Origin of the sequence: Arthrobacter sp. MAHUQ-56, assembly GCF_019710585.1 — a bacterium.
Classification (GTDB): domain Bacteria; phylum Actinomycetota; class Actinomycetes; order Actinomycetales; family Micrococcaceae; genus Arthrobacter.
Genome location: NZ_JAIFZQ010000020.1, coordinates 704700 through 818241, shown reverse-complemented (window position 1 = coordinate 818241; position 113542 = coordinate 704700). Strand labels below are relative to the sequence as shown.

Sequence of the window (113542 nt, the reverse complement as noted above, 5' to 3'; positions counted from 1 at the left end):
ACCGTTGCCATGGACCTCGCCTCCGGCCGCTTCGTCGACCTCGCCGAACTCTATGCCCTCGACGCCGTCACCGGGGAAGAGCGCGGCGCCATCGACGCCTACTTGGCGGGCGCCCCCGACGCTGAGCGCCAAGCCTTCCTCGAGCGGGTCCGCCAGTCGCGTGAAACACTTGCCCGCACTTTCCGCGCCGAGGAGGAGCCGCCGTCGGACCTGTTTGACCGGATCCTGGCGCAATTGCCGGCGCAACTGCCGGCTGGCCTTCCTGCGCAGGACCACGGGCCGGGCGGGAGCATTCCGGCACCCGCCGCGTCCGTCCCCCCGGTGTCCGGGCTGCATGGAGCCACGGACGACCTCGCCAAAGCGCGCCAGCGCCGGGCAGAACGACGCCGGCCGGCCGGGACGCGCCGCTGGCTCGCCGGGGTGGCCGCCGCGGCAGCCATAGCGATCGGCGGCGTAGGCGTCGGCGCCTACCTGGCGGACCAGAACGACCCCGTGAACCAGGTGGTCCGGGCCACCGACGTGCGGGAAGCTTCGGTCAACGTCGCGGGCGGGGGCAAGGCCACTCTCCTGATTTCGTCGTCGCATGACGCTGCCGTGGTGAAGATGAGCGGCGTCCCCGCGCCGCCGTCGGGCAAGGTCTACCAGATGTGGCTCATCCCCAAGGACGGGTCCGCTCCCGTCTCCCAGGGGCTGATGGACGAAAAGGCACTCTCCAAGCCGGCCGTGGTGCAGGGGATCCACTCCGCCGCAGCCTTGGGAATCACCGTGGAGCCGGTCGGCGGGTCCTCGGCCCCAACACTGCCCACGGTCGCCGCGGCCCCTCTCGGCGCCTAACCAGTCAGCTAAACCACAAGCCCCCCGTTCCTTCCAAGGAACGGGGGGCTTGTTCATTCACTGACTTAGAAACCCGCGATGGTGCCCGGTCCGTTGATTGCCACCACATGGAAGGCTTCGGCGCTGCGGCCTTCGGGCAGTCCTGCCCGGGCGGCGTTGGCCTGCATGCCGCGCCGCACGGTGGCCTCCATCGCCTCCACATCCGGGTGCTGGCTGACGTGGACGTGGATGGCTTCCAGCTTCGCCTCGACATGGTCAGTGACATCCACGAAGTGGTTTTCGCGTTCCTCCGGCCCCGCATACAGCCACAGCCAGGGGAGCTTGTAAGCGGCCAGCCCGGCGTCGGCCAGTTCAGGGTAGGCGAAAGGGTTCTCCACGGCCGGGTACACGGCGCGGGTCACGGCTTCCCCCACCGCGAGGTGGTCGGGATGGCTTTTCTGGATCCGGTCCCAGTTCCGTTCCGGGTGCATGGAAAGGACGACGTCGGGGCGGATCTGGCGGATCAGCCGCACCACCCCTTTCATCACCTCGTGCGAGGGTTCGAGGTAACCGTCGCGCTGGTGGAGGTAGTGGATGTCGGAGACACCCACGAGCTCGGCGGCGCGGCGCTGCTCAGCGTCGCGCATCGCGATGATGTCCGGCCGGTGGGCGGGGTCGAAGCCCCCGGCGTCGCCATCGGTCATGATGCAGTAGCTCACCTCGACCCCGGCCGCCGTCCAGGCGGCGATGGTGCCCGCGGCTCCGAAGTCGATGTCGTCCGGGTGGGCCGCAAAACAGAGCACCCGCCCAACCCGGTGCGTGTCCGGGTTGAACGGGCCCTGTGCCTTTCTGGTGGAGGCAGTCAAAGAATCAGCCTTTTCGCTTCTTGATCTCCGCGGCGGCCTGCGGCAGGACATCGAAGACGTCGCCCACGATGCCGAAGTCCGCGATTTCGAAGACGGGCGACTCGGCATCCTTGTTGATGGCCACGATGACCTTGGACGTCTGCATGCCGGCCTTCTGCTGGATGGCACCGGAGATGCCGGCCGAGATGTAGAGCTGCGGGGACACGGTCTTGCCGGTCTGGCCAACCTGCGCGTCATGGCTGATCCAGCCGGCATCGGTGGCTGCACGGGAGGCGCCCACGGCAGCACCCAGGGCATCGGCGAGTTCTTCCACGGGACCGAAGTCACCGTCCATGCCGCGTCCGCCGGCCACCACGATGCGGGCGTCGGTCAGGTCCGGCCGCCCGGTGGCAACCTTCTGCTCCCGCGCGGTGATGCGGGCAGCCGCGGTGCTGCTTCCGGCGGGAACCTCCACGGTTGCGGCTTCCGGGGTGGTGGGAGCAGCGGCTGGCTCCGGAGTTACGTTGTTGGCCTTCAGGGTCAGCACCGAGACCGGTGTGGTTGCCTTGCAGGCGGTGTTGTAGGAGCCGGCGAGGACCGACTTGTGCCCAGTGCCGTCCGCGTCCACCGCAACGACGTCCGTGATGACGCCGGCGTTCAGGCGGATGCCCAGGCGCGCCGCGATCTCCTTGCCCTCGGGCGAATTGTCCAGCAGGACGATGCCCGCGCCGGCGGCTTCAGCGGCGGCGGCCAGGTAGGCGGCCTTGGGAGCCACCAGGAAGTCGTCCAGGTCATCGGTGGAGGGACGGATGACAGTGCCCACGCCGTACTCGCCGAACGCGGCCGCGACGCCGTCGGAAAGTTCTCCGTTGAGCGCCACCGCGCTCTCCCCCAGGGAACGCGCCAGGGTCAGCAGCTCCAGACTGCTCTTCTTCAGCGATGCGCCGGGGTTGTCAATGAATACAAGTACTTTTGCCATGTCGGGGTTCCCTCTTAGAGCAGCTTCTGGGCGGCCAGGAAGTCAACCAGCTTGATGCCGGCGTCGCCTTCGTCGGTGATGATGGTGCCGGCAGTCCGCGGCGGCCGCTGCTCGGCGTTGGTCACGGTGGTCCAGGAGCCGGAAAAGCCCACCTGTGCGGGGTCCACGCCGATGTCGGCCAGGGACAGCGTGGTGATGCTCTTGCGCTTGGCGGCAATGATGCCCTTGAAGTTGGGGTACCGCGGTTCATTGATCTGGTCGGTAACGGACACGACGGCGGGCAGGGTTGCCTCCACCGTTTCGGAGGATGTGTCGGCGTCGCGCCTTGCGGTCAGCCGGCCGCCGTCGACCTCCAGCGAGGAGGCAAACGTGACCTGGGGCAGGCCGAGCCGCTCTGCCAGCTGCGCCGGCACCAGGGAAGTCTCGCCGTCGGTGGACGCCATCCCGGTGATGACCAGGTCCACGTCGCCCAGGTGCCGCACGGCGGCCGCGAGGGCAAGGGAGGTGGCGGCGGCGTCCGAGCCCGCGAGGGCGTCGTCCGTCAGGTGCACACCCTCGGTGGCACCGATCTGGAGCGACTTCTTGATGGCGTTGACAGCCCCGGCCGGCCCCATGCTCAAGGCGATGACCTGGTTGCCGGCCTTGCTGCCGCCGCGCGCTTCCGCCAACTGCAGTGCGGCTTCCAGCGCGTACTCGTCAAGCTCGGACAGAATGCTCTCGTCACGGTCGGTGGTGAAACCCTCGCCGTTGAGGTGGCGGTCGAATTGGGCGTCCGGTACATGTTTGACCAGGACTACGATCTTCAATGTCTCTTCCACTGTATTTACAGCAGCCTTCCATGCTTGTGGACAGCCAGCCGGGTGGGTCATGGCCTCTTGAATGCCCGGCAAACGGGTAAACCCTAGCTAACCATATCGGCGCACGCCTGCGCCCTCTTCCGTTAACGCCTGTGTCAGGCGCCCAACCATGCGGGCATGACGACGGCGGCGTCCCCGCCAGGGTGGGACGCCGCCGTCGTCATACGGGGCCGGGACGTGGGCCGCCTTTCGGCGGCAGACGCCTGCCCGGTCAGCTGGCAGCTGCTCCGAGGGTGACGTCGAACGTCTGCTCCTTGCCGTTGCGCAGCACGGTGATCTTCACCGTGGCTCCTGCAGCCTGTTCCCGGACGGCTGCCGTCAGCTCGTTCGGCTCGCCGATGGTGAGGTCGTTGAACTTGGTGATGACATCGCCGACCTTGATGCCTGCCTTGCCGGCGGCCGAGCTGGCGTCCACCGAGGCAACATCGGCTCCGACCGAGAATTCGGATGCAGCGCCGGAGGACGTCTTGGGCTTCACGCTGACACCGAGCTGGCCATGCGAGACCTTGCCGTTGTCAATGAGCTCCTGCGCCACGCGCTTGGCATGGTTGATCGGGATGCTGAAGCCAACGCCGATGTTGCCGCTCTGCGACGACGTGGTGTTGGATCCGGCCGAAGCAATAGCCACGTTGACGCCGATGATCTCGCCCTTGCTGTTGACCAGCGCGCCACCGGAGTTGCCAGGGTTGATGGCGGCGTCGGTCTGGATGACATTGATCGAGATGGACCCCTCGCTGCTGCTCTGCTGGCTCTGGCCGCCGCCCGGAGGCGCGAACTGGAAGCCCTGGTCGCCGCCCTGGGTATCGTCGCCGCCCTTGGGCGCGGCCGAGGAAGCCACACTGATGGTGCGGTTCAGGGTGGAGACGATGCCGTCCGTCACGGTGCCGGTGAGTCCAAGCGGGGAACCGATGGCGATCGCGGTGTCGCCGACGTTGAGCTTGGAGGAGTCGCCCAAGCTGGCGGGAGTGAGCCCGGAGGCGTTGTCCACCTTGATGACGGCGAGGTCCGAAAGCGGATCCGTGCCCACCAGCTTGGCAGCCAGGACCTTGCCGTCGCTGGTCCGGATTTCGAGGCTCGCGTTGGCGGTCTGGCCATCAAGAGTTACCACGTGTGTATTGGTCAGGATGTGGCCCTGGTCGTCCAGGACGATGCCCGATCCCGTACCCCCCGAGCCGCCACTCGTCGCGCTGATGGTGACGACACTCGGTGATGCCTTCACGGCCGCCGCGGTGATGGCGTTGACGTCATCCTTGTTGTTGACGATGACGGTGCCCGGCTGGCTGCTGCCACCGATGGTGGACGTGCTGGAACCGGCGATTCCGAACAGTTCCCCGGAACCGACCGTGGCCACTCCCCCGCCGACAAGGCCAGCGGCGAGGATGCTGGCCACCAGGGTACCGACGCCGAACGTCGCCTTCCGGCGCGGCGCATCCTTCGGGTTGTGGGCCAGGCCAACGCTGCCATGCTGCGCTCCGTGACCGGGCTGGGTGCCGTAATTATGCGGGCCATACATGTGCGGACCATTCGCTGGGGCACCGTCCACGGGCTGCCCGTCCTGCTGCCGGCCCTGGCCGTAGGAAGCCTGCTGGCCGTAGAACGGCTGGCGCTGCGGGTACACCGGGCGGGGGCCGGCGGGGATCTCCTGGGTGTTGCCGGCCCCGGTTCCCGGCTGGTCCAGCCGTTCGGTGGGGTTATGGCCCGCAGGGCTGGCAGTGCCGGGGCCGGTGGGGGCGTCTGCGTCCGCATGCTGAGTCGACCCCCGGTAGTCCCTGGACTGCTCCTGGTCGTGCTGCGGCCAGGGATTCCGGTTGCCCGGGCGGTCGCCCTCGGGGACCGGGCCCGGGGTGTGATTCTCAGTCATGGGACTTCCTTTCATCCTTGTCTGCCATTAACTATGGACTGCCCCGCTGGAACAAGTTCGGATGTTTGCTGAGAGCTTCCTGAACGTACCTGCCGCGCCTGGCGCGGTGCCGGTCCGCGTTTCGCTGGCGGCATATTTGCCCGCATGGACTGGGTGTGGGGTGCACCATAGAATCAAGATGAATTGCCACAGCGACCTGCGGCTTCACACCAAGCGTGGGGGCGCTGCTGGATTCGACGACTGATTCGTCCCGAATCGGTGTCAGGCGTGCTGAAGGGTTGCACATGCGGTCAAAGTTCAAACGTATCCTCGCCGTGATCGGCCTTGCCGGATTGCTGGCGGTACCCGCCGGCGCGGCATGGGCCGAAGACCCGGTGACCATCCCCTCCGGCACCAACATTGTTGACGACGCCGGCGTCCTTGGCAGCCGCAAGGGCGAGGTCCAGGACGCCATCCAGAAGCTCCTGAAGGACCACAAGTACAACCTTTATGTGGTCACCGTGAAGTCCTTTGAGAACCCAAGCGACCCTGCCCAGTGGGGCCAAGCCGTGGCCAAGGCAAAGGGCATGGGCAACGCCGACGTCATCCTTGCCATCGCCACTGACCAGGGTAAGTACTACTTCTCTCCCAGCAGCGCCAGCAGCATCTACTCCAAGCGCACCAACATTACGCAGAATGCCATCGCCGCCAACCTCGGTGCCGGCAAGCGCGACTTCGCCCAGGCCGCCATTGACACGGCCTCCGCCGTTGGTGACGCCGCCGGTGGCGGCAGTGGCACCGTGTCCTCCGGAGACGGAGCCGGCGCGGCGGTGCTCGTAGGCGCCGGCGTGGTCGTCGCCGGCGGCGGCGCCTACCTCTACTACCGCAACCGGCGAAAGAAAGCTGCCGCCGGCCAGGCCTCCAGCGGCAGCTACGGCCCCCAGGGTGCCGAGCTGGACCCGCTGGCCTCACTCAGCGTCGAGGAGCTGCGGCGCAAGAGCGGTTCGCTGCTGATCGAGGCGGATGATGCCATCAAGTCGAGCGAGCAGGAACTCGGCTTCGCCCAGGCACAGTACGGCGACTCCTCCGTCGGCAATTTCACCAAGGCGCTCGAGGACGCGAAAGCGCACATGAGCGAATCCTTCAAGCTGCAGCAGCAGCTTGACGACCACATCCCGGACACCGAGGAGCAGCAGCGCACCTGGCTGGGCGAGATCATCCGGCGCTCCGAAGCCGCCCTTGCCTCACTTCAGGAGCAGAAGGCAGACTTCGACTCCCTGCGCGAGCTGGAGAAGAACGCCCCGCAGGCACTGGCCGCGGTCAACGCCGGGGCCCAGCAGGCGGATGGGAAGATTGCCAGCGCGGAACAGTCCCTGGCGGCGATGCGGTCCAAGTACGCCGACAGTGCCCTCGCGCAGGTGGCGGACAACATCGTCCAGGCCAAGGAACGCCTGGCCTTCGTGCAAAACGCTTCCGCCACGGCGCAGCAGAAGCTCGGCGAGGGCGAAGGAAGCATGGCCGCGGTAGCTGTCCGTGCTGCCGAAGAGAGCCTGCACCAGACGAACGTCCTGCTGGACGCCATCTCGAAGGTTGCCGGCAACCTCGACGAGGCCCGCAACAGCCTCGAGGGAGCCGTGGTGGACACCTCGCAGGACCTGGCCCAGGCAAAGGCCATGATCCAGTCCGGCGCCCACCCCGAACTGGCGGGGCCGGTGGCAGCCGTGGAGGCGGCACTTGGGCAGGTCAAAACCGAAATCCAGGGCGGGAAGATCGACCCCATAGCCACCCTCCAGCGGGTGGAAGGCGCCCACCAGACGCTGGACCAGGCGCTCACCGGCATCCGTGACCAGCAGGAGCAGGCCCGGCGTGCGCAGGCTTCCCTGCAGCAGACCATCATGTCCGCCCAGGCCCAGATCAGCGCCACCTCGGACTACATCACCGCCCGGCGCGGCGGGGTGGGCACCGAGGCCAGGACGCGGCTGGCTGAATCGCAACGGAACCTCGATTACGCCCTTTCGATTGCACGCACCGACCCCGTCACGGCCCTGACCTACGCACAGCAGGCCCACGCACTGGCTGCCCAGGCGGCGCAGCTGGCCCAGGCCGACGTGGAACACTTCGACGGCTATGCCAACCAGGGCTACGGCCGGGGCGGCATGTTCGGCGGCGGTGGCGGTGGCGGCCTGGGCGGCGCCATACTCGGCGGCATCCTGATCAATTCCATCCTCAACGGCGGCCACGGCGGCTGGGGCGGCGGAGGCGGCTGGGGTGACGGCGGAGGTGGCGGCGGCTGGGGCGGCGACGGCGGTGGCGGCGGTTTCGGCGGCGGCGACTTTGGCGGCGGCGACTCCGGCAGTTTCTAGAAGATCATCCAATGCGCGCCGGAAGATCCCGGCGCACATACAGACGCAGTACACCACTGTTGCACAGGTTCCCAGTGGTCAACACAGAGCAGGACGAAAGGCAAACACCATGGTTAAGCAGTCCATTTTCGGCCGGATCGCGCAGCTGGCGAAGGCGAACATCAACACCTTGCTGGACAACGCCGAGGATCCGCAGAAGATGCTGGACCAGATGGTCCGCGACTACACCAACAACATCGCTGAGGCAGAGTCCGCCGTCGCGCAGACCATCGGCAATCTTCGGATGCTCGAAGACGACTACAACGAAGACGTCAAGAACGCCCGGGACTGGGGAAACAAGGCCCTGGCAGCGTCCCGCAAGGCCGATGAGTTCCGGTCCGCCGGCGATGTTGCCGACGCCGAGAAGTTCGACAACCTTGCCAAGGTGGCCCTGCAGCGGCAGATCGCTGCCGAGAACGAAGCCAAGGGCGCGGAACCGAGCATCGCTTCCCAGCGCGAAGTGGTGGACAAGCTGAAGACCGGCCTTGAGCAGATGAAGAACAAGCTCAACCAGCTGACCAGCAAGCGCAACGAACTGGTGGCCCGGTCCAAGACGGCCGCTGCGCAGTCCCAGGTCCACGACGCCATCAAGAGCATCGACATCATGGACCCCACCAGCGAGGTGGGCCGCTTCGAGGAGAAGATCCGCCGCGAAGAGGCAAAGGTCCGCGGACAGCAGGAACTTGCCGCGTCCAGCCTCGACGCACAGTTCAACCAGCTGGAGGACCTGGGTGAGCAGACGGAGATCGAAGCCCGCCTGGCCGCCCTGAAGTCCGGCGGCGCCAAGCCGGCTCTCGGTGCGGGCAGCCCGGCAGCGGCCGGCTCCACCGTGGACGAGGCCGACTTCGACAAGCTCTGATCCGCGGGAGTCGCTTCCTTGACACATGGCTAAGGGCCGGGACCAACGTCCCGGCCCTTAGCCATGTCCCTGCTCGGTACCGTCCCGCTGTGTACCGTCCCACTGTGTACCGTGGTGGCATGGCTGCTTCTCCCGATGGAACATCCCTGGTCTGGCTGCGCGATGATCTGCGGCTGGACGACAACCCGGCGCTGGCAGAGGCGGCCCGGCTGGGCAATCCCACCACCGTGGTCTACATCCTGGACGAGGAGTCCGAAGGGGTGCGGCCGCTGGGCGCCGCTGCCCGCTGGTGGCTGCACCATTCCCTGGACGCTCTTGCCGCCGGGTTGGAGGCCAGGGGCTCGCGCCTGGTGCTTCGCCGGGGCCCCGCGGGCGATGTCATCCGGGAACTTGCCGTCCAGACCAACGCCGGAAACCTTTTCTGGAACCGCAGGTACGGCCTTCCGGAGCGGACCATCGATGCCGGCCTCAAGGACTGGGCCGGAGAGAACGGGATCGAAGCCTCCAGCTTCCAGGCAAACCTCCTGTTCGAACCCTGGACGGTCCGCACCGGCGCCGGCGGGTACTACAAGGTCTACTCCCCCTTTTGGCGGGCCTGCCTCGCGTCGCATGACGTCCGCGATCCCGTGGACGCCCCGGAGGTGCTGCCGGAACCTGCCGCCTCCGGACGGGGCCTCCCGGCCAGCAACCCACTCGGCGGCTGGAAGCTGCTGCCGACCTCGCCCGACTGGAGCGGCGGCTTGGCGGACACGTGGGAACCAGGTGAACAAGGTGCGGCGCACCGGCTCACGGACTTCCTGGACGGCCCCATCGAGGAATACGGCACCGGCCGGAACATCCCGGGTGTCGAAGGAACCAGCCGGCTCTCACCCCATTTGCGCTTCGGCGAGGTCAGCCCCTTCCGCGTATGGCGCGAGATCCGGCGACGCCACCCCCGCAAGGTCCCCTCCGACGTCGGAATCTTCCGTTCGGAGCTGGGCTGGCGGGAGTTCAACTGGCACCTGCTGTACCACAACCCGGACCTTGCCACCCGGAACTTCCGGCCGGCGTTCGACAAGTTCCAGTGGGCCTCCCCGAACCAACAGGAGCTGGAGTCCTGGCAACAAGGGAAGACCGGCTACCCCCTGGTGGACGCCGGCATGCGGCAACTCTGGCAGACCGGGTGGATGCACAACCGGGTGCGCATGGCGGCCGCGTCCTTCCTGGTCAAGAACCTGCTGACGGACTGGCGCGTCGGCGAGGAATGGTTCTGGGACACCCTGGTGGACGCCGACGCCGCCAACAACCCGGCCAACTGGCAGTGGGTCGCGGGGTCGGGTGCAGATGCCTCGCCGTACTACCGCATCTTCAACCCGGTGACGCAGAGCAAGAAGTTCGACCCCGATGGCCGCTACCTGCGCCAGTTCATCCCCGAACTCGCTGGTGTCGAAGGCAGGACCATACACGAACCCTGGACGGCGGAAACGGATGGCTACCCGAAACCGTTGGTGGAGCTGCCGGAATCACGGGAACGGGCCCTGGCGGCCTACCAGAAGCTCAAGGACGACTGACGGGGCGGGTCAGCGGCTGACCTTGCCCATGAGCGAGGCAATGGGCCGCAGGAAGATCGGCCGGGCGAGGAACCAGGCGGCTGCCATCACCACGACGGACGCCAGGAACACCCAGAAGCCGAACCAGGTGTCGTCGTCGCGGACGCCGTACATGTGGTTCAGGTTGCGCAGCGCACCCGTGGCCAGGACGAGGAAGACGTGGACCACGATGAAGGCCACAAAGTAGACCATCACCGGGAAGTGTACGGCGCGGGCCCATTCGATGGGGTACGCCTTGTTCAGGCCCTGGGCCTTCTTCGGCCATGCTGAGGACATCCTGAGGCCCGTGATGAACGCCAGCGGCGCGGCAATGAAGACGGTGGCGAAGTACGTCAGGAGCTGCAGCGCGTTGTAGTTGATCCAGCCGTCTTCAGTGGGCCAGTCCAGCGACGCGTACTGGAGCGCGGCCGACAGCGCATTGGGAAAGATGTCCCAGCTGGTCGGAACGATGCGGGTCCATTGCCCGGTGGCGAACAGCAGGACCGCGAAAACCAGCCCGTTCAGTACCCAGAGGGCGTCCAGGGTGAGGTGGAACCACAGCTCCAAGGTGATCTTGGTGGGCGCGTTCTTCGTGCGGATGAGGCCCTTGTTGTTCCGGGTCCAGTGGCCGCTCGGTTTGGTGGTGGTGCGCACCTGCCAGCCGGTGCGGATGATCAGGAGCAGGAAGAACGCATTGAGGAAATGCTGCCAGGCCAGCCACGCCGGGAACCCGACCGGAGCATTGTCCGGCAGTTCGGACTGGCCCGGGTAGGTGGCGAGGAAGGAGGCGACGGCGGGAAGCCCCACGAGCAGCCTGGCGATCAGCACCACCAGGACGAGCCCCACGAGGACGGCGGGAACCGCCCAGTAAAGCCGGTTCCGCTTCCCCGTCGCGGTGCCGGGCTTCTTCGTGGATGTGGCCATGGAACAACGTACCTCTCAGGAATGACTGCGGGCCGCCCACAGATTGTGAGGCCCTGCGAAAGAGAATACTAGGAACTGCAGGCATCCAAGGAAAAAGAAGGCCCCGCCCGGCGTAATCGCCGGGCGGGGCCTTCATAAGTTGCGGGGACAGGATTTGAACCTGTGACCTCTGGGTTATGAGCCCAGCGAGCTACCGAACTGCTCCACCCCGCGTCGCTCGAACAACACTACCCTACTTTTGCGGCCGGTGCGTCCACTGCCGCCCCGGGCCTCCGGTTGGGATCAGCAGCGTCCCCGGGGATCCCCCAGGGGAGCAAAATGGCAAAGCAAAAGGCCCGGACACTGTTTCCAGTGTCCGGGCCTTTCTCCAGTTGCGGGGACAGGATTTGAACCTGTGACCTCTGGGTTATGAGCCCAGCGAGCTACCGAACTGCTCCACCCCGCGTCGCAAGAACTACTTTACCGGCAGGTGAACCTGGGGCCAAATCCTGGCGGCGTGACGTCCGTTACGCCAGCCCGGCATCCGCTCCCCCTGGGCGCGGATACCGGGCTGCCGCCGTCGAACTGCCTGACGGTGCTACTTGCCTGCGGACGGCGACGGCGATGGAGATGCCGACGGTGCAAGGGTGGCCTCAGGAGCGGTCACCGGGATCTTGGCCTCAGCGTCCATGGCTTTCTGCAGGGCTGCGGCGATCCTCTTCTGTGCTTCGCCGTACGCTGCGAAGTCACCGGCCGCCAGCGCCGACTGGCCGGCCTGGATGGCGGAGTTGGCCTCATCGAGGGCCGCCTTCAGCTGCGCCTTGGCGTCCGCTGCAGCGGGCGTTGCGGGCGCGGCGGGGCCTGCCGGGGTCTGGCCGTTGTTGGCCGAGTCGCCGGCCGCGGCACCCGAGTCACCGCCGAAGAGCTGCTTCAGCGCGGCATCGAGCGTCGGCGCGAAGCCCACCTTGTCACCGAAAGCCACCAGCACGCGCTGGAGGGTGGGGTAAGAGGTCTCACCGGTCGACTTCAGGTACACGGGCTGGACGTAGAGGATGCCACCGCCCACGGGCAGGGTGAGCAGGTTGCCGTTCAGCACGTCCGAGGCACCCTGCCGCAACAGGTTAAGGGCCTGGGAAACAGTGGGATCGGAGTTGAACTTGTTTTGCGCCTGCCCGGGGCCGGGCACCTGGGTTTCCGGCGGGATCTGCAGCAGCCGCAGCTTGCCGTAGCCCTCGGCCTTCACCCCGGCCTGGTTCCCCGCGTCGGAGTCGGCGGCGAGGAAGCCGTAGAGGACGTTGCGGGCGTTTCCGTTCACAATCTGCGGGATGAAGGAGGACGTCAGCTGGAACGCAGGCTTCTCCTGGTCCGGCATCTGCAGCGACATGTAGAACGGCGGCTGCTTGACGTCCGTGTTGGAATTCACCGTGGGGTCGGCGGGCACGCTCCACGCGTCATTGTTCTTGTAGAAGCTGCGCGGATCGGTCACGTGGTACTGGCCCAGCAGTTCGCGCTGGACCTTGAACAGGTCCTCCGGGTACCGGACGTGGCTCATCACGGCGCCGGACATGTCCGTGTACGGCTTCACGGAGGCCGGGAAGACCTTTTGCCACGCCTTCAGCACGGGATCCGTGTCATCCCAGGCGTAGAGGGTGACGGACCCGTCGTAGGCATCCACCGTGGCCTTGACCGAGTTGCGGATGTAGTTCACGGTGCTGTTGGGCAGCGCCACGGCCCTGCCCGTCGTGGTCTGGGTGTCGGCGGTGGCCTCCGACAACTGCTTCTGCTGCGAGTACGGGTAGTACTGGCTGGTGGTGTAGCCGTCCACGATCCATTTCACCCGTCCGTCCACCACGGCCGGGTAGGCATTCCCGTCGACCGTGAGGTAGGGCGCAACCTTCTGGACGCGTTCGCGGGGGCTGCGGTCGTACAGGATCTGCGACTCGGGGTTCACGCCGTCCGAAAGCAGCAGGTCCGAAGACTGGAACTTGATGGCGTAGAGGACTTTATTGAAGAAGGAACCGACGTTCGGCCCGCCGTTGCCCTGGAACGTGTACTGGGTTTCGCCGCCTTCACGGCCCGTCGGCCGGTCCTGTTCGCGCGGCGTTGCGCCTTCCGGGGCGCCGACGATGGAGTATTCCGGGGAGGATTCGCCGAAATAGATCCTGGGCTCGTACGTGGAGTCGTTGCCCAGCACACCCGTGGAGGGGATGCCGGACTGGAGGAAGTCAGGCTTGCCGTCCACTGTGAACTTGTTGCCCTTGGCGGCCACGACCCCGTAACCGTGCGTGTACACCACGTGCTGGTTGAGCCAGCCCTGCTGGTTGCTGGCAACGTTGGCCGGGTTCAGTTCACGCACCGCGATCACGGTGTCCTGGATCTTCCCGTCCACTTCGTAGCGGTCAACGTTCAGGGCCTCAGGGAACTGGTAGTACGGGCGGTACTGTTCCAGCTGCGCGAACGCGTCGGAGATCAGGTTCGGGTCGAGGAGCCGGATGTTGGCCGTCGTCTGCGCATCGGGAGCGAGGGCGCCAGTATTGGCGGTATTCGTGGCTTCGTAACGGGTTTCCTGGATGCCGTCCAGGCCGTAGGCCCTGCGGGTGTTGTCGATGTTGCGCTGGATGAACTCCTTCTCCAGCGTTTCTTCCGACGGACGGACCTGGAACTGCTGGATCACCCAGGGGTAGACGCCGCCGGCCAGAATGGACGTGATGATCAGCATGGCCGTGCCGATGACCGGCAGGCGCCAGCGGCCGATCACCGCAGCAACGATGAACAGGACCGCGACGAGCACAGCGGCCACGGCGAGGATGGCCTTGGTGGGAATGACGGCGTTGACGTCCGTGTAGAGGGCACCTGCCCATCGGCCGCCGTTGCTTTGCACCGACGAGTAGCGGTCCAGCCAGAAGTTCACGCCCAGGAGCACCAGGAACGCAGCGCCGGTAACGGCGATATGGATCTGGGCGGCGCGGCTGGTGAACACGCCGCGCTCCATCAGGCGGATGCTGCCGTACAGGTAGTGGGTCAGGATGCCGGCGATGCCCGCGATGACCACCACGCTGATCAGGAAACCGGTCACAAAGCCCAGGAACGGCAGCGTCATCAGGTAGAAGCTGATGTCCAGGTTGAACTGCGGGTCCGTCTGGTTGAAGCCCACCTGGTTGAAGAAGAGCAGCACCTTCTGCCACTGGCTCGCGGCCGCGCTGCCGGCGAACAGGCCAAAGAGGATGGGAAGGCCGACCATGACCACACGGCGGACCGGCTCAAGCTGCGCCTGGTAGCGGTTGAGGTTGTCCCGGATCTCCGAGTCCGGCGCGTAGACGGGCCGGGAGTTGTAGGCGATGCGGATCGCGAAGAACACGGCCGCGAACATGATCGCGAAGCCCGCCGCGAAGGTGGCGATCTTCGCCAGGTTTTCGGTGAGGAACACCTCGATGAAGCCCAACTGCCGGTACCAGAGGACGTCGGTCCAGACATTGGCGAAGAAGATGAAGCCCACAACCACCAGGGCAACAACGATAAGGGTGGGGGTCAGCGCGCCGCGCCGGGAAGGGGGTCTGCCTGTGGACGTGGTGCTGGCGGGACGGGACAAACTGGGTACCTCATAGCTGGTCGTCAGAATATTCGAAGCGTGCGTGCGGGCGACGTCCGGTACCGGTGAAACCGCTGGTCACGTCCGTCATCTTTGCCACGAGTGGCGGTAAAGCTTAGTTCCTGTCGAGTCTAATTGGGCCCAGTCTAGTTGTGCCCGGACTGGTTGCCCGCGCAGGCGGGCAGCCCGGCGGTGTCCTGCCCGCTGCCGGCGACCTCCACGGCATGCCGTGCCTCGGCCAGGTTTTCCACCCGTACTACCTGGAGGCCGTCGGGGATGTGGCCCGCCACCTCGTCGCAGTTCGACGCCGGCGCGAGGAAAAGGGTGGCGCCTGCAGACCGCGCTCCCCGCATCTTTTGCCCGATGCCCCCGATGGGTCCCACGGCACCGTCCGGCGAGATGGTGCCGGTGCCCGCAATGTGCTTGCCGCCGGTCAGGTCTCCCGGCGTGACGGTGTCGATAATGCCCAGCGAAAACATCAGCCCCGCACTGGGTCCGCCCACCTTGTCCAGGGAGATCTGTACGTCGAAGGGGAAACTGAACAGGTACTTGAGCATGACGCCGAGGATGAACCGGCCCTGGCCATTGTCCTTCGGGGTGACCTCCACCGTGACCGGCTGTCCGCCGCGGTCCACCGTGACCGAGGCCGGAGCGCCCTTGCCCGCGGCCAGCTCATCCTGGATGACGGCAAGCGAGGTGATGTCCTTGCCGTTGATGGACTTGAGGATGTCCCCCTTTTCAATCCTGCCGGCGGAGGGCGAATCCTGGGAGAGGCCGGCGGCCTGGAGCTGCTGGCCGAAGGGAATCTTCAGTTCATGCAGCGCGGAGGCCACGGCGTTCTCCTGCGAGGTGGTCATGGCCACCGCGCTCTGCTCCTGGGCTTCCTCCTTGGTGGTGCCTGTCGGGTAGATCAGTTCCACCGGGTACACCGACTTGGAGCTGTCCAGCCAGGCTGAGAAAGCGCCGAGGATGCTGACCTGACCCGTGGGACCGCCGTCGACATACACCGTGGTCAGGTCCAGGCTGCCGGACGCCGGGTAGGTTTCGTGGCCGGTGACGTGGATGACCGGACGCCCCTGGCTCTCGCCGAGGGTGTTGTAGGTGGGGCCTGGCGACTCAATGACGTAGGGCACGGGCAGCGTGCCCACCGCAATACCCAGCCCCAGGGACGCCAGCCCGGCAACCATCATGGTGGAAACGCGCCTGCCCAGGGCACCGCCGTCGACCGCTCCCGCGGCTCCCCAGCCCTGTCCGCCCAGGAGGCCCTCCGCGCGGACGGGCGGCGTGCCTGCGGGGAAAGAAACGTCGGGAACCTGGTCCTCGGAGGGGTGGCCGCCACGGGTTGTAGTCACCCCATCAACAGTACGCGGTGGCAGCGTGCCGGCGTGCTTTGCCTAGAGCGAACGACGGCGGCGGGCGGCAGACAGCCGACCCCCACCGGGGTACCGTGAAGGTTGATTAACAGTCACACCGACGATCGGCGGGATCATGACCTCCAATCCACTTAATCCGTCCAACGGCGACGACAACCCCAAGGATCCGTTGACCGAGATGCTGCAGAACCTCATGGGGGGCAAGGGGATGGAGAACTTCGACCCCGCCGAGCTCGCCAAGGCCGCGGGCCTGCCGAACGATCCCAACCTGCTGGCGCAGATGTTTTCCCAGGTGCAGGCCATGATGAGCGCACCGACGGAGGGACCCGTCAACTGGACCCTTGCGCATGACAATGCCCGGCGCGTGGCCGCCAGCAGCTCCGACCCCTCGGTGACAGCGCAGCAGTCGCGGGACGTCGACGAGGCGCTGCGCCTCGCGGAGCTCTGGCTCGACCCCGTCACGGACCTGCCCGCCACCGGGCTGATCGGCCGCGCCTGGTCGCGTGCAGAATGGGTGGAAGCCACCCTGGGTACGTGGAAGCGGCTGACCGAGCCAGTGGCAAACAGCATCGCCAATGCGCTGTCCTCCGCCATGACTGAGCAGATGCCCGAGGAAATGAAGTCCATGATGGGCGGCGCCTCCTCGATGCTGCAGAACATGGGCGGCGCCATCTTCGGCATGCAGCTTGGCCAGGCCATTGGGGCCCTGTCCGCCGACGTCGTCAGCTCCACCGACATCGGCGTCCCGCTCGCCGACCTCGAAATGGCCCTGCTGCCTACGAACGTTGCCGCCTTTGGCGAAGGACTGTCCCTGCCCGAAAACGACATCCGCCTGTTCCTTGCGGTCCGGGAGGCCGCCCACGCCCGCCTCTTCGTGCAGGTTCCGTGGCTGCGCGGCCACCTCCTCGGCGCCATCGAGGCATACGCCCGCGGCATCCACATTGACACCTCCCGCATCGAGGAGCTCGCCCGCGATCTGGATCCCAGCAATCCCGAAGGCATCCAGGAGGCCCTGTCCCAGGGCGTCTTCATGCCGCAGCGGACCCCGGCGCAGGAGCAGGCCCTTGAGAAGCTCGAGACTGCGCTCGCCCTCGTGGAGGGCTGGGTGGATGAGCTCACCGCTGCCGCCACCGAAAAGGTGCTGCCCTCCGCGGGCGCGCTGCGGGAAACGGTGCGCCGCCGCCGGGCGACGGGCGGACCTGCCGAGCACGCCTTCGCTTCCCTGGTGGGCCTGGAACTGCGCCCGCGCAGGCTCCGCGACGCCGCCACCCTGTGGGCCGCGCTGAAGGAAGAGCGGGGCATCGAAGGACGGGACGCCATCTGGCACCACCCCGACCTCCTGCCCACCGCCGAGGACCTGGACGATCCCAAGGGCTTCAGTGCCCGCCGGAAGCTCGCCGAGGCCAGCGACAGCGAGGTGGACGACGCCCTGCAGAAGCTGCTCAGCGGCGGCTTCGACGATGCGCCCGGCACCGATGACGCCGGCGGCACCGACGGGAACAAGGACGACGACGGCGGGCCGGACCAGCCCAAGGGCTAAGGCTCCCTGGGGGCCAGCTTCCCGGCCGGTTTGGCGTCCTAGTCGGCGTCGGCCGGCCAGGGGCCTTCGTCCGGTCCGTTGCCCTGCCCCTGCCCCTGCCCGGCTGTGCCGGCAGGGGCAGTCCGGTCTGTGCCGAGGCCGCGGGACGTGGCGAAGGCGACGCCCTCCAGGAAGGCTTTGGCCCGCTGGGTTTCGGGGTACGCCTCGAGCAGCTTCCAGAACGCCGCGTTGTGGCCAGCCACCAGGAGGTGGGCGAGTTCGTGCAGCAGGACGTAGTCGACCACCCACTGTGGCATGCTGCGTAGTTTGTCCGACAGGCGGATGGTGCCCTCGGCGGGGGTGGCCGAACCCCACCGGGAGTTCTGGTTGCTGACCCAGCGGACCGACCTCGGCACCGCGCGTCCGCCGAAATACTTGGCGGAAAGCTCCGCTGCGTGGGCCGCCAAGGCTTCATCGCTGGCCGGGCGCCGCCGGCCGGCTGCCGCCCGCCGCTCCCCCTGCCGCTGGAGCTTCGCCAGCATCCGGTGGACCCATTCCTTCTCCTGCGCCGCGGTAAAGCGGGCCGGAATGGCAACCACCGCCGTCCCGTCCTCCCAGAAGGCGGCTACCGTCCGGGTCCGCCGTGCCGACCGGCGCACTTCCACCGGCGCCCCGCCGGACGTCGTCAGCCCGGCAAGTTGCTGCCGGCCCCGCTGGGCTGCGCCGCTCACAGGGCCAGGCTCTCGGCGAGGACCCGGAGAACGTCTTCGCCGTACCTTTCCAGCTTTGACGGGCCGACTCCGGCCAGGCCCGCGAGTTCCTCCAGCGATGCCGGCCGTGCTTCGGCGATGGCCGTCAGGGTGGCATCCGTAAAGACTACGAACGCGGGCACTTCCGCGGACAGCGCCACCTCTCGGCGCCAGTTCCGCAGGGCGTCGAACGTTTGTTCCTCATAGCTGGGCGGACAAGCGTTGCAGCGGCCCACCTTGCGTTCCGCCCCAGTGGCCAGCATGCTGCCGCAGACCCTGCACATGGCGGGCGCGGCTGCCTTGCGGCGGGGTGCAGGCCCCTTGCCGCGGGCGCTGGAACTTGCAACCGAATCGGGCCGCAGCCCGTCCAGGAACCGGGAGGGCTTTCGGTTCGCCCGGCCGCCAGGTGTCCGCGCGGTGCTCCAGGACAGGAAGAGGTGCTCGCGGGCGCGCGTGATGCCGACGTACAGGAGGCGGCGTTCCTCGTCCACGGACTCAGGGGCATCGGCGAAGGAGATGGGCATCAGTCCTTCGCTGAGCCCCACGAGGAAGACGGCATCCCATTCCAGGCCCTTGGCCGCGTGGAGGGAAGCGAGCGTGACCCCTTGGACGGTGGGTGCGTGCTGCGCGAGCGAGCGTTCCTGGAGTTCGTTGACGAAGTCGGCAAGGCCGAACTGCGGTCCCCGGTTCTGCACGAGTTCATCGGCAAGGGCCACGAGTGCCGCCAGGGACTCCCAGCGCTCCCGCAGGGCTCCGCCGCTGTGGGGTGCTGAGTCCGTGTAGCCCAGGGACGAAACAATGTCCCGGACCAGCTGGCCCAATGGCTCGGGAGCATCGGTTTCGGCCACGGCACGGGTGGCGGCCCGCAGCTGGAGGATGGCGTCGCGGACCTCCTTGCGGGCGAAGAAGCGTTCCCCGCCGCGCAGCTGGTAGCCGATGCCGGCCGCCGCCAGCGCCTGCTCGTAGGCCTCGGACTGGCCGTTGGTGCGGAAAAGGACGGCTACCTCGCTGGCTGGTGTGCCGGCGTCGAGCAGTGCCTTGATCTTCTGCGCCACCATGGCGGCCTCCGCCTCATCATCGGAGCATTCCGTGAACTGGGGGGCCGGGCCGGCGGGACGCTGTGCCACGAGCTGCAGGGGCGTGGCCCAGGCGGCGTCGGCGGCCGGACCGCCGCTGCGCCGCCCGGCGAGGAGCTCGTTGGCGAGCTTCACCACCTGCGGCGTGGAACGGTAGTCCCTGATGAGCTTGACCACGCTGGCCTGCGGGTAGCGTGCCTTGAAGTCGAGCAGGTGCCGGGGCGAGGCGCCTGTGAAGGAGTAGATGGTCTGGCTGGCGTCCCCCACCACGCACAGTTCGTCGCGGCCGCCCAACCAGAGCTCCAGGAGCCGCTGCTGCAGCGGGGAGACGTCCTGGTACTCATCCACCACAAAGTGCCTGTACTGTTCCCGGACGGTGGCCGCGACTTTCTCGTCCTCCTGCAGGATGCCCACGGTGATCAACAGGACGTCCTCGAAGTCGATCACGTTGCGGTCGGTCTTGACGTCCTCGTAGGACTGGAAGACGCGGGCGACGGCGGTCAGGTCGAATCCGCCCGGCGCTCCCCTGCCCTGGGCGTTCTCCAGGTAATTGGCGGGGGTCAGCATGGACACCTTGGCCCATTCGATTTCGGATGCGAGGTCACGGATGGAGGCGCGGTCGGTGCTGAGCCGCAGGCGGCGGGCAGCCTCGGCAAGCATCTGGGCCTTGTGGTCCAGGAGGTTGGGCAGTGTGCCGCCCACCGCCTGCGGCCAGAAGAACTGCAGCTGGCGCAAAGCGGCGGCGTGGAAGGTCCGGGCCTGCACGTTTCCCACGCCGAGGTCCCGCAGCCGGCTGCGCATCTCCGCTGCGGCGCGGGCCGTGAACGTCACGGCGAGCAGCCGCTGCGGGCTGTAGACGCCGGAGTGGACCCCGTACGCGATGCGGTGGGTGATGGCCCGGGTCTTGCCGGTCCCCGCGCCCGCCAGTACGCAAAGCGGCCCGTTGAGGGTGCTGGCCACCTCACGCTGTTCCGCGTCCAGCCCGCCGAGGATCCGGTCCTCAAGGGAGGCTGCTCCGTCAAAATTCTCTGTAGTCACTTCTGCTGCTCTGTGTCTCGACTACCGCGTGCTGGAGTCTGGTGGATGAAATTGCTAGGCGCCGGCCAGGTCCCGGATCCGCCCGCCGTACCAGTGCTCAATCAGGGAGCGGGCAATAGAGAGCCTGCTTGAAATGGTGATTTCCCCGCTGAGGACTGCTTCCTGCAGTTCCTCGCGGCTGAACCAGCGGGCCCTGGTGACCTCCACGCCGTCGGGCGTTGCCTGGGCGTCTTCGGTGACGGCGGTAAATCCAAGCATAAGGGAGGCCGGGAACGGCCATGACTGGGAGCCCAGGTACTGGCAGGCTGTGACCCGGACCCCGACCTCCTCCTGGATCTCCCGGACGACGGCCTCTTCAAGGGATTCACCGGGCTCGACAAACCCCGCCAGCGTGGAATAGTTGCGGGCGTCCACAGGCCCGCCTCCGCCCAGCAGCAGCCGGCCATCCGGCCCCACCACCGTGACGATGATGGCCGGGTCCGTGCGCGGAAAGTGCTCGGAGTTGTCTGCCGGGCAGCGCCGCACCCAGCCACCGGCTTCCACGCGTGTTGGCGTCCCGCAGCGCGGACAGTGGGTATGGCCGGCGTGCCAGTTGGCGATGGCGCTCGCTTCCACGAACAACGCGGTGGACGTGGCAGTCAGGCCCGCGGCAACTTCCCGGAATCCGGCCCAGGAGGCCCCGTGCGGGATACCAGCTGTTCCGGGCTCGAGCGGCTCCGGCAGGACGAAGAGCAGCAGTTCCGTGTTCGTCGGAAGGTCCGAGGCCGGCAGCGCCGATCCCAGGTAGACCACCAGCTCCGGGGCGGTCCCGGCCTTTTCAAGCTCCGCCAGCAGTTCCTTGGCTCCGGTCAGGACCATCCTGCCGTCCTGTACCAGGCCCTGCCTGCCGGACAGGACAGCGGCCAGGACATCCTGCGTGGCCAGCAGCTCATCCACCATGCCTGGCCTGCTGCGGGCCACCGATCCCCGGTCCACCAACGCAGGCCGCACCGGGAGCAGGGTCTCCACCAGGTGGTTCGCCGGCGGCCCCGCCGGAATGGTTTGGTGGACGGGAACGACAGACTCCGCATGGCTCATGAGACCACCGTACTTACTGGTGCCGACATTCCGCATTTCCTTTGGCGGGTCCCCGGAGCCCGGCGCGGAGGAAATCCAGCTATCTGAGGACTCGCCGCCTGCGGACCGCCTTCCGGGGCGGCACGCAATCTACCGTGGAACGGTGAGAAGAAAACCGATTGAACTGGCGGCCATTGCAACCGCGGCAGTCCCCGGACTGACGCCGACGGCCGTTAGCTCTGCTCCGGATGATCCCGCGGACTTCGATGCGGCACTGCTGCTGGACTCCGAGGGCAAACGGTGGCGGGTCAGGTCGCCGCGCCACGCTGAGGCAAGCGCCCGGCTCGAAACCGAATTCCTGGTCCTGCGTGCCTTCGCCCCGGCGGTGCGGGCCGAGCTGCCGTTCCTGATGCCCACCGTGGCCGGCAGCGTGCGGCTGGGCACCCTGAGCACCTTTGTCTACTCGCATCTGTCCGGGACCACACGCAGCGTCGAGGAACTGACATCCGGGCCGGAAAGCCTGGCACGGGAAATCGGCTCCGCCCTCGCTGCCATCCACGACCTCCCCCGGTCCCTGGTCAGCAACGCGGACCTGCCCAGTTACACGCCCAACGAGTTCCGCCAGCGGAGGCTGAACGAACTGGACCAGGCTGCCACCACGGGGAAGATTCCCGCGGCACTGCTGCGCCGCTGGGAGCACGCCTTGGAGGATGTGTCGCTGTGGCGGTTCAACCCGAGCGTGGTCCACGGGGACCTGCACGAGGACAACCTGCTGGTGGAAGCCGGGCGGGTGACGGCGGTGACCGGATGGACAGACCTGCGCATCGGCGACCCCGCCGATGACTTTGCCTGGCTGGTGGCTTCCAACGAGCAGGACTTCGTGGACGCCGTCCTCAAGGCCTACACCGCCAGCCGGCGCGACGTCCCGGACCAGCACCTGCTGCGCCGGGCAGCCCTGTCCGCCGAGTTCGCCCTGGCACAGTACCTGGTCAAGGGCCTGGCCGCCGGCGACCAGGCGATGGTCTCCGAAGCCGAGGGCATGCTGGAGAGCCTGGCCAGCGACATCGCCGAATTCGGCGGCCAACCCATCAGCGTTGAGCCCCTCCCGTCGGCCGGGAACCAGGGCGGGTCGGTGCCCACCGCTGCGGCCGCGACTCCCGCAGGCGGCACCGGCGCTGCCCACGGCGGACCGACTGCAAGCGGCAGCAGCGCTGTGACGCCCGCTGTCACCGTGGCTCCCGTGCCCGTCCAGCCTGCGGTCACTGTCGTTCCCGTGCCCGTCCAGCCCGCCGTGCACGTTGCGCCCATCCCCGCTGAACCTCAGCAGGCCGCCTCCGCGAACGGCGCCGCGGGGGCAGCCGGAGTCCCTGAACTGGACGCCAACGAACCGGAGGCCAAGGGGCCCGACGACACTTCAACTGCGGCGATCTCCATCATCAACGTCAAGCAGGGCTGACCCGGCCCTGCTGCCGGCTTTCCTCGGCGAAGGCGACGGCCTTTTCGCGGAAAGCCGGCCCGCAGCTCAGGCCCCGGCCAGCGCTCCCGCTACGATGGCCTCCAACTCGGCGGCCGTTCCCAGATCGTGGGGCCGCACCACAGCGTTGTCGGCCACATAGAAGAACGCAGCCCGCACCTCTTCAAGCGGAACCCCCTTGAGGCGCGCCCAGGCCAGCCGGTACGCGGCAAGCTGGATTGACCGGGTCTTCAGCTGGGCCGCGGAGGGCCTGCGGCCTGTCTTCCAGTCCACCAGGTCCCAGCGGCCGTCAGCGTCGCGGAAGACGGCATCGATCCGCCCGCGAACCACTACCTCCCCTACCCGGGTTTCCACCGGCACCTCCACGAAAGCGGGCGACCTGTCCGCCCACGGAGAGGCGCGGAAGGTGGCCACCATGGCGTCAAGGTCGTAAGCGGCATCAATGTGGTCGTCCGATCCGGGAGCTTCGCCGAGGTCAAGCATCCCCGCCGTCCCGTAGTACTCCTCCACCCAGGCGTGGAATGCCGTTCCCTTGCGCGCCGACATCCCGGGTTCGCGCGGAACGGGACGGCGCAGGCGTCCGAGCACCGCTGCCGGGTCCTCCCCCAGATCCACCAGGGTGGACGCCGAGATATGGCTGGGGAGGTGGACGTCCTGGCCGCCGGACCGTCGGGCCCGGCGGTCCAGCAGCAGGGCTGCTTCCCGCGCCCATCCAGCGGCTGCACCAGTCAGCGGGGGCCGCGGGCCATCAGCCGGCTGCAGCTCCGTCCCTCCGGATTCCATCGCCCGGAGCACGCGCTCCGCGGCCCTTTCCATGGCCTGCCTGCGGCCGGGGGCAAGGCGAAGGCGCTCCCCCGTGCGCGGATCGACGGGCCCCTCCAGCGGATCATAGGGCCATCCGGCCACTTCGGTTTCAAGCGTCAGCGGACTTGACCCGGGCAGCGCAGCTTCCTCCTGGGACAGCGGGTGGACCACGGCGTTGGCAGCGGGCGCACCGCCGTCACCGTGGACAAGGCCTTCCAGCTCGGCAAGGAAAGGGGACATGTCCGCCTTCCCCGCCCGCGAGCCCACCCAGGCTGCGCTGGACACCCAGAGGACATGCTTTGCCCTGGTGTAGGCCACATAGGCCAGGCGCCGCTCCTCCGATTCACTGTGGGCCTGCACGGCCGCCTTGTAGTCCTTCTCGGCATCCAGCCAGCCCTTTTGGTCCGGCTGGTCAAGGTCCCACTGGGGCAGGTCGGCGCGGTCTCCTCGCAAGGGCCAGGGCAACGCCGCGGCGCCGCTGCTCCAGCGGGAGTCCCTGTCGCTGGGAAAGGCACCTGCGTTCAGCCCGGGAACGAAGACGGCGTCCCATTCCAGTCCTTTCGAAGCATGGACCGTCAGAAGCTGTACTGCTTCCCGGTTTACGTCGGTGGCCGGAGCTTCCAGCGCGTTTTCCTCGGCAGAGGCAGCTTCCAGCCAGGACAGGAAGGCAAGGACATCCACCCGCTGGGACGTGCGCAGAAATCCGGCGGCGGCGTCCTGGAAGGCATCGAGGTTCCGCCGGGCCTGGTGGATGCTGATTCCGGGGCGGGCGGCAACCTCGATGTCCAGCAGCATCGCCCTCTCTACTTCCCCCAGAAGGGTGGTGAGGTCATCGCCCAGGTAGCCACGCAGTTGCCTCAGTTCCACCGACAGGCGCGCCAGCCGGCTCCTGGCCTCGGAGCTGAGGGTTCTGCCGTTGGAAGACACCCATCCGTCCCGCGGCAGGAAGTCCACAGCTTCGACAAGGCTCGCGGCGTCGGTCAGGTCACCTTCAAGGATGGTCTCCCCTGCTTCGTCGCCCTCGTCGCCGGCACCGGAGTCATCCGCCTGGTCATTCCCCGGGACCGCCATCCCCCGGCGCCGGGCCAGCTGGCCGGACCAGTCACGCAGCGCCATGAGGTCGGCGGTCCCAATACGCCACCGCGCCCCTGCCAGCAGCCGCATCAACGCGTCGGAGCGGCCGGGATCGGCAAGGACCCGGAGCGTGGCTACGAGGTCCACGACCTCCGGGGTGTCCAGGAGCCCGCCCAGGCCAACGATCTCGTAGGGGATGCCACGGGCTTCGAACTGCCGCCGGACTGCCTCCATCTGCGCACGCCGGCGGCACAGCACGGCGAGGGCCGGGGGGACCACAGAACCGTCCGGCGTGCGCTCGAAATCGGTCATGCGGTACTTCACGGCGTCGTCCGCGAGCGCGGCGGCCTCGTCAACATCACTGGCAAAGCGTCCCAGCACCACCGTCCCGTCCACGGCATTCGGGCTTGGCTGCAGTGGCGGCACGTCCGCGGCAGCGCCCCTCCCTCCCGCGGGTGCCTGCTGCGCCGCCGCCTTGCCGAGCGACTGGGACATGACATTGGCCGCGGCAAGGATGGACCGGCCATTCCGCCAGGCGGTCGTGAGGTAGGACGTGGGCGCAGGTGCCCAGCCCTCAGCTTCGCCCGGCTGGCCGGTGCGAACGGGGAATTCGCGCACGAAGTGGAACAGCTGCCCGGCCGAAGCGCCACGGAAGCCGTAAATGGACTGGTTCGGGTCACCCACGGCCGTCACGGCATGGCCCCCGCCGAAGAGCCGGGAGAACAAAACCAGCTGCGCGTAGGACGTGTCCTGGAATTCGTCGAGCAGAACCACTTTGTACCGCTGCCGTTCCAGGGTGGCAGCCAGCGGGACGTCCTGGGCCACCCGTGCCGCGAGGGCCACCAGGTCGCCGAAATCGAGCGCACCACGGGCGCGTTTGGCCGCTGCGTAGCGGCCAACCATGTCGGCGACGCTGGCCCTGGTCCGGAGCATGCCGGCGAGGTCTGCGGCCGCCTGCGGTGGATTTTTCTTCTTTTCGGCCAGATACGGCAGCGCCTCATACTCGGCGAGCCGTGCCATCAGCCACGCCTCGACATCCTCCGGTTCCTGGAGGTGCTCCGCGCACTCGCCCGCGAGCTGGATTACGGCCTTGACCAGCGTGGACTTTGCTGCCCTGAAGTGCGAGTATTCGCCGTCATAGGCCTCAACCACCTCGCTGGCGAGTTGCCACGCCTGGGCGCCTCCGAGCAGGACGACGTCCCGTTCGACCCCCAGCCGCAGCCCGTAGTCGGAGACGACGCCGCTGGCGAACGAATGGTAGGTGGACACCTTGGGTTCCAGCGCGTCGCTGCTGAGCAGGCCCTCAGGGAAGACCTGATGCCCGGTGTCCTTCGCGGCCAGCCGCTGCAGGGCCAGAAGCTTTGCCCGGATCCGGCTGGCCAGTTCACCGGCCGCCTTCCGGGTGAAGGTGACACCGAGGACTTCTTCGGGACGTACCCAGCCGTTGGCGACGAGCCACACCACCCGGTCAGCCATGGTGGCTGTCTTGCCGGAACCGGCCCCGGCGATGACCAGGCGCGGGGCCAGCGGAGAGGCGATGATGGCCGACTGCTCGGCGGTGGGCTGGTTTTTCTCGCCGAGCAGCGCAGAGAGTTCTTCGGGGCTGAAGCGCGGCGGCGTGGACGCCGCCGCGCTTCCCAATGCTTCCACGGCCTCGCTCATTCGGTTACCTGCCTTCCGCGCACGCACAGGGGGCACACCTCGGGGAGGCGGCAGCCATGGCCGCCGTGGCTACCCTTGGCTGGATCATGCCGCGCCGTGAATTCATTGCCGCCCATGACGGCCGCAGCGTCCATCACCATGTCCAAGGCCCAGTTCTCCTGCGGGTCGATGGGTTCCTGCTGTTGGATGGCCGGACTTTTCGCCCCGGTCCCCAGTTGCGCCAGCACCGCCCCGCCGGACAGGCCGGGCCGGCCGCCGGGCACGGCAGCGAAGCCGCCCGCAAGGACGGCTGCCTGGTACGCGCCAAGCTGGGGGTGCCGGGAGAGCTCAGCCTTGCCTGGCTGCCGTTTCCCCGTCTTGAGGTCCACGATGACCAGCCTGCCTTCGCCGTCAATCTCCAGCCGGTCCACCTGGCCTCGGAGAGTGGCCGGGCGCGGCGATGCATCACCAACGTCCACCCCGCCAAGGGATACCTCGAAGTCCTGTTCCACTCCCAGAAGGCTGCGGCCTTCGCTCCTCATCACCAGCACATACTGCGCCAGCTTCCGCACCATCGCTTCTGCACGCTGGAAGTCCAGCTTTCCCTCCCAGTTGTCCTTCATTCCGAGGGCCGGCCAGCGGCGGACCAGTTCGGCGACGTACTCCGAACCGGAGGCCTCGGGCATATCCTGGGCGATGGCATGCACCAGCGTGCCCAGGCTTCGGGCGAAATCTGTGGCCGCCTCGCCGCCGGCTGCCTGAACGAACCAGTCCAGCGGCGACTTCTGCACCGTCTCGACCTTGGAGGGAGAGACGAAGACAGTGCCTCCGGGAGGAACCACCGGTTCGAGCGACGTCAGCGGTGCCAGCCCCCACCAGCTGTCCGGGTGGGCGCCTGCGGCTGCCGGTTCGGCCGCAGCAAGATGCGCCAGTACCCTGGCAGCTTCTTCGGCCTCCCGCTCCCCGGCCCCGTCCAGCTGCGCGTACTGCCGCAGCTCCGCGACAAGGGCACGCAGGGTCATGGGCCGATCCACCCGCGTGAAACCCCGGGCCTCCTCCCCCGCCTCCAGGGGTGCAACGAAGTCGAGGAAGGATGACGGCTGGTCGTCCTCGGACGAGACGGCGGTGCAGATGAGCAGTTCACCGGCCCTGGACACTGCCGTGGAGAAACTGCGGAGTTCGTCGTAGCGGATGTCACGCAGGCGGCTGAGCGGGTCGCGCTGCAGGGCATACTCCGGCCCGTGCTCAACGGCGTCCGCATACAGCGTGCTGCCGAGCAGTTCGCCACGGAGCCGTGTATTGGGCCACACGCCTTCCTGCAGGCCCGCGATGATAACCATGGGCCATTGCCGGCCTGCCGCACTGGCCGGGGTCATCAGTTCCACGGCGTCGTCCAACTGTGCACGGGCGGCGAGGGTGTCCATGGGGAGCTCCTGGCTCAGGAGGTACTCCAGGAACTGTTCGGGCCCGGCACCGGGCATCTGGTCCACATAGCGTTCCGCGGTGTGGAACAGCGCCATCATCGCGTCCAGGTCCCGGTCCGCGCGCGAGCCGTGTGGCCCTCCGGCGAGCGCTGTTTCTGTCCAGGCCGGGGAGAGGCCGGTTGAATTCCACATCGCCCAGAGCACCGACTCCGCGTTCGCGCCGGGCAGGGCGGCCGCCTCCCGTCCGGCGTGGATCATCCGTGCCGTCCGGCGTGCGGCGCGGCCTTCGATCCCCAGGGCTCCCAGCGCGCCAGGTTCCAGCAGGGCGTCGACAAGCAGTGCGTCGCTGCTGCGGCCGCCGCCGCCGAGCAGCTCCTCACGCCGAAGTGACTGCCGGAGCCTGCGCAGCTCGATGGAGGTTGCTCCGCCAATCCTGGACGTGAGGAGGGATACCGCAGCCTCCGGGGTAAGCAGTGCCGGGTCCAGTGCAATGGCGAAGGCATCCAGGAGCGGACGCACTGCCACCTCGTCCCGGACCGCGGATTCTGCCACCGGCACCCGCACAGGGATTCCCTGGCCGGACAGATACCGCTGCAGCTCGCTGACCTGCCCCCCGTTGCGCACGATCACCGCGATGTCCGCAAGGTCCCGCCCCTGGTTGATGTGCTGGTCCAGGATGCGCTGGGCGACATAGCGCAGTTCGTGGACCGGTGTGGGAACCAGGTGGGCTTCGACGGCGCCGGCGGCCCGGGCGGTTCCGGGCTGTTCCATTTGCCGGGCCAATTGCCCGCCCGCGCGCTGCGAGATGCGTCCGGCAACGTTGAGCCAGGACTCCGCCACGGCGGGCGCCAGCCCGTGGGCGTACCGAAGGGGACGTTCGACGGCGGGCGCCTCGGTTGACAACAGCCGGGGCAGCTCAGCCACCAGGTCAGGCCGCGCCCCCCGGAATCCCTGGACGACGGTGTCCGGGGAGGAGGTCACGAAACAGTCCTTGCCGGCAGCGATATCCGCAAGCAGTTCGACGATGGCGGGGTTCGCCTCCTGGACGTCATCCACCAGGACCAGCTGCAGCCGGGCACGTTCGGCAGCAAGGAAATCCGGAGCGTCCTGGAAAATCTGCCGGGCGGCCGTGATGATGCCGGCGGGGTCGAACGCCTCCGGCATCCGAAGGTCAAGGACGTCCCGGTACTCAGCGTAGAGCGCGGCTGCAGCCTTCCAGTCCGGTCTGCCGCACTCGTTCCCCAGCTGCTCAAGGTCCGCGGCCGTCCGGCCGGACTCGATGATGCGGTCGAACAGCTGCCGTACTTCCTGGCGGAAGCCGCGGGTCTCCAACGCCCCGTCAAGGTCCGCGGGCCAGGGCAGCTCAAGTCCCGGCAACCGGTGGCCCTCGAGGAGTTCCTTGATGATGAGGTCCTGCTCCGGCCCGGACAGGAGACGGGGCGGTTTGGACAACGGAATAACGCCTTCGGCTTTGGCCCGCCTGATGACGTCAAAGGCATAGGAGGCCCACGTCCGGGCCGGGGTGGTACTCAGGCTCCTGTCCAGGCGGGCGGTGAAACGGTCCCGCAGGAAATCCGCCGCCAGCCTCGTGGGAGCGAGGATCAGCATGCGCTCAGGGTCGACGCCGTCGCGAAAGACACGCTGGACGGCCGCCTCAATCAGCACCGTGGTTTTCCCGGTCCCCGGCGCTCCGGGAACCAGGACAGGCCCGGCGCCCTGGGGGACGTCAACGGCGGCCTGCTGGTCCGGCGACAGGCTGGCGCCCGCGGCATAAACCCGCCGCGGAGGAAGCAGCCTGAGGGCCGCTGCCGTTGTCCTGGCACCATCCGGCGCAGCCGGGCCGAAGGCCTGGTCCAGGTCCCGGGGACCTGTCAAAGGGAGTGTTACCGTCACAGCGCCATTCCATCATCCGGCACCGACAATTGATGAAGCCCGCGCTCCAGCCGGTCGGCTACCGCGTCGATACGGTCAAAATCGCCGTCGGTGGGCGCCCAGCGTGCGGCTGCCAGGTCTACCCGCCAACGGCCTTCCCCCGTCCGGAGAAAGGGTTCATACGCGCCGGCGAGCGGCGTGCCCTCATCAAGGTAGAGGAGGAGAGCCTCGGCCTCGTGCCCTTCGGGCGCATGGCCGCTCGCCTTCAGGACGCGCCACCATGGGACACCGCCGCCATAGTGGCTCATGACGGACCCCACCTGCCGCGGTCCCCCTGATCCCAGCAACTCGGCAACGTCCCCGTACGAGACTGCGGATCCCGCCGGCACCAGCCTCACGATGGCCAGGACCGCCTGCACGTACTCAATCCGCATTGATCCAATGTAGCCGCAGTGGCGTTCCCCGGAATTGTCGGAGCCTCCCCGTAGCGTGGAACCATGAGCACCTGGAACACCCTCCCCCGAGCCGCCTTCGACCTCGAAACCACCGGCAGGAATTCCCGCGCGGCACGGATCGTCACCGCATCGATCACCGTGGTGGACAACAGGGGCGAGGTCATCAAGGAGCATGAGTGGCTGGCGGATCCGGGCGTTGAGATCCCCACCGAGGCAAGCGACGTCCACGGCATCACCACCGAACAGGCAAGGCGGGACGGCCGGCCTGCCCGCGAGGTTACCGGTGAAGTTGCCGCCGTCCTCCAGGAACTCTTCGACTCGGGCATCCCCGTGATCGCCTTCAACGCCAGCTACGACTTCACCGTCCTTGCCGCGGAGTCCGCCCGCCATGGCGTTCCCCAGCTCACCCGGTTCCCGGTGCTGGATCCCTACATCATGAACAAGCAGGTGGACCGGTACCGGAAGGGCAAGCGGACGCTGACCGCGCTTTGCGAGGAATATGGCGTTGTCCTTGATAATGCCCATACGTCGGCGGCGGATGCCCTGGCCACGCTTCGGGTCCTGGATGCGATGGCGGGGAAGTTTCCCAAGCTGATGATGCCCGCCAGCCAGCTGCACCAGTTGCAGGTGGAATGGGCCATCAGCCAGGCGGCGGATTTCCAGGACTACCTCCGGAAGACGAAGCCGACTGCCGTGATTGAAGGGGACTGGCCCGTCCTCCCCCCGCAGGACGCCACCACGGGAGGGTTCTAGGTCCCTCCGGGGGTTCCCGCCAGCCATTGCGATGCATGTCACAGTCACGCCGCTTCACAAATAGTGCCCGAATCAGGCTGCCGAGTTCGCTTCACAGCCGTAGCGCCTGTCTATACTGCGCCAGCGCCCGCCTTCGGCGGAAGAATGTTCGCTGAACGGGAGCTAATAGCCTCCTATCATTCACAGGCCAACCGGTATTCACACTAGTGAGAGAATAAAGTTTTGCGGTCGCCCCCTGCCCGGCCAGCTGGACCAGCACCGGACAGGTGCCAGATGCCAGAGCGCAGCACTGCGGCCCGGTCGACTTATGACTCAATGAAAGTGACAACCTGATGAAAATCAAAGCGTTGAAGTGGCTCACGACCGCTCCCGTTGCCCTGGCCCTTGCGGCGTCCCTGGCTGCCTGCGGCGGAGGCTCCTCCCAGCCCAGCGGCACCCCCTCGGACGCCCTCCAGGGCAGCGACCAGCAGACGCTGGACAAGTACACCACCGCCGAGGTCACCCCGATCGACAAGATCGACAAGACCAAGCTCGGCCTCATCACCGAAGGCACCCTGCGCGTGGGCACCCTGTCCGACGCCCCGCCGAACATCTTCATCGATCCCTCCGGCAAGTTCACCGGCTACGACAACGAGCTGCTGCGCGCCATCGGTGACAAGCTGGGCCTGAAGGTCGAGTTCGCCTCCACCGATTTCTCCGCACTGCTGTCCCAGGTCGCCAACAAGCAGTTCGACGTCGGTTCCTCCTCCATCTCCACCACGGACGCACGCCGCAAGACCGTTGGCTTCACCAACGGTTACGACTTCGGCTACATGGCGGTTGTCACCAAGAACGACGCCAAGGTCACCGGCTTCGCCGACCTCAAGGAAGGCGTCCGCATCGGCGTCGTCCAGGGCACCGTCCAGGACGACTACGTCACCAACACCCTCGGCCTGGAGCCCGTGCGTTTCCCGGACTACAACACCGTCTACGGCAACGTGAAGAACGGCCAGATCGATGCCTGGGTTGCCCCGTCGCAGCAGGCCACCGGCCAGGTCAAGGAAGGCGACAACACCAAGATCGCCGAAAAGGTCGTCAACACCCAGAACTTCACCGCCTACGCAGTGAACAAGGACAACCAGGCCCTGATCGATGCCCTGAACTCGGGCCTCGACGCAGTGATCGCGGACGGCACGTGGACCAAGCTGACCGCCGAGTGGTACAAGGACCGGCCCACCGCCGCCGAACAGACCCCGCAGGGCTGGAAGCCGGGCAGCAAGGCCGTCCAGATCCCCGCCAAGTAACCCGGGCGTTCCATGGATATCCTCAAGCAACTTGCTGACACCTTCCTCGACTGGAAGGCGATGGGCGAAGTCATACCCAAGATGTTCGCCGTCGGCTTGCCGAACACCCTGGTGCTCGCCATCATTTCAGGCATCATCGGGACAGCCCTGGGAATGCTGCTCGCCCTGATGGGGATTTCCCGGAACGCAGCAGCCCGGTGGATCGCACGTATCTACACGGACGTCCTGCGCGGCCTTCCGCCGGTACTGACCATCCTGGTCATCGGGTTCGGTTTTGGACCCATCATCCGTGAACTGACCGGCTCCACGAGCCCCTACCCGATGGCTATCGCCGCCCTGTCCCTGATGTCCGGCGCCTACATCGGCGAGATCTTCCGCTCCGGTATCCAGAGCGTGGACAAGGGACAACTCGAGGCGTCGCGTGCACTGGGGTTCGGCTACGGGGCGTCGATGCGCCTGGTCGTCGTCCCCCAGGGCATCCGCCGGGTACTCCCGGCCCTGGTCAACCAGTTCATTGCGCTGATCAAGGAATCCTCCCTGGTGTTCCTTTTGGGCCTGCTGGCCAGCGAACGTGAGATCTTCCAGATCGGCAAGGATGCCGCCGCCACCACGGGCAACCTGTCGCCCTACGTGGCAGCGGCGGTCTTCTACCTGGTCCTCACCATCCCGTTGACGCACTTCGTGAACTGGATCGACGCCCGGCTGCGCACCGGCCGGCCTGAAAAGAAGGAACCGGACGAGGCCGCGGCCGTCGTCGGGAAGGGAGCCCAGGCATGAGCGAGTTCGCATCGGGAACGCTGAGTGCAAAGAACATCCACCTTTCCTTCGGCAGCAACCATGTCCTGCGGGGCATTGACCTGCACGTGCCCCAGGGCACCACGGCCTCGGTGATCGGCCCGTCCGGTTCCGGCAAGTCCACCCTGCTGCGGGTCATGAACAGGCTGATCGAACCGGACCAGGGCGACATCCTGCTCGATGGCCGTTCAGTCCTGAAGGACAATCCGGATGAACTCCGGCGCCGGATCGGCATGGTGTTCCAACAGTTCAACCTGTTCCCGCACAAGACGGTGGAAGAGAACGTTTCCCTGGCCCTGCGGAAGCTGCGCAAGCTCTCCAAGGAGCAGGCGCGCAGTGAAGCGTTGGAGCAGCTGGATCTGGTGGGCCTGAAGCACAAGGCTGATTCCCGCCCGGCGAACCTCTCCGGCGGCCAGCAGCAGCGCGTGGCGATTGCCCGTGCGCTGGCCATGAAACCCGAGGTCATGTTCTTCGACGAGGCCACCTCCGCCTTGGACCCCGAACTGGTCAAGGGCGTGCTGGCACTCATGACGGACCTCGCCAAGGGCGGCATGACCATGGTGGTGGTGACGCACGAGATGGGCTTCTCACGGAACGTCTCCGACGCCGTGACGTTCATGGACGCCGGCGTGGTGGTGGAGTCCGGCCCGCCCGAGCAGATCTTCACCGAGCCCCGGACGGACCGGCTTAAGGGCTTCCTCGCGGACGTCCTGTAGCCACACGGACCCAAAAGAAATCCCCGCCTGCAGTCTGCAGGCGGGGATTTCTTTTGGGTCCCTGCGGCGATCCCGGCCTTGTTCGCAGGACCGAACCATCAAGGCTCGCGCCTGCGAACAAGCTTAGGAAAGCGGACGACGGCGGCCCTAGCCCTGGGCGGCAGCGGCAGCCCTGGCGGCGGCCGGCAGCGCGTCGTAGATCCGGTTCATGGCGTCGTCGTCGTGCGCGGCCGAGAGGAACCAGGCCTCGAAGACCGACGGCGGCAGGTACACGCCGGACTCCAGCATGGAGTGGAAGAACGGTGCGTAGCGGAACGCCTCCTGCGCCTGGGCGTCGGCGTAGTTGTGGACACCGCGGGCCGATGTTCCGAATGCCACCGAGAAGAGGTTTCCGGCGAACTGGATGGAGTGGTCCACCCCCGCAGCGTCCAGCGCGTTGGACAGCGCCGAGGAGAGTTCCAGCGACCGGACATCGATGAAGGAGTAGACGTCGCGGGTGGCATGGGTCAGCGTGGCGACGCCCGCGGCCATGGCTACCGGGTTGCCGGACAGCGTTCCCGCCTGGTACACCGGGCCGGTGGGCGCGAGGTGGTCCATGACGTCGGCACGTCCGCCAAGGGCCGCCGTCGGCATGCCGCCGCCGATGACCTTGCCGAAGGTAAGCAGGTCCGGGGTCCAGGGATCGTCGGAGTCCGGCGCGCCGCCGGTGAGGCCCCAGTAGCCGGAGTAGCCGGTACGGAAACCGGTGAGCACTTCGTCGACGATGAGCAGGGCGCCGTGCTCGCGGGTGATGCGGGCAAGGCCGGCGTTGAAGCCTTCGGCCGGGGTGACGACACCCATGTTGGCGGGCGCGGCTTCGGTGATGACGGCCGCGATGTTGGGTCCGTGCGAGGCGAAGGCTTCCTTGACGGCCTGCAGGTCGTTGTAGGGCAGCACCAGCGTTTCGGCGGCGGTGGCCTCGGTGACGCCGGCGGAGCCGGGCAGTGCGAGGGTGGCCACGCCCGAGCCGGCGGCGGCGAGCAGCCCGTCCAGGTGTCCGTGGTAGCAGCCGGCGAACTTGATGATGAGGTTTCGCCCGGTGAATCCGCGGGCCAGCCGGACGGCGGTCATGGTGGCCTCGGTGCCGGTGGAGACCATGCGGAGGCGTTCGACGGCGGGGACGCGTTCCTGGACGAGGGCGGCCAGGTTGGCCTCGTCGGGTGTGGAGGCGCCGAAGGACAGCCCGCGGTCGACGGCGGCGTGCACGGCGTCCAGGACCGCCGGGTGGGCGTGTCCGAGCAGGGCCGGGCCCCACGAGCAGACGAGGTCGACGTATTCCTTGCCGTCGGCATCCGTCAGGTACGGCCCTTTCGCCGAGACCATGAAGCGCGGTGTTCCGCCCACGGACCCGAAGGCGCGCACCGGCGAGTTGACCCCGCCCGGCATCAGCTGGCGGGCGCGGTCGAAGAGTGCCTCGTTGCGAGGATTGCTGGAAGTCATGGTTCCTATTCTCTCAGGTAGCGGCCGGCACACTAGCCGGCGAGCAGTTCAGCTACGCGCGGGGCGACGGCGGTGCCGATCAGTTCGATTGAGCGCATCATGGCGGAGTGGGGCAGCGGCCCGTTGCTGTATTTGAGGTCGAAGCGGTCCACTCCGAGGTCGCGCTTGAGCCGAACGATCTTTTGCGCCACCGTTTCGGGCGACCCGACGTACAGGGCGCCTTCCGGGGAGCACAGGGCGTCGAATTCGCCCCGTCCGGCAGGACCCCAGCCGCGCTCGGCCCCGAGCTTGTTCCGCAGCTTCAGCCAGTGCGGGAACAGTTCCTCCCGGGCCTGCTCATCGGTTTCGGCCACGTGGCCCGGCGAGTGGGTGGCGACCTGCTGCATCGGGTGGCCGTACTTGGCCATGGCTTCGCGGTACAGATCCGCCAGTGGCCGGAACCCGCGCGGCTGGCCGCCAATGATGGCAAAGATGATGGGATAGCCGTACTGGGCGCACCGCAGGACCGACTCGGGTGTTCCGCCCACCCCGATCCACGTGGGCAGCAGGTGGTGCTCGAGCGGCGGGAAGACGTCCAGTCCGTGCAGCGCGGGGCGGGTACGGCCCTCCCAGTGCACGGGCTTCTGCGCCCGCACCTTGTCGAACAGTTCCAGCTTCTCTTCGAACAGGAGCTCGTAGTCCGCCAGGTCGAGGCCGAACAGGGGGAAGGATTCGATGAACGATCCGCGGCCGAGCATGACTTCCGCCCGGCCGTTGGAAAGGGCGTCCACGGTGGAGAAGCGCTGGAACACCCGGATGGGATCGTCCGAGCTCAGCACCGTCACCGCCGAGCCCAGCCGGATGCGGGTGGTGCGCGCCGCGGCCGCGGCCAGGAAAACCTCCGGCGCAGACACGGCGTAGTCCTTGCGGTGGTGCTCGCCCACGCCAAAGGCGTGGAGTCCGACGGCGTCGGCCAGCTGGGCCTGTTCCAGCAGCTGGCGCAGGACTTCAGCGGGCGCCTGGGGGCTCCCGTCCGGTTTTTCGCCGATGTCACCGAAGGTGTTGAGGCCGATCAGGATGCGCCCCTCCCCCACCGGGGCGGTGGGGGACGCCGGCACGGTGGTCACCGGGTTTCCTTCAGCCAGCCGGCAAGCTCGGCGGCCCAGTAGGTCAGCACCGTGTGGGCGCCGGCCCTCCGGATGCCCAGGACCGACTCGGTGATGGCGGCGCGGCGGTCGATCCAGCCGTTGGCTGCAGCCGCCTCGATCATCGCGTATTCACCGGAAATCTGGTACGCGGACACGGGCACCGGGCTCATGGCGGCGACGTCCGCCACGATGTCCAGATAGCTCATTGCGGGCTTGACCATGACGATGTCGGCGCCCTCCGCCAGGTCCAGTTCCACCTCGCGCAAGGCCTCGGTGCGGTTGCCGGCGTCCATCTGGTACGTCCGGCGGTCGCCCTTGAGCTGTGAGTCGACCGCTTCACGGAAGGGGCCGTAGAAAGCGGACGCGTACTTCGCGGCGTACGCGATGACGGAGGTGTTGACGTGGCCGGCCGCGTCCAGCGCCGCCCGGATGGCGGCGATCTGCCCGTCCATCATGCCGGAGGGGCCCAGCATGTGGGCGCCGGCGTCGGCCTGGGCGACGGCCATCCGGGCGTAGATCTCCACCGTGCGGTCGTTGTCCACGTAGCCGTCGGCGTCGAGCACTCCGCAGTGCCCGTGGTCGGTGAATTCATCGAGGCAGACATCACTCATCACCACCAGGTCGTCCCCCACCTCCGCGCGCACGTCCCGGATGGCCTTGTTCAGCACGCCGTCCGGGTCGAGGGAAGCAGTGCCTTCGGCGTCGCGCATTTCCGGGATGCCGAACAGCATGATGCCGCCCAGTCCCAGCTCCACGGCCTCGGCCGCGGCCCGTTTGAGGGTATCGGTGGTGTGCTGGACCACGCCGGGCATCGACGTGATGGGGTTCGGTTCCGTGAGTCCCTCGCGGATGAAGGCCGGGAGGATGAGCTCGGCCGGCGACAGCCGGGTCTCGGAGGTCATCCGGCGCATGGCCGGGGTGGTGCGCAGGCGGCGGGGGCGTTGGCTGGGGAAAGTCATGGTCCTGTCCTTCGTGGTTCAGGGAATCGGGGTGTGTTGCCGTTGGAAACTGCCTGCGCGCCGTCAGAGCGGGTTCAGGGCCCTGGCGACGGCGGCCACCAGCCCTTCCGGCGTGGGCTCAGCCGCCACGGCGGCCACCGGAAGGCCAAGCGCGGTGGCCTGGTCCGCCGTCGAACGTCCTATGGCCACCAGCCTGCAGGCGGACAGCGGGGCGAGGCCGGAGATCCGGCGCACGGCACTCGGCGAAGCGGCAATGACGGCGTTGATGCGGCCAGCCCGGATGTCCGCTGCTGCCGTTTCCGGCGTCAGGAGGGAGTACGACGGCGGCTGGCCGCCGTCGTGGGCGTCCTCCATGGGCACGGCGAGCCGCCGCTCCGCTGCCGCCGGGTAGTCCACCGTCCGGTAGGCGGTCACCGCGGTCACCGCGCTGCCGGCGGCTGACATGCCCTCGGCCAGGGCGGGTGCGGCGATGTCCGCCTGGGGCAGGAGGACTTTGCCCCCGCCCGGCCAGACCGCGAGGAGCCCGGCGGCGGACTGTTCACCGGCCGGGGCCAGCGCCACGGACAGGCCTTCGGCTTCCAGCAGCCGTCGCGTGGCCGGTCCGATGGCCGCGATCCGGGTGGCGGCGGGAACCAGCTGGCCCAGGCCGAGGCCCCGTTCCTTCGCCTTGCCGGTCAGCACGTGGATGGTGGTGGCGCTGCTGGCCACCAGCCAGTCAAAGGCTCCCGCTGCCAGGGCGTCGCAGGCGACGTCCAGCGCGTGCTGGTCCGGGGCCCGCTCGAAGTCGATGAGCGGCAGCAGGACCGGCTTGGCGCCGGCCGCGGACAGCGCCTCCACCAGCGCTGCCGAACGCTCCGGACTGCGCGTGACGAGGACCCGCGCCCCGCTGAGCGGGGCGCCGGATCCGGGCCTGCGGGAGGGCTCTGCCATCGTCGGGTCAGGACGCCTGGAGGTCCGCGATGCCGGCGGCACCGGCGGCCAGGAGGACTTCGGCCAGTTCGATGCCCAGGAGGGTGGCGCCCACTTCCGTCAGGCCGTCCGTGGCGCGCTTGTCCCGGACCGTGGCAGCGCCGTCGACGGCGCACACCACGGCTTCAAGGTGCAGCATGCTGCCCTTGCGGTAGGCGTAGGCCCCCACCGGAGCGGCGCAGCCCGCTTCGAGCCGCGCCAGCAGGGCGCGCTCCGCCGTGACGGCCAGGCGGGTGTCGGGGTCGTCCAGCGCTGCCAGCGCCTGGGCCAGGACCCCGCGGGATCCTTCGGCGGAACCCGGCCTGGGGGGCGCGTCGGCAGTGCGGCATTCAATGGCCAGCGATCCCTGGCCGGCAGCGGGAAGCATCACGTCGGTTTCCAGGTACTCACTCACGGCGTCCAGCCGGCCGATCCGCTCCAGGCCGGCGGCGGCCAGCACCACGGCGTCCAGGTCGCACGACTTGCCGGGGACCACGTCCTCCGTGGTGTTACCCGGAAGCCCGGGAACACGGCCGAGGCGGGTGTCCACGTTGCCGCGGATGTCCACGATGTCCAGGTCCGCGCGGGCAGCACGCAGCTGGGCAGCCCGGCGCGGGGAACCCGTTCCCACTTTGGCGCCGGCGGGCAGGTCGGCAAGCTTGAGCCCGTCCCGCGCGCACAGGACGTCGCGGACATCCACCCGGCGCGGCGTCGCTGCAAGGCTAAGGCCGACGGCGGCGCCCGTGGGCAGGTCCTTCAGGGAGTGAACGGCGACGTCGCACTCGTCACGCAGCAGTGCGTCGCGCAGGGCGGCGACGAAGACGCCGGTGCCGCCCATCTGGGACAGCGATCCGGTGAGGACGTCGCCGTCGGTCCTGATATGGACCAGCTCAACCGGGAAGCCACCGACGGCACCCAGCTGGTCGGCCGTCTGCTGGGTCTGGGTCAGCGCAAGCTTGCTGGCACGGGTACCAATCCGGACGGTCACGGCTGGACCGTCTCCCCGGCCGCGCCGGAGGAAGCACCCATGCCGGGCGGGTAGGGGTCGTGGCCGGTGCCCACGGTGGTGTCTGCCCCTGCGATGGTGGGCTTCTCGCCCCGGAAGTTGGCGCAGCATCCCGGACGGCAGACGTCATACCAGGGGCCGAGGTCCGTGAGGGCTGGCCGGTCGCTGATGTTGTTGGCCACCGTCCGCTCGCAGATCAGGTCCACCAGGCCTTCGACGAACTTCCGGTGGGTGCCGGGCGTGGGGACCCGCGTGGCGGCGAGGCCGAGGTTGGCGCAGGTCTCCATGGCTTCGGTATCCAGGTCCCAGACGACTTCCATGTGGTCGCTGACAAAGCCGAGGGGAACAATGACGATGCCCTTCACGCCCTGGCCGGCCAGTTCCTCGATGGCGTCGTTGATGTCCGGTTCCAGCCACGGCACGTGCGGAGCGCCCGAGCGGGACTGGTACACCAGGGACCAGGGCGCCGTCAGCCCGGATTCCTCCGCGACCCGGTCGATCACGGCGGCGGCGTTGGCGAGGTGCTGCGCCACGTAGGCCGAGCCTTCCTCGAACTCGCGCGGCTCGCCCTCGGACCGGCCTGCAGCTTCTGCGTCCCGGGTGGGGATGGAGTGGGTGGCAAACAGGATGTGCACGGGAGCGTCCGGCGTTCCGGCTTCGGCGAGCTTGGCACGGACATCGGCGAGCCCGGCAGCGGTTCCCTCGACGAACGGCTCCACGAAACCGGGGTGGTCGAAATACTGGCGGACCTTGTCCACCTCCAGCTTGCCGTCCAGGCCGGTTTCCGTCAGCGCCATGCCGATGTCCTCGCGGTACTGGCGGCAGCTGGAGTAACAGGAGTAGGCACTCGTGGTGAGCATGAGTACCCGGCGGTGTCCGGCGTCGTACGCCTCCTGCAGTGTCTGCGGGATGTACGGGGCCCAATTGCGGTTGCCCCACAGCACCGGAAGGTCGATGCCGCGGGCCGCCAGTTCGGCCTCCAGGGCAGCCTTGAGCTCCCTGTTCTGCTGGTTGATGGGGCTGATGCCGCCGTTGGCGCGGTAGTGGTGGGAAACTTCCTCAAGCCGCTCGTCCGGGATGCCCCGGCCGCGGGTGACATTGCGGAGGAACGGGATCACGTCCTCCTGGCCCTCCGGGCCGCCGAAGGAGGCGAGCAGGACGGCGTCGTATTCCTTGGGGGCCATGCGGCCGGCCTCGGTGACGGGGTTGACGGCCGGGGCCTGGGGGTCCAGCGGGCTCATGCGAGGACCTCGGCAACTTCGTCGGCGGTGATCCGGCGGCCGGTGTAGAAGGGGATCTCCTCGCGGACGTGGTTGCGCGCCTCGGTTGAGCGCAGGTGCCGCATCAGGTCCACCAGGTCCACCAGCTCCGGCGCTTCGAGGCCCAGGATCCATTCCCAGTCCCCCAGCGCGAAGGAGGACACGGTGTTGGAGATGACCTGCGGGAAGTCGCGGCCCAGCAGCCCGTGGTCGCGGAGCATCTTGCCGCGCTCCGCCTCCGGCAGGAGGTACCACTCGTAGGAGCGCACGAAGGGGTAGACGCACAGCCACTCGGCGGGAGCCACGCCCCGGGAGTATGCGGGAGTGTGGTTTTTGGCGAACTCAGCCTCGCGGTGGACGCCCATGGCCGACCAGACGATCTCGGTGCCCGCGAAGAGGCTGCTGCGGCGGATGTCCCGGATGGCCTGCTGCAGCGCCTCCGGCTTGGGTCCGTGGAGCCACACCATGACGTCGGCATCGGCGCGCATGGCGGAAACATCGTAGCTGCCCCGGTGCGTTACCCCGGCCTCGGCGAGGCGCGCGAGCAGCGCTTCGAAATCGGCGGCGGCGTCGGCACTGCGCACCACCGGCTGCGACCGCTTGAATACCGTCCAGAGGGTAAAGAACTGCTCGGCTGATTCTTCGGTTTTAGTGACAGATTCGGCAGAAGTGTGGCTCATGGTTACAAGTTTGCCCCTTCGCTACCCCCAAGTCGAAACCGAAAACTTCTACAACTCGTAGAAGTGATTAAAGTCACCGCACTCCCCGATTCGCCCCGGCGCCGGGACGCCCGTCACCAGGGCCTGCGGAGGCGGAAGAACACCAGGCCGGCGGCGGTCCCAACCCCCACGAGTCCAACGCCCAGCCAGACCATCGCGTCCGGCAGCCCGGCGATCGTGGCCGTGGATGAGACGGCGCTGCGGCCACCGGCCGGCACTCCGGCAGCCTGCGGCGTTTGGGCGGGATGCGGCTGTCGCGCGAACGCCGTCGGCAGGGCCGTGCCTGCAGTGCCCGTAACCACCGGGGAGGCTGAGCCGGCCCCCGCTGCCGTGCCCGCTTCGTCGCCTTCAGACGGCGCGCCGGGGACTGCCGTTGCCGGTCCCGCCTGCGTTCCAGCGCCGGGTGCCGGGGCTGCGGGGGCGGGGACCGCGTCGCCCGGGGACTGGGCCGCGGCGGCAGCCGTCGGGATGGCCTGGGCCGCGGCGGGCGGCGTGGGAGCGGTTGCCGGAGCCGGGGCTGCCGGAGCGGCGGAACCCGGCGACGAGGTGGGCGCCGCGGTCGGAGTGCCGGGCGCGGGGGACGTGCTGGAGAGTGAGGGAAGCGGAAGGTCCGGGAGGGGCAGTGTGATCGCCAGGGAGGGCTCGGAGGCCGCTGCGGTGGCCTGGCCCGTCGTCGTACCGGCAGCGAGGGAAGCTTTGACCGCCGGAAGCAGCGGCCCTGGCACGGAGAGGCTGGCACGCGGAACCGGCTGCGGCCTGCCGGAAGCCTGCGCCGCCGGATCGCGGGGCGGAGACGTTGCATCGTCGGCGAAGGACGCCGGAACGCCGGTGGAAAGAACCAGTACCGCTCCAACGGCCGCAGCTGCGGTGCCGCGTCGGAGCCCCCCATGGATACCGGTCCGGGACATGGAAAGCTCGGACCTGTGTTGAACCATAGTCATCGACACTATCCAGACCGCAGGCCCGATTGAAAACCGGCGGACCCGCCCCAGGGGTCCTCCGGCACAGCCTGCAGCCGTGCATTTGTCGGGCTGACCTGCAGCGATGCTCAGCCGGCGAGCAAATCCCGGATTTGTTCCCGCGTGTCGGCCACCACAGCGGCCAGGCCATTGCCGGCAACCCAGCCTCCGACGACGGCCAGGCTGCCGGCCGCAGCGCAGGCCCGCCGGATGTCCGCCACCCGGGCACGGTGTCCGACGGCGGCGAAAGGCAGCGACCCGCGCCACCGCACAACGTCCCAGCCGAGCACGTCGTCGGCCCCGAGGCGGACGTCCAGCAGCGCAGAAGCGTCCCGCAGTGCTGCCGCCTGCAGCTCATCGTCCGTTTCCGGCCCGCGGGCCTGCGCCGCGGCGCCATCCACCCTGCCGTAGGAAAGCCGCACCACGTGGCGACCGGGTCCTGCGGCAGCCGCCAGCCAGTCCCACTTCCCGGTGGCATGCGTCAGCGCCTTCGCCTCGATGCCGGGCGTCTGCGGCGCCACCAGGATTCCGGTTCCACGCGGGCGCCGGTCCAGCTCCGGCTTGTCCAGCACCAGGGTCACAAGCTTGACGTCGGGTCCCGGCGAGGGCTTCTTCCCCGCGATGGCGGGAACGGCGCCCTCAAGCAGTCCGACGGCGGCCGGACCGTCGACGGCGACCACCAGCAGGGCGGCGTCGAAGGTCCTTCCCGCGGCGGTGACCTGCCAGCCTGATGGCGTGCGCGTGGCCGACGTGGCCTCGGTTCGCGTCAGCAGCGTGACGTCCCTGCCACGGAGGTCCGCCACCAGGGCGCTGACCAGCGTGTGCATGCCGCCTTCGAGGCCTGCGACGGCGGAGCCGGCTTTGGCCGGCTGGCCCGCCGGGGCTGCGGGAGCGTTGCTTGCGGCACTGGCAGACCGGCGGCGTTGCGCGGAAACGGCGGCAGCGAGGGAGCGGTGTTGCTGCAGCCCTGCGCGCAGGCCCGGGGCCACCATGTCGATGTCGAGCAGGGCCGGGTCGGCGGAATGGACGCCACCCACCACCGGGGAGACCAGCCGTTCCAGCACGCGGGTTCCCATCCTCGCCCTGACCAGGGCGGAGACACTGGTGACCTCGCCGCCCGCTCCCACGGAGGCGGGCAGGATCCTGTCCAGGGAGGCCCGCAATGCTCCCAGCACGCCGAGGGAACGGCGGACCTCGGGGTCCCAGGGGTTGGCGGGAATACCGAGCACTCCGGTCTTGGGGAGTTCGCGCGGGCCTTCGGGAAGCTGCACCCAGGCCCCGCCCGGCCGGGGCGCGACGATCTTGTCCGCAAGGCCCAGTTCGGCGGCAAGGCCGGAGACGGCGTCGGACCGCGTGGCGAAGGATTCGGCACCACTGTCCAGGGTGAGGCCGGCCACCTCGTGGCTTCCCACGCAGCCGCCCCACTCCGTGCCGGCTTCCAGCACCGTCACCGGATGGCCTGCCGCGGCAAGCCCGCGGGCAGACAGCAAGCCGGAGATCCCGCCCCCCACAACGATTGCCGGGCCAGGCCTGGCCGCGGAGGTGCCCACCGGACTACTCCGGCGAGATCGAGTGGATCAGTTCGACCACGCGCGTCAATACGGCGGGGTCCGTTTCCGGCGGCACTCCGTGCCCCAGGTTCAGGACGTGGCCCGGGGCCCCGGATCCGGCGACGATCACGTCCCGCACATGCGCTTCCAGGATGTCCCAGGGAGCAGCCAGCAAAGCGGGGTCGATGTTGCCCTGCAGCGGCACCGTCCCACCCAGGCGGCGGTTGGCTTCGTCCAGCGGCAGCCGGTAATCCACGCCCACCACGTCCACGCCGACGTCGCGCATGGCAACGAGCAGTTCGGAGGTGCCGGTGCCGAAGTGGACCAGCGGGGCACCGAGGTGCCGGACGTGGTCCAGGGCCCGGGTGGAGGCCGGTGCGACGTATTTCGTGTAGTCCGCCAGGCCGAGCGAGCCGGCCCAGGAGTCAAAGAGCTGGCCGGCTGACGCGCCGGCCTCAAGCTGCGCCTGGAGGAACATGCCGGAAGCGTCCGCGGCCCAGTTGGCCAGGGCGGCCCAGGTCTCCGGGTCTGCATGCATCATGGTGCGGGGGCCAAGGTGGTCGCGGGACGGCTTGCCTTCGACCATGTAGGCCGCAAGGGTGAACGGTGCACCGGCGAAACCGATCAGCGGGGTCTTGCCCAGTTCGGCCACGGTGAGGCGGACCGCTTCGCGGATCGGTTCCAGCGCCTCCCATGTCAGCTGTGGCAGGGCGGCGACGTCAGCCGCGGTGCGCACGGGCTTGTCCAGCACCGGTCCCACGCCCGGCACGATGTCCACCCCGACGCCGGCCAGCTTCAGGGGGATGACGATGTCGGAGAAGAAGATCCCGGCGTCCACATCATGGCGGCGCACGGGCTGGAGCGTGATCTCCGAAGCCAGTTCCGGCCGGAGGCAGGAGTCCAGCATGGCAATGCCTTCGCGCACCTTCAGGTATTCCGGCAGCGACCGGCCGGCCTGGCGCATGAACCAGACGGGACGGCGGGAGGGCTTGCCCCCGCGGTAGGCCGTGATCAGCGGGGAATCCGCGGTGCGGCCATCCAGCAGCGGGTGGTCGGCGGCAAGGGTGCCGGCAGCGGAGACGGCGGGGCTAGGAGTCATGCTTTTGATTGTGCCGAAAAAGAGCTGCAAAAGATAACGACAACGTGTCTGCCCAGGCCCGGCCATGGAACCCGTGGCAGGAATCACAGCCATAACCGGCCGCCGGCGCGGCCGGGGGGTTGTTCTACCAAGGTGCGAAAAAGCTATGATTGGTCTGCTGTGGTTCTTTTCTCATTGGTGGCTACACACGCCGACATCGACCTTGAAACCGTCGCTCAGTTGAGCAACGGTTCCTCCGGCATTGCCGCATCCGCGCTGACGGAATCCCCGGCAGTGGCGGGCGCCGTGGTCCTGGCCACCTGCAACCGTTACGAAATTTACGGGGAAGCCCGCAACGCGGACGACGTCGAGGCCGCACGGGCGGCGCTCGTGGCCCGCATCAGCGAGGCCAGCGGACTGGCCGAGCCCCTCGTATCGCGTTCCTTCAGTACCCGCACCGGGTCGGAAGTGACCCAGCACCTGTTCGCCGTGAGCGCGGGCCTGGATTCCGCCGTCGTGGGTGAACGCGAGATTGCCGGCCAGGTGCGGCGGGCCCTGATCACCGCCCAGCACGAAGGCACCGCCAGCTCCGGGCTGGTCCGGCTGTTCCAGGCCGCTTCCAAGACGGCCAAGGATGTCGGCGCCCAGACCGCCCTCGGTTCCCGCGGCCTTTCGATTGTTTCCGTGGCGCTGGACCTCGCAACCGACCTGTCCGAGAACGCCGACTGGTCCGCCAAGAAGGTGGTGGTCTTCGGGACCGGCGCCTACGCCGGCGCCACCATGGCGCTGCTGCGCGAACGCGGCTGCACGGACATCTCCGTCTTCTCCTCCTCCGGACGGGCCGAAGGCTTCGTGGCAACCCGGGGCGGCACAGCCCTGGACACCGAGTCGCTGCGGCCCGCCGTCGCAGCGGCCGACGTAATGATCGGCTGCAGCGGTTCCGATACCCGGGTGGAGGCCGACGAACTGGCCCAGGTGCGCGCGAACTCCCAGCAGCCCCTGATAGCCATCGACCTCGCCCTCACCCACGACTTCGACCCCGCGGTGGGCGAACTGGACGGCGTCGAGCTGCTGACCCTCGAGTCCGTGCGACTCGCGGCGCCCCAGGAGCAGGCGGAATCCCTGGCCCAGGCGAGCGGCATCGTCAAGGGCGCTGCAAAGGCGTTCGAGCAGGAGCGCGAAGCCCGGTCCGTGGACTCTGCCATCGTTGCCCTGCGCCGCCACACGATGAACGTGCTGGACGCGGAAATGGAAAAGGTCCGTGCCCGCCACGGGTGCACCGCCGCCGCCGAGGAAGTCGAGTTCGCGCTGCGCCGGATGGTCAAGCAGTTGCTGCACGTGCCCACGGTGCGCGCCCGCGAGCTCGCCGCCAACGGACAGCAGGACGACTATGTGGCCGCCCTCGAGGCCCTGTATGGCATCACGGTGGAGCAGCCCGCTCCCTCCGCCGCCGCAGCGGCCGAGTGCCCGGTGGACCACCAAGGCCGCGAAACCGCCTGACCCGCCAAAACCCCCGTTGCTCTATCAGATATGGCTCCTAAACCACCGGTTTGGGAGCCATATCTGATAGAGCAAGCACGTCAGTAGACGGGCTTTTGCGGTTCGACGTCGCGCACCCAGGCCAGGATGCCGCCGTCGAGATGGCTGACCCTTTCGTAGCCGGCCTGACGCGCGGCCGCCAGCACGTTCGCTGAACGCGTCCCCGCCTTGCAGTGGAAGACGATGTCCCGGTCCTGCGGGAGTTCGTTCCACGCCTCCCCCGCCAGGATCCGTCCCTGCGGGATGAGCTTCGCGCCATCGATCCGGACGATGTCGTATTCGCCGGCTTCCCGAACATCCACCAGCTCGAAGTCCTTCAGCCCGGCCTTCCGGGACGCCAGCATGGTGGCCAGCTGCGTGGCCGTCACGGTGTGTTCCTTGTCTGTGGCGGCTTCCGGTGCGATCCCGCAGAACGCTTCGTAATCGGTCAGCTCGGTGATGGGTTCCGCGGCGGGGTCCTTGGACACGCGGATCTCGCGCCAACTGCCACCCAGGGCGTCAAAAAGTGCCACCCGGCCCAACAGGGAACGCCCGACGCCGGTGATCAGCTTCACTGCCTCGGTCACCATGAGCGATCCCACGGCGGCGCACAGCATGCCGAACACGCCGCCCTCGCCGCAGGAGGGCACGGAACCGGCAGGCGGGGCCTCCGGGTACAGGTCCCGGTACGTGGGGCCGTGCTTCTCCCAGAAGACGCTGACCTGGCCGTCGAAACGGAAGATGGAACCCCACACGTAGGGCTTGCCCAGGATGGCGGCGGCGTCATTCACCAAATACCTCGTGGCAAAGTTGTCGGCCCCGTCGAGGATCAGGTCGTAGCCGGCGAACAGGTCCAGGGCGTTGGATGCGTCCAGCCGGACGTTGTGCAGCCGGACGTCCACCAGGGGATTCAGCACGGCGATCGCGTCGCGGGCGGATTCGATCTTGGGCCGGCCAACGTCGCTGACGCCGTGGATCACCTGGCGCTGCAGGTTGCTGAGGTCAACGGTGTCATCATCGACGATGCCCAGTGTCCCCACGCCGGCTGCAGCCAGGTACAGGAGGGCGGGCGAACCCAGGCCACCGGCACCGATGACGAGCACTTTGGCGTTCTTGAGCCGCCGTTGGCCGAGCGCGCCGATTTCAGGAATGATCAAGTGGCGCGAATACCGTTCGACCTCTTCGGGGCTGAGTTCCCCGGCAGGTTCCACCAGCGGATCCAGGGACAGGGTTGAAACATTTGCGGTGAAAGACGAAGCCATACTTCAATGTATGCCCCGGGATGCTGCCGGGTCATATTACCCCGCAGTAAAGTGAAGGTAACTGCAATGGAAAGAAGGATAACTGTGGTCCCTGAAGCACGGGCTGACCGCCCGCCCGCAGCCGAACCGCAAACTCCCTCCCGCCCCGCAGGCCAACGGTCCGCCCGGCTACCCCGGGACGAACGGCGCGCGCAGCTTCTCTCCGCAGCGCAGGAGGTCTTCGTGGCCAACGGTTACCACGGCGCGGCCATGGACGAGATTGCCGAAACGGCCCATGTCAGCAAACCGGTGCTTTACCAGCACTTCCCGTCCAAACGCGAGCTGTACCTTGCCCTGCTGGAAAGCCACCTCGCCTCGCTGACCGAGCTGATGCTCGGCGCCCTGAACTCCACCACCGACAACGACGAACGCGTGCAGGCCGTGATGCGTGCCTACTTCCGTTTCATCGCCAGTGACGACCAGGCGCACCGCCTGGTGTTCGAATCGGACCTGATCAACGACCCCGATGTCAGCTCGCGGCTGGAAACCTTCAACCGGACATTTGCCGATGCCATTGCACGCGTGATCGCAGAAGACACCAAACTCCCCCACATTGAAGCGGCACTCCTGGGCCGGGGTTTGGCCGGCATGGCGCAGGTCAGTGCGCGGTACTGGCTCGAAACGGACGGGAATCTCGACCTGGATGTGGCCAGCGACCTCATCTACCGTTTAGCTTGGCGCGGAATCTCTCGCTTCCCCAAAGAGTCCTAGACTACAAATAAGACATCATCAACCGCATTGACTGGCTGGGAGGCCCCCTTTGGAAATTAAGATCGGCGTTCAGAATGTGGGCCGGGAAATCGTGCTGGAATCGACGCAGGACGCGGAGACCGTGGCCAAGGTTGTCGGCCACGCAATCAGCGAAGGAAACGAACTGCGGCTGAAGGATGACAAGGGACGCCTGATCATTGTTCCGGGAAATGCCTTGGCGTACGTGGAGATCGGCGCCGAAGAGGTGCGGCGCGTAGGCTTCGGCCAGTTCTAGTCCGGCCGCCGGCACGTTCCTGCAAGGAGATCCATGCTTTCGCTGACCATTGTGGTGCTGGCCACCGTTGCCGCGGGTTTTATTGTCTGGGCCAATGACAGGCGGCATGCCAAGTACGGCGCGGGTGTTGCCGCCGGTGTCGCCGCAGGTGTCGCTGCGTTGACGTGGATCATCCTGGTGGCGGCCGGGTTTGGCTACCTGCCCGGACTGACCTGGCTGCCGTGGGTCCTGCCCGTGGTGCTCGGCACCGCGGCTTCCATCGGCGCCGTCGCCTACCTTGGCCGCACCCGTGCGCGCCACGACATGGAGCGGCTTACTGCCATCCTCCGCCGGTGAACGGGCCGTAATGCGACTGTGGCCACCACCCTTCCCGGGGTGGTGGCCACAGTCGCGTTAAGGCGCGGTTCAGAGGAACTCGGCGCGGCCCTCCATGGCCGACGACGCCAGGGCGTGTTCGCGGCGCGGGATGCGCCCGGCTGCCTTCGCCATGCGCCCGGCAATCACCGCATGCTTGAATGCCTCGCCCATCAGTGCGGGGTTCTGGGCCCGCGTCACGGCAGTGGCCAGCAGCACGGCGTCGCAGCCCAGCTCCATGGCGAGGGCGGCATCGGAGGCCGTGCCGATGCCGGCGTCCAGGACCACCGGCACCGAAGCGCGGGAAACGATGAGCTCGATGTTGTGCGGGTTCAGGATCCCCAGCCCGGTACCGATCGGTGCGCCCAGCGGCATCACCGCGGTGGCGCCAAGGTTTTCCAGCCGCAGTGCCAGCACCGGATCATCGTTGGTGTAGGCAAAGACCTTGAAGCCGCGGTTGACCAGCTGCTCCGTGGCGTCCACGAGTTCGACGGCGTCGGGCAGGAGGGTCTGTTCGTCGGCGATGACCTCCAGCTTCACCCAGTCGGTCTCCAGCGCCTCCCGCGCCAGCTCCGCGGTGAGGACCGCGTCCCGGGCCGTGAAGCAGCCGGCGGTGTTGGGCAGCACCCGGATGTTGTGGTCCACCAGCAGCTGGAACAGCGAGCCGGTCTCGGCCGTGGAATAACGGCGCATTGCCACTGTTGTCAATGCCGTCCCGGAGGCAAGGAGAGCGGCCCCGAGGCCGTCCAGGCTCGGCGCCCCGCCGGTGCCCATGATCAGCCGGGATGCCAGTTCGACGCCGTCGATCACCAGGGCGTCGCCCGGCGCGGCAGCCTGGCCTGCGGGGTTGATGGTGCTGGTTTCGGTCATGGTGTCAGCCTCCCTGTACTGCAGTGACGAGTTCGATGTCGTCGCCGTCGGCGAGCGCCGTGGCGAACCATTGGCTGCGGGGCACCACCTGGGCATTGTGCGCGACGGCGACACCCAGCTTCCTGCCATCAGTCGCCTGGCCGTCGGCCGCGAGCGGACGGCCGGTGACTTGGCTGACGAGCATGGTGATGGACGCGCCGTCCACCACAGTGTGCGGGTTTCCGTTGAGGGTGATGTTCATGCTGTCTCCTTGATGTGGGTGCCGGTGGCCGCCAGTGGCCGCGAGAACCTGTCCGGACTGAACGGGGACCAGCGGGGGTCGGCGGTGCCGTCCAGAAGGTCCCGGCAGATGGCCGCCGCCGCGGGGGTGAGCAGGACGCCGTGGCGGAAGAATCCGGTGGCGATGATGAGGCCGGGAATGTGCGCGCCCGACCCGGCCGGCAAGGGCACCCGGCCCAGCAGCGGGGCGTTGTCCGGCGTTGCGGGACGGGCGCGGGCGGTGCATTCGAGCAGTTCCAGTTCGGCGACGGCCGGCACCAGCGCCTGGGCGTCCCGGAGCAGTTGGTAGACGCCGCCGGCGCTCACCGCATCCGGGAGCGCATCCTCACGTTGGGTGGCTCCGATCACTACGGTTCCGTCCTGGCGGGGAACGATGTACACGGGAAGCCCGTGGACCAGGCCCCGCACCGTTGAGGTCACCAGCGGACGGAGGTGCTGGGGGACGGCGAGGCGGAGGATGTCCCCGTGCACGGGGCGCAGGGGCAGGCGCAGTCCGTCGGGCAGTCCCCCGAGTCCAGGAGCCTGCAGCCCGTTGGCCACCACCGTTTCCGTGGCGTGGATGGTGCCGCCGCCGGCGAGGCGCACACCGGCAACCTTTCCGCCGTCCCACAGCAGCCCGGCGGCCCGGTCCTGCACCGCAAAGCCGTCAGCGGCACCTTCGACCGCAAGTTCGGGGGTCCACGCGGCGGCACCGGCGAGGGCCAGCCGGATTGCGCCCACCAGCCGCCGCGGATCCACTTGGTGGTCGGCCGGGGTGTCCAGGGCGCAGGCAATGCCGGGGCTGAGCAGGGGCTCGCGCCGGCGGGCCTCCCGCACAGTGAGGGGTTCCACTTCCAGGCCGTTGGCCTGCTGCACCCGGCGCAGGTCCATCAGCGCCGCGCGGTCGGCGGCGTCGGCACCCACGGCGAGGGTCGGCGTCGTCAGGTATCCGGAATCCGAACCCGTTGCGGCGGCGACTCCGGCGGCGAAGCCGGGCCAGAGCGAGGATGACTCGAGCATGAGTTCCAGGAGGTCCTCCTCCTGGTAGTGCAGTTCGCTCACCGGCGCCAGCATGCCCGCGGCGGCCCAACTGGCGCCGCTTCCCGGTGCGTCATCCACCAGTACCACCGACCGCCCGGAGCGCTGCGCCTCCCAGGCGATGCCGTGCCCCACCACTCCCCCGCCGATGACGGCAACGCCGGCATGGATCTGGGGATCTTCGGGCCCGGATGAAATGTCGAGGGGAATGCCCATCTGTTTCCTTCCCTACGCCGGTATTAACCGGATCAGGTCAAGCGGTCGGCTCTGACGCCCTCTCAGCCCGGCGCTTTATGACAGCTGCCGCAGGCTCCCGCAGTACCTGCCCAGTTTAGAGGAACTAGGCTTGCACGCATGAATCAGTCCCCCTCATTAATTCCTGCCCTCGATACCGCACGCCTGTACCTCTGCACGGATGCGCGCCGGGACCGCGGTGACTTCGCGGAGTTCGTGGATGCCGCCTTCGCCGGCGGTGTCGACATCATCCAGCTGCGCGACAAGGGCATCGAGGCGGCGGAGGAACTGGACCTCCTGGCGGTCCTGAAGGAGGCCGCACTGCGGCACGGCCGGCTGTGGGCAGTGAACGACCGGGCGGACATCGCGGTGCTGTCCGGGGCGCCGGTGTTCCACATCGGCCAAAAGGATCTTCCGCTGGCTGCCGCCCGCACCCTGGTCAACGGCAATGCCGCCATCGGGCTCTCCAGCCACACCCCCGGGCAGGTGGACGCCGCCCTCGCAGCCACTGCCGGCCCTTCCGGCCTTGACTACTTCTGCGTTGGCCCCGTCTGGGCCACACCCACCAAACCCGGCCGGACCGCCGTCGGCCCCGACCTGGTGAAGTACGCTGCCGAAGCCTCCGCCCAGGCCGGGGACCCGGTGCCCTGGTTCGCCATTGGCGGCATCGATCATGGCAACGTGCACCAGGTGGTGGAAGCCGGCGCGCGCAGGATCGTCGTGGTCCGCGCGATCACGGAAGCTGCCGATCCTGCCGCCGCAGCGGCCTCCCTGCTCGACGCGCTGGACAGCGCCAAGTCCTGAGCCTGCGCTATCGGCGTACTTGGAGATACGCTGAGTTTTGTGTCACACCATCGGCTCGCCCCCAACGTCCACGACCACAAGAATGCCCTTGAGGAAGCGTTGGGTGCGCTCCGGACGGAACTGGAGCTGCCCGGCCCGTACCCGGCAGAAGCCGTGGAAGACGCCGAAGCAGCAGTGGCGTCGCTGCAGCTGCCCTCCTACGACTTGACCGGCGTCGAATTCGTGACCATCGACCCGGCCTCGTCCACGGACCTGGACCAGGCGGTGTTCATCGAACAGGAGGGCACCGGCTACCGGGTGCTGTATGCGATCGCGGACGTGCCGGCGTTCGTTGCCCCCGGAGGTCCGCTCGACGCCGAGACGCGCCGCCGGGGCCAGACCTTCTACGCGCCGGACGGGCGCATCCCGCTGCATCCGGAGGTCATCAGCGAGGGGGCCGGCAGCCTGCTGCCCGGGCAGGAATGTTCCGCTTTCGTCTGGCATTTCGTGCTCGACGGCGACGCGGAGGTTTCCTCGGTGGGCGTCAGGCGTGCGAGGGTCCGCAGCCGCGACAAGCTCAGTTACAAAGGTGCGCAGGCGGCCCTCGACGACGGCAGCGCCCACCCCGTGTTGCATCTGCTGCGCGAGGTGGGCCTCAAGCGGGTGCAACTCGAGCGGGCACGCAACGGCGCCAGCCTGAACATGCCGGAGCAGGAGATCGTCCAGTTGCCCGACGGCGGCTTCCGGATCGACGCCGTCCCCCAGCTTCCCGTCGAGGACTGGAATGCGCAGATTTCGCTGATGACCGGCATGGCGGCCGCGCAAATGATGCTGGCCGGCAAGGTGGGCATCCTGCGCACCATGCCCGCGCCGGACGAGCGGTCCCTGCGGCATTTCCGGCTGCAGACCGAGGTGCTGGGCAGGCCGTGGGACGGGGAAGTGAGCTACGGCGAGTACCTGCGGTCCCTGGACCCCAGGGACCCGCGCCAACTGGCCATCATGCATTCGGCCGGCATGCTGTTCCGGGGTGCCTCCTACACCGCCTTTGACGGGACGGTCCCGGAAGACGCCGTGCAGTCTGCGATTGGCGCCGCCTATGCCCACACCACCGCCCCGTTGCGCCGCCTGGTGGACCGGTTTGTGCTGGTGATCTGTGAGGCGTTGAGCAACGGCGGGGATGTGCCGGCCTGGGCCCGTGAGGCCCTTCCATTATTGCCCGGCATCATGGCAGGTTCAGACCAGCTGGCGTCACGGATGGAGCGGCTGGCACTGGACACAGTGGAGGCTGCGCTCCTGGTGAACCATATCGGGCAGGAGTTCGATGCCATCGTGATCTCCGGCTCAAAGCCGCAAAACGGGAACGGCAACGGGAAGAGCGGGAACGGCAAGAACGGGAACGGCAAGAACGGGAACGGCAACGGCAGTTCGGGGATCATCCAGGTTGCCGAGCCGGCAGTAACCGCCCGCTGTGCCGGCGAACTGGAGTCAGGGACCAAGGTCCGGGTCCGGCTGCTGGCGTCGGACATCACGGCCCGCCAGGTCCACTTCGAACTCGTTCCCTAGCAGGTCAACTGCCTCCCTGGTGGTCGGTACTGCGCATGCGCACCGCGACCACGACGCCGGAGGCTGCGGTCAGGAGGGCGACGGCGGCAGTGGCGGCGGGTATCCCGAAGGCGTCCGCGAGCACTCCCGACAGCAACGCACCCACGGCGAATCCGCCGTCGCGCCACAGCCTGTAGATGCCCACCGAGCGTGCCCGCCACGCGGGGTGTGCCACGTCCCCGATGGCTGCGAGCAGGGTGGGGTACACCATGGCCGTACCGGCACCGAGGAGGATGACGGCTCCCAGCCAGGTGGCAAAGTCCGTGCCGATTGCCACCAGCCCCAGCGCCGCGGCCTGGACCAGCATGCCGGCGGTGATCAGGGATTTCCGCCCGTACCTGTCTGACAGTGCGCCGGTGGCGAGCTGGCCGGCGCCCCATACTGCCGGATAGACGGCGGCGAGGATACCGATCTCGCCCAGGCCCAGCCCGGCTGCGGCGAACAGGACCGGAAACAGGCCCCAGGCCAGTCCGTCGTTGAGGTTGTTGACCAGCCCGGCCTGGCTGGCCGCGGAGAGGGAGCGGTCCTTGAAGCTGGTGAGGGTGAACACCTGGCCCGTGGTGAGCCCGGCGCCCGCATGGCGGTGCGGGCCGGAATGGCGGGAGGCTTCGGTTCTCGCATGGTCGTGGGTCTCCCGCACAGCCAGCACAGTCAGTCCGAGCCCCATGGCAATGTAGGCGGCACCGAGGAGGAAGGGGGCGGGGCGAAGGCCGTAGGTGGATGCAAGGTAGCCGGTGGCCAGCGCGGTGACGGCGACGCCCAGGTAGCCGGCGGCCTCGTTGAAACCCATGGCGAGGCCGCGTTGCCTGGGACCGGCGAGGTCCATTTTCATGATCACGGCAGTGGACCAGGTAAGGCCCTGGCTGATGCCCAGCAGCACGTTGGCCGCGACGATCCAGCCCCAGGACGGGGCGAGGATGAGCATCAGCGGGACGGGGACCGCTGCGAGCCACCCGGCAACGAGGACGGGTTTGCGGCCGCGCCTATCGGACAGGGTGCCCGCGAAGTAGTTGGTCACGGCCTTGGCCAGGCCGAAGGCGAGGATGTAGGTCAGCGCCCCGGTGTACAGGTCAAGGTGGAAGGCTTCGGAGGCAAGCAGGGGCAGGACCGTGCGTTCCTGCCCGAGGGTTCCGCCCACCAGGGCGTTGACCGCCACCAGAAGCATGAACTGGGCCAGGTTTTGCCGCAGGCCCAATATGGCTCCGGCGGGTCCCGCAGTATGGCGCTGTGGGTTCCCGTTTGGCATCGGGGTGCTCCGTCCTGGTCAGTGGGCATGAAGGTGGCCCGGGCGCGCGGGGGACGCGCCCGGGCCGGGAGCCCGGGCAGGAGGGGGGCCCTGCCCGGGCGGTCTTTGGCCGCCTGGTTAGGCGGCGGGGACGCTGTTCTGGAAGGCGTTCCAGGCGGCGTAGCTGCCGTCGAGTTCGACGACGTCGTACCCGGCGCGGCGCAGGGCGCTGGCGGCTACGGAATTCCGTACGCCTGATTGGCAGTAGGTGACGATGGTGCCGCCGCCGGGGAGTTCGTCGAGGTGCCACATGACGCGGCCGCCGCTGAGCTGGTACGAGCCCGGGACGTGCCCGGCCTTGTGCTCGGTCTTGTTGCGGACGTCCAGGACCATGGCCGCGTCGAAGCCTTCGAGTTCCTCTGGCTGGATCAGCTTGGGGGTGAAGGTGGGCAGCCCGTCGATGCTGGTGAGGTAGCCTGCCACGTTGTCGATGCCCACGCGGACCAGGTGGTCCCACATGTCCTGCGCCTGCTCCTGGTCCTTGGCCAGCAGCACCAGCGGGTTCTTGTCCGTTTCCGGATTCACCACCCAGGCGCCGTAGCTGGCCACGGACTTGCCGGCCGGAACATTCAGGGACCGGACCACGGTGCCTTCGTGGACCTCGGCGTTGGAGCGGGTGTCGATGAAGGTCAGGGTGTCTTCCGCCAGGCCTGCGGCGACGATCCCGGCGGAGAGCTCGGGCAGCGGGGTGCGTTCGCCCATGACGGTGGGGCCTTCGCGGTTTTCGCGCTTCATGCGGCCGAAGTAGGCATGGGCGTCGGGCTGGCCGTCGAGGAGTTCGTCGATGAAGCCCTGCTCGTCGTTGGCCGCGAGGTAGGGGCCCCACCAGGCGTAGAGGCGTTCGTAGCCGACGGTGGAGGACGGGATGGCACCCAGGGCCTTGCCACAGGCGCTGCCGGCGCCGTGGGCGGGGTGGACCTGGACGTAGTCGGGCAGGGTGAGGAACTTGTCGCGCAGGCTGGCGAAGAGCTGCTTGGCGCCCTCGAAGCGGGTGTCGATGCCGCCGGCTGCTTCGTCCAGCAGGTCGGGCCGGCCCAGGTCGCCGGAGAAGACGAAGTCACCGGAGAGCAGGTAGCCGGGCTGGTCGCTGAACGCGCCGTCGGTGACCAGGAAGGACAAGTGCTCGGGGGTGTGGCCCGGGGTGTGGAGGGCCTTGATGCTGATGTTGCCCAGGGTGATGGTGTCGCCGTCGTAGAGCCGCTCGCCCTCGAACGCGTACTGCCAGTCCGGGCCGCCCTCGCCGGAGACGTAGATCTTCGCGCCGGTGGCGGCGGCGAGTTCACGGGTGCCGGAGAGGTAGTCGGCGTGGATGTGGGTCTCGGTGACGGCCACGATCTTCATGCCGTTCTTGGCAGCCAGTTCCTGGTAGACGGCGATGTCGCGGCGGCCGTCCACCACGATCGCTTCACCCTTGGCCTGGCAGCCAATGACGTAGCTGGCCTGGGCGAGGTCTTCGTCGTAAATGCGCTCGATAAGCATGGGGTGCTCTCCTTCAGTTGAAAGGGGATGGGGGGTGTTCTGAATCCAGTATAGATACCCCGGGGGGTATCCTGCAACGAGGGGCGGGCGACCGCCGGAAAGGAAAGGGGGATCAGGCGTGCTGGTCCGCTGCTTCTGCGCGGGCCTTCTCCACGTCCAGGTCCTTCACTGCCTGGATGACCTCTTCCAGGCCGGTGGCATTGAGCGCTCCGGGCTGTGAGAAGACCAGGGTCTTGTCCTTGAATGCCATCAGGGTGGGGATGGCAGTGATGTTGGCTGCGGCGGCCAGTGCCTGCTCGGCTTCGGTATCCACCTTGGCGAACGTGATGTCCGGGTGGCGTTCTGCGGCTGCGCTGAAGATCGGCGCGAACATGCGGCAGGGGCCGCACCAGGCTGCCCAGAAGTCGACGAGGACGATGTCGCTCCCCTCCAGGGCCTGGGCGAAGGATTGCTCGGTGATGTCGATGGTTGGCATGGTCTGCGGTGTCCTTTCGGGCGGGGTTTAGGTGGTGGGGAGCCCGGCGCGGGTCCAGGCGGTCATGCCGCCGGCCATGGTGTCGGCTTTGTATCCGGCGCCGTTCAGGGCATCGGCGACGGCGGCGCTGCGGTTTCCGCTGCGACAGACGGCGATCACGGGCACGGCCGGGTCGAGCTCGCCGAGGCGTGCCTGCAGTTGGCCCATGGGGATGTGCAGAGCGCCGGGGATCATGCCCTCGGCGACCTCGAAGTCCTCGCGGACGTCCAGGATCCGGGCAGTGGAGCGGCGCTGGTTGGTTTCGGTGATGGTGATTTCAGCCATGGGAGGTTCTCCTTCGAAGTGGTATCGGCTGGTAACGGTGGAGCTGGTTCAGCGGACGGGCTCGCCGGCCTGGCGCCAGGCGGCCATGCCGCCGCGCACCGAGTAGGCGTCGTATCCCTTGGCAGCAAGGAGCCTGGCCGCCGAGGCGGAGCGCACGCCGGACGCGCAGACGGTGATCACGGGGCGGCTCTTCTGGATCCCCGCGGTACTTCCCTGCAGCCGGTCCAGGGGGACGTGCCTGGCCTGCGGCGCCCGGCCGGTCCGCCATTCCTGGGCGGACCTAACATCGATGAGCGTGGCGCCCGACCCCAGGAGTTCCTTGGCCTGCGCCACCGATATCGTTTTGTAGGGCTTGCTGAAGGCCCTCTTGAGGGAGTCGAGAAGTCCCATGACGTGTTCTCCTGTTGGCTAGGGGTCAGGCGGTGACGGTGCCGGCGGTGACCCACGCCGCGACGGCGAAGATGAGTACCGCGAATGAGATGCGGATGTGCTTGTCGTGCAGGCGGCGGGCCAGGCGTGCGGCGACCAGGGAGCCGAGGATGGCCGGGACCGCGAATGCGAGGGTGGTGGCCCAGTCGATCGTGTAGCCGGTGGCGTGGGCGCTGAAGCCTGCCGCGGAGTTGACCACGATGATCGCCAGGGAGGTTCCCACGGCCTGCTTCATGCGCAGGCCCAGGAAGATGGTCAGCGCCGGGGTGATGAGGAACCCGCCGCCTACGCCGAGCAGGCCGGTGAGGAACCCCACGAGCAGCCCCACGCCTACCGCCTTGGGGGCGCAGGATCGGAAGGCCCGATGCGGGCCCGTACTGCAGGAGCCTTCGGATTCGCGTGGCTTCATGAGCATCCGGATGCCGGCTGCGACCATGATCGCGGCGAAGGCGAGCATCAGGATGTTCGGGTCCAGCAGCTTGCCGACGGCGGCGCCGGCCCAGGCCGCCGGTATGCCGGCGCCGCCGACCAGCGCGATGACGGGCCAGTTCAGGCCCTCCCTGACCCTGGGCAGCAGGGCTGCCAGCGAGGACACGCCCACCACCAGCAGCGACGTCGGGATCGCCTGGGCGGGGCTCATGCCCACCCCGTAGACGAGGGCGGGGACGGCGATGATTGACCCGCCGGCGCCCACTACGCCCAGGACGATGCCGACGACGAGCCCCAGGGCCAGGGCAGGGATCATGCCGCGGCGCCCTCGCCGCCGTCCTGCACGGGAAGCTGCAGGATGGCGCTTTCGCGGGTGGGTTCCTTGGCGGCCTTGTTCCAGGGCATGGCCGAGAGGGCCTTGCCCATGGCGCAGGTGTTGGTCGCGGCCGAGAACGTCAGCCCGGTGCCGATGGCACCGGCGAGCATGCGCACCTTGGGCGAGACGAACTTGCCTCCGGCCAGGCCCAGCATCACCAGGGAGCCGGCGGCCAGGCGGACCTGGCGCTCGAGGTCCCAACGGTCCTTGCCCTTGACCACATCGCCGCCGGCGGCCGCGAAGCCGGGAACCCCGCCGGTGAGGACGTAGGCGGTGTCGAGGCCAACGGTTGCCATGCGCTGGCGGGCCTGCTCCGCGCGGACGCCGGACTGGCAGACCAGGACCACGCGTGAGCCCAGCCGGGCGGCGAGCTCGTCGGTGTGCTCGGACAGCAGCGGCAGCGGAACGTTGTAGGAGCCGCGGATGTGCATGGACTCGAACTCGGCGGCGGAACGCACGTCCATCACCATGAGGTCCTGGTGCTCCGTGATCCAGGCCTGCAGGGTCTCGGGAGCCAGTGCGGTGACGGCGGTTGCCTTGGAAGGGGAAGTCATAAGTGGCCTCTCGGAAGGGGTCTGGTGGATACCCCACCGAGTATTACAGATACCCCCGGGGGTAGTCAAAACACCCATGGGGGTATAGACTGAGGGACAGGAACTTACCGATGGAGACCCCTCATGGAACTGAACCCCACCGAACTCACCCCCGTGATCAACCGCCTCAAGCGCGCCCAGGGCCAGCTCGCGGCCGTCACCCGGATGCTTGAAGAAGGCCGGGACTGCAAGGACGTCGTCACCCAGTTGGCCGCCGTATCCAAGGCCCTTGACCGGGCGGGCTTCGCCATCATCGCCACCGGACTGGAGCAGTGCATCGTCCAGAAGGACGAAACCATGGACCGCAAAGACCTGGAAAAGCTCTTCCTCTCCCTCGCCTGACAGGCCGAACCGCCAGGCAACACAGACCGCCAGCGGCCCGAACCGCAGCTCAACCAAGGAGTCTCCATGGGTTACACCAACAGCGTCACCGTCCCCATCGCCTGGGACGAAGCGGTCCAGCGCACCCGCGACGCCCTTGCAGCGGAAGGTTTCGGAATCCTGACGGAAATAAACGTCCGGAACACTTTCGAAGCCAAGCTTGGCGCTGAAGCCGCGGACGCCGTCGGGGATTACATCATCCTCGGCGCCTGCAACCCCGCCCTCGCCAGCCGTGCCCTGGCCGCCGAACCCGAAATGGGCGCCTTGTTGCCCTGCAATGTGGTGGTCCGGAAGGCCAAAGGCGCGGACGAAACAACCATCGAGGCCATCGACCCCCAGGCCATGGTCCAGCTCAGCAGCGCCCCTTCCGTCAAGGAGGTGGCGGACGACGCCGACGCCCGCCTCCGCCGGGCCCTGGACGCCATTGCCGGCTAGCCACGCAGACCCTCCGTCCCGATGCCGCGGGCGGGACAGTCGGGCCGCCCGCGCGTGCGCTGGCGCCGAAACCGTGTTTTTGGCCCCTTGCGGCTAGACTGAACACGTAGAAAACGGATGCCCGGTCGTTGATTTCCATGTTTTGAAACCAACAAGCCCGCCCCTACGCGATCTTGAGATTCACCCGCTGGTCACCAGTGCCAGCATTTAGATAGCCCGCGATCGGCTTCCACTGGAATTGCGTGCGCGCCCGAGCGTGCTCCGGAACGGCCAGCCCCGGCCGGCCCGTCGAGCAGGCAGCGCCATTGCCCAAATGAATAAGGAAACTCCCCTGTGAGTGAATTGCATACCCACCAGCTTTTGACCGATGAGTCCGGCACGGAGACGATCGAGCCGGAAGAGACCATCATCTCGGACGAGACGCCGCACGAAATCGCGGAAAAGTCCTTCGCCGACTACAACGTCCGCGCGGACATCGTCGAGTCCCTGGCCGACGCCGGCATCACCCACCCCTTCCCCATCCAGGCCATGACCCTCCCGGTGGCGCTGTCCGGCCACGACATCATCGGCCAGGCAAAGACCGGCACCGGCAAGACCCTGGGCTTCGGCATCCCGGCGCTGCAGCGGGTCATCGGGCAGGACGACCCCGGCTACGCGAAGCTGGCCGTTCCCGGCGCCCCGCAGGCCCTGGTGGTGGTACCCACCCGTGAACTCGCGGTCCAGGTGGCCAACGACCTCCAGACCGCATCGACCAAGCGGAACGCGAGGATCGCCACGATCTACGGCGGCCGCGCCTACGAGCCCCAGGTGGAGTCCCTGAAACAGGGCGTTGAGGTGGTCGTGGGCACCCCCGGGCGCCTGATCGACCTCTACAAGCAGAAGCACCTGAGCCTGAAGAACGTCAAGATCGTCGTGCTGGACGAAGCCGACGAAATGCTGGACCTCGGCTTCCTGCCGGACGTGGAGACCCTCATCGCGGCGACTCCCGCCGTCCGCCAGACCCTCCTGTTCTCCGCCACCATGCCCGGCCCCGTCATCGCCATGGCGCGCCGCTACATGACCCAGCCCACGCACATCCGGGCGGCTGACCCCGAGGACGAGGGCCTGACCAAGCGGGACATCCGCCAGCTGATCTACCGTGCGCACAGCATGGACAAGACCGAAGTGGTGGCCCGTATCCTGCAGGCCCGCGGCCGTGGCCGCACCATCATCTTCACCAAGACCAAGCGCACCGCCGCCAAGGTGGCCGAGGAACTGGTGGACCGCGGATTCGCCGCCGCCGCCATCCACGGCGACCTGGGCCAGGGTGCCCGCGAACAGGCGCTGCGGGCGTTCCGCAACAACAAAGTGGACGTCCTGGTGGCCACCGACGTCGCGGCGCGCGGCATCGACGTCGAGGATGTCACCCACGTGATCAACTACCAGTGCGTGGAAGACGAAAAGATCTACCTGCACCGCGTGGGCCGCACCGGGCGCGCCGGCAACAAGGGCACGGCCGTCACCTTCGTCGACTGGGACGATGTTCCCCGCTGGGCGCTGATCAACAAGGCACTGGGGCTCAACGTGCCCGAACCCGTGGAGACCTACTCCTCCTCGCCGCACCTCTACACGGACCTGGACATTCCCGAGGGAACCAAGGGCCGCCTCCCACGCGATAAGCGGACGCTCGCCGGCGTCGACGCCGAGGTGCTTGAGGACCTGGGCGAGACCGGCAAGAAGAACAGCCGCGGTGGCAGGGACCGGGACGGCCGGGGCCGCAGCGGCAGCCGCGAAAGCGGCCGCAGCAGCGAAGGCGGCCGCAGCAGCGACTCGGCGCCCCGCTCGGGCCAGCGCCGCCGTCGTACGTCCGACTCTGCCGCCACCGCTGCTTCAGGCGAGTCCTCCACCCCCGCCACCGAGGGAGAACAACCCACGCGTGCCCGGCGTAGCCGCACCCGCACACGCCGCCGCAACGGTGAAGTGGTAGCCGGTGCCGACAAGGGCACCCAGCCTGGCACCTCCGAGGGCTAACTGCCCCGATGACTGACACTGTTTGGGCGCCGGACGGCGGCAGCCTGGTGGTGCACGCAGACAACGCCGCGTACCTCCCAACGCTGCCGGACGGCGCCTTCACACTGATTTATGTGGATCCGCCCTTCAACACCGGCAGGCCGCAGCAGCGCCAGGAAACCAGGATGGTAGCCAACGCCGGGGGCACCGGTGACCGCGTGGGCTTCAAGGGCCGCTCCTATGACACCGTCAAGGGTGCCCTGCACCGGTACGATGACGCGTTCAGCGACTACTGGTCGTTCCTGGAGCCCCGGCTGGTGGAAGCGTGGCGGCTGCTGGCCGAGGACGGCACCCTGTACCTGCACCTGGACTACCGCGAAGTGCACTACGCCAAGGTGATGCTGGATGCCATCTTCGGCCGGGAGTGCTTCCTGAATGAAATCATCTGGGCCTACGACTACGGCGCCCGCGCCAAGAACCGCTGGCCAACCAAGCATGACAACATCCTGGTGTACGTGAAGAACCCCGCGAAGTACCACTTCGACAGCGCCGAGGTGGACCGGGAGCCCTACATGGCGCCGGGGCTGGTCACACCTGCCAAACGGGAGCTGGGCAAGCTGCCCACCGATGTCTGGTGGCACACCATCGTCTCCCCCACCGGCAAGGAAAAAACGGGCTATCCCACGCAAAAGCCGGAGGGCCTGGTCCGCCGGGTGGTTGCGGCGTCAAGCAGGCCGGGCGACTGGTGCCTGGACTTCTTTGCCGGGTCCGGCACCCTCGGTGCGGTCGCCGCCAAGCTCGGCCGGAGATTTGTGTGCGTGGACCAGAACCAGCCGGCCGTCGACATCATGGCCAAGCGGTTGGGTGCGCACGCGACAGTCATCGAGCATCAGCCCAACTAGGCCGCACTAACTGTCGTTTTGGCCATCCACAACGACAGTTCGCGCTACTTGCTTGGGACGTCAGGGACGGATGACGGCTGAACCGGTGCCCAGCGCCTCAATCCGCGCCAGCACCTCCGGGGACGTGACGTTCTCGCCGAGCAGGTTGGGCTTGCCGGTTCCGTGATAGTCCGAGGAACCCGTCACCAGCAGGTGATGCCGGGCGGCGAGCCGGCGCAGGAAGCTGCGCCCCTCTTCCGGGTTGTCGCGGTGGTCGATCTCCAGGCCCGCGAGGCCGGCGTCGATCATCTCCCGGTAGGTGCGCTCCCCCACTATCCTTCCCCGCGCCGACGCCACCGGATGGGCGAAGACCGGCACGCCGCCGGCAGCACAGACAAGTTCGACGGCGGTGGCCGGGTCGGGTGCGTAGTGGGGGATGAAGTACCGCGAGCGCGAGGTGAGGATGGAGGCGAAGGCCTCCGAACGGTCCTCCACCACGCCCGCCGCCACAAGGGCATCGGCGATGTGCGGACGGCCCAGGGTGGCCCCCGGTGCGACGTGGTGGATCACGTCGTCCCATGTCAGTGGGTAATCCTCGGCCAGCAACATGACCATGTGCTCGGCCCGGGTCAGGCGGGAATCCTTGGCCTTGGTGATCTCTTCGAGGAGTCCGGGGTGGGTCGGGTCATGCAGGTAGCTAAGCAGGTGCACGCTGATGCCCTCGTCCGTCCGGCACGAGACCTCCATCCCCGGCACCAGTGCCACGCCGCATTCCACAGCGGCCGCGGCAGCCTCAGCCCACCCCGCCGTTGAGTCATGGTCGGTCAGCGCCACAGCGTCCAGGCCCGCACGGGCAGCTGACGCCATGACGCCGGCAGGGGTCTCGGTACCGTCGGAGACGTTGGAGTGGGCATGCAGGTCAATCCTCACTTGTCCAGCCTAGTGGACAGCGGATCGGGGACACCCACGGGCTGTTCGCATGACCGCGACGCTGGTGAGACGATGGTCCCGTGAACGATGCCGAAAACACCCCGAACTCTGCTTCCCAGCCGCTGGAGGAGCGCGTCAACAACCGCTCGCAGCGGCCCAGTTCCGACGCCTTCAAGGCTTTCATGGCCAGCAACTGGGCACCCTCGAGCCAGGAGACCCCCGGACGCGATGCCGTGGCCGCCTATGCCGCACGCCGGCGCAAAGCCATCTCCGCCCAATTCACGGGCGAACGCCTGGTCATCCCTGCCGGCCCGCTCAAGGTCCGCTCCAACGACTGCGACTACCGCTTCCGCCCCCATTCCGGGTTCGCCCACCTCACCGGCCTGGGCCTGGACCATGAGCCTGATGCCGTCCTGATCCTGGAACCGGTTGAGGAAGGAACGGGCGACGACGGCGCGAACCACCGTGCCACGCTCTACTTCCGGCCGCTGGCCGGCAGGGACACGGAACAGTTCTACGCAGATGCCCGGTCAGGCGAATTCTGGATCGGCGCCCGTCCCACCCTGGCGGAGTTCGAGGCCCGGCTTGGCCTGGCCACGGCCCACATCGACCAGCTGGAAACCGCCATCACGAAGGATGTGGGGGCCCCCGAAATCGGCGGCATCTCCATCCGCCTGGTCCGCAAGGTGGACGAAAACATTGACGCCCTGGTGGACACCGCACGCTACAACACTGCCAGGGACCCGGAAAACCTGGACCTCGAGGCCCTCGACGCCCTCGACAAGAAGCTCAGCGAGGCGCTCTCCGAACTGCGCCTGCTCAAGGATGAGTGGGAAATCGAGCAGATGAAACTTGCCGTGGCAGCCACGGTCGAGGGCTTCGAAGAGGTGGTCAAGGCCCTCCCCCGGGCGCTCACCCATGCCCGCGGCGAGCGGGTAGTGGAGGGCGCTTTCTTCGCCCGCGCACGCGAGGTGGGAAACGAACTGGGCTACGACACCATCGCCGCCTCAGGCAACAACGCCACCGTGCTGCACTGGACCCGCAACACCGGCCGGATCCACTCCGGCGACCTGCTGCTGCTCGACGCCGGCGTTGAGGTGGATTCCCTCTACACGGCCGACGTCACCCGGACCCTGCCGGCGGGGGGCACGTTCAGCGACGTCCAGCGCAAAGTCTATGAAGCGGTCCTCGACGCAGCTGATGCGGGGTTCGCCGCCGCGCAGCCCGGCACCAAATTCCGTGACATCCACACGGCGGCAACCACGGTCCTGGCAGAGCGCCTTGCCGAGTGGGGCCTGCTGCCCGTCAGCGTGGAGGAGGCCATCAGCACCGAGGGCCAGCAGCACCGCCGCTGGATGCCGCACGGCACCAGCCACCACCTGGGCCTCGACGTCCACGACTGCGCCCAGGCAAAGCGGGAGCTTTACCTCGACGGCATCCTCACCGAGGGCATGGTGTTCACCATCGAGCCCGGGCTGTACTTCAAGAAGGAAGACCTGGCGGTCCCGGAGGAGTACCGGGGCATCGGCGTCCGCATCGAGGACGATGTCCTGATGACTGCCGAGGGACCTGTCAACCTCAGTGCCGCCCTGCCGCGGAAGGCAACGGAGGTTGAGGACTGGATGGCCGGAATCTACCGCACCGAAGACGCCTGACACCCACCGTCAACACAGCGGGGCCGCCGGATTCCATCCGGCGGCCCCGCTGTGCGTCTGCCTCCCGGCAGCTTTCGTTTCCTGGCAGTCCTACTGCCGCGGTTCACCCCGGTGCTGGTCATCCTCCACACCGTAGTGTTCCCCGCCGGCCTGCGAAGCGGCATCGTGGCCGGCCTCGTGGCCCGGCACGTGTTCCGGTGCCGCTGGTTCCCGGCCCGGCTCCTGCGGAGCGCCCGCGGCGGGCCCCTGCGGAAGGCGCACGCCGTACTGCGGCCGGCCATCGGGCAGGTCCGGGTAGCGGACGGAACGGACCGGCTGCTGCTGCTGGCCGCCGTCGTACTGCTGGCCATAGGGCTGGGGAGCGTGCTGCGGGGCGCCCTGCTGCGACCCCTGTTGCTGGCCGCTGTCGGGGTAGCCGTGGCCGTCCTGCGCGGAAGATCCTGAGGAGCGCTGGCCGTAGGGATCATTCCAGCCGGCGGGGCGCGCAGGGCCCTGGCCCTGCTGCTGGTCCTGCTGCTGGTGCTGGTACGGCTGGTTGTAATAGTCGTGCTGGGTGTACGGGCCGTGGCCTGACGCGGCGTCCGACCGCGACATGGGCAACTGCTGCAGGAGGCGCCGTGCCTCGTGGGCCGCTTCCGGTGCCACGATGACGTCATAGTTGGTGGCCACCACCTGGCTGGTGGAGGTGAAGTCCCGCTTGCCGCGCTGCATTGCGTACGTGACGATGCCGAAAAGCATGAAGAAGGCCGCGCCCATGAGCACGGAAGTAAGAATGGAGAAGTACCCCGGCGACGACGCGAAGAAGGAGAGCATGACGCCTACGAAGAGGCCAAACCACATGCCGCTCAGTGCCCCGGAAAGTGCCACCCGGGGGTAGCTCAGGCGCCCGGTGACCCTCTCCACCATCTTCAGTTCGTTGCCCACGATCGACACCATCTGGACCGGGAACTGCTGGTCCGCCAGGTAGTCGACAGCCTTCTGGGCGTCGAGGTAGGAGCTGTAGGAGCCAACGGTGTCGCCGGTGGGAACAGCCCGGGCGTCATCCGGTCCGTTCGCGGCGCCGGCCTTGGGTGCACCAAAAATGTTCGACATAAGTCCATTCTTGCCCATCCAGGTGGGTACTGCCTGTAAATTCAGCTAAAAGTGAGCAGACTCGGTAGCCTGTAGGAGTGAGCACAACACCTACCCGCGTCTTCGTGGCGCGCCTTTTGGGACTCGACGTCTTCGACCCCCTGGGCGACAGGCTGGGCCGCCTGCGCGACGTCGTTGTGCTCTCCCGCGGAACCCAAGGAGCCCCGCACGTGGTGGGCATCGTGGTGGAAGTTCCAGGGAAGAAGCGCGTTTTCGTGCCCATGACGCGCATCACCTCGATCGACCAGACCCAGATCATCTGCACGGGCCTGGTGAACCTCCGCCGCTTTGAACAGCGCGGCGCGGAAACGCTGGTGGTGGCCGAGATGTTCGACCGCCGGGTCACCCTCCGCGACGGCAGCGGCGACGCCACGATCGAGGACATCGCCATGGACCAGCACCGCTCGCGTGACTGGTTCGTCAGCAAACTGTTCGTCCGCCGCGGCCACTCCCTGTCCCCCCTGAGCCGGCTGCGCCGCAACGAGACCCTGATCATCGACTGGGCCGACGCCCAGCAGGGCCCGCGGACCGAACCCCAGGCCGCCACCCAGTTCGTGGCCAACCACGAGGACCTCAAGCCAGCGGACTTCGCGGAAGCCCTGCAGGAGATGAGCGACAAACGCCGTTTCGAAGTGGCGAGCGAACTGCAGGATGAACGGCTGGCCGATGTCCTGCAGGAACTGCCCGAGGATGACCAAGTGGAGATCCTCTCTGCCCTGGACGTCCAGCGCGCAGCCGACGTCCTCGAGGAGATGGATCCGGACGACGCCGCCGACCTCCTGGGTGAACTCCCCACCGCGCAGGCCGAGGAACTGCTCCAGCTGATGGAGCCTGAGGGCGCCGAAGACGTCCGCCGCCTGCTGGAATACGACGAGGACACCGCCGGCGGCCTGATGACCCCGGTGCCCGTCATCCTGCCGCCGGAAGCCACCGTCGCCGAAGCCCTGGCCCACGTCCGGCGCGAGGAGCTCTCCCCCGCCCTGGCGTCGTCGATCTTCATTGCCCGGCCCCCGCTGGAGACGCCTACTGGCCGCTTCCTCGGCGTGGTGCACATCCAGCAGCTGCTCCGCTTCCCGCCGTTCGAGGCACTGGGAAACCTGCTGGACAAGAACCTTGAACCGCTGTCGGACCAGGCCCACATCAGCGAAGTCGCACGGACCCTGGCCACCTACAACCTCAACTCCCTCCCGGTAGTCAACGACGCCGGACGCCTGGTGGGGGCGGTGACTGTTGATGACGTATTGGATCATTTGTTGCCGGACGACTGGCGCGCCCACGATGGCGAAGCCCCGATAAGAAGGCTCGGTGGCCGCATTGGCTGATATCAGCGCTCCGAAGAACCCCAACCAGCGGAACCTGGCCAAAGCGGAATCAAAAGGCAGTCTCGACACACCGTTGAGCGGGCGGCAGCGGATCCTGCCCACGTTCCGTCCGGATCCGGACGCCTTCGGACACGCCACCGAGGCCTTCGCCCGGTTCATGGGGACACCCCAGTTCCTGGTCTACATGACGGTCTTCTGCATTTTCTGGCTGGGCTGGAACACCTGGGCCCCGGCGGAATGGCAGTTTGACTCCAGGGACCTCGGGTTCACCCTGCTGACCCTGATGCTGTCCCTGCAGGCCTCCTACGCGGCACCACTGCTGCTGCTGGCGCAGAACCGGCAGGACGACCGCGACCGCGTCTCGCTCCAGCAGGACCGCCAGCGTGCAGAACGCAACCTCTCCGACACCGAGTACCTCACCCGGGAACTGGCCTCCCTGCGGATCGCCCTGCGCGAAGTGGCAACCCGCGACTACGTCCGGGCCGAACTGCGCTCCCTCCTCGAAGACCTGCTCGAAGCCCAGGAAGAACTCCGGACCCACGACGACGCCGGGCCTGGCTCGCACGAATCACCGCGCGAGACGGTCAAGGACAAGCTGCGTGAACAGCGGGACCGGCAACGGAGCCCGCGCACCCAGCAGATCCCACGGGTCAAACCCGGCCACTCCACCCACGACCGCTAGCCCCCAGCACCTGCACGAAAGCCGGTTCCCAGCCCATGAGCTCCCCCCTGGATACTCCGATGCCCTCCGGATCCCCGCTGGCGCAGGCAGTCAATGCTGCCTTGGCCACGGTCATCGACCCCGAGCTCCGCCGCCCGATCACCGAGCTTGGCATGGTGGACTCCGTGCAGGTGTCCGACGACGGCCGGGTCGCCCTGGCTGTGCTGCTCACCATCGCCGGATGCCCGCTGCGGGACACCATCACCGCCGATTCCGAAAAGGCACTGTCCGCCGTCCCTGGCGTGACCGCCGTCGACGTCGAGCTCAAGGTAATGGACCAGGCCCAGCGGGACGCCCTCAAGGAGAAGCTCCGCGGAGCCGGAGCCCAGCGCACCATCCCCTTCAACCAGCCGGGCTCACTGACCAAGGTGTACGCCGTGGCCAGCGGCAAGGGCGGGGTGGGAAAGTCCTCGGTCACCGTCAACCTGGCCTCTGCACTGGCGGCGCAGGGTCTCCGCGTTGGCATAGTGGACGCCGATGTCTACGGATTCTCCGTCCCGGCGCTGATGGGAATCACCCAGGCGCCCACGCAGGTGGACGACATGATCCTTCCGCCCGTTGCCTACGGTGTGAAGGTCATCTCCATCGGCATGTTCGTCACCGGCAACCAGCCCGTGGCGTGGCGCGGTCCCATGCTGCACCGTGCCCTGGAACAGTTCCTGACCGACGTCTACTTCGGCGACCTCGACGCCCTGTTCCTGGACCTGCCGCCGGGTACCGGCGACATTGCCATTTCCGTCGCCCAGCTGCTCCCGGGCGCTGAAATCCTGGTGGTCACCACGCCCCAGGCCGCGGCCGCGGACGTAGCCGAGCGCGCCGGTGCCATCGCCACCCAGACGGGCCAGAAGCTGGCAGGCGTCATTGAGAACATGTCCTACCTGGAGCTGCCCGACGGCGGGCGGATGGAGTTGTTCGGCAGCGGCGGCGGTGAAGTCCTGGCCGAGAGGCTGACCGCCACCGTGGGCACCGACGTGCCGCTGCTGGGCCAAATTCCGCTGGACATCCAGCTCCGGGAAGGCGGAGACACCGGAGTTCCGATCGTGCTGGGCCAGCCGGGTACGCCCGCAGCAGCGGCACTCGCGGAGATTGCCGGCCGCCTGGCCACGACACCACGCGGGCTCGCCGGCATGAAACTGGGCCTGCAGCCCCGCTGAGCCGTACCCCGGCTGGCCCGCACCGCGCCGTGGCGCCTGCGGGCATTCCGGTGCGGAGCCCTAGGTGGCTTCGGTGTCGAACGGCGCGGCTTCGCCCGCGGGGAGCCGCTCCACTACCCGTTCGGGCCGGGCGGGAGTGCCGGCGACGGCGGCCGCACCGGAGACTGCTGCCACCGCGGCGGGGGCATTGGCGCTGACGGGCTTGGTGTCGTCGTCGAGCAGCGCTTCCTTGATGATGCGCCGGGGATCGTACTGGCGGGGATCGTACTTCTTCCAGTCGACATCATCGATGTCGATGCCCACTTCTTCTTTGATCTGCTCGCGGGCGCCGGAGGCCATGCGGCGGAGTTCCTTGACCAGGTTCGCCAGCTTTTGGGTATATTCGGGCAGGCGCTGGGGGCCGATCACCAGCACACCGATGATCAGCAGAAGGATAAACTCCGGGCCGTTGATACCAAACACTTTAGGAAGATTACCCTCTCCGGGCTGCCAGCGACGATTCCCGCCCGGACGGCGGGGAAACAGTCTGCGTCACGGGGCGAACAGCCCCGCGATCTTGTTGACGCCGCGTTCCAGCCGCATTTCCAGGGGTTCCTCCGGCGTCCCGGATGGTGCCTGCTGAATGGACGCGTCGACGCCTTCCGAGGCCGTCTCGGCCAGGCGCCGAAGAATGGGAACGGCGTCGTCGGCCTGGTCCGCCGGAAGGTCCGAGCGGTAGGTGAAGGTCCGGCCGGCCGCCCGGTAGGTTGCAGACCAGGGCGAGGTGCCCCAGACCTGCAGGAGCCCGCCGTCGGCACTGCTCTCAGGAGCCGCCGCCCCGGGGCTGACGGAGTGCTGTTCGGTGATGGTTGCATGGTGGAAGCCGTCACCGAGGCGCAGCTCTACAGCGGGCTGGCCCTCAACCACCAGCGCCCTGGCTGCCTCCAGGTGGAACCCCATGGCTTCCAGTTCGGGGCACGCCCACCCCTCGGAGCGCAGCCGGCCCACCTGCTCGGCATTCAAGGTCCTGCCGTCCGCGGGCGTTTGCGACGAGACATGGGAGAAAGCGGCTGTGCTTCCCGCGGCGTTGGCGGCCAGGGGATCGCCCGCTGCGGCGAAAGCCCCGACCGCGAGCACTCCGGCCGCCGCAACCGTTCCGCCGGTGGCCATGGCCAGTGCCCGGGCAGCAGTACGGGAGGGTCCGCCGGCATGGGCCGGAAGAGGTGCCTGGGCGGCGAGTTCTGAGGTGCGGGAGAGCAGCCGCTCGGTCAGGTCCTGGCTGGCCGGCGGAATGGGAGCCTCGCGGAGGCGTTCCAGGTATTGCCGTTCCCGGCGCACCGTGGCGGCACATTCGTGGCACGCCTCGAGGTGGCTGCTGGTGCGCTGGTGCCTGCCGCCGAAGGGGAACTGGGGCTTCATGCGCCGATCAGAGGATCCCGGCGATGCGCGGCATCGAGAGCTTGCGGCGGGTCTGCTGCGGGCGGGGGTCCCGGTGGGCGAGCTTTTCCCGGAGCATGGTCCGCCCGCGGTGGATGCGGGAGCGGACCGTCCCGAGCTTGACGCCCAGGGCCTCGGCCACCTCGTCGTAGGACAGCCCCTCCAGGTCGCACAGCACCACAGCGGCCCGGAAGTCCGGCGGCAGCTCCTCCAGTGCCGCCTGGACGTCCAGGTCAAGGTTGTTCAGCTCAAAGCTCTGCTCAGGTCCGGGCTCACGGCCGGGCAGCCGGGACTCGGCGTCCTCGGCAAGGGCATCGAAGCGGATGCGGGTCCTGCGGCGCGCCTGGTCAAGGAAGAGGTTGGTGGTGATCCGGTGCAGCCAGCCGTCGAGCGTTCCGGGCTTGAAGTTCTCCAGTGACCGGAAGACGCGGACGAAAACCTCCTGGGTGAGGTCCTCGGCGTCGAACTTGTTTCCGGTCAGGCGGTAAGCCAGCCGGTAGACCTTCGCCGAATGGTTGGTGACCACTTCTTCCCAGGTGGGGCGGACCCACTCATCGTCGGGATTGTTTACTACAGGGACAGGTGCCACAACTGAAGATGACATCGTCCACTCCCCTCGTGGAATGCTAACGCCCGGATACTGTTGACATCTCTGATTCGGCGCCGGTCACCTTTTGGATGAGCGGATATTTATCATGTCAAACTTGGCTGGGAATTTCCTGACTGCGCGCAAACTTCAGCCTTGGGCGCAACGGCTGCTTCCACGGTGGGCCCGCCCGGACACAGTAGGCTTGGGGAGACACTCCCCCCTTCCGCCCAGAAAGCGATGATTCATGAGCGCCGACAAGTCCAGCAGCTGGTCCTATGCAGAAGATCTGCCCGCTGAGGATGAGGTCATGCTCCGGGCCAGGGAGCGCTCCTTTGAACTGGGTGTCAGTGCCATCAGTCCCGGCGTGGGCGCCGTCCTCACGGTCCTCGCGGCGGCGTCCAAGGCCCAGACCGCCGTCGAAATCGGCACCGGCGCCGGGGTGTCCGGCGTGTGCCTCCTGCGGGGACTTGGCCCCCAGGCTGTCCTGACCACCATCGACGTGGACGTGGAGCACCTGCGCGCGGCGCGTGAGGCGTTCGCCGAGGCCGGCAGCCCGGCCAACCGGACCCGCACCATTTCCGGGCGCGCCGGGGACGTCCTGCCGCGGCTCACCGACAGCGCCTACGACCTCGTCTTCATCGACGCGGACAAGCCCGGACTGCCCGGCTACGTGGAGCAGGCCATCCGCCTGCTCAAGCGTTCGGGGCTGCTGGTCATCAATGACGCGCTGGACAAGGACAAGGTGGCCAACCCGGCGGGACGCGAGCCCAATACGGTAACCCTGCGGCAGGTTGGCAAGGCAATCCGCGACGACGAGCGGCTGGCGTCGGCAATGCTGCCCACCGGTGACGGCCTGCTGGTGGCCGTCAAGAAGTAGGCGCGCCGGAAACAGGACAGGGCCCGCAGCGCCAGCTGCAGGCCCTGTCCGGCACAGTTACTCGGTGACGCCTACCAGGCAGTCCTTCAGGTTGGCTGCCTCGGCAGCGTTCAGTTCGACCACAAGGCGCCCGCCGCCTTCGAGCGGGACGCGCATGATCAGGCTGCGGCCCTCCTTGGTGACTTCCATAGGGCCGTCGCCGGTGCGTGGTTTCATCGCCGCCATGAGGAATTTCCCTCCATTGTGTCCCAGGACTAATCAGCCCGGGCGGGCTGCGTCCGCATGTCGATCAGGCTGCGATGGCGGGGTGGATTCCCACCGCCAAGGCTGCGCGTTTTCTGAATGCTTATGTCCTTGCTTACCTATCATTATCCCGGAATTACCCGCGCGTAGCTAATCGATGGACATTTCCGGCAAGCCGTAATTCCCCGCCTGACCTGCACCGAAGCTTCCTTTTCTAGGGCGGATAGTCCCCTCCGCCGGGCAGCTGCGCCCACGCCCACAACCACACGATCCAGACGATCTGCAGCAGCAGGAACATGCTGACCACGGCCCCCCGGTACGCCCTGGACCGGGAGAGCAGCGCCGCGCCCAGTGCCAGCGGAAACAGTGGCAGGAGCATCCTGAACGTGCTGGTCTGCGGGTGCAGGAACACCAGCAGGTAGCCCATGTAGCAGGCGCACCAGATCCGCAGTTCGACGCCGAGCCGCACCACCGGCGGCACGAACAGCAGCGCCATGAAGAGGCCAGCGAAAACCAGGGGCGCCAGGATGCCCAGCACGGGGCCGAAGAGGTCGACGCCGGCGTCGAACCAGGGCTTGAACGGCACCAGGTCGTGGCCGCGCCATACGGTTTCAGTCTTGGTGTAGGCGAGCGGGTCACCGGTGGCAGCCCACGCCGCCGCCGGCCACGCCAGGGCTGACAGACCCGCGACGGCAGTAAGCCCGGCCAGCGCCGCCAGGTCCGCGAGGGAATGGGTTTCTTCGCCGGTAGCGCTTTGCCGCCCGCCCCTGAACCGCGCGACGCCACGGATCACCAGCAGCAGGCCCAGGCAGGCAGCAAAGGGAACGCCCACCGGCCGGGAAAGGCACAGGAGGACCACAACGGGGATGGCCCACAGGTATTGCCGCCGCAGCACCAGCAGCAGCGCCGCTGCCAGGAGCAGGAGCGACAACGGCTCGGCGTACGGAACCTGCAGGACGGCCGAGACCGGGAAGGTCGCGAAGAACGCCACCCCCCACATCGCGGGCCCGTGCGCGGCTTTGCATCGAAAGAGCGCGTACACCGCAAGCGCGGCGCCCCAGCCGGCCAGCATGGCGATGAGTGTCAGCGAGGCGGCCGGCTTCAACCCGGTGAGGCTGCTCAGTCCGCCGGCCAGAGCCGGGAAGAGGGGGTAGAACGCCCACGTGTTCTCCTGGACATTGCCGGCAGCATCCGTGGGCAGGACCGACGGATAGCCGCCGGCGATGACCTGCCCGTACCAGCGGGCGTCCCAGATGTTGATGAAGTTCCAGTAGTCCGGCTTCGGCGCGAACCACGGGTTGACGCCCTGGTGCAGGGCCGCGGCCATGAAGATGAAGGCGCTGGCCAGGCGGGCGCTGCCATAGACGGCGGTGACCTGCAGCCACCACGGCCAGCCGCGGACAGCCGATGCCATCCGCTGGGCCAGCGCCGAGGCGGATGCCAGGGGTGCCCGGCGCCGCGTCACCGTGCTCACTGTCCGCCCTTCCGCGCAGGTGCGCCTTCGCGCCCGTCCGCGGCAGGACCTTCGGAAATTCGCTCCTGGGCAGGCCCTTCACCCGTGGCCGCCCCGCCGTCGGACGCCGTCCGCAGCGCCGCCACCTGCCCGCGCAACTGAGCAATTTCGGCGTCCCTGGCGGCCAGTTGGTCCCGCAGCTCATCCAGTACCTGGTCCACCTGGTCCATCCGGTATCCGCGCAGGCCGAGCGAAAAGCGCACCCGGTTGACGTCCTCCGGGCCGGCATGCGCCGGCAGCAGCACGGGAGGCAGGTTGGCAGGGGGCTCTTCGAAGCCGCCGTCCAGCAGCACGGGCAGCGGCGCACCGCCCTCCTTGCGGGACCGCCGGCCCAAGCCGGCCCAAAGGACCGCCGCGACCAGGACCACGGCGAGGAATACCAGAAAGAAACTCACGGTTCCATCGTGCCAGACCGGACCCCTCCGCCTACTCCGGCCGCTGCTCGCCGTTCAGCGCCGGAGTGATGGCCCCGTGCAGGACGCGGTCCACGGCTTCGGCGGGGTCGTCGACAAGCTGGATGAGGTCGAGGTCCTTTTCCGAAACCATGCCTTCGGCCACCAGGGTCCCCTTGATCCATTCGATCATCGGTCCCCAGAAGTCGACGCCGAGGAGCACGATCGGGAACGAGGTGACCTTCCGCGTCTGCACCAGCACCATGGCCTCGAACAGCTCGTCGAGTGTCCCCAGGCCGCCGGGCAGCACGATGAAGCCCTGGGCGTACTTGACGAACATCGTCTTGCGGGCGAAGAAGTAGCGGAAGTTGATGCCCAGGTCCACCCACTGGTTCAGGCCCTGTTCGAACGGCAACTCGATGCCCAGGCCTACCGACACTCCGTTGCCTTCGACGGTGCCGCGGTTGGCGGCTTCCATCGAGCCGGGACCGCCGCCGGTGATGACCGCTACTCCCGCCTCGGCAAGCTTGCGCCCAACTTCCACACCCATTTCGTAGTAGGTGCTGCCGGGTTTCGTGCGGGCGGAGCCGAACACGCTGACCGCTTTTCCGATGTCCGCGAGCGCGCCGAAGCCTTCGACAAATTCGCTTTGGATCCGCAGGACGCGCCACGGGTCGGTGTGCACGAACTGGCCGGGGCCCTTGGTATCAAGCAGGTGCTGGTCCGACATTTCCACGGCTGCCTGTTTGCGGCGCAGCTCAAGGGGACCTTTTCGGCGCGGCTGGGAATTCTTGGCCGGGTCTGCATTGATACTCATTCCCCTAGGCTAACCTCCAACTCCAGGTATCTCTTGAATCACGATCAGCAGGAACTTGGCGTGATTGGGGTCATAAGGCTGCGTTGTTCAACTAGATTCTTTCCTATGACTACTCATGTGCCCGGCGATGCTCTCGTCTCCCTGAACGCCGTTAACAAGCATTACGGCCAGTTGCACGTTTTGAAGGACATCAACCTGCAGGTCCGCAAGGGCGAGGTTGTTGTGGTCATCGGGCCCTCCGGCTCCGGTAAGTCCACCCTCTGCCGGGCCATCAACCGCCTGGAAACCATCGAGGGCGGAACCATCAGCATCGACGGCAAGGTCCTGCCCGAGGAAGGCAAAGAGCTCGCCCAGCTGCGTGCCGACGTCGGAATGGTCTTCCAGTCCTTCAACCTGTTTGCCCACAAAACCATCCTCGAGAACGTGACACTGGGCCCCATCAAGGTCAAGGGTGTTTCCAAGGCCGCCGCGGAGAAGGATGCCATGGCGCTCCTGGAACGCGTCGGCGTGGGACACCAGGCACCCAAGCTGCCGGCCCAGCTCTCCGGCGGCCAGCAGCAGCGTGTCGCGATCGCCCGTGCCCTGGCAATGAAGCCCAAGGTCATGCTGTTCGACGAGCCCACGTCCGCCCTGGACCCCGAAATGATCAACGAGGTCCTTGATGTCATGGTCCAGCTCGCCAAGGAGGGCATGACCATGATCGTGGTCACGCACGAGATGGGCTTCGCCCGCAAGGCCGCGGACCGCGTGGTCTTCATGGCGGACGGCCAGATCGTCGAGGACGCCACTCCCGAGGAGTTCTTCACCAACCCGAAGAGCGACCGCGCCAAGGACTTCCTGTCCAAGCTCCTCACCCACTGACCACCCGAACACCACACTTCAGTTCGCATCCAGGCCGGAAACCCACGGCCATCAATGAAAGGAATGTCATGAAGGCATTTATGTCCCGGCGGAAGTCCTTCGTCGTGGCGGCTACCGCTGCCCTCGCCCTGTCCCTGAGCGCCTGCGGCGGCGGCGACTCGGGAGGCTCCAGCAACCCGAGCCCGGTCGAGAAGCCGACGTTCGCTGCAGGCACCACCATGGCGAAGCTCTCCTCTGCCGGAACCATCAAGATCGGCACCAAGTTTGACCAGCCCCTGTTCGGCCAGGTGGGCCTGGACGGCAAGCCCGTCGGTTTCGACGTTGAAATCGGTAAGCTGATCGCCGCCAAGCTGGGCATCGCCGCAGACAAGATCGAATGGTCCGAGACCGTGTCCGCCAACCGCGAGCCCTTCATCGAGCAGGGCAAGGTGGACATCGTCATCGCTACCTACACCATCAGCGACAAGCGCAAGCAGGTTGTCGACTTCGCCGGCCCGTACTACGAAGCAGGCCAGGCCCTGATGGTGAACAAGGACAACGACACCATCAAGAAGCCCGAAGACGTCAAGGGCAAGAAGGTCTGCTCCGTCACCGGCTCCACCCCGGCCGCCACGATCGTGGACAAGTACGGCGCCGAACTGGTCCCCGCCGCCACCTACTCCGCCTGCCTGGAGCCGCTGCGCAACAAGCAGGTTGAAGCCGTGACCACGGACAACGTGATCCTCGCCGGTTTCGTCGACAAGGAACCGGATGCCTTCAAGCTGGCCTCCGACGAAACCTTCACCAAGGAGCCCTACGGCATCGGCCTGAAGAAGGGCGACACCGAGTTCCGCAACTGGATCAATGACCAGCTGGAATCCTTCGAAAAGGACGGCTCCTACAAAAAGGCTTGGGAGGCAACTGCCGGTTCTGTCATCAAGACTGCACCCAGCCTGCCTGCCATCAACCGTTACTAAGTAGCGTCCGCAACGCTGCCGGGGCTGCACAACGGCCCCGGCAGCACCGCCTTCATCCGTCCACGCATACAGTCGAAGGATCTTATGGACGTCATCATTGAAAACCTCCCCCTGTATTGGAACGGTTTTCTCCGCACACTCTTTCTGTCCGCCGTCTCCGGTATTTTCGCGTTGATCCTCGGCACCCTGCTTGCCGCGGCGCGCGTTTCCCCGGTTGCGGCGCTCCGCGGTTTCAGCACCGTCTACGTGGAAGTCCTCCGCAACACCCCGCTGACCATCGCATTCTTCTTCGCAGCCGTCGTACTCCCCCGCATCGGGGTCAAATTCGAGCAGTTCGAGATCGCCGCGATCATCGCCCTGAGCACCTACACCGCAGCGTTCATCGCCGAAGCTGTCCGCTCGGGTGTGAACAGCGTCCCCGTCGGCCAGGCCGAGGCCGCGCGCAGCATCGGCATGAAATTCGGCCAGGTGCTCTCGCTCATCATCCTCCCGCAGGCGCTGCGGACCGTTATTCCGCCGCTGATCAACATCCTGATCGCCCTGGTCAAGAACTCCTCGGTGGCCGGCGCATTCTTCGTCCTGGAATTGTTCGGCTATGGCCGCCAGATGGCCAACGCCAACGGTGATGCCGTCATCGCCGTCCTGCTGGGCACCGCGTTCTTCTATCTGCTCCTCACCGTTCCGCTCGGAATCCTTGCCAACACGGTGGAACGAAAGGTGGCGATTGCCCGATGAGCTCCGTCCTTTACGACGTCCCCGGTCCGAAAGCACGCCGGGTCTCCCTGATCGCCTCCATCGTCGGCGCCCTCCTGATCCTCGGCCTCCTGGCCTGGATCGTCATGACCCTCGCGCAGCAGGGCATCTTCGAAGCACGCCGGTGGCAGATCTTCACCCGCGCCGACGTGTGGCGGCTGCTCGGCAACGGCCTTGGCTCCACCCTCTCGGCGGCAGCACTCGCGGCGGTCATCGCGTTCCCGCTGGGCCTGCTGCTGTGCCTGCTGCGCATTTCGGACGCCGCCGCGATCCGTGTCCCCATGAGGGTCATCCTCGAGTTCCTCCGCGGCATGCCGGTGGTCCTGATGATGCTCTTCATCCTGCTGGGCTTCGGCACCTCCGCGTTCATCGCCGTCGTGGCAGGCCTGGTGCTCTACAACGCGGCAGTGTTCGCCGAGATCATCCGCGCCGGTATCCAGTCCCTCCCCCGGGGGCAGCGCGAGGCAGGCCTGGCCATCGGGCTGACCAGCTACAAGTCACGCATGCTGATCGAGTTGCCCCAGGCGATCCGGCGCATGATGCCCTCGCTGGTGGCGCAGATGGTGGTCCTCCTGAAGGACACCTCGCTGGGCTACATCGTGGCCTACGGCGAACTCCTGCGCGCAGTCCAGGTCATGGCGGACTTCCTGGGCACCCAGTACCTCTTCCCGATCTTCTTCGTGGCCGCGGCGATCTACATCGCCATCAACATCTCGGTCTCGCGGCTCGCTGTGTGGATCGAGCGGCGCGGCTCCAAGAAGGCAGCCGGCGGTACGGCCAAGGCCGAACCGGATGTCCTGGAGGCCGCGGCTCCGTAGTATTGGCGTCCGTCGACAAAAAAGGTCCGGAATTCCCGCGGGAATTCCGGACCTTTTTCGCTTGCGTCAGCCTGCCAGCCACTCCTGCAAGGCGCGCAGGCAGTTGCGGATGGCGTCGGCGTGGACGTGCTCGTTGTCCTTGTGCGCCAGCAGCGCATCGCCGGGGCCGAAGTTCACCGCCGGGATGCCCAGCTCGCTGAAACGGGCGACGTCGGTCCAGCCGTATTTGGGCTTGGGCTCGGCCCCCACGGCGGCAACGAAGGAGGCAGCAGCCGGGTGCTGCAGCCCGGGCCGGGCGCCGGCCGCTGCATCGGTGCGCACCACGTCAAAGCCCTCCAGCAGTTCGCGCACGTGGGCTTCAGCCTGGTCCGGGGTCTTGTCCGGGGCGAACCGGTAGTTGATCTCCACCACGCACCGGTCCGGGATGACATTGCCGGCCGTGCCGCCATTGATCTTCACGGCGTTGAGGCTTTCCCGGTAATCCAGGCCATCGACGTTGACCGTGCGCGGTTCGTAGGCGGCCAGGCGGGCCAGGATGGGTGCGGCGGCATGGATGGCGTTGCTGCCCATCCAGGCCCGCGCGGAGTGGGCAGCCTCCCCGGCAGTGCTCGCCTCGAACCGGCTGGTGCCGTTACAGCCGCCCTCCACCGTCCCGTCCGTCGGTTCGAGCAGGATGGCGAAGTCCCCCTGCAGCAGGTCGCCGTGGTTGCGGACCAGGCGCCCGAGGCCGCTCTTCACCGCTTCCACTTCCTCATGGTCGTAGAAGACGAAGGTGACGTCGCGCCTTGGCTGCGCGCCGCCGTCGAACAGGCCCGCGGCCAGCGCAAGCTGGACCGCGACGCCGCCCTTCATATCGGTGGCACCGCGGCCGTAGAGGACTCCCTCCCCCGGCACGCCGGACTCCCAGCTGGAGGGGACGGTGCCTTTGGAGCCTTCGGCCAGGGGGAGCGGCACCGTGTCCAGGTGGCCGGCGAGGATGACCCGTTCGCTGCGGCCAAGTTCGGTGCGGGCAATGATGGCATCGCCGTCCCGCACCACGCTCAGCTCCGGGATGGCCAGCAGGGCCTGCTCCACGGCGTCGGCCAGGGCGCGCTCATTGCCGGAGACGCTTTCGATATCCATGATGGCTGCGGTCAGCAACGCCACGTCCTGGCGAAGGTCAAGGGTGTGCACGGACGATTGGGGCGCGGTTTCTGCAGTCACGAAGCAAGTCTAGTTCGAACCGGCCACCCGGCCCTCGATAGACTGGGGCACATGACTGAGACCGCTTCTTCTGCCGTGCCCGAAACCTTGAACACCGCCGCCGGCGAACGCTCCGCGTATGGCTTTGGCGTGGCCACCATCTCCACAGCCGGCAGCGATGCCACCGTCCTGGATGTCTGGTTCCCCGCCCCCGCACTCGGTGTAGCGGCCGGGAACCTCCGCTCGGTGGAAAACGCCGATGAAGCCCTGGTGCAGATTGCCGAGAACGGCGCCGATGAGGACCGCGGTACGGAGCAGAAAGTGGTGTTCGTCCAGATCAACCTGGACGAAGCCCCTGCCGACACGGCAGACGCCTACCTGCGCCTCCACCTGCTCTCCCACCGGCTGGTCCGGCCCAACACGATCAACCTTGACGGCATCTTCGGCAAGCTGCCCAACGTCGTCTGGACCAACTTCGGCCCGGCCGCCGTCGAAGGCTTCGAACTGACCCGCGCCAGGCTGCGCCGCCGGGGTGCCGTCACCGTGTACGGCGTGGACAAGTTCCCGCGCATGGTGGACTACGTCGTACCCAGCGGGGTACGGATCGCCGACGCTGACCGGGTCCGCCTGGGCGCGCACCTGGCGGAAGGCACCACGGTGATGCACGAGGGCTTCGTGAACTTCAACGCGGGCACCCTTGGCACCTCCATGGTTGAAGGCCGCATATCGGCCGGCGTCGTCACCGGCAACGGCAGCGACGTCGGCGGCGGCGCCTCAATCATGGGCACCCTTTCCGGCGGCGGCAAGGAGAAGATCACCATCGGCGAACGCGTCCTGCTGGGCGCAAACTCCGGCGTCGGCATCAGCATCGGCGATGACTCCGTGGTGGAAGCAGGCCTCTATGTCACGGCCGGCACGCGCGTGCGGGTACCGGGTCCCAAGGACGAGGTGGGCGAAGACACCACGAAGATCGTCAAGGCCGCGGAGCTTTCCGGCGTGCCCAACCTCCTCTTCCGCCGCAACTCCACCACCGGCGCCGTGGAGGTCCTCCCCCGCAAGGGCCAGACGGTCGAACTGAACGACGCCCTGCACGCCAACTGAATCCACCAGTGGCACGCAGACGCAGCCTGCGCCGCCTGGTGGTGCTGGTGCTGGCCCTCGCACTCGTGGCCGGCGGCATCTACACTGCGGTGTACTTCGTGCAGCGTTCCGAGACCCTGGTTTCGGAACGCTGCACCGCGACCGCGGGCAACCGGACGGCAGAACTGGCGCCGGACCAGGCGGTGTATGCCGCCCTTATCACTGCCGTGGCGGTGCGGCGGGGACTGCCGCCCCGGGCGGCGAGCATCGCGCTGGCCACGGCCATGCAGGAATCCAAGCTCCGCAACATCGGACACGGCGACCAGGCAGGACCCGATTCCCGCGGCCTGTTCCAGCAACGGCCCTCCCAGGGCTGGGGAACAGAGGCCCAGATCATGGACCCGTACTACGCCGTGAACGCCTTCTACGACGCCCTGGTCAAGATCCCAGGCTACGAAACGCTCGACATTACGGACGCGGCGCAGCAGGTCCAGCGCTCCGCCCACCCCCAGGCCTACGCCCAGCACGAAGACCTGGGCCGCGCGTTCGCCTCCGGCCTGACAGGGCAGACGCCGGAGGCGGTGCAGTGCACCCTCCGCTCTGCCACGGCGGCCGGGAACACCGCCACAGTGGCCTCCGAACTGGACCTCGCGTACGGAGGCGTGGACGCCGAAGCAGCGGGAGGCGGCCTGGTGGTGGACGCCGGCGGAACCGAGGCCTGGTCCATCGCGCAATGGGCGGTAGCCAACGCCAAGGAACTCGCCGTCACCCAGGTGGACGTGGCAGGCCGGACCTGGCAGCGCAGCAGCGGGGACGGATGGCGGGAGTCGGGGGCACCGGACGGCCAGGTGCGCATCACCGTCAGGCAGGACGACGGCGGCAGCTGAGGGCCGCCGTCGTCCTGCCTTACGTGGGGCTAGACGAGGATTTCCAGCACCGGCTGGACGTAGCTGCGGAATAGGTCGGGCTGGCCCATGAGTTGCTGGCTCATGATGATCTTGTCAGGTTCCAGGTACCAGGCGCGTTGCTCGTCCAGGGGAAGTTCGATGATGGTCAGCGTGAAGTCCCGGGCATCCCGGCCCACTTCCAGCAGCCGGTCGTCCACCATGTCCTTCAGCTGCTGGTCCGTTCCGGTGGCCACACGTTCGGCTTCCAGTTCGGCGTACTCGCTCCGGCGTTCACGGGCCCAGGTGAGGGCCGAACCGAAATGTGCCTGCAGGACCCGCTGAAGGGCCGGGGAATTGCCGAAGGCTTCGAACCCGGGCGGGGACAGCTCCGGGGACGTCTGCGGGTGGGCCTTGAGAAGCTGCTCCCACCAGGCCTCCCATTCGGTCTTCAGGGCGCTCAGCCCGCCAACGTCTGCCGTCAGGTGGGAGTGGTCTGCGGAGCGGACTTTGGGTGCGGCATGGGACAGCATGGGCCGCCCCACTCCATTCAGGCCGGCCGCGTCCCGGACGTACAGGGCAATCATCATCGGCCCGGACGTGTCCGTGGTGATGTGCCACCCTGAACCGCTTGCATGCTGCATCCGAAGTCCTTCCCTGGCCTTAGTCATACCGGGCATTGTGGTCCGGTCCGGCCTACCCGGTTATCAGTCTATTCCCGCAGGCAATTCGCGGTAGTGCAGGACAGCCCGGCCAACGGGAGCAACCTACCGTGCCACGCCGTCCAGGTGCCGCTCCAGGACGTCGCGGCACATCTGTGCGGTCATCCAGCCCGGCTGCAGCAAAGCGTGCAGGCACAGCCCGTCAAGGGTGGCCAGGAGCCGCTCGGCTTCAAGCACCAGGCTCTCCTGCGGTTCGTCCTCAGGCAGCAGGGCAGCGATGACGGTGCCGACGATGGCCGCCACTTCCCGGTGGCTGCGGTCGGCCTCGGCGGAAAGAAAAGCCTTGATCCGTGCGGCATTCTTGAACGCCAGCCAGGCGCAGACCTCCACCGCGCTGTCCTCGTCCAGGGGCAGCATGCCGCCCAAGAGGGTTAAAACAGCCTCCCGCTGGCCGGCACTCCCCCGTGCCGCGCCGTGCACCGCCGGCAACAGCCTTCCCAGCCGGGCCAGGATGCGGTCCACCACGGTGGCGAAGGAGAAGGCAAGCAGTTCCTCGCTGCCGGCGAAATAGTGCCGGACCGATCCCACGGCCAGGCCCGCCTCGTCGGCCACTTCCCGCAGCGAGGCCCGTTCCAGTCCGTCAACTGCGATGATGCGGAGCACAGCATCGACCACGTCCTGCCGCCGGACGTCTGCATCAACTATTTTGGGCACCATCCTTAATAGCACACTTGTGCTTTTATTGCCGTGTCACATAGCGCTTGGCGTCCGGGACTCGGGGGCGGCAAAGAGGCGCCGTGGGATAGCGTTGGGGGCATGAAAATCTTGGTTACCGGGGGTACCGGCTACATCGGTTCCCACACTGTCTTGTCCCTTCAGGAAGCCGGCCACGATGTGGTTGTCATCGACAACCTGGTCAACTCAAGCGAGGAATCACTGCGCCGGGTGGCCGAACTAAGCGGCAAGGCCGCCGAATTCCACAACGTGGACCTGGTGGACGAGGCCGCAGTGGAAAACGTCTTCGCCGGCAGCGGCATCGACGCCGTCATCCACTTCGCAGGCCTCAAGGCCGTCGGCGAATCCGTCCGGGAGCCGCTGAAGTACTACTACAACAACCTCGTCGGCACCCTGAACCTGATCCGCACCATGGACCGGCACGACGTCCGCTCCATCGTCTTCAGCTCCTCAGCCACCGTCTACGGCGAACACAACCCCATCCCCTACGTCGAAAAAATGGAGATCGGCGCCAACAACCCCTACGGGCGCACCAAGGAACAGATCGAGGACATCCTCACCGACCTCGGCGCCGCGGACCCGCGCTGGCACATAGCCCTGCTGCGCTACTTCAACCCCGTCGGCGCCCACCCCTCCGGCCGCATCGGCGAAGACCCCCAGGGCATCCCCAACAACCTCGTCCCCTTCATCGCCCAGGTGGCCGTGGGCCGCCGCGACAAACTCATGGTCTTCGGCGGCGACTACGACACCCCCGATGGCACCTGCCTGCGCGACTACATCCACGTCGTGGACCTCGCCGAAGGCCACGTGGCCGCACTGAACCACATCACCGCCCGCACCGGCGTGTTCCGCTGGAACCTCGGCTCCGGCAAGGGCTCCTCCGTCCTGGAAGTCCTGCACTCCTTTGAAAAAGCCGTCGGCAAACCCATCCCCTACGAGATCACCAACCGCCGGGCCGGGGACCTTCCCGCCTTCTGGGCGGACGCCGCCTCAGCCCTCGCCGACCTCGGCTGGTCCACCACCAAAACCGTGGACCAGATGTGCGAGGACCACTGGCGCTGGCAAAAGAACAACCCGAACGGCTACGCCTCCTGAGCCTGCTCAACCACCTGGACCGAACGCCGAACGGCCGCCCACCTTCGAAAGGTGGGCGGCCGTCGTCGTTAAGCCTGTTGTGGCTGCAGGGGTCAGCGGGCCGGGTAGTCGCGCTCCGGCTCGCCGATGTACAGCTGGCGCGGGCGGCCGATCTTGGTGTTGGGGTCGCTGATCATTTCGCGCCACTGGGCGATCCAGCCGGGCAGGCGGCCGATGGCGAACAGCACGGTGAACATCTTCTCGGGGAAACCCATGGCCTTGTAGATCAGGCCGGTGTAGAAGTCCACGTTCGGGTAGAGCTTGCGCTGGATGAAGTAGTCGTCGCTCAGCGCCTTCTCTTCCAGGCGCATGGCGATGTCCAGCAGTTCGTCGTTGCCGCCGAGCTTCTCGAGGATCTCGTGGGCGGTGGCCTTGACGATCTTGGCGCGCGGGTCGTAGTTCTTGTAGACCCGGTGCCCGAAGCCCATGAGGCGGACGCCGTCCTCCTTGTTCTTGACCTTCTCCATGTAGTCCTCGGGCTTGAGGCCCTCGGCCTGGATCTGGCGGAGCATCTTGAGCACGGCCTCGTTGGCGCCGCCGTGGGCGGGGCCGAAGAGGGCGTTGATGCCGGCGGAGACGGAGGCGAAGAGGTTGGCGTTGGACGAGCCCACCAGGCGCACGGTGGAGGTGGAGCAGTTCTGCTCGTGGTCCGCATGCAGGATCAGCAGCAGGTCCAGCGCCTTGACGATGACGGGGTCCAGCTCGTACTGCTCGGCGGGGAGGCCGAAGCTGAGGCGCAGGAAGTTCTCCACCAGGTTCATGGAGTTGTCCGGGTACAGCATGGGCTGGCCGATGGACTTCTTGTGCGCGTAGGCGGCGATGACCGGCAGCTTGGCCATCAGGCGGATGGTGGAGACCTCCACCTGCTCGGCGTTGAACGGGTCCAGCGAGTCCTGGTAGAACGTGGACAGTGCGGACACGGCCGAGGACAGCACCGGCATGGGGTGCGCGTCGCGGGGGAAGCCTCCGAAGAAGCCCTTGAGCTCCTCGTGCAGCAGGGTGTGGCGCCGGATCTTCTGGTCGAACTCGTCCAGTTCTGTGGGCGTGGGCAGGTTGCCGTAGATCAGCAGGTAGGAAACCTCAAGGAAGCTGGAGTGCTGCGCCAGCTGCTCGATGGGGTACCCGCGGTAGCGCAGGATGCCCGCATCGCCGTCGATGTAGGTGATTGCCGACGTGGTTGCTGCGGTGTTCATGAAGCCGGGGTCAAACGTCACGGCACCGGTCTGCTTCAGCAGCTTGGAGACGTCGTAACCTTCGTTCCCTTCAACAACCTGGATGCGCGGGAGCTTAAGCTCGCCACCTGCGTGGAGCAGGGTCGCAGCATTGTTGGTCTCAGTCATGGAGTCCCCTTCATGAGGCGCCTTTGGCCTCTGTCGAAAGCTTGATCCAACATCAGGTGAGCCGCGCACTGCACCTGAGAACACAGGTTCCAACACCCGGGCTGCCTTCTTGTAGAAAGCCACCATTGATCAGTTAAAAAGTACAGCTCCTTGGCGGGTGTCACTAATCCGCGACAGCCCCACAGGGCCTAAAATGCACCTGATGTGGCGCGAGTCACAGTAATGTTACTTGCCGTCCTGCCCTGCGAGCCGGGCGACTGCTGCGTCGATCCGCTCGTCGGTGCCGGTGAGGGCCACCCGGACGTACCCGTTGCCTGCTTCTCCGTAAAAGACGCCGGGGCCCACCACGATGCCGCGCTCGGCGAGGCGCGACACAGTCTCCCACGTGCCCTCCCCCGCCGTCGACCAAAGGTACAGCCCGGCGTCGGACTCCTTGATTTCCAGGCCGAAGTCCAGCAAGGCGGGCACAAGCCGCTCACGCCGGCCGCGGTACAGGTCCTTCTGGGCTTCGACGTGCGCGTCGTCCCCGAGGGCAACGCGCATGGCTTCCTGGATCGGGTAGGGCACGATCATGCCCGCGTGCTTGCGGCTGTTGACCAGGTTGGGCATCAGGTCCGGGTCGCCCGCCACGAACGCTGCCCGGTAGCCGGCAACATTGGACTGCTTGCTCAGTGAGTACACCGCCAGCAGGCCCTGGTGCGATCCGCCGGCCACGCGCGGGTCCAGGATGCTGGGGACGGGCTGGCCGCCGCGCTGGACATCCCAGGCGCCCCAGCCCAGCTCGGCGTAGCACTCGTCCGAGGCCACCACGGCGCCCAGTTCGCGCGCCTGCTCCACCAGCGTCTTCAATGAGTCCGCGTCCCGCACGCTGCCGGTGGGGTTGCCGGGTGAGTTCACCCAGATCAGCCGAACCCGTGAACGGGTCGCCTCATCGAGTTCGTCCAGGTTGTCCGTGGCCACGGAGGTAACACCGGCCAGGGTAGCGCCAATATCGTAGGTGGGGTAGGCCACCTTGGGGCGGACCACGACGTCTCCGGGCTTCAGGCCGAGCAGCAGCGGCAGCCACGCCACGAGTTCCTTCGAACCAACCGTAGGCATGATGTTGCGTGGATCGAGGCCGGCCACTCCACGGCGGCGTTCGAACCAGCCCGCAATGGCTTCGCGCAGGGCGGGCGTGCCGTGGACCGTGGGATATCCCGGGGCGTCCGCAGCGGCTTTCAGGGCGTCCTGTATCAACGCCGGTGTGGGGTCCACGGGCGTCCCGATGGAAAGGTTGACGGCCCCGCCGGGGTGCTCCGTTGCCTTCGCCAGGTACGGCGCCATGGCCTCCCACGGGTAGTCGGGCAGATCCAGGCCAAACGGGTTCACTGCTGCGGTCACTGTTTCCGTCCGGTCAGTGGTCTTGGTTCTGCGGGGGCAACGCGGCGATCATCGGGTGGTCCTTGCCCGTGTTGCCGATCTTCGCTGCCCCGCCAGGGGAACCGAGGTCATCGAAGAACTCCACGTTGGCCTTGTAGTAGTCGGCCCACTCATCGGGAGTGTCGTCCTCGTAGTAGATGGCCTCCACCGGGCATACCGGTTCGCAGGCTCCACAGTCGACGCATTCGTCCGGATGGATGTACAGCGAACGCTCGCCTTCATAGATGCAGTCGACGGGGCATTCTTCAATGCACGCCTTGTCCTTGACATCCACACACGGCTGCGCGATTACGTACGTCACGTCCCTGGCCTCTCCACGTTGGGGTTCCGGCGTCCCGCCGGCTCTTGCATCCGGCGGCACGGCCGGAGTCTGACATCTGAGCCTATTATCTCCCAGCCCGTTACCGCGAACCTAGCCGGGACCCTAGTATGAACTGGTGAGTCAGCCAGTACCCCCGCCCGCCCGGTTCCTTTCCTCTGCAGCACCGGGAATCCGGGTCGTGGTGCGGTACAGGATCGAAGACGGTTTCACCGACGCACTGGGCCACCTAGTGGCGTGCGACGCCGGTTCCTGCACCGTCCGCACCCGGCAGGCCGACGTCGTCATTCCCCTTGACCGCGTGGTTGCAGCCAAGGAGGTTCCGCCGGCGCCCCCGCGCCGCCGCCCGGCCGCGCACTGAGCAAGCCTGTCACTGCGCAGGGACAGTCCCTGCTCAGCGAGCCACGCCTTCACTACGCACGTCGGTACGTCGCAAGGGCCTGCTGCACCATTAGCACGAACTCCCGGGGCTCGCCCAGCAGCATTTCGAACGTCACGCGGAGCGTGGGCACGCCCCTGATAACGGTGATGTTCCACCGCCGCCTGTCCTCACGGTAGGCTTCACGGCTGCTGTGGTGTGCATAGCCATCCGTCTCAATCCCCACAATGCCGTCCACCAGGAGGTCCAGGTGGCCCATTCCCGGAACCTTGACCTGCAGCTCCACCGTCAGCCCGGCCTCCTCCAGCAGATAGCGGGCCATGGTCTCGATGATGGACCCGGATTGGGGCCGGATCCTTGCCACCAGCCCGCGGATGCTCTTTTCCCGGGCTGCCGGAAACTGTTCCCTTAACACTGCGAGCTGGATGAATCCCTTCTTGACCGCAGACTCAGCAATAGTCAGGCCCTCGAGCGGCGGCAGGCAACGCAGGGCTTGGCACGCAACGTCCAGGTGCGTCAGGGGCAGGCTGCTGCGGTGCACCACGCAACCAGGGACCGGTCTGCCGTGCGGCGCCGCGAGATGTGGCAGGTGTGGAGTCTTGACCACCCAGAGCCCCGCGGCCAGGGCTGCCGTTACACAGCCGGGCACCGCATGATGGCGGGCGGCGTGGATCAGCACCGGATCCGCATGCGGCAGCGCATAGACTCCCCGTGCCAGCCTGAGGACGGAGCCGGAGAGGACTCCGGCTTCCAGGTTGCGCCGCGACACGCCCGCGCGAAGAAGGGAACTGGTGCCGGAGACTCCGCCCAAAGCCGCCAGGGCAACTGTGACATTTTGCATGGAAGCATGCTGCCCCACACAGAGGGCGGGAGCAGGGGCGGATTGAGCCTATGTGGAGAACCGTTATGCACACTGACGCAGAAGCTCATCGCGCAGGGGCTGTCCCTGCGCATTGAAACTGACTTTCAGTGAGCAGAGCCGGAACGCAGAATGCCACCGGCATGGTGCCGGTGGCATTCTGTTCAATCAGGACGTTGCTAGGCCTTGGCGCGGGCGCGGTTGGCCTTGGCACGCTCGTTGGAGTCGAGGATGACCTTGCGGATGCGGATGGCTTCCGGGGTCACCTCCACGCACTCGTCCTCGCGGGCGAATTCGAGCGACTCTTCGAGGGTGAGCTCGCGCGGCGGCGTCAGGTTCTCGAAGGTGTCCGAGGAAGCGGCACGCATGTTGGTGAGCTTCTTTTCCTTCGTGATGTTCACGTCCATGTCGTCGGCGCGGGAGTTCTCGCCCACGATCATGCCTTCGTATACCTCCGAGGTGGGCTTGACGAAGAAGGAGCCGCGCTCCTGGAGGTTGATCATGGCGAAGGGGGTGACAACACCGGCGCGGTCGGCGACCATCGAGCCGTTGGTGCGGTATTCGATGGGGCCGGCCCACGGCTCGTAGCCCTCGGAGATCGAGGCTGCGATGCCCGCACCGCGGGTGTCGGTGAGGAACCGCGTGCGGAAGCCGATCAGGCCACGGGCCGGAACGATGAATTCCATGCGGCACCAGCCGGTGCCGTGGTTGGCCATGTTGGTCATGCGGCCCTTGCGGGCGGCCATCAGCTGCGTGACGGCGCCAAGGTATTCCTCGGGCACGTCGATGGTCATGTGCTCCATCGGCTCGTGGATCTTGCCGTCGATGGTCCTGGTGACAACCTGCGGCTTGCCCACGGTGAGTTCGAAGCCTTCGCGGCGCATCTGCTCCACGAGGATGGCCAGGGCGAGCTCGCCACGGCCCTGGACTTCCCATGCGTCAGGACGCTCGGTGGGGAGCACCTTGATGGAGACGTTACCGATGAGCTCCTTGTCGAGGCGGTCCTTCACCTGGCGGGCGGTAACCTTGGCGCCCTTGACCTTGCCGGCCAGCGGCGAGGTGTTGATACCGATCGTCATGGAGATCGCGGGATCGTCAACGGTGATCAGCGGCAGCGGCTGCGGGTTTTCGACGTCGGTCAGGGTTTCACCAATGGTGATGTCTTCGATACCGGCGACGGCGACGATCTCGCCGGGACCGGCGGACTCGGCCGGAACACGCTCCAGTGCCTTGGTGGCGAGCAGCTCGGTGATCTTGACGGTCTTCAGCTCGCCGTTCTGCCGGGCCCAGGCAACCTGCTGGCCCTTGCGGAGCGTGCCGTTGTAGATGCGGAGCAGCGCCAGGCGGCCCAGGAACGGGGAGGCGTCCAGGTTGGTGACGTGCGCCTGCAGGACACCTTCCGGGTTGTAGGTGGGAGCCGGGATGTGCTCGATGATGGTCTTGAACAGCGGCTCAAGGTCCTCGTTGTCCGGGGCGGAGCCGTTGGCCGGCTGCTCCAGGGATGCGCGGCCAACCTTGGCGGCGGCGTAGACGACCGGAACTTCCAGGACCTTGTCCAGGTCCAGGTCCGGGACCTCGTCGGCGAGGTCGGATGCCAGGCCGAGGAGCAGGTCCATGGACTCGTGCACCACTTCATCGATGCGGGCGTCGGGGCGGTCGGTCTTGTTGACCAGCAGGATCACCGGGAGGTGCGCGGCAAGGGCCTTGCGGAGCACGAAGCGGGTCTGGGGCAGCGGGCCCTCGGAAGAGTCAACGAGCAGCACGACACCGTCAACCATGGACAGGCCGCGCTCCACCTCGCCGCCGAAGTCGGCGTGGCCGGGGGTGTCGATAACGTTAATGGTGATGGTCTCGCCCTTGGAGGACGGACCGTTGTAGGCCACGGTGGTGTTCTTGGCCAGGATGGTGATGCCCTTTTCGCGCTCCAGGTCACCGGAGTCCATCACGCGGTCTTCGAGGTGGTTGTGCTCGGCAAAGGAGTTGGTCTGCTTGAGCATGGCATCGACCAGGGTGGTCTTGCCGTGGTCAACGTGGGCCACAATCGCGACGTTGCGCAGGTCACTGCGCGATGCAGTGGCTACCGCGGTGTTGGTGGTGGTTTCAGACATGCGTAATGGCTCGATTCAGTGGGTCAGCTGTAGCATCGCGACATTTCCAACTGGAACGCACGACGGATCCGGCCCTTAACACAGGGCACCTTGCTCCATTCTAGCCGGTGTGCCATTTATTGGCCTAAATTCCCTGCAGGCTCCGGGAGGCCCAAACCCGCATGCCGGGACGCCGGCCTGCCGGGCTGTGATGAAATTCACTCGCGGCCACTGCCCATGGCATGATTGCTGTGACTTAGACCACCACTGCCGGAGACAAAGATGCCGCCAGCAACGGACCGCACAGGCCCCGCACCTGCCAGGGCGTCAGCCCTTGTGCTGGCTGCCGTCCTCAGCCTTTCGGGGATTGCCGGACTCACCGGTTGCTCCGCTTCCCCTTCGCCGTCAGCCCTGCCGGCCAACGCGGCCGGCGCCCTGCCCGGCGCGGCCGGTGCCACGACGTCAGGCGCACCCGGTGTGACAGCGACGGCGAAAGTCCGCAACCCCTCCAACGGCAGGTTGGAAGCCGTGGTGCCCGACGTCGGCAGGACCGTCCTGCTGATCGGCGATTCCCAGTCGGAACCGGCGGACGGCTGGCCGCGCCTGGGTCTCGCGGCCGCCGGGTACAACGTGTACTTCTGTGGCCGGGGCGGCACGGGGTTCGTTGCAGCCAACGGGTCCACCGGCAATTACATCGACGCGCTGCTGCGGGGCGACTGGCAACTCCCCTCGGGCACTCCGGCACTGATCGTGATCGAAGGTGGCGGCAATGATGCCGCCAGCGGAGCGGCCAATGCCCGGATCGTGGAGAACGCGGAGCGCCTCATCGCCGAACTGCAGGGCCGTTACCCCGGAACACGGGTGGCCATGATCGGCACCCTGGCACGTGGAAAGGACGACGGCGGGGGGCGCCGCAGCGAGGTGGATGCCCTGTTGGGTTCCGTGGCGGCAGCCCACGGCCTGCCCTTCGTGTCCGTGGGCGACTGGCTGACGAGGTACGGGCTTGCGAAGGACCTGGCCGACTCGGTGCATATGAACTCCAACGGCCGCAGGGCGCTGGGAAGCCTCCTGGAGCGCAGGCTCCGCGAGCTGGGGCTGGACCGGAAGACGACGCCGGCCCCGGACCAGGCCCCCCTCGCTGCGGTCCCCCTCACCGGCAGCCCGCTTCAGGACTGACCACGGCTCCCGGGCGGCGGTAAGCGTTCCAACAAGCAAAAGGAAACGGCTGGAGCCGGAGCCCGAAGGCCCCGGCCCCAGCCGTGATCCGGACTGGTGCGCTACGCGACCTCAGGCGGAAGCATCAGCTTGGCACCCGGGATGGCGTTGAGCAGGGCCTTGGTGTAGTCCTGCTTCGGCGACTCGAAGACCTCGTCCGTGGATCCGGTCTCCACCAGGCGTCCCTTTTCCATCACGCAGACGTGGTCGGCGATCTGCCGGACCACCGCGAGGTCGTGGGTGATGAACAGGTACGTCAGCCCGAGGTTGGCCTGCAGGTCGGCAAGCAGGTTCAGCACCTGGGCCTGCACCAGTACGTCCAGCGCGGACACCGCTTCGTCACAGATGATGACCTCGGGGTCCAGCGCCAGCGCTCGGGCAATGGCAACGCGCTGCCGCTGGCCGCCGGACAGCTCGTTCGGGTACCGCTGCATGGCGGACTGCGGCAGGGCCACCTGGTCCAGCAGGGTCCTGACCTTCTTCTCCCGGCTCGCCTGGTCACCAATCTTGTGGACCCGCAACGGCTCCTCGATGGTGCGGTAGATGTTGTACATCGGATCCAGCGAGCCGTAGGGGTCCTGGAAGATCGGCTGGACCCGCCTGCGGAACTTGAACAGGTCGGCAGGCTTCAGCGCCGAGGTGTCCACGCCGTCGAACAGGATCCGGCCGTCCGTGGGCTTCTCAAGCTGGAGCACCATCTTGGCCACTGTGGACTTGCCGGAGCCCGACTCCCCCACGATCGCCGTCGTGGTGCCGCGCCGGACATCGAAGCTCACGCCGTCGACGGCAGCGAAATCCGTGGCCTTGCCCAGCCCCGAGCGGAGTTTGTACACCTTCCGCAGGTCCTGGATCTGCAGGAAGGTGTCCGGCTTCGCCGTCCCGGCTGCGGGAGCCAACAGGTCCGCCGTCTCCACGCCCTGTTCCTTGGCCACCTGGATGCGGCGGCTGGCAAGCGAGGGGGCCGACTCCACGAGCCGCTTGGTGTACGGGTGCTGCGGGTTGCGCAGGAGTTCCAGCGACGGCCCCGCTTCTACGACGCGGCCCTGGTACATGACCACCACTTTGTCTGCCCGCTCAGCTGCCAGCCCCAGGTCGTGGGTGATCAGCAGCACGGAAGTGCCGAGCTCGGTGGTCATGGTGTCCAGGTGGTCCAGGATCTGCCGCTGCACGGTCACGTCCAGGGCCGACGTCGGCTCGTCAGCGATCAGCAGGCGCGGCTGGCAGGACAGGCCGATGGCGATCAGGGCCCGCTGGCGCATGCCGCCGGAGAACTCGTGCGGGTACTGGTTGGCCCGCCGCTTGGAGTCCGGCAGTCCGGCCTGGGACAGCACCTTGGCGATGTCGTCCGGCCCGCTGGGCCGGCCGTTCGCGCGCAGCGTTTCCCGGACCTGGTAGCCGATCTTCCACACCGGGTTCAGGTTGGACATGGGGTCCTGCGGAACCATGCCGATGGTGTTTCCGCGCAGTTCGATCATGCGCTGCTCACTGGCGTGCGCAATATCCTCGCCGTCCAGCAGGATCTGGCCGCCGGACACCCTGCCGTTGTTGGGCAGGAGGCCGATGGCTGCCAGCGCCGTGGTCGACTTGCCTGAGCCCGACTCCCCCACGATGGCAACGGTCTCGCCCGGCATGATGGTCAGGTGGGCGTTGCGCACCGCCTGGACTTCGCCGCCACCGGTCTTGAAGGTGATGGCGAGGTCACGGATCTCAAGGAGCGGCCGGACGCCGGTGGTCCCGGCCTCATCGATGCGGATTTCTGGAGTTGTCATCTCTTTATCTCTCATCGCTGGCGGCTCTTCGGGTCAAGGGCGTCGCGCACGGCGTCGCCCAGCATGATGAAGCTCAGCACGGTGATGGACAGCGCCGCGGCCGGGTAGAGCATAATTTCCGGCCGGGTCCTGATGGACGCCTGCGCGCCGGCGATGTCGTTGCCCCAGGACATGATGCTCTGGGGCAGGCCGATGCCCAGGAAGGACAGGGTGGCTTCGGCCACGATGAACACTCCCAGTTCCAGCGTCGCCAGGACGATGATCGGAGCCAGGGCGTTGGGCAGGACGTGCCGGATCAGTGCACCGAACTTGGAGACACCCAGCGCACGTGCCGCCGTCACGAAGTCGGCGTTGCGCACTTCGATCACTGCGCCGCGGGTGATGCGTGCCATCTGTGGCCATGCCAGGAGCGAGATGACGAAAACCACGGTCCACACGCTCTTGTTCTCGCGGAACAGGGGCAGCTGGGTGATCACCAGCGCACCCAGGACGAGCGGCAGGGCGAAGAAGATGTCACCGAGCCGGGCGAGCACGGCGTCGATCCAGCCGCCGTAGTACCCGGCGAGGGCACCGATGGTCACTCCGATGACCAGGACGCACAGCACCGAAAGCACACCCACCGACAGCGAGGCCTGGGTCCCGTGGATGACGCGGGAATAGACGTCGCAGCCCTGGAAGGTGAACCCGAACGGGTGCCCGGCGGTCGGGCCGCCTTCGGAGTTGGCCAGCTCGCAGTTCTCGTTCGGCGGCACCGAGGAGAAGAGCCCGGGGAACAGCGCGATCACAATGAGCATCAGGATGAGGATGGTCGAGATGATGAACAGCGGACGACGGCGGAGCTTGCGCCAGGCGTCGGCCCACAGGCTGAGGGGGGCTTGGTCGGTTTTGACCGCGTCCGTGGCCTGCAGCGGCGTCTCATCGATGGGGGCCACGAAGTGGCTGTTGTTACTGGTCATAGCGGATCCTCGGGTCAAGCCAGGCGTACAGGAGGTCGACGAGCAGGTTGGCCACGACGAACACCAGCACCAGCACGCTGACGATGGAGACGATCGTGGGGCCTTCGCTGCGGAGGACAGCCTGGTAGAGCTTGTTGCCGACTCCCGGTACGTTGAAGATGCCTTCGGTGACGATGGCACCGCCCATGAGGCTGCCAAGGTTGGCGCCCAGGTAGGTAACCACCGGAATCAGCGAGTTGCGCAGGATGTGCGCCAGCACGACGCGGGGCCGGGACAGGCCCTTGGCAGTGGCCGTCCGCACGTAGTCGGCGTTCATGTTTTCGCTGACCGATGCCCGGGTCAGCCGGAGCACATAGGCGAACGATACGAGGCCCAGGACCACTGCAGGAAGCAGCAGCGTGCCCCAGTTCGCGTTCGCGCCCACGGTTGGTTTGGCCCAGCCGAGCTGCACGCCAAAGACAAGCTGGAAAACAAAGCCCAGGACGAAGGTGGGCACTGCGATGACCACCAGCGACGCCACCAGGACGGTGGAATCGAACCAGCCGCCGCGGCGCAGTCCGGCGAACACGCCGAACAGCACGCCGAAGATGGCCTGGATTGCCAGTGCCTCGATGGCGAGCATGGCCGTGACGGGGAAGACGCGGGCCAGGCTTGCCGCGATCGGCTGCCCGGTGAAGTCGTTGCCCAGGTTGAAGGTGAAGAGGTTCTTCAGGAACAGTCCGTACTGGACCCAGAACGGCTGGTCCAGGTTGTACTGGCTGCGCAGGGTGTCGATCACGGCCTGCGGGGGCTGGCGGTCGCCGAACAGCGCCGCGATGGGATCGCCCGGCAGGGCGAACACCATGTAATAGACCAAAAGGGTGGTGCCGAGGAAGACAGGGATCACCTGGAGCAGTCGGCGCAGAATAAACCGGAGCATAGGATCACCTGCTTTCCGGAAGGATGCAAAACGGGTTCATGGGTGCCTTCCTGCCGATGCAAGCCAATGGGGGTCCGGCCGTAACCGAACCCCCATCAGCCTGTCGGCAAGTTAGATCTGGTGACTACTTGGCGGTGATGCCGTAGTAGAGAATTTCACCGTTCCAGCCGGTCTCGGCCTTCACGACGTTGTTGCTCCACACGATCGGGCGTGCCTGGTCCCAGAGCGGCAGTCCGGGAAGGTCCTGGAACAGGATTTCCTGCGCCTGGTTGAACTTGGTGTTGGCCTCGTCCGTGCTCTTGGCGGCCAGGCCCTCCTTGAGGAGCTTGTCGAACTCGGGGTTCGAGTACTTCTCGTAGTTGGAGGATGCGCCCGTGGCCCAGACCGGCCCCAGGAAGTTGTACAGCGACGGGTAGTCGCCCTGCCAGCCGGCGCGGGTCAGGCCCGGCAGCTGCTGGGACTTGCGCAGGTTCAGGACCTCTGCGAACTTGGCGAACGGCTGGATTTCAGCCTGGATGCCGAGGTTGTTCTTGAAGCCGTTGGCCACGGCGTCGATCCATTCCTTGTTGCCGCCGTCAGTGTTGGAGGCAATCTGGAGCGGCTTGGAGTTGTCGTACGGCTGGATCTTGTCAGCCTGCGCCCACAGGTCCTTCGCCTTGGCAGCGTCGAACGTCAGGACCTCGCTGCCCTTGATGCCTTCCTTGAAGCCATCGATGACCGGCGGAGCGTAGGCCTTGGCCGGGGTGCGGGTGCCGTTGAAGACCACCTTCGCGATTTCCTCGCGGTTGATGGCATAGGACAGTGCCTGGCGGCGCAGCTTGCCGGCTTCACCCTGGAAGTTCGGGTTGTAGCCCGGGATGTTCAGGGTGGAGTTAGTGGCTACCGGCTTGGTGGCGTTGCGGTCCGGGAAATCGTTGACGTAGGTCTTCAGCGCGTTGGACGGCAGGACGTCCGTGATGTCCAGGTTGTCCGACTGCAGGTCGGTGTATGCGGGGCCCGGGTCAGTGTAGAACTTGAACGTCACGCCGCCGTTCTTTGCGGGGCGGGTGCCGTTGTAGTCAGCGTTCTTGACCAGCGAGATGGACTGGTCATGGACCCAGGAACCCTGCTTCTCGAACTTGTAGGGTCCGTTGCCGACGGGGTTTTCACCGTAGGTCTTGGGGTCTGCCAGTGCTGCGGAAGGCAGCGGGTAGAAGGCGGAGTAGCCCAGGCGCAGGGACCAGTCCGCTTCAGGCTGGGCCAGCTTGACGGTGATGGTGGAATCATCCGTGGCCTGCAGGCCGGTCATGGTTTCTGCCTTGGGCGCCGGGGTGCTGGTGGACTTGCCGCTGGCGTCGGTGGACTTGGTGACAGCCGAAACGTCCTCGTAGCCAGCGATGGATTCGAAGAAGAATCCGTTGTTCTGCAGGTTCTTGGAGTTGGCGGCGAAGTTCCATGAATCCACGAAGGTCTTGGCGGTGATCGCCTCACCATTGGTGAACTTCTGGCCCTGCTTGACCTTGATGGTCCAGTTCTGTGCGTCGGATGACTCGATGGATTCAGCAAGCGCGTTGACTGCCTTGCCGTTCGCATCGTAGCTGCGGAGGCCTTCGAAAAGCAGGTTTACGACGCGGCCGCCGTAGACCTCGTTGGTGTTTGCCGGCAGCAACGGATTTTGTGGTTCGTTGCTGTAGGCGGTGATGACCTTGTTCGGGTCGCCGGCAGCATTGCTGGCCCCGTCGGTGCTGCCGCCGCCGCCGGCGCCGCACCCGGTCAGGGCAAGCGCGGCGGCCGCCACGATGCCCAGTGCTTTGGAAGTGCGCGTAAAACGCATTCCGCCTCCTATGAGTTGTGGGAGATGTAACGGGAATTGTGCTTCCCCGCAGGTCAGACGCAGTTGTGCCCTGTGACGTGGCCTACATGTACGAGTAGCCTAACCGCACGAAGTCCAGATACTGGTACTCCGTTGCCAAACCGTGACCGGCGCGGTGAAATGCCGTGGCCAGCTGACGGAAGTTATGCACGTCACATGCTACTCGCCGGTAGCCGGAACGGCGAATCGGATGCGTGAACGTTCCCGCGACGGGCCGGAACCTTCCCTTCCGGGGGTGTAGCCGGCTGCTATGCGAGCCGCCAGTCCCAAACGTTCCACCACAGCCCAAGTGGACCCGGGCTCGTCTTCACGCCCGCTACCCGCGGACTGAAGGCAGTGGTTCCCGGCGTCTGGTACAGCGGCAACCCGTAGGCGTCTTCCCATACCTGTTTGTCGATGTCAGCCAGCAGTTCGTCCTGTTTGCCGAGGTCCGTGGTGGTGGCCAGCTGTTCCATGATTCTGTCGGCGTCGGGATCCGAAAAGCCGGTGAAGTTGCTGCCCGCCCCTGTCCGGAAAATCTGCGGAATCCGGCTGACGCCCGCGGCTGTCCCGATCCATCCCGAGATAACGGCGTCGTACCCGCCCCGGGTCTGCGATGCCGCCCAGTCGGCACTGGCCTGTCCGGCGTCGACCACCTGGAAGCCTGCCTTGGCCGCCGAGTCGCGGAGCAGGGCAAATGCCTTGGCCCGGTTGGGATTGTCCCGGTTGTAGAGGACCCGGATGGTGGGCGTGGCGCCGTTCAGGAGCTTCCTGGCGGCCTCGAGGTCCACCTTCGCGTAATTCGAGGAGCCGTTGTTCCTGACCGTTTCGTCGTATTTGGGTTGTCCCGGCAGGAACACGTGCGAGTCCAGCGGTTTGGCGTCGGGCACCTGGCCGCCCACCACGGCGTCCACGATCTCCTGCCGCGGAATGGTCTTAAGGAACGCTTCGCGGACATCCTTATCCGTGAAGGGGCCGGAAAAGTTGAGGTCCAGGTGGTCGTAGCCGGACTGCCTGTACCGCTCCACGGTGATGCCCTGCGCGGCCAGGGCGGTGAGCAGGTCGTCGTTTGCAGCGGAAGGCTGCGGCGAGATGATGTCCGCCTGCCCGTTGCGGATGGCGTCAACCGCGGCAGGCACTCCCCCGGTGAACCGGACGTTGATTTCATCCAGCCACGGCTCCTGTCCCCACACGTAGTCGCGGTTCCGGACCAGTTTCATGGAGACTTCCGGGACGATGTCACGGACGATGTACGGGCCGCTGGAGAGGTAGAGGGCCGGATCGTCGGGGATGGTCTTTGCATCGAACCCGGTGTTCCAGAAGTCGCTGACCTTCTTCAGGTCCGGGCGGGTCACCGGCTTTTCCGGGTTGCCGCGCGGCGTGTCCTTCAGCAGCTTGACCAGGTCTTCCTCGTCGTTCAGCCCGCTCTTGGCGGCGACGACGTGGGCAGGCATACCGACGTCGAAGGCCACCTCCCAGTCCGCGTAGGGTGCGGAGTATTCAAGGATGATGGAGCGGCCGTCTCCCCCAAGTTCCGGGAACACGGTGCCGCCCAGGCCGCTGGTGTCCGACGCAACCGAAAAGTACTTGGTGCCCGTGCCGGCGGCGGGGTCGACGTCGTCAAAATAGCCCGACCCGGCCGCCCAGGCCAGCAGGAGGTCCGCAGCCCCGATGGGTGCCCCGTCCGACCACTTGACGCCCTCGTTGACGGTGTACTTCACCTTAAGCGGCTGGTCGGAGACCTTCTCGTAGTGCCCGAACTTGTCGTTCCGCACCACTTTGGAGCTGTCATCGAGGAAGAAGAAGCCCGAATGGGTGGCGGCGCTGATCTTGGAGTTGATGTCGGTGTTGCCACCAGCGCTGTACGGGTTGAACGAGGAGAAGGCGTTGACCTCTGCCACCGTCACGCTGCCGCCGCGTTTGGCCTCCCCCACCACCACGGACGGGGCGCTGCCGCCCGAACAGCCGGAAAGAACCAGGGCAGCCGCCAACGCGGCAACGAGCAACTTCATCAGACGCCGGACCGGCATGCCGCCTCCTAGTGTTTTCCCTCTCCGGAGGGGACGGGGTCGCCACCATGCACGCCCTACAGAGTCAGGATAAGCCGTTCGGGCCCTTAGACGTTGAAGCGGAACTCCACCACGTCGCCGTCGGCCATGACGTATTCCTTGCCTTCGATCCGGACCTTGCCGCGGGACTTGGCTTCGGCCATGGAACCGGCGTCGACAAGGTCCTCGAAGGAAACAACTTCTGCTTTGATGAAGCCGCGCTGGAAGTCGGAGTGGATGACGCCCGCTGCCTGGGGGGCCGTATCGCCCTGCCGGATGGTCCAGGCCCGTGCTTCCTTGGGTCCGGCCGTGAGATAGGTCTGCAGGCCCAGGGTGTGGAAGCCGACGCGGGCGAGCTGGTCCAGGCCGGACTCGTCCTGGCCGTTCATTTCCAGCATCTCGCGGGCTTCTTCCTCGTCCAGTTCCACCAGGTCCGCTTCGAGTTTCGCGTCAAGGAAGATGCAGTCAGCCGGCGCCACGAGGGCGCGCAGTTCCTCCTGCTTTTCCGGGCTGCCCAGGATGGCTTCGTCGGCGTTGAACACGTAGATGAACGGCTTGGCCGTCAGCAGGCCCAGCTCCTTGAGGTGTTCCATCTCCAGCTTGTCGCTCTTGATGGCGGAGTAGATCGTATCGCCGCGCTCCAGCACTGCCTGGGCGGCCTTGATGGCGGCGAGTTCGGCAGCCTCCCGCTTCTTGATCTTGACCTCTTTTTCGATCCGCGGGATCGCCTTTTCGATGGTCTGCAGGTCGGCGAGGATCAGCTCGGTGTTGATGGTCTCCATGTCGGAGCGGGGGTCAACCTTGCCGTCCACGTGGATGACGTCGGGGTCATCGAAGACCCGGACCACTTCGGCGATGGCTTCTGCCTCACGGATGTTGGCCAGGAACTGGTTGCCCAGCCCTTCCCCCTCGGAGGCGCCCTTGACGATGCCGGCGATGTCAACGAAGGAGACGGCGGCGGGCAGGACCCGCTGCGAGCCGAAGATCCCGGCGAGCTTCTGGAGCCGCGGGTCCGGGAGGTTCACGACGCCCACGTTCGGTTCGATGGTGGCGAACGGGTAGTTCGCGGCCAGCACCTGGTTGCGGGTGAGCGCGTTGAAGAGGGTTGATTTGCCGACGTTGGGCAGTCCGACGATGCCAATAGTAAGAGCCACGAGGATTCATTCTACCCGCCGCGCCCCTGGAGGCAGTACCGGAGAATGTCGCTGCCGGTGATTGTCAGGGCCCCGTGCAACAGTGAAGGCATGGATGCATTTGCGTTGATTCTGGCCCTTTTCATGCTGCTGCTCGGTGCCCTCGCCGGTGCCGCTGCCACCTACTTTTCGCTGCGCAGGAACTCGCGTGCCCTGGAAGCTGACTTCGACGAGGTGTCGTCCCGGCTCTCCGAGGTGAACGCCCAGTTGGCAGCGGCCGACGCCGAGCGGCGGCTTTTGGCGGCACAGAACCGCGAGCTGGGCGAAGCACGGTCGCAGGACGGCAGTGTGCTGCGCGCGCTGGCCCCCGTGGCGGAGAAGCTTTCGGCGGTACAGCAGCAGGTGGCACTGCTGGAGCGCGACCGGGTGGAACAGTACGGCCAGCTCGCGCAGCAGCTGCAGGAGGCCAGGCTGTCCGACGAACAGCTCATCAGGTCCACGCACGCCCTCGAGTCGGCGCTGCGGTCCAACAGTGCCCGCGGCCAGTGGGGCGAGGTCCAGCTTCGCCGCGTGGTGGAGGCCTCCGGAATGCTGCGGCACGTCGATTTCGTGGAGCAAGTGCACAGTGCAGGAGGCGACACCTCCGTGCGTCCCGACCTGGTGGTCCAGCTTCCCGGCGAGAAGCAGATCGTGGTCGATGCCAAGGTGCCCCTCGCCTCGTACCTGGAAGCCCAGGACATGGGGGCTGCCGCTGCCCATGCCGGACCGCCATCCGGTGGGGACCGGCCCGGGCCGCTGTCCGCGCAGGGCCGCAGGACGCAGCAGGCGCTGCTGGCCCAACATGCCAAGGCCCTCCGGTCCCACGTGGATTCGCTCGGCAACAAGAAGTACTGGGACATCCCGGGCAACTCCCCCGAGCTGGTGGTCTGCTTCATTCCGGCCGAGTCCATCCTTGCCGCGGCATTGGAGGCCGATGCCGGCCTCCTGGACCACGCCCTGTCCAGGAACGTGGTCCTGGCGTCCCCGGGCACCCTCCTGGCAGTGCTGAAGTCCGTCGCCTTCACTTGGCGCCAGGACGTGCTGACGGACAGCGCGCGGGAGTTGTTCGAGCTTGCGCGGCAGCTGTACGGCCGCATGGGAACACTCGGTGAGAACGTCAGCAAGCTGGGATCCTCGCTGAAGACCTCCGTGGACCGCTACAACGCCATGGTGGGGACCCTGGAAGCACGCGTCCTGCCCACGGCCCGTAAGCTCAACACACTGGAGGAGTCCGGCCTGGTGACGCCCCCGGTAGTGGAAGTGACGCCCCGTGCGCTGGCGGCTCCGGAGCTCCAGGGCGGTGAGGAAGCCGCCTAGGAGAACATGGGTTGCAGCAGGGGCCGGGCAGTTGTTGGCTGCCCGGCCCCTGACGTTGCGGATGTGGTGGCTTGCCTTAGCTGCGGGGTCTGCGCCCGCCCAGTGCACGGCTGACATCGCCGGCCTGCTTCAGGGTGGCCCGGAGCTCCTTCGGAAGGGAGAACAGCAGGTCTTCCTCGGCTGTGACCACTTCCTCCACAGTGCCGTAGCCGTAGTCGGCGAGCAGCCGCAGCACGTCCTGCACCAGGACCTCGGGAACGGAAGCTCCGGAGGTGACCCCCACCGTGGCCACGCCTTCAAACCAGGACTCGTCCACCTCGTTCGCAAAGTCAACGCGGTAGGACGCTTTGGCGCCGTACTCGAGGGCGACTTCCACCAGGCGGACCGAGTTCGAGGAGTTGGCCGAGCCCACCACGATCACGAGGTCTGCCTGCGGCGAGATCTTCTTGATGGCCACCTGGCGGTTGGTGGTGGCGTAGCAGATGTCGTCGCTGGGCGGGTCCTGCAACGTGGGGAACCGTTCCTTGAGCAGCCGCACCGTCTCCATCGTCTCGTCGACGCTGAGGGTGGTCTGTGAAAGCCAGATGACCTTTTCCGGGTCGCGCACGGTGACCTTGTCCACTTCGTGCGGGCCGTTGATGATCTGGATGTGCTCGGGAGCCTCGCCAGAGGTCCCTTCCACTTCCTCGTGGCCGTCGTGGCCGATCAGCAGGATATCGAAATCGTCCTTGGCAAAACGGACGGCTTCCTTGTGCACCTTGGTGACCAGCGGGCACGTGGCATCGATGGTGCGCAGCCCGCGGCTTTCGGCGGATTCCACTACTGCCGGGGAAACGCCGTGGGCGGAGAAGATCACCAAGGCGCCCTCGGGGACCTCATCTGTTTCGTCGACGAAGATGGCGCCTTTTTCCTCGAGCGAACTGACCACGTGGACGTTGTGCACGATCTGCTTGCGGACGTAGACCGGCGGCCCGTAGTGTTCCAGCGCCTTTTCAACCGCGATCACAGCCCGGTCCACCCCGGCGCAGTACCCGCGGGGGGCGGCCAGCAGCACCTTCTTGGGTCCGTTGACCGGGGCTGCGGCGGCCACGTCCTCCGGCGAACGGCGCCTGCGGGGGATGGTGGGCATCGAAAGGGATACAGCCGAGGAGGTCATTGCTCCATGCTACCGTCTCGCCCGCGGCCGCATCCGGCGTGCGAACAACGTCACAATGCCCACCACCACCAGCACTCCCCCGCTGACCGCGGCGGCGGCGGTCCACGCCTGGAAGTCCGCGGCGGCAGCAGCAACGAATTCGTCACGGAACATGTTGGCCACGGCATTGCCCGTGTCGGCCGCCAGTGCCCGCGCCGCGCCCAGCTGTGCGCCGAAGGCCCACAGGGCTGCCAAAGCCAACGCCCCGGCCCCCGCGGCGAGAAGCACGGTTCCGCGGCGGCGTGCCGCGACGAGAGCCAGCAGGAAGGCGATGCCGGAACCCAGGGCCAGGATGTAACCCATGGGCGCGTATGTGGCCAGCTGTTCCGCCCACTGCCGCTGCGCTGGCTGGCCAACATTGATCAGCGTCTGCGCCGGCGGATCCAGGGGCAGGCCGGTGGCACGGGAGATCTCCCCGGAGCCAAGGACCACCAGCGGTGCGACGTCGAGGGTCAGCGTCGACGCGCCGGCGCCGCCGGTGGACTCCGCGCCCTGTTCCGGGAAGCTGAGGCGGTGGCTTCTGCGCAGCGTTTCCTCCCAGGCTGCCGGATAGCCGGGCAACCCGGCCAGCGACTCTGCCGCCTTCTCCAGCATTGGCTGGACCAACCCGGACAGGAAGCCCGGGACCGCTCCGGTGTCGATGGTTCCCACCGCGGCAGATGCGAGCTTTTTCTGGAACTCGGAGTCCTTGCCAAGGGGTGCCGCGAGCCGGACGAACCCGTCCTCCTGGACGATGGTCCGGTCCACCCACACGGCGGGAACCGCCACGGCGGCCAGGAGGAGGCCAAGCACGGTGGCAACGGCAGAAACGAAAGTGCGCACAGCAGGTCCTTTGGGGTTGATGGCGGTAAAACCATCCTAGGCAACGTTGGTGGGCGGCCGCTGTCAGTCCCCCGTGCTACACGTTATGGATAAGGTTGATTGACCGCCCACAACAGTCGAAGGACGCCATGCCCGCAGTTCCAGCCCAGCAGGGGCAGCCGCATGTCTGAGCAGGCGTCACTTCCCGGCAGCCCTCCCACTACCCTGCCCGCCACTGCCGCGGAGACCAGCCCGGACAACCCGTGGCCGCTGCAGTTGCTGTCCCAGAAGCTGAAGGCCCACATCGACCGGACTCCGTCCGCGTGGGTGGAGGGCCAGGTCATCGAGCTGAACCGCCGCGGCAGCAATGCCTACCTCACCCTTCGGGACGTGGACGCGGAGGTGTCCTTGCCGGCGTCGGTCTGGACCAAGGTGCTGGAACGGCAAAACCTTCCGCTGGAGAGCGGTTCGCGCGTGGTGGCGCTGCTGAAGCCGGAATTCTGGCTGAAGACTGGCCGGCTCAACATGCTGGTGCGTGACATCCGGCCTGTGGGCCTGGGAGACCTCCTGGCCCGGATCGAGCGGCTGCGCCAGGCCCTGGCCGCGGAAGGCCTGTTTGCCGACTCCCGCAAGAAGCCCCTGCCGCTGCTGCCGCACCGCATCGGCCTGATCACCGGCCGGGACTCGGATGCGAAAAAGGACATCCTGCGGAACGCTGCCCTGCGGTGGCCGGCTGTCGAGTTCGAAATCCGCGAAGTGGCCGTCCAGGGCAATACGGCGGTGGCGCAGGTTGTCCGCGCCCTGCGCGAGCTGGACGCGCGGCCGGAGGTGGATGTCATCGTCATCGCCCGTGGCGGAGGTGCGCTCGAAGACCTCCTGCCGTTCAACAGCGAAGACCTCATCCGGGCCGTTGCCGCAGCCACCACCCCGGTGGTAAGTGCCATCGGGCATGAGGCGGACCGGCCGCTGCTGGACGAGGTCGCGGACCTGCGCGCCTCCACCCCCACGGACGCCGCGAAGCGCATCGTCCCGGAAGTCTCCGAGGAACTCGCCGGGGTGCGGCAGGCACGGGAGCAGCTGCGCCGTTGCATGGAACGGCTGGTGGACCGCGAAGCGGACCGGCTGGCGTCCCTTCATTCCAGGCCGGTCATGGCGGCGCCGGAGGGATTGGTGACCGTCCGGGCGGAGGAAATCGAGCGGTTGCTGCGGCGCTCCTCCGCGGCGGCGAACTCAACCGTGGTGCGTGCCGCCGACCAGCTGGAGCACCTGAAGGCCCAGGTGCGCGCACTCTCGCCGCAGAAGACGCTGGACCGGGGGTATGCCGTCGTCGAACTGGCCGGAGACCAGGCCGCCCGGATTGCCGAAGCCGGCCACGCCGTGGTGCGCCGCCCGGCCGAGGCACCGGCGGGGGCCGCCCTGTCGATCCGTGTGGCGGAAGGCCGCTTCGGCGCCACCTCCACCGGTGAGCTGCACCCAGGAAACCCAGACCATCACCAGGAAGTGGAAGAGAACGCATGACAGAACAGAAGCCCGGGTCCGACGTCGCAGCCCTCAGCTACGAGGAAGCCCGCGAGCAGCTCATCGCCGTGGTGGGACGGCTGGAGGCAGGCGGGGCGAGCCTTGAGGAATCCCTGGCCCTGTGGGAACGGGGGGAGGCCTTGGCTGCGCGCTGTGAGGAATGGCTGGAGGGCGCACGCAAGCGCCTGGCGGCCGCCCGTGACCAGCCGCTCTAAATCGTCAACAGCACGGTCCCCAACAGTGCGTCGGTCAGGAGCGGGCCACGAGCTTCCGTTCAGCGGCAACGTCGAATTCCGCCTTCGGCCACTTCAGGTTCATGCCTGACAGGGCGCCGAGCAGCAGCTGCTGGACAGCGATCCGGGCGAACCATTTCTTGTTGGCCGGAATGACATGCCAGGGCGCGGCCGGCGTGCTCGTTTCCTCAATTGCGGCTTGGTAGGCGTCCATGTAGTCGTTCCAAAAGGCGCGCTCTTCCAGGTCGCCGTGGCTGTATTTCCAGTGCTTGGCGGGGTCGTCCAGGCGGGCCAGCAGCCGTTGCTTCTGCTCGTCCCCGCTGATGTGGAGCATCACCTTGACCACCGTGGTCCCGGAATCCGCAAGCCTGGCCTCAAATTCGTTGATGGCCGTATACCGCCGTTTGATCTCGTCCGGGGTGGCCCAGCCGTGGACCTTGTGGATCAGGACGTCTTCGTAGTGGGAGCGGTCAAAGATGCCCATCATCCCTGCTGCCGGTACTTCCTTCTCGATCCGCCACAGGAAGTCGTAGGACTTCTCCTCGTCCGTGGGGGCCTTGAACGCCTTGAACTGGACGCCCTGCGGGTTCATTGCGGCCATCACGTGGTTGACGATGCCGCCCTTGCCTGCCGTGTCCATCGCCTGCAGGATCAGCAGGACCCGCTTCTTGCCGCCGAACCGGGATTCGGCGAACAGTTTTTCCTGCAGCCCGGACAGTTCGTCATCCATCTCCGCCAGCAGCAACTGGCCGTCGGCCTTGTTTCCGCTGTAACCGGGCGTCGAATCGGGATCCACCGCGGCCAGCGAGAACCCCTCGCCGGCACGAAGGGTTTCAGCCGGATCCTGGTCGAAGCCAACGATGCGGGCCATGGCAGTCCTTTCCCCAGAGGCACACGGACCCGGCGCGGCCCGTGAGCATAGGCTAGTTCCCCTGGTACCGGCTGAGGAAGTCCCCCATCCGGCCGATGGCCTCTTCGATGTCCTTGACGTTGGGCAGCGTCACCATGCGGAAGTGGTCGGGGCGCACCCAGTTGAAGGCGCGGCCGTGGGAGACCAGGATCTTCTGCTCGCGAAGCAGGTCAAGGACAAACTTTTCGTCGTCACGGATGTGGAAGACCTCCGGGTCAAGGCGGGGGAAGAGGTAGAGGGCACCCCTGGCCTGCTGCGTGCTGACGCCGGGAATGGCGTTGAGCATGTCGTACGCCTTGTTGCGCTGCTCCAGGAGGCGGCCGCCCGGGAGGATGAGGTCATTGATGCTCTGGTAGCCGCCCAGTGCAGTCTGGATGGCATGCTGCGCGGGCACGTTGGCGCACAGGCGCATGTTGGCCAGGAGGTTGATGCCCTCAAGGTAGTCGGCAGCTTCCTTCTTCGGGCCCGAGATCGCCATCCAGCCGGCGCGGTAGCCGCACACCCGGTAGGCCTTGGACAATCCGCTGAAGGTCAGGCACAGGACATCGTCGCCGGTGAGCCCGGCCAGGTTCACGTGGACGGCGTCTTCGTACAGGATCTTCTCGTAGATCTCGTCCGCGAAAATCACCAGGCCATGCTTCTCGGCAAGGGCCACGATCCGCCTCAGCGTGGCTTCCGGGTAAACGGCGCCGGTGGGATTGTTCGGGTTAATGACCACGATCCCCTTGGTGCGCGGGGTGATCTTCGCTTCCATGTCCTCGAGGTCCGGCTGCCAGCCCGAATCCTCGTCGCACAGGTAGTGGACCGGCCTGCCGCCTGCGAGCGCCACGGAGGCCGTCCAGAGCGGGTAATCCGGGGTGGGAATGAGGACTTCGTCGCCGTCGTCCAGCAGCGCCATCAGGGACATGGTGATCAGCTCGCTGACGCCGTTGCCCAGGTAGATGTCGTCAACATGGATGTTCTGGATGCCGCGGGTCTGGTAATACTGCGAGACTGCGGTGCGGGCGGAGAAGATCCCGCGCGAATCGCTGTAGCCCTGCGCGTGCGGCAGGTGGCGGATCATGTCCACGAGGATGGCGTCCGGCGCTTCAAACCCGAACGGCGCGGGGTTGCCGATGTTCAGTTTCAGGATCCGGTGACCCTCCGCCTCCATTTGCTGGGCGGCCTGGAGGATCGGTCCACGGATGTCATACAGGACGTTGTTGAGCTTGGTGGACTGCCGGAATTCTGCCATCCCTCAAATATGCCACAGGAAGGATGGACGGCCGTTGAGACCTCCGCCACACGGACGACGGCGGCTGCCGGACCTTTGCAAGTCCGGCAGCCGCCGTCGTCATCACCTGCCTGCCGCTTACCCGGGCAGGCGGGGACCCTGCCCCTACTTGACGATCCCCTTGTCCTTCAGCCATGCGGTGGCCGCCGCCTTGGCGTCCTGCTTCTGGCTGCCGCTGACCGCCCGGTTGAGGTTGATCAGGTCGTCGGTGGTGAGGGCGCTCGAGACCGAATTGAGCGCCTGCTTTGCCTTGTCCGTGACCTTTGCCTTGTTGTACAGCGGAAGGACCTGCTGGGCGATGAAGTTGTTCTTCGGATCCTCCAGCACCACGAGGTCGTTGTCAGCGATTGAGGGCGTAGTGGTGTAGATGTCGGCCACCTGCACCTTGTCCTCCAGCAGGGCCTTGAGGGTCACTGGGCCGCCGCCGTCGCTGAAAGGCTCCAGCTTCTTGGGCTCGCAGTTGTAGTTCTTCTTCAGGCCGGGCAGGCCGTACGCGCGCTCGGCGAAGGTGGCCGGGGCCCCCACAACGATCTCGCTGCAGACCTTGGCCAGGTCCTCGATGGACTTGAGCTGGTACTTCTCGGCCGTGGCCTTGGTAACCACCATGGCGTCCTTGTCCTCGGCCTTGGCCGCGTCCAGCACGGCGAGCCCGTCCGGCAGCTTGCCGGGCAGCGCCTTGATGATGTCGCCCGCGGAGACCTCCTTGGCTTCCTTGTCTACGTACAGCAGCAGGTTGCCGCTGTAGTCCGGCACCACGTCGACCGAACCGTCCTGGACTGCCTTGAAGTAGACCTCCCGGGAGCCGATGTTCGGCTTGGTGGTGGCGGTGATGCCGTTGGCGTTCAGGGCGCCGGCGTAGAGCTCAGCGATGATCTGGCTTTCCGGGAAGTCGGCAGAGCCCACCACCAGGGAGGTTGCCTCCCCGGAAGCACCGCCGCTGGGGGCGGGTGTATTGCTCAGCGGGTTCGACGAACCGCCGCAGGCGGACAGCGCCATCGCCAGGCCCAGCCCTGCGGCGAGGCCGCCGAACGTGCGCCTGCCAAGGCGCGGGGGACGGCTATCTTTCATGACTTACCTCCTTGTACGACAGTCTCCGCAACTACGGGGTCTGTGAGATCGACCGCAGCCTCCTGGCTGCGGTGGGACTGCTGTGAGGCCGCTGGTGTCAGGAACAGCCTCTGGAACAGGGACAGGACGAGGTCGACGGCGATCGCCATCACCGCGATGAGGAGGGACCCTCCCAGCATCTGCGGAAAGTCGCTGAGGACGAGGCCGTCGAAGAGGTAACGCCCCAGGCCGCCGAGGTTTATGTAGGCGACCACGGATACGGTGGCGATTACCTGCAGCACGGCGGTCCGGAAGCCACCGAACATCACCGTCAGCGCGTTGGGCAGCTCGGCCTTGAAGAGGACCTGCAGTTCGGTCATGCCCATGGCCCGGGCGGCGTCCACTACGTTCCGGTCCACGCTGGAGATTCCGGCATACGTGCCGGCGAGGAGGGGCGGCACAGTGAGGATGACCAGCGCCCAGACCGGCGGCATGAGCCCGATGCCGGCCAGGAGCACGAACAGCGTCAGCAGGCCAAGGGTGGGCAGGGCCCGCAGGGCCCCGGCCAGGGCGACGACGGCGACCCTGCCCTTTCCGGTGTGTCCGACGAACAAGCCGACGGGAAGGGCGATGGCGGCGGCGATGAGCATCACCAGGCCGGTGTACTGGAGGTGCTCGGCGAGGCGGACGGGAATGCCCATGGAACCGGCCCAATGCTCCGGCTCACCCAGCCAGGCGAAGGTATCGGTGAAGACATTGCTCACGGGTTTTCGCCTCCGGTCCGGGACCGGGCCACGGGCCGCACTGTCTGCCCGCCGTCGCTGGGGGCCGCAACAGCCGGGCGTTGCCGCTGGCCGGCCCGTTCCCAGGGAGTGAGAAGCCTCTCCAGCAGGACGAGGACGGCGTCCATCAGCAGGGCGAGGACCAGGATTGCAACGATCCCCACCACCACCTCGGTGACGAAATCCCGCTGGAGGCCGTCGGTGAACAGCATGCCGAGGTTCCCGACGCCCAGCAGCGCGGCAACGCTCACCAAAGAGATGTTGCTGACCGACACCACCCGCAGGCCGGCGAACATGACCGGCAGGGACAACGGCAGGTCAACCTGCACGAACCGGGCCAGCGGCTTGAACCCCATGGCCTGGGCGGCCTGGCTGACGTCCGCGTCGACGGAGTCGAAGGCGTCCAGCGCGGCACGGACCAGCAGGGCCACGGCGTAGATGGTGAGGGCCACCACCACGTTCAGGGGGTCCAGGATGCGGGTCCCCAGGATGGTAGGCAGGATGATGAAGAGCGCCAGTGACGGGATGGTGTACAGCAGGGACGAAGCCGTCAGCACAACCGACCGGAGCGCAGCGTTCTGGCGGGCCAGCTGGGCCAGCGGAATGGAGATCACCAGCCCCAGGACCATGGGAATGAGCGCCAGCACGAGGTGCTGGCCGGTCCGTTCCAGGACCATGCCGCTGTTGGCCAGGAACCACTCCATCAGAGGGCAGCCTGCCGCAGCTGGCGCGCTTCTTCGATCAGCGCCAGGACCTCTCCGCCACGGACGGTGCCCAGCACCCGGCCCTCGGCATCCACTGCCACTCCGAGCCCGGACGGCGAGGACAGCGCCGCGTCCAGGGCGCGGCGCAGGCTCTCCCCCGGACGGAACAGGGACCCGCCGGGCACGAGCTCCGTTTCGGTGCCGGTCGCTGACCAGCCCATTGGGCGCCGCTCGCCGTCCACCACCAGCTGCCAGCCGCCGGCAGCGGTGGAATCGGACTCCCAGCCGTTGGCGCCGCGGATGATCGTGGGCACAGGGTGGAGCGTCACGCCGTCGGACGCCGTGAAGCCAAGGTGCCGGAAGCCGCGGTCCCTGCCCACGAAGGAGGCCACGAAGTCGTTGGCAGGAGCCCGCAGGATTTCTTCCGGAGTTGCGTACTGCGCCAGTTTCCCGCCGGTGGCGAAGACCGCCACCTTGTCGCCAAGGGTCGTGGCCTCGTCGATGTCATGGGTCACGAAGACAATGGTCTTGGCCAGGTCCTTTTGGAGGCGCAGCAGTTCCTGCTGGAGCTCATCGCGGACCACGGGATCCACGGCGCTGAAAGGTTCATCCATGAGGAGGATGGGCGGGTCTGCGGCGAGCGCGCGGGCCACGCCCACGCGCTGCTGCTGGCCGCCGGAAAGCTGCGACGGGTATCGCTTGCCCAGCGTCTGCGCCAGGCCCACCACGTCCAGCAGCTCTTCTGCCCGTTTGCGGGCCTGCACCTTCGGGACGCCGTTCAGCCGGGGCACCGTGGCGATATTGTCCAGCACGGAACGGTGCGGCAGGAGCCCGGCGGACTGCATCACGTAGCCCATGGAGCGGCGAAGCTGCGCGGCGGGGACCGTGGTGACGTCCTTGCCGTCCACGGTGATGGTTCCGGACGTAGGCTCCACCATCCGGTTGATCATGCGCAGCGAGGTGGTCTTGCCGCAGCCGGAGGGGCCCACGAACACGGTGATGGCACCCTTGGCGATGGACATCGTCAGCCCGTCCACGGCGGGCTGGCCGCCCGGGTACTGCTTGGAAACGCTCTGGAACTCGATCATCGCCTGGTCCATGGTGCGTCACTTACCTGTTCTGTTGGACGGGCCTAAAGCACCGCGACATTGTCATCAGCACGCTGATAGTTACGGTAACCCAAACAGCGGCAGGCTTCACCGGATACGGGGCCAATCCGTGCAAAGGAATCCCTACTGTAACCATTCGGAGCCCCCGCCCGCGTGGATGGGCCGGCGCCGCGGCCGGGCAGCGTGGACAGGCCTAGAGTGGGTGTGTGACCAACTTGGAAATTGCTCCCCAGCAGGAAGTCTGCCCCCCTGCCCCCGCAAACGGGAATCCGGGACCTTGCCTTCAACTGTGGCCCGAACGCGAGGTGCCGCTGGGCGGGGTGCGGGCCATGAACGTGAAACGGACCCTGCCGCAGCGCGGCCTGCCCACCATCGGGGCCTGGTGCTTCCTGGACAGTTTCGGACCGGACCGGACGGCCATGTCCGTACTCCCCCATCCGCACATCGGGCTGCAGACGGTGACCTGGCCGCTGGCCGGGCACATCCGGCACCGCGACAGCGTGGGCAGCGACGTCGTGGTGCGGCCCGGTGAGCTGAACATCATGACCGCCGGGCACGGGGTTTCGCACTCGGAATTCGCGGTTCTTCCGCCAGCCGGCGCCGAGCTTCCGGTGCAGCGCGGCCTCCAGCTTTGGGTGGCCCTTCCTGAGCAGCACCGGCACCGGCAGCCCGCCTTCGAACAACACCGGGCGCTGCCGGTGGCGAGCGGCGATGGTTTCACGGCCACTGTCATGGTGGGCGAATTTGCCGGCGCCGTGTCCCCGGCCACCATGTACTCACCGATCGTGGGCGCTGACGTCTCCTGCGAGGGCGCCGGCGTGCTGCCGCTGGACCCGCGCTTTGAGCACGGCATCCTGGTGCTCGACGGCGGCCTGGCGGTGGACGGGCAGGATCTGCCCGCCGGACCGCTGGGGTACCTGGGCACCGGCCGCAGCGAGCTCCCGATCCAGGCGCTCCCCGGTACCCGTTTCCTGCTGATCGGCGGCGAGCCGTTCGGTGAGGAGCTGCTGATGTGGTGGAACTTCGTGGGCCGCACGCACGACGAGGTGGAACAGGCCCGGGACGAGTGGGAAGCCCAGGCAGGCCTGTCCGACGCCGACACCGCTGCCGCCCGCTACGGTTTAGTGCGGGGCCATGGCCCCGAGGCCGGCGCGGAGGCAGGCCGCATCCCGGCGCCTCCGCTTCCCGGGGTCCGGCTGACGCCGCGCAAGCGCGCAGTGGATTAAGCGGGCCCGCGCCGTGGATTAGGCCGGCCCGCGCCGTGGATTAGGCCGCCTCGGCCACCAGCTCCAGCACGCCGAACACGGGTTCCTGGTCCAGGACCCTGACTTCCGTGATGCCGGCGGCGGCCAGGTTCCGGCGGAAGGACTCCTGCAGCGGCGCGACGTTCATACCCAGGCCGCCGCCCAGGATCACCGGCCCGTCGAGGCCCAGCTGGCCCAGCACCTGTTCTGCCAGCGCGGCAAGGTCTTTTCCGGCCTGTTCCAGCAGCGCGGTGCTGTCCTGGTGTCCGGCGGCCGCGGCCTCCACCACGTGCCGCGCCTGCTGCGCCCAGAACCGCCTGCCCGTTTCCGGCGAGTGGAACAGGGCGATGAGTTTGTTCGGGTGGTCCAGCCCGCAGGCTTCCAGCAGGGCCGCGGTGAGCTGGTCGATGG

104 protein-coding genes, 2 tRNA genes and 1 riboswitch (2 of these 107 only partly in view) are annotated in these 113542 nt (G+C 67.3%); of the genes, 38 read left to right on the top strand and 68 right to left on the bottom strand.

Going from position 1 to position 113542, the window contains the following annotated elements; translation table 11 throughout:
* On the top strand, window positions 1-834 hold the 3' portion of the coding sequence (locus tag K4G53_RS16185) for an anti-sigma factor (RefSeq protein WP_221386954.1). Its footprint begins 42 nt before the window's first position; 834 of the gene's 876 nt are visible here — the last part of the coding sequence; its start codon lies beyond the left edge, outside the window; it ends in the stop codon at window positions 832-834.
* A gap of 65 nt (window positions 835-899) precedes the next feature.
* Here the strand turns inward: K4G53_RS16185 and K4G53_RS16180 are convergent, their stop codons facing one another.
* The 4 genes from K4G53_RS16180 to K4G53_RS16165 all read right to left on the bottom strand — a co-directional run bounded on the left by K4G53_RS16180 (window position 900) and on the right by K4G53_RS16165 (window position 5355).
* Window positions 900-1679 carry a PIG-L deacetylase family protein gene (locus K4G53_RS16180; RefSeq protein ID WP_221386654.1) on the bottom strand — a complete coding sequence of 260 codons (780 nt, stop codon included), beginning with the start codon at window positions 1677-1679 and terminating at the stop codon, window positions 900-902.
* Window positions 1680-1683: 4 nt separating this feature from the next.
* A complete protein-coding gene (locus tag K4G53_RS16175) occupies window positions 1684-2637 on the bottom strand; it encodes an electron transfer flavoprotein subunit alpha/FixB family protein (RefSeq protein ID WP_221386653.1) in 954 nt (317 codons plus the stop codon).
* Between the two features lie 14 nt (window positions 2638-2651).
* Window positions 2652-3443 (bottom strand): electron transfer flavoprotein subunit beta/FixA family protein, encoded by a 792-nt coding sequence (locus tag K4G53_RS16170; RefSeq protein ID WP_260323629.1) that lies wholly within the window; start codon window positions 3441-3443, stop codon window positions 2652-2654.
* Between the two features lie 262 nt (window positions 3444-3705).
* Window positions 3706-5355, bottom strand: coding sequence for a trypsin-like peptidase domain-containing protein (locus K4G53_RS16165; RefSeq protein WP_221386651.1), 1650 nt, complete (start codon window positions 5353-5355; stop codon window positions 3706-3708).
* 284 nt (window positions 5356-5639) lie between these two features.
* On the opposite strand from K4G53_RS16165, the gene K4G53_RS16160 reads away from it, so the two are divergent.
* The 3 genes from K4G53_RS16160 to K4G53_RS16150 all read left to right on the top strand — a co-directional run bounded on the left by K4G53_RS16160 (window position 5640) and on the right by K4G53_RS16150 (window position 10145).
* Window positions 5640-7697, top strand: coding sequence for a TPM domain-containing protein (locus K4G53_RS16160; protein WP_221386650.1), 2058 nt, complete (start codon window positions 5640-5642; stop codon window positions 7695-7697).
* Between the two features lie 109 nt (window positions 7698-7806).
* The gene (locus K4G53_RS16155) at window positions 7807-8595 is read left to right on the top strand and encodes a PspA/IM30 family protein (protein ID WP_221386649.1); all 789 of its coding nucleotides are present in this window, start codon (window positions 7807-7809) and stop codon (window positions 8593-8595) included.
* Window positions 8596-8714: 119 nt separating this feature from the next.
* Window positions 8715-10145, top strand: coding sequence for a deoxyribodipyrimidine photo-lyase (locus K4G53_RS16150; protein ID WP_221386648.1), 1431 nt, complete (start codon window positions 8715-8717; stop codon window positions 10143-10145).
* A 9-nt stretch (window positions 10146-10154) separates the two neighbouring features.
* On the opposite strand, the gene K4G53_RS16145 is transcribed toward K4G53_RS16150, so the two are convergent.
* The 5 genes from K4G53_RS16145 to K4G53_RS16125 form a co-directional block, all read right to left on the bottom strand.
* Window positions 10155-11087 carry a cytochrome b/b6 domain-containing protein gene (locus K4G53_RS16145; protein ID WP_221386647.1) on the bottom strand — a complete coding sequence of 311 codons (933 nt, stop codon included), beginning with the start codon at window positions 11085-11087 and terminating at the stop codon, window positions 10155-10157.
* A 139-nt stretch (window positions 11088-11226) separates the two neighbouring features.
* Window positions 11227-11300 (bottom strand) — tRNA-Met (locus K4G53_RS16140).
* A 158-nt stretch (window positions 11301-11458) separates the two neighbouring features.
* Window positions 11459-11532, bottom strand: a tRNA-Met gene (locus K4G53_RS16135).
* A 132-nt stretch (window positions 11533-11664) separates the two neighbouring features.
* The gene (locus K4G53_RS16130) at window positions 11665-14655 is read right to left on the bottom strand and encodes a UPF0182 family protein (protein WP_221386646.1); all 2991 of its coding nucleotides are present in this window, start codon (window positions 14653-14655) and stop codon (window positions 11665-11667) included.
* 146 nt (window positions 14656-14801) lie between these two features.
* Window positions 14802-16007: a S16 family serine protease gene (locus tag K4G53_RS16125; RefSeq protein WP_308287901.1), complete on the bottom strand. Its 1206-nt coding sequence runs from the start codon at window positions 16005-16007 to the stop codon at window positions 14802-14804.
* Between the two features lie 136 nt (window positions 16008-16143).
* On the opposite strand from K4G53_RS16125, the gene K4G53_RS16120 reads away from it, so the two are divergent.
* Entirely contained in the window at window positions 16144-17568 is a 1425-nt protein-coding gene (locus K4G53_RS16120; RefSeq protein WP_221386645.1) for a zinc-dependent metalloprotease, read from the top strand.
* A gap of 38 nt (window positions 17569-17606) precedes the next feature.
* Here the strand turns inward: K4G53_RS16120 and K4G53_RS16115 are convergent, their stop codons facing one another.
* Genes K4G53_RS16115 through nudC form a run of 3 tightly spaced genes read right to left on the bottom strand, consistent with a single transcriptional unit; the run spans window position 17607 to window position 21487 of the window.
* Window positions 17607-18278: a M48 family metallopeptidase gene (locus K4G53_RS16115; protein ID WP_221386644.1), complete on the bottom strand. Its 672-nt coding sequence runs from the start codon at window positions 18276-18278 to the stop codon at window positions 17607-17609.
* Window positions 18275-20410, bottom strand: a complete 2136-nt coding sequence (locus K4G53_RS16110) for an ATP-dependent DNA helicase UvrD2 (RefSeq protein ID WP_221386643.1) — start codon at window positions 20408-20410, stop codon at window positions 18275-18277. Before K4G53_RS16110 ends, K4G53_RS16115 begins: the two co-directional genes overlap by 4 nt.
* 54 nt (window positions 20411-20464) lie before the next feature.
* Window positions 20465-21487, bottom strand: coding sequence for an NAD(+) diphosphatase (nudC, locus tag K4G53_RS16105; RefSeq protein ID WP_221386642.1), 1023 nt, complete (start codon window positions 21485-21487; stop codon window positions 20465-20467).
* Window positions 21488-21629: 142 nt separating this feature from the next.
* On the opposite strand from nudC, the gene K4G53_RS16100 reads away from it, so the two are divergent.
* The gene (locus tag K4G53_RS16100) at window positions 21630-22922 is read left to right on the top strand and encodes a macrolide 2'-phosphotransferase (protein WP_221386641.1); all 1293 of its coding nucleotides are present in this window, start codon (window positions 21630-21632) and stop codon (window positions 22920-22922) included.
* Between the two features lie 66 nt (window positions 22923-22988).
* Here the strand turns inward: K4G53_RS16100 and K4G53_RS16095 are convergent, their stop codons facing one another.
* Genes K4G53_RS16095 through K4G53_RS16085 form a run of 3 tightly spaced genes read right to left on the bottom strand, consistent with a single transcriptional unit; the run spans window position 22989 to window position 30189 of the window.
* Entirely contained in the window at window positions 22989-26480 is a 3492-nt protein-coding gene (locus tag K4G53_RS16095) for an ATP-dependent DNA helicase (RefSeq protein ID WP_221386640.1), read from the bottom strand.
* Entirely contained in the window at window positions 26477-29740 is a 3264-nt protein-coding gene (locus tag K4G53_RS16090) for an ATP-dependent DNA helicase (protein WP_260323751.1), read from the bottom strand. The genes K4G53_RS16095 and K4G53_RS16090 overlap by 4 nt, the downstream gene beginning before the upstream one ends.
* Before the next feature lie 32 nt (window positions 29741-29772).
* Window positions 29773-30189: an MGMT family protein gene (locus K4G53_RS16085; protein ID WP_221386638.1), complete on the bottom strand. Its 417-nt coding sequence runs from the start codon at window positions 30187-30189 to the stop codon at window positions 29773-29775.
* Window positions 30190-30252: 63 nt separating this feature from the next.
* Between K4G53_RS16085 and K4G53_RS16080 the strand changes: the two genes are divergently transcribed.
* From K4G53_RS16080 to K4G53_RS16065, 4 genes are all read left to right on the top strand, one after another.
* Window positions 30253-30963: a 3'-5' exonuclease gene (locus K4G53_RS16080; protein ID WP_221386637.1), complete on the top strand. Its 711-nt coding sequence runs from the start codon at window positions 30253-30255 to the stop codon at window positions 30961-30963.
* 332 nt (window positions 30964-31295) lie between these two features.
* Window positions 31296-32246 carry an ABC transporter substrate-binding protein gene (locus K4G53_RS16075; protein WP_221386636.1) on the top strand — a complete coding sequence of 317 codons (951 nt, stop codon included), beginning with the start codon at window positions 31296-31298 and terminating at the stop codon, window positions 32244-32246.
* Window positions 32247-32258: 12 nt separating this feature from the next.
* Window positions 32259-33023 carry an amino acid ABC transporter permease gene (locus K4G53_RS16070; RefSeq protein ID WP_221386635.1) on the top strand — a complete coding sequence of 255 codons (765 nt, stop codon included), beginning with the start codon at window positions 32259-32261 and terminating at the stop codon, window positions 33021-33023.
* Window positions 33020-33757, top strand: a complete 738-nt coding sequence (locus tag K4G53_RS16065; RefSeq protein WP_221386634.1) for an amino acid ABC transporter ATP-binding protein — start codon at window positions 33020-33022, stop codon at window positions 33755-33757. The genes K4G53_RS16070 and K4G53_RS16065 overlap by 4 nt, the downstream gene beginning before the upstream one ends.
* A 147-nt stretch (window positions 33758-33904) precedes the next feature.
* On the opposite strand, the gene hemL is transcribed toward K4G53_RS16065, so the two are convergent.
* From hemL to hemE, 10 genes are all read right to left on the bottom strand, one after another.
* Entirely contained in the window at window positions 33905-35236 is a 1332-nt protein-coding gene (hemL, locus tag K4G53_RS16060) for a glutamate-1-semialdehyde 2,1-aminomutase (RefSeq protein WP_221386633.1), read from the bottom strand.
* Window positions 35237-35268: 32 nt separating this feature from the next.
* Window positions 35269-36342, bottom strand: a complete 1074-nt coding sequence (locus K4G53_RS16055; RefSeq protein ID WP_221386632.1) for an LLM class flavin-dependent oxidoreductase — start codon at window positions 36340-36342, stop codon at window positions 35269-35271.
* The gene (gene hemB, locus K4G53_RS16050) at window positions 36339-37322 is read right to left on the bottom strand and encodes a porphobilinogen synthase (RefSeq protein ID WP_221386631.1); all 984 of its coding nucleotides are present in this window, start codon (window positions 37320-37322) and stop codon (window positions 36339-36341) included. Before hemB ends, K4G53_RS16055 begins: the two co-directional genes overlap by 4 nt.
* Before the next feature lie 63 nt (window positions 37323-37385).
* On the bottom strand, window positions 37386-38252 hold the full coding sequence (locus K4G53_RS16045; RefSeq protein ID WP_221386630.1) for a uroporphyrinogen-III synthase: 867 nt from the start codon (window positions 38250-38252) through the stop codon (window positions 37386-37388).
* A gap of 7 nt (window positions 38253-38259) precedes the next feature.
* Window positions 38260-39258: a hydroxymethylbilane synthase gene (hemC, locus tag K4G53_RS16040; protein ID WP_221386629.1), complete on the bottom strand. Its 999-nt coding sequence runs from the start codon at window positions 39256-39258 to the stop codon at window positions 38260-38262.
* Window positions 39255-40517, bottom strand: coding sequence for a ferrochelatase (locus K4G53_RS16035; protein WP_221386628.1), 1263 nt, complete (start codon window positions 40515-40517; stop codon window positions 39255-39257). Before K4G53_RS16035 ends, hemC begins: the two co-directional genes overlap by 4 nt.
* Window positions 40514-41215, bottom strand: a complete 702-nt coding sequence (gene hemQ / locus K4G53_RS16030; protein ID WP_221386627.1) for a hydrogen peroxide-dependent heme synthase — start codon at window positions 41213-41215, stop codon at window positions 40514-40516. Before hemQ ends, K4G53_RS16035 begins: the two co-directional genes overlap by 4 nt.
* Window positions 41216-41328: 113 nt before the next feature.
* Entirely contained in the window at window positions 41329-42195 is an 867-nt protein-coding gene (locus K4G53_RS16025) for a hypothetical protein (protein WP_221386626.1), read from the bottom strand.
* 107 nt (window positions 42196-42302) lie between these two features.
* Window positions 42303-43763 (bottom strand): protoporphyrinogen oxidase, encoded by a 1461-nt coding sequence (hemG, locus tag K4G53_RS16020; protein WP_221386625.1) that lies wholly within the window; start codon window positions 43761-43763, stop codon window positions 42303-42305.
* 4 nt (window positions 43764-43767) lie between these two features.
* Window positions 43768-44862: a uroporphyrinogen decarboxylase gene (gene hemE, locus K4G53_RS16015; RefSeq protein ID WP_221386624.1), complete on the bottom strand. Its 1095-nt coding sequence runs from the start codon at window positions 44860-44862 to the stop codon at window positions 43768-43770.
* A gap of 159 nt (window positions 44863-45021) precedes the next feature.
* On the opposite strand from hemE, the gene K4G53_RS16010 reads away from it, so the two are divergent.
* A complete protein-coding gene (locus tag K4G53_RS16010) occupies window positions 45022-46341 on the top strand; it encodes a glutamyl-tRNA reductase (RefSeq protein WP_221386623.1) in 1320 nt (439 codons plus the stop codon).
* Between the two features lie 80 nt (window positions 46342-46421).
* On the opposite strand, the gene moeB is transcribed toward K4G53_RS16010, so the two are convergent.
* Complete coding sequence (gene moeB, locus K4G53_RS16005; protein WP_221386622.1) at window positions 46422-47621, bottom strand: molybdopterin-synthase adenylyltransferase MoeB; 1200 nt, start codon at window positions 47619-47621, stop codon at window positions 46422-46424.
* An 84-nt stretch (window positions 47622-47705) separates the two neighbouring features.
* Between moeB and K4G53_RS16000 the strand changes: the two genes are divergently transcribed.
* The 3 genes from K4G53_RS16000 to K4G53_RS15990 are packed head-to-tail and all read left to right on the top strand — an operon-like array spanning window position 47706 to window position 48981.
* A complete protein-coding gene (locus K4G53_RS16000; RefSeq protein WP_221386621.1) occupies window positions 47706-48371 on the top strand; it encodes a TetR/AcrR family transcriptional regulator in 666 nt (221 codons plus the stop codon).
* 49 nt (window positions 48372-48420) lie between these two features.
* Window positions 48421-48645: a DUF3107 domain-containing protein gene (locus K4G53_RS15995; RefSeq protein ID WP_221386620.1), complete on the top strand. Its 225-nt coding sequence runs from the start codon at window positions 48421-48423 to the stop codon at window positions 48643-48645.
* Between the two features lie 33 nt (window positions 48646-48678).
* On the top strand, window positions 48679-48981 hold the full coding sequence (locus K4G53_RS15990) for a hypothetical protein (RefSeq protein ID WP_221386619.1): 303 nt from the start codon (window positions 48679-48681) through the stop codon (window positions 48979-48981).
* A 69-nt stretch (window positions 48982-49050) separates the two neighbouring features.
* Here the strand turns inward: K4G53_RS15990 and K4G53_RS15985 are convergent, their stop codons facing one another.
* The 3 genes from K4G53_RS15985 to thiO all read right to left on the bottom strand — a co-directional run bounded on the left by K4G53_RS15985 (window position 49051) and on the right by thiO (window position 51381).
* Window positions 49051-49869 (bottom strand): thiazole synthase, encoded by an 819-nt coding sequence (locus K4G53_RS15985; RefSeq protein ID WP_221386618.1) that lies wholly within the window; start codon window positions 49867-49869, stop codon window positions 49051-49053.
* A gap of 4 nt (window positions 49870-49873) precedes the next feature.
* Window positions 49874-50110, bottom strand: a complete 237-nt coding sequence (gene thiS, locus K4G53_RS15980; protein ID WP_221386617.1) for a sulfur carrier protein ThiS — start codon at window positions 50108-50110, stop codon at window positions 49874-49876.
* Window positions 50107-51381, bottom strand: coding sequence for a glycine oxidase ThiO (gene thiO / locus K4G53_RS15975; protein ID WP_221386616.1), 1275 nt, complete (start codon window positions 51379-51381; stop codon window positions 50107-50109). Before thiO ends, thiS begins: the two co-directional genes overlap by 4 nt.
* A riboswitch (TPP riboswitch) is annotated at window positions 51374-51492 on the bottom strand. It overlaps the preceding gene by 8 nt.
* A gap of 27 nt (window positions 51493-51519) precedes the next feature.
* On the opposite strand from thiO, the gene thiE reads away from it, so the two are divergent.
* Together thiE and K4G53_RS15965 are read left to right on the top strand one after the other, a co-directional pair.
* Window positions 51520-52203 (top strand): thiamine phosphate synthase, encoded by a 684-nt coding sequence (gene thiE, locus K4G53_RS15970; protein ID WP_221386615.1) that lies wholly within the window; start codon window positions 51520-51522, stop codon window positions 52201-52203.
* Between the two features lie 39 nt (window positions 52204-52242).
* On the top strand, window positions 52243-53745 hold the full coding sequence (locus K4G53_RS15965; protein ID WP_221386614.1) for an RNB domain-containing ribonuclease: 1503 nt from the start codon (window positions 52243-52245) through the stop codon (window positions 53743-53745).
* 4 nt (window positions 53746-53749) lie between these two features.
* On the opposite strand, the gene K4G53_RS15960 is transcribed toward K4G53_RS15965, so the two are convergent.
* The 7 genes from K4G53_RS15960 to K4G53_RS15930 form a co-directional block, all read right to left on the bottom strand.
* Window positions 53750-55030, bottom strand: coding sequence for an MFS transporter (locus tag K4G53_RS15960; RefSeq protein ID WP_260323626.1), 1281 nt, complete (start codon window positions 55028-55030; stop codon window positions 53750-53752).
* 117 nt (window positions 55031-55147) lie between these two features.
* Window positions 55148-56548, bottom strand: a complete 1401-nt coding sequence (locus tag K4G53_RS15955; protein WP_221386613.1) for a rhodanese-like domain-containing protein — start codon at window positions 56546-56548, stop codon at window positions 55148-55150.
* 112 nt (window positions 56549-56660) lie between these two features.
* Window positions 56661-57023, bottom strand: coding sequence for a thioredoxin (gene trxA / locus K4G53_RS15950; RefSeq protein WP_221386612.1), 363 nt, complete (start codon window positions 57021-57023; stop codon window positions 56661-56663).
* 27 nt (window positions 57024-57050) lie between these two features.
* Window positions 57051-57347: a rhodanese-like domain-containing protein gene (locus K4G53_RS15945; RefSeq protein WP_221386611.1), complete on the bottom strand. Its 297-nt coding sequence runs from the start codon at window positions 57345-57347 to the stop codon at window positions 57051-57053.
* 48 nt (window positions 57348-57395) lie between these two features.
* The gene (locus tag K4G53_RS15940) at window positions 57396-57737 is read right to left on the bottom strand and encodes a rhodanese-like domain-containing protein (RefSeq protein ID WP_221386610.1); all 342 of its coding nucleotides are present in this window, start codon (window positions 57735-57737) and stop codon (window positions 57396-57398) included.
* A gap of 25 nt (window positions 57738-57762) precedes the next feature.
* Window positions 57763-58521: a sulfite exporter TauE/SafE family protein gene (locus K4G53_RS15935; protein WP_221386609.1), complete on the bottom strand. Its 759-nt coding sequence runs from the start codon at window positions 58519-58521 to the stop codon at window positions 57763-57765.
* On the bottom strand, window positions 58518-59135 hold the full coding sequence (locus K4G53_RS15930; RefSeq protein ID WP_221386608.1) for a rhodanese-like domain-containing protein: 618 nt from the start codon (window positions 59133-59135) through the stop codon (window positions 58518-58520). The genes K4G53_RS15935 and K4G53_RS15930 overlap by 4 nt, the downstream gene beginning before the upstream one ends.
* A 123-nt stretch (window positions 59136-59258) precedes the next feature.
* On the opposite strand from K4G53_RS15930, the gene K4G53_RS15925 reads away from it, so the two are divergent.
* The 4 genes from K4G53_RS15925 (at window position 59259) to K4G53_RS15910 (ending at window position 62881) form a co-directional block, all read left to right on the top strand.
* Window positions 59259-59516, top strand: coding sequence for a metal-sensitive transcriptional regulator (locus tag K4G53_RS15925; protein WP_043452296.1), 258 nt, complete (start codon window positions 59259-59261; stop codon window positions 59514-59516).
* Window positions 59517-59582: 66 nt separating this feature from the next.
* Window positions 59583-59990, top strand: a complete 408-nt coding sequence (locus K4G53_RS15920; protein ID WP_221386607.1) for a DUF302 domain-containing protein — start codon at window positions 59583-59585, stop codon at window positions 59988-59990.
* Window positions 59991-60323: 333 nt separating this feature from the next.
* Window positions 60324-62000 (top strand): DEAD/DEAH box helicase, encoded by a 1677-nt coding sequence (locus tag K4G53_RS15915; protein WP_221386606.1) that lies wholly within the window; start codon window positions 60324-60326, stop codon window positions 61998-62000.
* An 8-nt stretch (window positions 62001-62008) separates the two neighbouring features.
* A complete protein-coding gene (locus K4G53_RS15910) occupies window positions 62009-62881 on the top strand; it encodes a site-specific DNA-methyltransferase (protein WP_221386605.1) in 873 nt (290 codons plus the stop codon).
* Between the two features lie 60 nt (window positions 62882-62941).
* Here K4G53_RS15910 and K4G53_RS15905 read toward each other — a convergent pair whose 3' ends face one another.
* Window positions 62942-63790 carry a PHP domain-containing protein gene (locus K4G53_RS15905; protein ID WP_221386604.1) on the bottom strand — a complete coding sequence of 283 codons (849 nt, stop codon included), beginning with the start codon at window positions 63788-63790 and terminating at the stop codon, window positions 62942-62944.
* 80 nt (window positions 63791-63870) lie between these two features.
* On the opposite strand from K4G53_RS15905, the gene K4G53_RS15900 reads away from it, so the two are divergent.
* The gene (locus K4G53_RS15900) at window positions 63871-65445 is read left to right on the top strand and encodes an aminopeptidase P family protein (protein WP_221386603.1); all 1575 of its coding nucleotides are present in this window, start codon (window positions 63871-63873) and stop codon (window positions 65443-65445) included.
* A gap of 90 nt (window positions 65446-65535) precedes the next feature.
* Here K4G53_RS15900 and K4G53_RS15895 read toward each other — a convergent pair whose 3' ends face one another.
* Complete coding sequence (locus K4G53_RS15895; RefSeq protein ID WP_221386602.1) at window positions 65536-66537, bottom strand: general stress protein; 1002 nt, start codon at window positions 66535-66537, stop codon at window positions 65536-65538.
* Between the two features lie 77 nt (window positions 66538-66614).
* On the opposite strand from K4G53_RS15895, the gene K4G53_RS15890 reads away from it, so the two are divergent.
* From K4G53_RS15890 to K4G53_RS15880, 3 genes are read left to right on the top strand one after another with little or no spacing between them, the layout of a single operon-like run.
* Window positions 66615-67898, top strand: coding sequence for a magnesium transporter MgtE N-terminal domain-containing protein (locus tag K4G53_RS15890; RefSeq protein WP_221386601.1), 1284 nt, complete (start codon window positions 66615-66617; stop codon window positions 67896-67898).
* Window positions 67882-68580, top strand: coding sequence for a DUF1003 domain-containing protein (locus tag K4G53_RS15885; protein WP_221386600.1), 699 nt, complete (start codon window positions 67882-67884; stop codon window positions 68578-68580). The genes K4G53_RS15890 and K4G53_RS15885 overlap by 17 nt, the downstream gene beginning before the upstream one ends.
* Before the next feature lie 59 nt (window positions 68581-68639).
* Window positions 68640-69773, top strand: coding sequence for an Mrp/NBP35 family ATP-binding protein (locus K4G53_RS15880; protein WP_221386599.1), 1134 nt, complete (start codon window positions 68640-68642; stop codon window positions 69771-69773).
* 60 nt (window positions 69774-69833) lie between these two features.
* On the opposite strand, the gene K4G53_RS15875 is transcribed toward K4G53_RS15880, so the two are convergent.
* The 3 genes from K4G53_RS15875 to sigE form a co-directional block, all read right to left on the bottom strand.
* Window positions 69834-70235: a Sec-independent protein translocase TatB gene (locus K4G53_RS15875; RefSeq protein WP_221386598.1), complete on the bottom strand. Its 402-nt coding sequence runs from the start codon at window positions 70233-70235 to the stop codon at window positions 69834-69836.
* 69 nt (window positions 70236-70304) lie between these two features.
* Window positions 70305-71171: an anti-sigma factor gene (locus tag K4G53_RS15870; RefSeq protein WP_221386597.1), complete on the bottom strand. Its 867-nt coding sequence runs from the start codon at window positions 71169-71171 to the stop codon at window positions 70305-70307.
* Between the two features lie 7 nt (window positions 71172-71178).
* The gene (sigE, locus tag K4G53_RS15865) at window positions 71179-71793 is read right to left on the bottom strand and encodes an RNA polymerase sigma factor SigE (protein ID WP_221386596.1); all 615 of its coding nucleotides are present in this window, start codon (window positions 71791-71793) and stop codon (window positions 71179-71181) included.
* A 229-nt stretch (window positions 71794-72022) separates the two neighbouring features.
* On the opposite strand from sigE, the gene K4G53_RS15860 reads away from it, so the two are divergent.
* Window positions 72023-72655, top strand: coding sequence for an O-methyltransferase (locus K4G53_RS15860; RefSeq protein WP_221386595.1), 633 nt, complete (start codon window positions 72023-72025; stop codon window positions 72653-72655).
* Window positions 72656-72712: 57 nt separating this feature from the next.
* Here the strand turns inward: K4G53_RS15860 and K4G53_RS15855 are convergent, their stop codons facing one another.
* From K4G53_RS15855 to K4G53_RS15840, 4 genes are all read right to left on the bottom strand, one after another.
* Window positions 72713-72880 carry a DUF3117 domain-containing protein gene (locus tag K4G53_RS15855; protein ID WP_102973820.1) on the bottom strand — a complete coding sequence of 56 codons (168 nt, stop codon included), beginning with the start codon at window positions 72878-72880 and terminating at the stop codon, window positions 72713-72715.
* A gap of 232 nt (window positions 72881-73112) precedes the next feature.
* A complete protein-coding gene (locus tag K4G53_RS15850) occupies window positions 73113-74372 on the bottom strand; it encodes a hypothetical protein (RefSeq protein WP_221386594.1) in 1260 nt (419 codons plus the stop codon).
* Window positions 74369-74806 (bottom strand): DivIVA domain-containing protein, encoded by a 438-nt coding sequence (locus K4G53_RS15845; RefSeq protein WP_221386593.1) that lies wholly within the window; start codon window positions 74804-74806, stop codon window positions 74369-74371. Before K4G53_RS15845 ends, K4G53_RS15850 begins: the two co-directional genes overlap by 4 nt.
* A 31-nt stretch (window positions 74807-74837) precedes the next feature.
* Window positions 74838-75620: a TIGR00730 family Rossman fold protein gene (locus tag K4G53_RS15840; RefSeq protein ID WP_221386592.1), complete on the bottom strand. Its 783-nt coding sequence runs from the start codon at window positions 75618-75620 to the stop codon at window positions 74838-74840.
* Window positions 75621-75725: 105 nt separating this feature from the next.
* Here K4G53_RS15840 and K4G53_RS15835 point away from each other — a divergent pair, with 105 nt between their 5' ends.
* From K4G53_RS15835 to K4G53_RS15820, 4 genes are all read left to right on the top strand, one after another.
* Entirely contained in the window at window positions 75726-76481 is a 756-nt protein-coding gene (locus K4G53_RS15835; RefSeq protein WP_026265670.1) for an amino acid ABC transporter ATP-binding protein, read from the top strand.
* A gap of 68 nt (window positions 76482-76549) precedes the next feature.
* The gene (locus K4G53_RS15830) at window positions 76550-77437 is read left to right on the top strand and encodes a glutamate ABC transporter substrate-binding protein (protein ID WP_221386591.1); all 888 of its coding nucleotides are present in this window, start codon (window positions 76550-76552) and stop codon (window positions 77435-77437) included.
* An 84-nt stretch (window positions 77438-77521) separates the two neighbouring features.
* Entirely contained in the window at window positions 77522-78172 is a 651-nt protein-coding gene (locus tag K4G53_RS15825) for an amino acid ABC transporter permease (RefSeq protein WP_221386590.1), read from the top strand.
* Window positions 78169-79008, top strand: coding sequence for an amino acid ABC transporter permease (locus K4G53_RS15820; RefSeq protein WP_221386589.1), 840 nt, complete (start codon window positions 78169-78171; stop codon window positions 79006-79008). The genes K4G53_RS15825 and K4G53_RS15820 overlap by 4 nt, the downstream gene beginning before the upstream one ends.
* A gap of 66 nt (window positions 79009-79074) precedes the next feature.
* On the opposite strand, the gene dapE is transcribed toward K4G53_RS15820, so the two are convergent.
* Window positions 79075-80211: a succinyl-diaminopimelate desuccinylase gene (gene dapE, locus K4G53_RS15815; protein ID WP_221386588.1), complete on the bottom strand. Its 1137-nt coding sequence runs from the start codon at window positions 80209-80211 to the stop codon at window positions 79075-79077.
* Between the two features lie 51 nt (window positions 80212-80262).
* Here dapE and dapD point away from each other — a divergent pair, with 51 nt between their 5' ends.
* Together dapD and K4G53_RS15805 are read left to right on the top strand one after the other, a co-directional pair.
* Window positions 80263-81291, top strand: coding sequence for a 2,3,4,5-tetrahydropyridine-2,6-dicarboxylate N-succinyltransferase (dapD, locus tag K4G53_RS15810; protein WP_221386587.1), 1029 nt, complete (start codon window positions 80263-80265; stop codon window positions 81289-81291).
* Between the two features lie 8 nt (window positions 81292-81299).
* Window positions 81300-82157: a hypothetical protein gene (locus K4G53_RS15805; RefSeq protein WP_221386586.1), complete on the top strand. Its 858-nt coding sequence runs from the start codon at window positions 81300-81302 to the stop codon at window positions 82155-82157.
* Window positions 82158-82186: 29 nt separating this feature from the next.
* Here K4G53_RS15805 and K4G53_RS15800 read toward each other — a convergent pair whose 3' ends face one another.
* Both K4G53_RS15800 and K4G53_RS15795 read right to left on the bottom strand, forming a co-directional pair.
* Window positions 82187-82798, bottom strand: coding sequence for a hypothetical protein (locus K4G53_RS15800; RefSeq protein ID WP_221386585.1), 612 nt, complete (start codon window positions 82796-82798; stop codon window positions 82187-82189).
* Window positions 82799-82921: 123 nt separating this feature from the next.
* Window positions 82922-83530, bottom strand: a complete 609-nt coding sequence (locus K4G53_RS15795; RefSeq protein ID WP_221386584.1) for a TetR/AcrR family transcriptional regulator — start codon at window positions 83528-83530, stop codon at window positions 82922-82924.
* Window positions 83531-83632: 102 nt separating this feature from the next.
* Between K4G53_RS15795 and galE the strand changes: the two genes are divergently transcribed.
* Window positions 83633-84646: a UDP-glucose 4-epimerase GalE gene (gene galE, locus K4G53_RS15790; protein ID WP_221386583.1), complete on the top strand. Its 1014-nt coding sequence runs from the start codon at window positions 83633-83635 to the stop codon at window positions 84644-84646.
* 92 nt (window positions 84647-84738) lie between these two features.
* Here galE and K4G53_RS15785 read toward each other — a convergent pair whose 3' ends face one another.
* The 3 genes from K4G53_RS15785 to fdxA form a co-directional block, all read right to left on the bottom strand.
* Window positions 84739-86025 carry a citrate synthase gene (locus tag K4G53_RS15785; protein WP_221386582.1) on the bottom strand — a complete coding sequence of 429 codons (1287 nt, stop codon included), beginning with the start codon at window positions 86023-86025 and terminating at the stop codon, window positions 84739-84741.
* Window positions 86026-86250: 225 nt separating this feature from the next.
* Window positions 86251-87405: a succinyldiaminopimelate transaminase gene (dapC, locus tag K4G53_RS15780; RefSeq protein WP_221386581.1), complete on the bottom strand. Its 1155-nt coding sequence runs from the start codon at window positions 87403-87405 to the stop codon at window positions 86251-86253.
* 13 nt (window positions 87406-87418) lie between these two features.
* A complete protein-coding gene (gene fdxA, locus K4G53_RS15775; RefSeq protein ID WP_009356972.1) occupies window positions 87419-87745 on the bottom strand; it encodes a ferredoxin in 327 nt (108 codons plus the stop codon).
* 136 nt (window positions 87746-87881) lie between these two features.
* On the opposite strand from fdxA, the gene K4G53_RS15770 reads away from it, so the two are divergent.
* A complete protein-coding gene (locus K4G53_RS15770) occupies window positions 87882-88124 on the top strand; it encodes a hypothetical protein (RefSeq protein WP_221386580.1) in 243 nt (80 codons plus the stop codon).
* Between the two features lie 52 nt (window positions 88125-88176).
* Here K4G53_RS15770 and K4G53_RS15765 read toward each other — a convergent pair whose 3' ends face one another.
* Both K4G53_RS15765 and typA read right to left on the bottom strand, forming a co-directional pair.
* A complete protein-coding gene (locus K4G53_RS15765) occupies window positions 88177-88983 on the bottom strand; it encodes a hypothetical protein (protein ID WP_221386579.1) in 807 nt (268 codons plus the stop codon).
* 197 nt (window positions 88984-89180) lie between these two features.
* Window positions 89181-91109 (bottom strand): translational GTPase TypA, encoded by a 1929-nt coding sequence (gene typA / locus K4G53_RS15760; protein WP_221386578.1) that lies wholly within the window; start codon window positions 91107-91109, stop codon window positions 89181-89183.
* Window positions 91110-91370: 261 nt separating this feature from the next.
* Here typA and K4G53_RS15755 point away from each other — a divergent pair, with 261 nt between their 5' ends.
* Complete coding sequence (locus K4G53_RS15755) at window positions 91371-92264, top strand: SGNH/GDSL hydrolase family protein (RefSeq protein ID WP_221386577.1); 894 nt, start codon at window positions 91371-91373, stop codon at window positions 92262-92264.
* Between the two features lie 101 nt (window positions 92265-92365).
* On the opposite strand, the gene K4G53_RS15750 is transcribed toward K4G53_RS15755, so the two are convergent.
* From K4G53_RS15750 to ychF, 6 genes are all read right to left on the bottom strand, one after another.
* The gene (locus K4G53_RS15750; RefSeq protein WP_221386576.1) at window positions 92366-94072 is read right to left on the bottom strand and encodes an ABC transporter ATP-binding protein; all 1707 of its coding nucleotides are present in this window, start codon (window positions 94070-94072) and stop codon (window positions 92366-92368) included.
* A gap of 11 nt (window positions 94073-94083) precedes the next feature.
* Complete coding sequence (locus K4G53_RS15745; RefSeq protein ID WP_221386575.1) at window positions 94084-95028, bottom strand: ABC transporter permease; 945 nt, start codon at window positions 95026-95028, stop codon at window positions 94084-94086.
* On the bottom strand, window positions 95018-95947 hold the full coding sequence (locus tag K4G53_RS15740; protein WP_221386574.1) for an ABC transporter permease: 930 nt from the start codon (window positions 95945-95947) through the stop codon (window positions 95018-95020). The genes K4G53_RS15745 and K4G53_RS15740 overlap by 11 nt, the downstream gene beginning before the upstream one ends.
* Window positions 95948-96071: 124 nt before the next feature.
* Window positions 96072-97760 carry an ABC transporter substrate-binding protein gene (locus K4G53_RS15735; protein WP_221386573.1) on the bottom strand — a complete coding sequence of 563 codons (1689 nt, stop codon included), beginning with the start codon at window positions 97758-97760 and terminating at the stop codon, window positions 96072-96074.
* A 287-nt stretch (window positions 97761-98047) separates the two neighbouring features.
* Window positions 98048-99808 carry an ABC transporter family substrate-binding protein gene (locus tag K4G53_RS15730; protein WP_221386572.1) on the bottom strand — a complete coding sequence of 587 codons (1761 nt, stop codon included), beginning with the start codon at window positions 99806-99808 and terminating at the stop codon, window positions 98048-98050.
* Between the two features lie 86 nt (window positions 99809-99894).
* On the bottom strand, window positions 99895-100980 hold the full coding sequence (gene ychF / locus K4G53_RS15725) for a redox-regulated ATPase YchF (RefSeq protein WP_221386571.1): 1086 nt from the start codon (window positions 100978-100980) through the stop codon (window positions 99895-99897).
* A gap of 90 nt (window positions 100981-101070) precedes the next feature.
* Here ychF and rmuC point away from each other — a divergent pair, with 90 nt between their 5' ends.
* A complete protein-coding gene (gene rmuC / locus K4G53_RS15720) occupies window positions 101071-102315 on the top strand; it encodes a DNA recombination protein RmuC (protein ID WP_221386570.1) in 1245 nt (414 codons plus the stop codon).
* 76 nt (window positions 102316-102391) lie between these two features.
* Here the strand turns inward: rmuC and K4G53_RS15715 are convergent, their stop codons facing one another.
* Both K4G53_RS15715 and K4G53_RS15710 read right to left on the bottom strand, forming a co-directional pair.
* Complete coding sequence (locus tag K4G53_RS15715; RefSeq protein ID WP_221386569.1) at window positions 102392-103471, bottom strand: 4-hydroxy-3-methylbut-2-enyl diphosphate reductase; 1080 nt, start codon at window positions 103469-103471, stop codon at window positions 102392-102394.
* A 9-nt stretch (window positions 103472-103480) separates the two neighbouring features.
* Window positions 103481-104332, bottom strand: a complete 852-nt coding sequence (locus K4G53_RS15710) for a hypothetical protein (protein WP_221386568.1) — start codon at window positions 104330-104332, stop codon at window positions 103481-103483.
* A gap of 162 nt (window positions 104333-104494) precedes the next feature.
* On the opposite strand from K4G53_RS15710, the gene xseA reads away from it, so the two are divergent.
* Entirely contained in the window at window positions 104495-105829 is a 1335-nt protein-coding gene (gene xseA / locus K4G53_RS15705; RefSeq protein ID WP_221386567.1) for an exodeoxyribonuclease VII large subunit, read from the top strand.
* Window positions 105826-106044, top strand: coding sequence for an exodeoxyribonuclease VII small subunit (locus K4G53_RS15700; RefSeq protein WP_221386566.1), 219 nt, complete (start codon window positions 105826-105828; stop codon window positions 106042-106044). The genes xseA and K4G53_RS15700 overlap by 4 nt, the downstream gene beginning before the upstream one ends.
* Window positions 106045-106078: 34 nt before the next feature.
* On the opposite strand, the gene K4G53_RS15695 is transcribed toward K4G53_RS15700, so the two are convergent.
* The 6 genes from K4G53_RS15695 to K4G53_RS15670 form a co-directional block, all read right to left on the bottom strand.
* Entirely contained in the window at window positions 106079-106933 is an 855-nt protein-coding gene (locus tag K4G53_RS15695) for a polyphosphate kinase 2 family protein (protein WP_221386565.1), read from the bottom strand.
* Between the two features lie 52 nt (window positions 106934-106985).
* Window positions 106986-108206 carry a pyridoxal phosphate-dependent aminotransferase gene (locus K4G53_RS15690; RefSeq protein WP_221386564.1) on the bottom strand — a complete coding sequence of 407 codons (1221 nt, stop codon included), beginning with the start codon at window positions 108204-108206 and terminating at the stop codon, window positions 106986-106988.
* A 144-nt stretch (window positions 108207-108350) separates the two neighbouring features.
* Window positions 108351-109313: an ABC transporter substrate-binding protein gene (locus K4G53_RS15685; RefSeq protein WP_221386563.1), complete on the bottom strand. Its 963-nt coding sequence runs from the start codon at window positions 109311-109313 to the stop codon at window positions 108351-108353.
* Entirely contained in the window at window positions 109310-110056 is a 747-nt protein-coding gene (locus K4G53_RS15680) for an ABC transporter permease (RefSeq protein ID WP_221386562.1), read from the bottom strand. The genes K4G53_RS15685 and K4G53_RS15680 overlap by 4 nt, the downstream gene beginning before the upstream one ends.
* Complete coding sequence (locus K4G53_RS15675) at window positions 110053-110778, bottom strand: ABC transporter permease (RefSeq protein ID WP_221386561.1); 726 nt, start codon at window positions 110776-110778, stop codon at window positions 110053-110055. The genes K4G53_RS15680 and K4G53_RS15675 overlap by 4 nt, the downstream gene beginning before the upstream one ends.
* Window positions 110778-111878: an ATP-binding cassette domain-containing protein gene (locus K4G53_RS15670; protein ID WP_308287900.1), complete on the bottom strand. Its 1101-nt coding sequence runs from the start codon at window positions 111876-111878 to the stop codon at window positions 110778-110780. The genes K4G53_RS15675 and K4G53_RS15670 overlap by 1 nt, the downstream gene beginning before the upstream one ends.
* 215 nt (window positions 111879-112093) lie before the next feature.
* On the opposite strand from K4G53_RS15670, the gene K4G53_RS15665 reads away from it, so the two are divergent.
* Window positions 112094-113113, top strand: coding sequence for a pirin family protein (locus tag K4G53_RS15665; RefSeq protein WP_221386560.1), 1020 nt, complete (start codon window positions 112094-112096; stop codon window positions 113111-113113).
* A 40-nt stretch (window positions 113114-113153) separates the two neighbouring features.
* Here K4G53_RS15665 and K4G53_RS15660 read toward each other — a convergent pair whose 3' ends face one another.
* Window positions 113154-113542, bottom strand: the end of a protein-coding gene (locus tag K4G53_RS15660) for a BadF/BadG/BcrA/BcrD ATPase family protein (protein ID WP_308287915.1). 487 nt of this gene lie beyond the right edge of the window; 389 of the gene's 876 nt are visible here — the last part of the coding sequence; the start codon falls outside the window, past its right edge; the stop codon is at window positions 113154-113156.

Bases quoted from the DNA above. Each gene is read 5' to 3' on its own strand.
- K4G53_RS16175 (WP_221386653.1), bottom strand. From the start codon at position 2,637: ATGGCAAAAGTACTTGTATTCATTGACAACCCCGGCGCATCGCTGAAG.
- K4G53_RS16165 (WP_221386651.1), bottom strand. From the start codon at position 5,355: ATGACTGAGAATCACACCCCGGGCCCGGTCCCCGAGGGCGACCGCCCG.
- K4G53_RS16160 (WP_221386650.1), top strand. From the start codon at position 5,640: ATGCGGTCAAAGTTCAAACGTATCCTCGCCGTGATCGGCCTTGCCGGA.
- K4G53_RS16155 (WP_221386649.1), top strand. From the start codon at position 7,807: ATGGTTAAGCAGTCCATTTTCGGCCGGATCGCGCAGCTGGCGAAGGCG.
- K4G53_RS16150 (WP_221386648.1), top strand. From the start codon at position 8,715: ATGGCTGCTTCTCCCGATGGAACATCCCTGGTCTGGCTGCGCGATGAT.
- K4G53_RS16145 (WP_221386647.1), bottom strand. From the start codon at position 11,087: ATGGCCACATCCACGAAGAAGCCCGGCACCGCGACGGGGAAGCGGAAC.
- K4G53_RS16120 (WP_221386645.1), top strand. From the start codon at position 16,144: ATGACCTCCAATCCACTTAATCCGTCCAACGGCGACGACAACCCCAAG.
- nudC (WP_221386642.1), bottom strand. From the start codon at position 21,487: ATGAGCCATGCGGAGTCTGTCGTTCCCGTCCACCAAACCATTCCGGCG.
- K4G53_RS16095 (WP_221386640.1), bottom strand. From the start codon at position 26,480: ATGAGCGAGGCCGTGGAAGCATTGGGAAGCGCGGCGGCGTCCACGCCG.
- K4G53_RS16085 (WP_221386638.1), bottom strand. From the start codon at position 30,189: ATGCGGATTGAGTACGTGCAGGCGGTCCTGGCCATCGTGAGGCTGGTG.
- K4G53_RS16080 (WP_221386637.1), top strand. From the start codon at position 30,253: ATGAGCACCTGGAACACCCTCCCCCGAGCCGCCTTCGACCTCGAAACC.
- K4G53_RS16075 (WP_221386636.1), top strand. From the start codon at position 31,296: ATGAAAATCAAAGCGTTGAAGTGGCTCACGACCGCTCCCGTTGCCCTG.
- K4G53_RS16070 (WP_221386635.1), top strand. From the start codon at position 32,259: ATGGATATCCTCAAGCAACTTGCTGACACCTTCCTCGACTGGAAGGCG.
- K4G53_RS16065 (WP_221386634.1), top strand. From the start codon at position 33,020: ATGAGCGAGTTCGCATCGGGAACGCTGAGTGCAAAGAACATCCACCTT.
- hemL (WP_221386633.1), bottom strand. From the start codon at position 35,236: ATGACTTCCAGCAATCCTCGCAACGAGGCACTCTTCGACCGCGCCCGC.
- hemB (WP_221386631.1), bottom strand. From the start codon at position 37,322: ATGACTTTCCCCAGCCAACGCCCCCGCCGCCTGCGCACCACCCCGGCC.
- K4G53_RS16045 (WP_221386630.1), bottom strand. From the start codon at position 38,252: ATGGCAGAGCCCTCCCGCAGGCCCGGATCCGGCGCCCCGCTCAGCGGG.
- K4G53_RS16035 (WP_221386628.1), bottom strand. From the start codon at position 40,517: ATGAGCCCGCTGGACCCCCAGGCCCCGGCCGTCAACCCCGTCACCGAG.
- hemQ (WP_221386627.1), bottom strand. From the start codon at position 41,215: ATGAGCCACACTTCTGCCGAATCTGTCACTAAAACCGAAGAATCAGCC.
- K4G53_RS16025 (WP_221386626.1), bottom strand. From the start codon at position 42,195: ATGACTATGGTTCAACACAGGTCCGAGCTTTCCATGTCCCGGACCGGT.
- hemE (WP_221386624.1), bottom strand. From the start codon at position 44,862: ATGACTCCTAGCCCCGCCGTCTCCGCTGCCGGCACCCTTGCCGCCGAC.
- moeB (WP_221386622.1), bottom strand. From the start codon at position 47,621: ATGGCTTCGTCTTTCACCGCAAATGTTTCAACCCTGTCCCTGGATCCG.
- K4G53_RS15990 (WP_221386619.1), top strand. From the start codon at position 48,679: ATGCTTTCGCTGACCATTGTGGTGCTGGCCACCGTTGCCGCGGGTTTT.
- K4G53_RS15985 (WP_221386618.1), bottom strand. From the start codon at position 49,869: ATGACCGAAACCAGCACCATCAACCCCGCAGGCCAGGCTGCCGCGCCG.
- thiS (WP_221386617.1), bottom strand. From the start codon at position 50,110: ATGAACATCACCCTCAACGGAAACCCGCACACTGTGGTGGACGGCGCG.
- thiO (WP_221386616.1), bottom strand. From the start codon at position 51,381: ATGGGCATTCCCCTCGACATTTCATCCGGGCCCGAAGATCCCCAGATC.
- thiE (WP_221386615.1), top strand. From the start codon at position 51,520: ATGAATCAGTCCCCCTCATTAATTCCTGCCCTCGATACCGCACGCCTG.
- K4G53_RS15960 (WP_260323626.1), bottom strand. From the start codon at position 55,030: ATGCCAAACGGGAACCCACAGCGCCATACTGCGGGACCCGCCGGAGCC.
- K4G53_RS15955 (WP_221386613.1), bottom strand. From the start codon at position 56,548: ATGCTTATCGAGCGCATTTACGACGAAGACCTCGCCCAGGCCAGCTAC.
- trxA (WP_221386612.1), bottom strand. From the start codon at position 57,023: ATGCCAACCATCGACATCACCGAGCAATCCTTCGCCCAGGCCCTGGAG.
- K4G53_RS15945 (WP_221386611.1), bottom strand. From the start codon at position 57,347: ATGGCTGAAATCACCATCACCGAAACCAACCAGCGCCGCTCCACTGCC.
- K4G53_RS15940 (WP_221386610.1), bottom strand. From the start codon at position 57,737: ATGGGACTTCTCGACTCCCTCAAGAGGGCCTTCAGCAAGCCCTACAAA.
- K4G53_RS15935 (WP_221386609.1), bottom strand. From the start codon at position 58,521: ATGATCCCTGCCCTGGCCCTGGGGCTCGTCGTCGGCATCGTCCTGGGC.
- K4G53_RS15930 (WP_221386608.1), bottom strand. From the start codon at position 59,135: ATGACTTCCCCTTCCAAGGCAACCGCCGTCACCGCACTGGCTCCCGAG.
- K4G53_RS15925 (WP_043452296.1), top strand. From the start codon at position 59,259: ATGGAACTGAACCCCACCGAACTCACCCCCGTGATCAACCGCCTCAAG.
- K4G53_RS15920 (WP_221386607.1), top strand. From the start codon at position 59,583: ATGGGTTACACCAACAGCGTCACCGTCCCCATCGCCTGGGACGAAGCG.
- K4G53_RS15910 (WP_221386605.1), top strand. From the start codon at position 62,009: ATGACTGACACTGTTTGGGCGCCGGACGGCGGCAGCCTGGTGGTGCAC.
- K4G53_RS15895 (WP_221386602.1), bottom strand. From the start codon at position 66,537: ATGTCGAACATTTTTGGTGCACCCAAGGCCGGCGCCGCGAACGGACCG.
- K4G53_RS15880 (WP_221386599.1), top strand. From the start codon at position 68,640: ATGCCCTCCGGATCCCCGCTGGCGCAGGCAGTCAATGCTGCCTTGGCC.
- K4G53_RS15870 (WP_221386597.1), bottom strand. From the start codon at position 71,171: ATGAAGCCCCAGTTCCCCTTCGGCGGCAGGCACCAGCGCACCAGCAGC.
- sigE (WP_221386596.1), bottom strand. From the start codon at position 71,793: ATGTCATCTTCAGTTGTGGCACCTGTCCCTGTAGTAAACAATCCCGAC.
- K4G53_RS15860 (WP_221386595.1), top strand. From the start codon at position 72,023: ATGAGCGCCGACAAGTCCAGCAGCTGGTCCTATGCAGAAGATCTGCCC.
- K4G53_RS15855 (WP_102973820.1), bottom strand. From the start codon at position 72,880: ATGGCGGCGATGAAACCACGCACCGGCGACGGCCCTATGGAAGTCACC.
- K4G53_RS15840 (WP_221386592.1), bottom strand. From the start codon at position 75,620: ATGAGTATCAATGCAGACCCGGCCAAGAATTCCCAGCCGCGCCGAAAA.
- K4G53_RS15835 (WP_026265670.1), top strand. From the start codon at position 75,726: ATGACTACTCATGTGCCCGGCGATGCTCTCGTCTCCCTGAACGCCGTT.
- K4G53_RS15830 (WP_221386591.1), top strand. From the start codon at position 76,550: ATGAAGGCATTTATGTCCCGGCGGAAGTCCTTCGTCGTGGCGGCTACC.
- K4G53_RS15825 (WP_221386590.1), top strand. From the start codon at position 77,522: ATGGACGTCATCATTGAAAACCTCCCCCTGTATTGGAACGGTTTTCTC.
- K4G53_RS15820 (WP_221386589.1), top strand. From the start codon at position 78,169: ATGAGCTCCGTCCTTTACGACGTCCCCGGTCCGAAAGCACGCCGGGTC.
- dapD (WP_221386587.1), top strand. From the start codon at position 80,263: ATGACTGAGACCGCTTCTTCTGCCGTGCCCGAAACCTTGAACACCGCC.
- K4G53_RS15800 (WP_221386585.1), bottom strand. From the start codon at position 82,798: ATGCAGCATGCAAGCGGTTCAGGGTGGCACATCACCACGGACACGTCC.
- galE (WP_221386583.1), top strand. From the start codon at position 83,633: ATGAAAATCTTGGTTACCGGGGGTACCGGCTACATCGGTTCCCACACT.
- K4G53_RS15785 (WP_221386582.1), bottom strand. From the start codon at position 86,025: ATGACTGAGACCAACAATGCTGCGACCCTGCTCCACGCAGGTGGCGAG.
- K4G53_RS15765 (WP_221386579.1), bottom strand. From the start codon at position 88,983: ATGCAAAATGTCACAGTTGCCCTGGCGGCTTTGGGCGGAGTCTCCGGC.
- typA (WP_221386578.1), bottom strand. From the start codon at position 91,109: ATGTCTGAAACCACCACCAACACCGCGGTAGCCACTGCATCGCGCAGT.
- K4G53_RS15755 (WP_221386577.1), top strand. From the start codon at position 91,371: ATGCCGCCAGCAACGGACCGCACAGGCCCCGCACCTGCCAGGGCGTCA.
- K4G53_RS15750 (WP_221386576.1), bottom strand. From the start codon at position 94,072: ATGACAACTCCAGAAATCCGCATCGATGAGGCCGGGACCACCGGCGTC.
- K4G53_RS15745 (WP_221386575.1), bottom strand. From the start codon at position 95,028: ATGACCAGTAACAACAGCCACTTCGTGGCCCCCATCGATGAGACGCCG.
- K4G53_RS15740 (WP_221386574.1), bottom strand. From the start codon at position 95,947: ATGCTCCGGTTTATTCTGCGCCGACTGCTCCAGGTGATCCCTGTCTTC.
- K4G53_RS15735 (WP_221386573.1), bottom strand. From the start codon at position 97,760: ATGCGTTTTACGCGCACTTCCAAAGCACTGGGCATCGTGGCGGCCGCC.
- K4G53_RS15730 (WP_221386572.1), bottom strand. From the start codon at position 99,808: ATGCCGGTCCGGCGTCTGATGAAGTTGCTCGTTGCCGCGTTGGCGGCT.
- rmuC (WP_221386570.1), top strand. From the start codon at position 101,071: ATGGATGCATTTGCGTTGATTCTGGCCCTTTTCATGCTGCTGCTCGGT.
- K4G53_RS15715 (WP_221386569.1), bottom strand. From the start codon at position 103,471: ATGACCTCCTCGGCTGTATCCCTTTCGATGCCCACCATCCCCCGCAGG.
- xseA (WP_221386567.1), top strand. From the start codon at position 104,495: ATGTCTGAGCAGGCGTCACTTCCCGGCAGCCCTCCCACTACCCTGCCC.
- K4G53_RS15700 (WP_221386566.1), top strand. From the start codon at position 105,826: ATGACAGAACAGAAGCCCGGGTCCGACGTCGCAGCCCTCAGCTACGAG.
- K4G53_RS15695 (WP_221386565.1), bottom strand. From the start codon at position 106,933: ATGGCCCGCATCGTTGGCTTCGACCAGGATCCGGCTGAAACCCTTCGT.
- K4G53_RS15690 (WP_221386564.1), bottom strand. From the start codon at position 108,206: ATGGCAGAATTCCGGCAGTCCACCAAGCTCAACAACGTCCTGTATGAC.
- K4G53_RS15685 (WP_221386563.1), bottom strand. From the start codon at position 109,313: ATGAAAGATAGCCGTCCCCCGCGCCTTGGCAGGCGCACGTTCGGCGGC.
- K4G53_RS15675 (WP_221386561.1), bottom strand. From the start codon at position 110,778: ATGGAGTGGTTCCTGGCCAACAGCGGCATGGTCCTGGAACGGACCGGC.
- K4G53_RS15670 (WP_308287900.1), bottom strand. From the start codon at position 111,878: ATGGACCAGGCGATGATCGAGTTCCAGAGCGTTTCCAAGCAGTACCCG.